Origin of the sequence: Novosphingobium ovatum (assembly GCF_009909235.1) — a bacterium.
In the GTDB taxonomy this organism is placed as follows: Bacteria; Pseudomonadota; Alphaproteobacteria; order Sphingomonadales; family Sphingomonadaceae; genus Novosphingobium; species Novosphingobium ovatum.
This window is the reverse complement of sequence record NZ_JAAAPO010000005.1, coordinates 220,909-334,773: the sequence shown is the minus strand read 5'-3', so window position 1 is coordinate 334,773 and position 113,865 is coordinate 220,909. Positions and strand designations below refer to the sequence as shown.

The 113,865-nt window shown below is 64.8% G+C and carries 104 protein-coding genes and 1 tRNA gene (2 of these 105 cut by a window edge); 43 read left to right on the top strand and 62 right to left on the bottom strand.

Going from position 1 to position 113,865, the window contains the following annotated elements; genetic code table 11:
* Together GTZ99_RS13930 and GTZ99_RS17050 are read left to right on the top strand one after the other, a co-directional pair.
* On the top strand, window positions 1-447 hold the 3' portion of the coding sequence (locus GTZ99_RS13930; RefSeq protein WP_161719865.1) for a glycosyltransferase family 4 protein. It extends 360 nt beyond the left edge of the window; 447 of the gene's 807 nt are visible here — the last part of the coding sequence; its start codon lies off the left edge, out of view; the stop codon is at window positions 445-447.
* A complete protein-coding gene (locus tag GTZ99_RS17050; protein ID WP_320076689.1) occupies window positions 440-1,060 on the top strand; it encodes an acyltransferase in 621 nt (206 codons plus the stop codon). Before GTZ99_RS13930 ends, GTZ99_RS17050 begins: the two co-directional genes overlap by 8 nt.
* A 9-nt stretch (window positions 1,061-1,069) precedes the next feature.
* On the opposite strand, the gene GTZ99_RS13920 is transcribed toward GTZ99_RS17050, so the two are convergent.
* Complete coding sequence (locus GTZ99_RS13920; RefSeq protein ID WP_161719863.1) at window positions 1,070-2,056, bottom strand: hypothetical protein; 987 nt, start codon at window positions 2,054-2,056, stop codon at window positions 1,070-1,072.
* Window positions 2,044-2,619 (bottom strand): LbetaH domain-containing protein, encoded by a 576-nt coding sequence (locus GTZ99_RS13915; RefSeq protein ID WP_161719861.1) that lies wholly within the window; start codon window positions 2,617-2,619, stop codon window positions 2,044-2,046. Before GTZ99_RS13915 ends, GTZ99_RS13920 begins: the two co-directional genes overlap by 13 nt.
* A 236-nt stretch (window positions 2,620-2,855) precedes the next feature.
* Between GTZ99_RS13915 and GTZ99_RS13910 the strand changes: the two genes are divergently transcribed.
* The gene (locus GTZ99_RS13910; RefSeq protein WP_161719860.1) at window positions 2,856-3,701 is read left to right on the top strand and encodes a hypothetical protein; all 846 of its coding nucleotides are present in this window, start codon (window positions 2,856-2,858) and stop codon (window positions 3,699-3,701) included.
* Window positions 3,698-5,044, top strand: coding sequence for a glycosyl hydrolase family 28-related protein (locus tag GTZ99_RS13905; RefSeq protein WP_161719858.1), 1,347 nt, complete (start codon window positions 3,698-3,700; stop codon window positions 5,042-5,044). The genes GTZ99_RS13910 and GTZ99_RS13905 overlap by 4 nt, the downstream gene beginning before the upstream one ends.
* An 84-nt stretch (window positions 5,045-5,128) precedes the next feature.
* Here the strand turns inward: GTZ99_RS13905 and GTZ99_RS13900 are convergent, their stop codons facing one another.
* The 9 genes from GTZ99_RS13900 to GTZ99_RS13860 all read right to left on the bottom strand — a co-directional run bounded on the left by GTZ99_RS13900 (window position 5,129) and on the right by GTZ99_RS13860 (window position 13,799).
* Window positions 5,129-5,974, bottom strand: a complete 846-nt coding sequence (locus GTZ99_RS13900) for a glycosyltransferase family 2 protein (RefSeq protein ID WP_161719856.1) — start codon at window positions 5,972-5,974, stop codon at window positions 5,129-5,131.
* A gap of 21 nt (window positions 5,975-5,995) precedes the next feature.
* Window positions 5,996-6,913, bottom strand: coding sequence for a glycosyltransferase (locus tag GTZ99_RS13895; RefSeq protein WP_161719854.1), 918 nt, complete (start codon window positions 6,911-6,913; stop codon window positions 5,996-5,998).
* A gap of 53 nt (window positions 6,914-6,966) precedes the next feature.
* On the bottom strand, window positions 6,967-8,304 hold the full coding sequence (locus GTZ99_RS13890) for a lipopolysaccharide biosynthesis protein (RefSeq protein WP_161719851.1): 1,338 nt from the start codon (window positions 8,302-8,304) through the stop codon (window positions 6,967-6,969).
* Window positions 8,305-8,475: 171 nt separating this feature from the next.
* Window positions 8,476-9,447, bottom strand: a complete 972-nt coding sequence (locus tag GTZ99_RS13885; protein ID WP_161719849.1) for an NAD-dependent epimerase/dehydratase family protein — start codon at window positions 9,445-9,447, stop codon at window positions 8,476-8,478.
* Window positions 9,448-9,458: 11 nt separating this feature from the next.
* Complete coding sequence (locus tag GTZ99_RS13880; protein ID WP_161719847.1) at window positions 9,459-10,658, bottom strand: glycosyltransferase family 4 protein; 1,200 nt, start codon at window positions 10,656-10,658, stop codon at window positions 9,459-9,461.
* 282 nt (window positions 10,659-10,940) lie between these two features.
* A complete protein-coding gene (locus GTZ99_RS13875; protein ID WP_161719845.1) occupies window positions 10,941-11,879 on the bottom strand; it encodes a GDP-L-fucose synthase family protein in 939 nt (312 codons plus the stop codon).
* 24 nt (window positions 11,880-11,903) lie between these two features.
* Window positions 11,904-12,467: an LptA/OstA family protein gene (locus GTZ99_RS13870; protein ID WP_227711352.1), complete on the bottom strand. Its 564-nt coding sequence runs from the start codon at window positions 12,465-12,467 to the stop codon at window positions 11,904-11,906.
* Window positions 12,468-12,540: 73 nt separating this feature from the next.
* Complete coding sequence (lptC, locus tag GTZ99_RS13865) at window positions 12,541-13,050, bottom strand: LPS export ABC transporter periplasmic protein LptC (protein WP_161719843.1); 510 nt, start codon at window positions 13,048-13,050, stop codon at window positions 12,541-12,543.
* A gap of 125 nt (window positions 13,051-13,175) precedes the next feature.
* Window positions 13,176-13,799 (bottom strand): ribonuclease D, encoded by a 624-nt coding sequence (locus GTZ99_RS13860; RefSeq protein ID WP_161719841.1) that lies wholly within the window; start codon window positions 13,797-13,799, stop codon window positions 13,176-13,178.
* Between the two features lie 65 nt (window positions 13,800-13,864).
* Between GTZ99_RS13860 and ung the strand changes: the two genes are divergently transcribed.
* Complete coding sequence (ung, locus tag GTZ99_RS13855; protein ID WP_161719839.1) at window positions 13,865-14,551, top strand: uracil-DNA glycosylase; 687 nt, start codon at window positions 13,865-13,867, stop codon at window positions 14,549-14,551.
* 19 nt (window positions 14,552-14,570) lie between these two features.
* Complete coding sequence (locus GTZ99_RS13850; RefSeq protein ID WP_227711351.1) at window positions 14,571-15,575, top strand: NAD-dependent epimerase/dehydratase family protein; 1,005 nt, start codon at window positions 14,571-14,573, stop codon at window positions 15,573-15,575.
* Window positions 15,576-15,691: 116 nt separating this feature from the next.
* On the opposite strand, the gene GTZ99_RS13845 is transcribed toward GTZ99_RS13850, so the two are convergent.
* The 4 genes from GTZ99_RS13845 to GTZ99_RS13830 all read right to left on the bottom strand — a co-directional run bounded on the left by GTZ99_RS13845 (window position 15,692) and on the right by GTZ99_RS13830 (window position 24,589).
* Window positions 15,692-17,128: a glutamate synthase subunit beta gene (locus GTZ99_RS13845; protein WP_161719835.1), complete on the bottom strand. Its 1,437-nt coding sequence runs from the start codon at window positions 17,126-17,128 to the stop codon at window positions 15,692-15,694.
* Between the two features lie 26 nt (window positions 17,129-17,154).
* Window positions 17,155-21,795, bottom strand: coding sequence for a glutamate synthase large subunit (gltB, locus tag GTZ99_RS13840; RefSeq protein WP_161719833.1), 4,641 nt, complete (start codon window positions 21,793-21,795; stop codon window positions 17,155-17,157).
* Between the two features lie 250 nt (window positions 21,796-22,045).
* The gene (locus GTZ99_RS13835) at window positions 22,046-23,305 is read right to left on the bottom strand and encodes a hypothetical protein (RefSeq protein ID WP_161719831.1); all 1,260 of its coding nucleotides are present in this window, start codon (window positions 23,303-23,305) and stop codon (window positions 22,046-22,048) included.
* Window positions 23,306-23,350: 45 nt separating this feature from the next.
* Window positions 23,351-24,589: a TIGR04063 family PEP-CTERM/XrtA system glycosyltransferase gene (locus tag GTZ99_RS13830; RefSeq protein WP_161719829.1), complete on the bottom strand. Its 1,239-nt coding sequence runs from the start codon at window positions 24,587-24,589 to the stop codon at window positions 23,351-23,353.
* A 150-nt stretch (window positions 24,590-24,739) separates the two neighbouring features.
* On the opposite strand from GTZ99_RS13830, the gene GTZ99_RS13825 reads away from it, so the two are divergent.
* From GTZ99_RS13825 to GTZ99_RS13805, 5 genes are all read left to right on the top strand, one after another.
* A complete protein-coding gene (locus GTZ99_RS13825) occupies window positions 24,740-24,937 on the top strand; it encodes a hypothetical protein (protein ID WP_161719827.1) in 198 nt (65 codons plus the stop codon).
* Window positions 24,930-26,342, top strand: a complete 1,413-nt coding sequence (locus tag GTZ99_RS13820; protein WP_161719826.1) for a putative O-glycosylation ligase, exosortase A system-associated — start codon at window positions 24,930-24,932, stop codon at window positions 26,340-26,342. Before GTZ99_RS13825 ends, GTZ99_RS13820 begins: the two co-directional genes overlap by 8 nt.
* Before the next feature lie 55 nt (window positions 26,343-26,397).
* Window positions 26,398-27,546 (top strand): acyltransferase family protein, encoded by a 1,149-nt coding sequence (locus GTZ99_RS13815; RefSeq protein ID WP_161719824.1) that lies wholly within the window; start codon window positions 26,398-26,400, stop codon window positions 27,544-27,546.
* A 78-nt stretch (window positions 27,547-27,624) separates the two neighbouring features.
* On the top strand, window positions 27,625-28,770 hold the full coding sequence (locus GTZ99_RS13810) for an acetyl-CoA C-acyltransferase (protein ID WP_227711350.1): 1,146 nt from the start codon (window positions 27,625-27,627) through the stop codon (window positions 28,768-28,770).
* Between the two features lie 160 nt (window positions 28,771-28,930).
* The gene (locus GTZ99_RS13805) at window positions 28,931-29,854 is read left to right on the top strand and encodes a transferrin-binding protein-like solute binding protein (protein WP_161719822.1); all 924 of its coding nucleotides are present in this window, start codon (window positions 28,931-28,933) and stop codon (window positions 29,852-29,854) included.
* A 79-nt stretch (window positions 29,855-29,933) separates the two neighbouring features.
* Here the strand turns inward: GTZ99_RS13805 and GTZ99_RS13800 are convergent, their stop codons facing one another.
* Window positions 29,934-31,220: a polyhydroxyalkanoate depolymerase gene (locus tag GTZ99_RS13800; RefSeq protein WP_161719820.1), complete on the bottom strand. Its 1,287-nt coding sequence runs from the start codon at window positions 31,218-31,220 to the stop codon at window positions 29,934-29,936.
* A 185-nt stretch (window positions 31,221-31,405) separates the two neighbouring features.
* Between GTZ99_RS13800 and GTZ99_RS13795 the strand changes: the two genes are divergently transcribed.
* From GTZ99_RS13795 to ribA, 7 genes are all read left to right on the top strand, one after another.
* Complete coding sequence (locus GTZ99_RS13795) at window positions 31,406-33,262, top strand: ABC transporter transmembrane domain-containing protein (protein WP_161719818.1); 1,857 nt, start codon at window positions 31,406-31,408, stop codon at window positions 33,260-33,262.
* A gap of 36 nt (window positions 33,263-33,298) precedes the next feature.
* Window positions 33,299-34,114, top strand: coding sequence for an undecaprenyl-diphosphate phosphatase (locus GTZ99_RS13790; protein ID WP_161719816.1), 816 nt, complete (start codon window positions 33,299-33,301; stop codon window positions 34,112-34,114).
* Window positions 34,115-34,268: 154 nt separating this feature from the next.
* Window positions 34,269-34,535 (top strand): hypothetical protein, encoded by a 267-nt coding sequence (locus GTZ99_RS13785; protein WP_161719814.1) that lies wholly within the window; start codon window positions 34,269-34,271, stop codon window positions 34,533-34,535.
* A gap of 246 nt (window positions 34,536-34,781) precedes the next feature.
* Window positions 34,782-34,949 carry a 50S ribosomal protein L33 gene (rpmG, locus tag GTZ99_RS13780; protein WP_008831595.1) on the top strand — a complete coding sequence of 56 codons (168 nt, stop codon included), beginning with the start codon at window positions 34,782-34,784 and terminating at the stop codon, window positions 34,947-34,949.
* 143 nt (window positions 34,950-35,092) lie between these two features.
* Window positions 35,093-35,788, top strand: a complete 696-nt coding sequence (locus tag GTZ99_RS13775) for a LolA family protein (RefSeq protein ID WP_161719813.1) — start codon at window positions 35,093-35,095, stop codon at window positions 35,786-35,788.
* Window positions 35,789-36,191: 403 nt separating this feature from the next.
* Window positions 36,192-36,980, top strand: a complete 789-nt coding sequence (locus GTZ99_RS13770) for an exodeoxyribonuclease III (protein ID WP_161719811.1) — start codon at window positions 36,192-36,194, stop codon at window positions 36,978-36,980.
* Complete coding sequence (gene ribA / locus GTZ99_RS13765; RefSeq protein WP_161719809.1) at window positions 36,977-38,041, top strand: GTP cyclohydrolase II; 1,065 nt, start codon at window positions 36,977-36,979, stop codon at window positions 38,039-38,041. Before GTZ99_RS13770 ends, ribA begins: the two co-directional genes overlap by 4 nt.
* Window positions 38,042-38,077: 36 nt before the next feature.
* Here the strand turns inward: ribA and GTZ99_RS13760 are convergent, their stop codons facing one another.
* The 7 genes from GTZ99_RS13760 to GTZ99_RS13730 all read right to left on the bottom strand — a co-directional run bounded on the left by GTZ99_RS13760 (window position 38,078) and on the right by GTZ99_RS13730 (window position 46,551).
* Entirely contained in the window at window positions 38,078-39,055 is a 978-nt protein-coding gene (locus tag GTZ99_RS13760) for a right-handed parallel beta-helix repeat-containing protein (protein WP_227711349.1), read from the bottom strand.
* Window positions 39,056-39,066: 11 nt separating this feature from the next.
* Window positions 39,067-40,323 (bottom strand): RecQ family ATP-dependent DNA helicase, encoded by a 1,257-nt coding sequence (locus GTZ99_RS13755; protein WP_161719807.1) that lies wholly within the window; start codon window positions 40,321-40,323, stop codon window positions 39,067-39,069.
* A gap of 27 nt (window positions 40,324-40,350) precedes the next feature.
* A complete protein-coding gene (locus GTZ99_RS13750) occupies window positions 40,351-40,818 on the bottom strand; it encodes a nuclear transport factor 2 family protein (protein WP_161719805.1) in 468 nt (155 codons plus the stop codon).
* A gap of 90 nt (window positions 40,819-40,908) precedes the next feature.
* Window positions 40,909-43,521 carry a methionine synthase gene (gene metH / locus GTZ99_RS13745; protein WP_161719803.1) on the bottom strand — a complete coding sequence of 871 codons (2,613 nt, stop codon included), beginning with the start codon at window positions 43,519-43,521 and terminating at the stop codon, window positions 40,909-40,911.
* Between the two features lie 15 nt (window positions 43,522-43,536).
* Window positions 43,537-44,595: a homocysteine S-methyltransferase family protein gene (locus tag GTZ99_RS13740; RefSeq protein WP_161719801.1), complete on the bottom strand. Its 1,059-nt coding sequence runs from the start codon at window positions 44,593-44,595 to the stop codon at window positions 43,537-43,539.
* The gene (gene metF, locus GTZ99_RS13735) at window positions 44,595-45,542 is read right to left on the bottom strand and encodes a methylenetetrahydrofolate reductase [NAD(P)H] (protein ID WP_161719799.1); all 948 of its coding nucleotides are present in this window, start codon (window positions 45,540-45,542) and stop codon (window positions 44,595-44,597) included. The genes GTZ99_RS13740 and metF overlap by 1 nt, the downstream gene beginning before the upstream one ends.
* Before the next feature lie 31 nt (window positions 45,543-45,573).
* Window positions 45,574-46,551: an ArsR/SmtB family transcription factor gene (locus tag GTZ99_RS13730; protein ID WP_161719797.1), complete on the bottom strand. Its 978-nt coding sequence runs from the start codon at window positions 46,549-46,551 to the stop codon at window positions 45,574-45,576.
* A gap of 358 nt (window positions 46,552-46,909) precedes the next feature.
* Between GTZ99_RS13730 and GTZ99_RS13725 the strand changes: the two genes are divergently transcribed.
* The gene (locus GTZ99_RS13725; RefSeq protein ID WP_161719795.1) at window positions 46,910-47,227 is read left to right on the top strand and encodes a hypothetical protein; all 318 of its coding nucleotides are present in this window, start codon (window positions 46,910-46,912) and stop codon (window positions 47,225-47,227) included.
* Window positions 47,228-47,270: 43 nt separating this feature from the next.
* Here GTZ99_RS13725 and arfB read toward each other — a convergent pair whose 3' ends face one another.
* The 4 genes from arfB to pabB are packed head-to-tail and all read right to left on the bottom strand — an operon-like array spanning window position 47,271 to window position 51,520.
* Window positions 47,271-47,702: an alternative ribosome rescue aminoacyl-tRNA hydrolase ArfB gene (gene arfB / locus GTZ99_RS13720; protein WP_161719793.1), complete on the bottom strand. Its 432-nt coding sequence runs from the start codon at window positions 47,700-47,702 to the stop codon at window positions 47,271-47,273.
* A complete protein-coding gene (locus GTZ99_RS13715; protein WP_161719791.1) occupies window positions 47,702-48,412 on the bottom strand; it encodes an RluA family pseudouridine synthase in 711 nt (236 codons plus the stop codon). Before GTZ99_RS13715 ends, arfB begins: the two co-directional genes overlap by 1 nt.
* A complete protein-coding gene (locus tag GTZ99_RS13710) occupies window positions 48,409-49,590 on the bottom strand; it encodes a pyridoxal phosphate-dependent aminotransferase (protein WP_161719789.1) in 1,182 nt (393 codons plus the stop codon). Before GTZ99_RS13710 ends, GTZ99_RS13715 begins: the two co-directional genes overlap by 4 nt.
* 4 nt (window positions 49,591-49,594) lie before the next feature.
* Complete coding sequence (gene pabB / locus GTZ99_RS13705; RefSeq protein ID WP_161719787.1) at window positions 49,595-51,520, bottom strand: aminodeoxychorismate synthase component I; 1,926 nt, start codon at window positions 51,518-51,520, stop codon at window positions 49,595-49,597.
* 205 nt (window positions 51,521-51,725) lie between these two features.
* Between pabB and GTZ99_RS13700 the strand changes: the two genes are divergently transcribed.
* The gene (locus GTZ99_RS13700; RefSeq protein WP_161719786.1) at window positions 51,726-54,410 is read left to right on the top strand and encodes a M1 family metallopeptidase; all 2,685 of its coding nucleotides are present in this window, start codon (window positions 51,726-51,728) and stop codon (window positions 54,408-54,410) included.
* A 40-nt stretch (window positions 54,411-54,450) separates the two neighbouring features.
* Here the strand turns inward: GTZ99_RS13700 and GTZ99_RS13695 are convergent, their stop codons facing one another.
* From GTZ99_RS13695 to GTZ99_RS13670, 6 genes are all read right to left on the bottom strand, one after another.
* Entirely contained in the window at window positions 54,451-55,965 is a 1,515-nt protein-coding gene (locus GTZ99_RS13695) for a sensor histidine kinase (protein ID WP_320076688.1), read from the bottom strand.
* Window positions 55,965-56,699: a response regulator gene (locus tag GTZ99_RS13690; protein WP_161720071.1), complete on the bottom strand. Its 735-nt coding sequence runs from the start codon at window positions 56,697-56,699 to the stop codon at window positions 55,965-55,967. Before GTZ99_RS13690 ends, GTZ99_RS13695 begins: the two co-directional genes overlap by 1 nt.
* Before the next feature lie 30 nt (window positions 56,700-56,729).
* Entirely contained in the window at window positions 56,730-57,467 is a 738-nt protein-coding gene (locus GTZ99_RS13685; protein WP_161719784.1) for an EF-hand domain-containing protein, read from the bottom strand.
* Between the two features lie 249 nt (window positions 57,468-57,716).
* Entirely contained in the window at window positions 57,717-58,109 is a 393-nt protein-coding gene (locus tag GTZ99_RS13680; protein ID WP_161719782.1) for a cupin domain-containing protein, read from the bottom strand.
* 24 nt (window positions 58,110-58,133) lie between these two features.
* Window positions 58,134-58,502 (bottom strand): VOC family protein, encoded by a 369-nt coding sequence (locus tag GTZ99_RS13675; protein WP_161719780.1) that lies wholly within the window; start codon window positions 58,500-58,502, stop codon window positions 58,134-58,136.
* Between the two features lie 57 nt (window positions 58,503-58,559).
* Window positions 58,560-60,365 carry an aminopeptidase P family protein gene (locus tag GTZ99_RS13670; RefSeq protein ID WP_161719778.1) on the bottom strand — a complete coding sequence of 602 codons (1,806 nt, stop codon included), beginning with the start codon at window positions 60,363-60,365 and terminating at the stop codon, window positions 58,560-58,562.
* Window positions 60,366-60,437: 72 nt separating this feature from the next.
* On the opposite strand from GTZ99_RS13670, the gene GTZ99_RS13665 reads away from it, so the two are divergent.
* Window positions 60,438-62,531 (top strand): S9 family peptidase, encoded by a 2,094-nt coding sequence (locus tag GTZ99_RS13665; protein ID WP_406818600.1) that lies wholly within the window; start codon window positions 60,438-60,440, stop codon window positions 62,529-62,531.
* Window positions 62,532-62,780: 249 nt separating this feature from the next.
* A complete protein-coding gene (locus GTZ99_RS13660; RefSeq protein ID WP_161719775.1) occupies window positions 62,781-63,200 on the top strand; it encodes an acyl-CoA thioesterase in 420 nt (139 codons plus the stop codon).
* Between the two features lie 55 nt (window positions 63,201-63,255).
* Here the strand turns inward: GTZ99_RS13660 and GTZ99_RS13655 are convergent, their stop codons facing one another.
* From GTZ99_RS13655 to GTZ99_RS13630, 6 genes are all read right to left on the bottom strand, one after another.
* Complete coding sequence (locus tag GTZ99_RS13655; protein WP_161719773.1) at window positions 63,256-64,191, bottom strand: hypothetical protein; 936 nt, start codon at window positions 64,189-64,191, stop codon at window positions 63,256-63,258.
* A 3-nt stretch (window positions 64,192-64,194) separates the two neighbouring features.
* Window positions 64,195-65,100 (bottom strand): CsgG/HfaB family protein, encoded by a 906-nt coding sequence (locus GTZ99_RS13650; protein WP_227711348.1) that lies wholly within the window; start codon window positions 65,098-65,100, stop codon window positions 64,195-64,197.
* A 332-nt stretch (window positions 65,101-65,432) separates the two neighbouring features.
* Complete coding sequence (locus GTZ99_RS13645; protein WP_161720069.1) at window positions 65,433-65,909, bottom strand: CHAP domain-containing protein; 477 nt, start codon at window positions 65,907-65,909, stop codon at window positions 65,433-65,435.
* 204 nt (window positions 65,910-66,113) lie between these two features.
* Window positions 66,114-66,452, bottom strand: coding sequence for a DUF6968 family protein (locus tag GTZ99_RS13640; protein WP_161719769.1), 339 nt, complete (start codon window positions 66,450-66,452; stop codon window positions 66,114-66,116).
* On the bottom strand, window positions 66,449-68,851 hold the full coding sequence (locus GTZ99_RS13635) for an FtsK/SpoIIIE family DNA translocase (protein WP_161719767.1): 2,403 nt from the start codon (window positions 68,849-68,851) through the stop codon (window positions 66,449-66,451). Before GTZ99_RS13635 ends, GTZ99_RS13640 begins: the two co-directional genes overlap by 4 nt.
* Window positions 68,852-68,966: 115 nt before the next feature.
* Window positions 68,967-69,533 (bottom strand): thiamine phosphate synthase, encoded by a 567-nt coding sequence (locus GTZ99_RS13630; RefSeq protein WP_320076687.1) that lies wholly within the window; start codon window positions 69,531-69,533, stop codon window positions 68,967-68,969.
* An 88-nt stretch (window positions 69,534-69,621) separates the two neighbouring features.
* Here GTZ99_RS13630 and GTZ99_RS13625 point away from each other — a divergent pair, with 88 nt between their 5' ends.
* The 4 genes from GTZ99_RS13625 to GTZ99_RS13610 are packed head-to-tail and all read left to right on the top strand — an operon-like array spanning window position 69,622 to window position 73,365.
* A complete protein-coding gene (locus tag GTZ99_RS13625; RefSeq protein WP_161719765.1) occupies window positions 69,622-70,296 on the top strand; it encodes a YggS family pyridoxal phosphate-dependent enzyme in 675 nt (224 codons plus the stop codon).
* Complete coding sequence (locus GTZ99_RS13620; RefSeq protein WP_161719763.1) at window positions 70,293-71,459, top strand: 8-amino-7-oxononanoate synthase; 1,167 nt, start codon at window positions 70,293-70,295, stop codon at window positions 71,457-71,459. Before GTZ99_RS13625 ends, GTZ99_RS13620 begins: the two co-directional genes overlap by 4 nt.
* Window positions 71,456-72,100 carry a dethiobiotin synthase gene (gene bioD / locus GTZ99_RS13615; protein WP_161719761.1) on the top strand — a complete coding sequence of 215 codons (645 nt, stop codon included), beginning with the start codon at window positions 71,456-71,458 and terminating at the stop codon, window positions 72,098-72,100. The genes GTZ99_RS13620 and bioD overlap by 4 nt, the downstream gene beginning before the upstream one ends.
* Complete coding sequence (locus GTZ99_RS13610) at window positions 72,097-73,365, top strand: adenosylmethionine--8-amino-7-oxononanoate transaminase (protein WP_227711346.1); 1,269 nt, start codon at window positions 72,097-72,099, stop codon at window positions 73,363-73,365. Before bioD ends, GTZ99_RS13610 begins: the two co-directional genes overlap by 4 nt.
* Before the next feature lie 35 nt (window positions 73,366-73,400).
* On the opposite strand, the gene pyk is transcribed toward GTZ99_RS13610, so the two are convergent.
* The gene (gene pyk, locus GTZ99_RS13605; RefSeq protein WP_161719759.1) at window positions 73,401-74,879 is read right to left on the bottom strand and encodes a pyruvate kinase; all 1,479 of its coding nucleotides are present in this window, start codon (window positions 74,877-74,879) and stop codon (window positions 73,401-73,403) included.
* A gap of 77 nt (window positions 74,880-74,956) precedes the next feature.
* Between pyk and GTZ99_RS13600 the strand changes: the two genes are divergently transcribed.
* Complete coding sequence (locus GTZ99_RS13600) at window positions 74,957-75,265, top strand: DUF1244 domain-containing protein (RefSeq protein WP_161719757.1); 309 nt, start codon at window positions 74,957-74,959, stop codon at window positions 75,263-75,265.
* Window positions 75,266-75,414: 149 nt separating this feature from the next.
* Window positions 75,415-75,654, top strand: a complete 240-nt coding sequence (locus tag GTZ99_RS13595; RefSeq protein ID WP_161719755.1) for a DUF2312 domain-containing protein — start codon at window positions 75,415-75,417, stop codon at window positions 75,652-75,654.
* Between the two features lie 25 nt (window positions 75,655-75,679).
* On the opposite strand, the gene GTZ99_RS13590 is transcribed toward GTZ99_RS13595, so the two are convergent.
* A complete protein-coding gene (locus GTZ99_RS13590; RefSeq protein WP_161719753.1) occupies window positions 75,680-76,324 on the bottom strand; it encodes a hypothetical protein in 645 nt (214 codons plus the stop codon).
* A gap of 113 nt (window positions 76,325-76,437) precedes the next feature.
* Here GTZ99_RS13590 and GTZ99_RS13585 point away from each other — a divergent pair, with 113 nt between their 5' ends.
* From GTZ99_RS13585 to ruvC, 3 genes are read left to right on the top strand one after another with little or no spacing between them, the layout of a single operon-like run.
* Entirely contained in the window at window positions 76,438-77,202 is a 765-nt protein-coding gene (locus GTZ99_RS13585) for a YebC/PmpR family DNA-binding transcriptional regulator (protein WP_161719751.1), read from the top strand.
* Window positions 77,199-77,567, top strand: coding sequence for a DUF3147 family protein (locus GTZ99_RS13580; protein ID WP_201742531.1), 369 nt, complete (start codon window positions 77,199-77,201; stop codon window positions 77,565-77,567). Before GTZ99_RS13585 ends, GTZ99_RS13580 begins: the two co-directional genes overlap by 4 nt.
* Before the next feature lie 10 nt (window positions 77,568-77,577).
* A complete protein-coding gene (gene ruvC / locus GTZ99_RS13575) occupies window positions 77,578-78,054 on the top strand; it encodes a crossover junction endodeoxyribonuclease RuvC (RefSeq protein ID WP_161719749.1) in 477 nt (158 codons plus the stop codon).
* Window positions 78,055-78,057: 3 nt separating this feature from the next.
* Here ruvC and GTZ99_RS13570 read toward each other — a convergent pair whose 3' ends face one another.
* Entirely contained in the window at window positions 78,058-79,551 is a 1,494-nt protein-coding gene (locus GTZ99_RS13570) for a glycosyltransferase family protein (protein ID WP_161719747.1), read from the bottom strand.
* A 234-nt stretch (window positions 79,552-79,785) separates the two neighbouring features.
* Here GTZ99_RS13570 and GTZ99_RS13565 point away from each other — a divergent pair, with 234 nt between their 5' ends.
* The 5 genes from GTZ99_RS13565 to GTZ99_RS13545 all read left to right on the top strand — a co-directional run bounded on the left by GTZ99_RS13565 (window position 79,786) and on the right by GTZ99_RS13545 (window position 84,514).
* A complete protein-coding gene (locus GTZ99_RS13565) occupies window positions 79,786-80,982 on the top strand; it encodes an alpha/beta hydrolase (protein WP_161719745.1) in 1,197 nt (398 codons plus the stop codon).
* Complete coding sequence (locus GTZ99_RS13560) at window positions 80,982-82,007, top strand: DUF1838 family protein (RefSeq protein ID WP_161719743.1); 1,026 nt, start codon at window positions 80,982-80,984, stop codon at window positions 82,005-82,007. Before GTZ99_RS13565 ends, GTZ99_RS13560 begins: the two co-directional genes overlap by 1 nt.
* Before the next feature lie 90 nt (window positions 82,008-82,097).
* Window positions 82,098-82,715, top strand: a complete 618-nt coding sequence (gene ruvA, locus GTZ99_RS13555) for a Holliday junction branch migration protein RuvA (RefSeq protein ID WP_161719741.1) — start codon at window positions 82,098-82,100, stop codon at window positions 82,713-82,715.
* Between the two features lies 1 nt (window position 82,716).
* Window positions 82,717-83,766, top strand: a complete 1,050-nt coding sequence (gene ruvB, locus GTZ99_RS13550; RefSeq protein WP_161719739.1) for a Holliday junction branch migration DNA helicase RuvB — start codon at window positions 82,717-82,719, stop codon at window positions 83,764-83,766.
* Window positions 83,767-84,022: 256 nt separating this feature from the next.
* Window positions 84,023-84,514 (top strand): PEP-CTERM sorting domain-containing protein, encoded by a 492-nt coding sequence (locus tag GTZ99_RS13545; protein WP_161719737.1) that lies wholly within the window; start codon window positions 84,023-84,025, stop codon window positions 84,512-84,514.
* Between the two features lie 146 nt (window positions 84,515-84,660).
* Here GTZ99_RS13545 and acnA read toward each other — a convergent pair whose 3' ends face one another.
* Both acnA and GTZ99_RS13535 read right to left on the bottom strand, forming a co-directional pair.
* Complete coding sequence (gene acnA / locus GTZ99_RS13540) at window positions 84,661-87,333, bottom strand: aconitate hydratase AcnA (RefSeq protein WP_161719736.1); 2,673 nt, start codon at window positions 87,331-87,333, stop codon at window positions 84,661-84,663.
* A 259-nt stretch (window positions 87,334-87,592) separates the two neighbouring features.
* Window positions 87,593-88,552: a DMT family transporter gene (locus GTZ99_RS13535; protein WP_161719734.1), complete on the bottom strand. Its 960-nt coding sequence runs from the start codon at window positions 88,550-88,552 to the stop codon at window positions 87,593-87,595.
* Between the two features lie 161 nt (window positions 88,553-88,713).
* On the opposite strand from GTZ99_RS13535, the gene GTZ99_RS13530 reads away from it, so the two are divergent.
* Window positions 88,714-90,321 carry a L,D-transpeptidase family protein gene (locus tag GTZ99_RS13530; RefSeq protein ID WP_227711345.1) on the top strand — a complete coding sequence of 536 codons (1,608 nt, stop codon included), beginning with the start codon at window positions 88,714-88,716 and terminating at the stop codon, window positions 90,319-90,321.
* A gap of 33 nt (window positions 90,322-90,354) precedes the next feature.
* On the opposite strand, the gene GTZ99_RS13525 is transcribed toward GTZ99_RS13530, so the two are convergent.
* The 12 genes from GTZ99_RS13525 to GTZ99_RS13470 all read right to left on the bottom strand — a co-directional run bounded on the left by GTZ99_RS13525 (window position 90,355) and on the right by GTZ99_RS13470 (window position 101,716).
* Window positions 90,355-90,768 (bottom strand): hypothetical protein, encoded by a 414-nt coding sequence (locus tag GTZ99_RS13525; protein WP_161719732.1) that lies wholly within the window; start codon window positions 90,766-90,768, stop codon window positions 90,355-90,357.
* Window positions 90,769-90,783: 15 nt separating this feature from the next.
* Window positions 90,784-91,488, bottom strand: a complete 705-nt coding sequence (locus tag GTZ99_RS13520) for a murein L,D-transpeptidase catalytic domain-containing protein (RefSeq protein ID WP_227711344.1) — start codon at window positions 91,486-91,488, stop codon at window positions 90,784-90,786.
* A gap of 186 nt (window positions 91,489-91,674) precedes the next feature.
* Window positions 91,675-92,262 carry a retropepsin-like aspartic protease family protein gene (locus tag GTZ99_RS13515; RefSeq protein ID WP_161719730.1) on the bottom strand — a complete coding sequence of 196 codons (588 nt, stop codon included), beginning with the start codon at window positions 92,260-92,262 and terminating at the stop codon, window positions 91,675-91,677.
* A 97-nt stretch (window positions 92,263-92,359) separates the two neighbouring features.
* Window positions 92,360-93,484, bottom strand: coding sequence for a flavodoxin-dependent (E)-4-hydroxy-3-methylbut-2-enyl-diphosphate synthase (gene ispG / locus GTZ99_RS13510; protein WP_161719728.1), 1,125 nt, complete (start codon window positions 93,482-93,484; stop codon window positions 92,360-92,362).
* Between the two features lie 82 nt (window positions 93,485-93,566).
* Window positions 93,567-94,028, bottom strand: coding sequence for a GNAT family N-acetyltransferase (locus GTZ99_RS13505; RefSeq protein ID WP_161719725.1), 462 nt, complete (start codon window positions 94,026-94,028; stop codon window positions 93,567-93,569).
* Window positions 94,025-94,966, bottom strand: coding sequence for an RDD family protein (locus GTZ99_RS13500; RefSeq protein WP_161719724.1), 942 nt, complete (start codon window positions 94,964-94,966; stop codon window positions 94,025-94,027). The genes GTZ99_RS13505 and GTZ99_RS13500 overlap by 4 nt, the downstream gene beginning before the upstream one ends.
* The gene (locus tag GTZ99_RS13495) at window positions 94,963-96,042 is read right to left on the bottom strand and encodes a stage II sporulation protein M (protein WP_161719722.1); all 1,080 of its coding nucleotides are present in this window, start codon (window positions 96,040-96,042) and stop codon (window positions 94,963-94,965) included. Before GTZ99_RS13495 ends, GTZ99_RS13500 begins: the two co-directional genes overlap by 4 nt.
* Window positions 96,039-97,436: a DUF58 domain-containing protein gene (locus tag GTZ99_RS13490; RefSeq protein ID WP_161719720.1), complete on the bottom strand. Its 1,398-nt coding sequence runs from the start codon at window positions 97,434-97,436 to the stop codon at window positions 96,039-96,041. Before GTZ99_RS13490 ends, GTZ99_RS13495 begins: the two co-directional genes overlap by 4 nt.
* 5 nt (window positions 97,437-97,441) lie before the next feature.
* Complete coding sequence (locus GTZ99_RS13485; RefSeq protein ID WP_161719718.1) at window positions 97,442-98,437, bottom strand: AAA family ATPase; 996 nt, start codon at window positions 98,435-98,437, stop codon at window positions 97,442-97,444.
* Window positions 98,434-99,768, bottom strand: a complete 1,335-nt coding sequence (locus GTZ99_RS13480; protein WP_161719716.1) for a DUF4350 domain-containing protein — start codon at window positions 99,766-99,768, stop codon at window positions 98,434-98,436. Before GTZ99_RS13480 ends, GTZ99_RS13485 begins: the two co-directional genes overlap by 4 nt.
* The gene (locus tag GTZ99_RS16865) at window positions 99,765-100,745 is read right to left on the bottom strand and encodes a DUF4129 domain-containing protein (RefSeq protein ID WP_227711343.1); all 981 of its coding nucleotides are present in this window, start codon (window positions 100,743-100,745) and stop codon (window positions 99,765-99,767) included. The genes GTZ99_RS13480 and GTZ99_RS16865 overlap by 4 nt, the downstream gene beginning before the upstream one ends.
* 71 nt (window positions 100,746-100,816) lie before the next feature.
* Window positions 100,817-101,716 carry a prephenate dehydratase gene (locus GTZ99_RS13470; protein ID WP_161719714.1) on the bottom strand — a complete coding sequence of 300 codons (900 nt, stop codon included), beginning with the start codon at window positions 101,714-101,716 and terminating at the stop codon, window positions 100,817-100,819.
* A 117-nt stretch (window positions 101,717-101,833) separates the two neighbouring features.
* On the opposite strand from GTZ99_RS13470, the gene GTZ99_RS13465 reads away from it, so the two are divergent.
* A complete protein-coding gene (locus GTZ99_RS13465; protein WP_161719712.1) occupies window positions 101,834-102,715 on the top strand; it encodes a c-type cytochrome in 882 nt (293 codons plus the stop codon).
* A 278-nt stretch (window positions 102,716-102,993) separates the two neighbouring features.
* Window positions 102,994-105,123 carry a hybrid sensor histidine kinase/response regulator gene (locus GTZ99_RS13460; RefSeq protein ID WP_161719710.1) on the top strand — a complete coding sequence of 710 codons (2,130 nt, stop codon included), beginning with the start codon at window positions 102,994-102,996 and terminating at the stop codon, window positions 105,121-105,123.
* A gap of 64 nt (window positions 105,124-105,187) precedes the next feature.
* Here the strand turns inward: GTZ99_RS13460 and GTZ99_RS13455 are convergent.
* Window positions 105,188-105,261 (bottom strand) — tRNA-Gln (locus GTZ99_RS13455).
* 441 nt (window positions 105,262-105,702) lie between these two features.
* Here GTZ99_RS13455 and GTZ99_RS13450 point away from each other — a divergent pair.
* Together GTZ99_RS13450 and GTZ99_RS13445 are read left to right on the top strand one after the other, a co-directional pair.
* Window positions 105,703-106,965 (top strand): Ppx/GppA phosphatase family protein, encoded by a 1,263-nt coding sequence (locus GTZ99_RS13450; RefSeq protein ID WP_161720055.1) that lies wholly within the window; start codon window positions 105,703-105,705, stop codon window positions 106,963-106,965.
* A complete protein-coding gene (locus GTZ99_RS13445) occupies window positions 106,962-107,657 on the top strand; it encodes an RlmE family RNA methyltransferase (RefSeq protein ID WP_161719708.1) in 696 nt (231 codons plus the stop codon). The genes GTZ99_RS13450 and GTZ99_RS13445 overlap by 4 nt, the downstream gene beginning before the upstream one ends.
* A 53-nt stretch (window positions 107,658-107,710) precedes the next feature.
* On the opposite strand, the gene GTZ99_RS13440 is transcribed toward GTZ99_RS13445, so the two are convergent.
* Together GTZ99_RS13440 and GTZ99_RS13435 are read right to left on the bottom strand one after the other, a co-directional pair.
* A complete protein-coding gene (locus tag GTZ99_RS13440) occupies window positions 107,711-108,556 on the bottom strand; it encodes a cystatin family protein (RefSeq protein ID WP_161719706.1) in 846 nt (281 codons plus the stop codon).
* Between the two features lie 158 nt (window positions 108,557-108,714).
* The gene (locus GTZ99_RS13435; protein WP_161719704.1) at window positions 108,715-109,155 is read right to left on the bottom strand and encodes a hypothetical protein; all 441 of its coding nucleotides are present in this window, start codon (window positions 109,153-109,155) and stop codon (window positions 108,715-108,717) included.
* Window positions 109,156-109,259: 104 nt separating this feature from the next.
* On the opposite strand from GTZ99_RS13435, the gene GTZ99_RS13430 reads away from it, so the two are divergent.
* The gene (locus tag GTZ99_RS13430; RefSeq protein WP_161719702.1) at window positions 109,260-109,688 is read left to right on the top strand and encodes a hypothetical protein; all 429 of its coding nucleotides are present in this window, start codon (window positions 109,260-109,262) and stop codon (window positions 109,686-109,688) included.
* Between the two features lie 17 nt (window positions 109,689-109,705).
* Here GTZ99_RS13430 and GTZ99_RS13425 read toward each other — a convergent pair whose 3' ends face one another.
* A complete protein-coding gene (locus GTZ99_RS13425; protein ID WP_161719700.1) occupies window positions 109,706-110,134 on the bottom strand; it encodes a DUF4440 domain-containing protein in 429 nt (142 codons plus the stop codon).
* Between the two features lie 359 nt (window positions 110,135-110,493).
* Between GTZ99_RS13425 and GTZ99_RS13420 the strand changes: the two genes are divergently transcribed.
* Entirely contained in the window at window positions 110,494-111,168 is a 675-nt protein-coding gene (locus GTZ99_RS13420) for a hypothetical protein (RefSeq protein WP_161719698.1), read from the top strand.
* A gap of 523 nt (window positions 111,169-111,691) precedes the next feature.
* On the opposite strand, the gene thiC is transcribed toward GTZ99_RS13420, so the two are convergent.
* Together thiC and GTZ99_RS13410 are read right to left on the bottom strand one after the other, a co-directional pair.
* Window positions 111,692-113,551 carry a phosphomethylpyrimidine synthase ThiC gene (gene thiC, locus GTZ99_RS13415; protein ID WP_161719696.1) on the bottom strand — a complete coding sequence of 620 codons (1,860 nt, stop codon included), beginning with the start codon at window positions 113,549-113,551 and terminating at the stop codon, window positions 111,692-111,694.
* A 49-nt stretch (window positions 113,552-113,600) separates the two neighbouring features.
* A protein-coding gene (locus GTZ99_RS13410) for a hypothetical protein (RefSeq protein ID WP_161719694.1) crosses the window boundary here: on the bottom strand, window positions 113,601-113,865 show its 3' portion. It continues 137 nt past the right edge of the window; 265 of the gene's 402 nt are visible here — the last part of the coding sequence; its start codon lies beyond the right edge, outside the window; the stop codon is at window positions 113,601-113,603.

Sequence of the window (113,865 nt, the reverse complement as noted above, 5' to 3'; positions counted from 1 at the left end):
GTGATCGTGATGATCGGCACTGGCCCTGCCGAACAGGCTTTGCAGGCGCAGGCACGCGAGCGTGGTGTCGATCTGCGCTGTGTGGGCTCGATCTATGACGAAACCCGGATCGCCAGCTATGTGATGGCGGCCGATTGTGTGGTCAGCCCTGGCAAGGTAGGCCTGACGGCGATGCATGCGCTGGCCTATGGTACACCGGTGGTGACGCATTCGGATCTGGACCGCCAAATGCCCGAAGTGGAGGCGGTGATCGAGGGGCAGTCGGGGGCGTTCTTCCCCTATGGCTCGGTGTCGGGGCTGGCTGATGCGATCTCTCGCCTGCTGGCATGGCCGATGACCGTGGGGCAGCGCCGCGAGGCCTGCCGGGGTGCGTTGATTGGGCGCTTCACCCCACAGGTTCAGCGTGAACTGATTGATGATGCTGTGGATGCGATGTTGCGTGGATAAGCCGACCTTCAACAAGCGCCCTTGGGCAGATGCGGGCATGCACCCGATGCGCGTTCGGGACGAGGTTATCGTACTATGCCGCGACCGCGTGGAGCCGTCTTGGAAGCGTAAGCTGCGCGCCTTGCTGCACAGTCATATGGTGCGCAAGTTGAAGCTGGCCGAGGCGGGGGAGGGCTTTCAATGGGCGCCCAACGAGGCAATCGTGGGCGCGCGTTTTGGTCGCTATGCATCGATCGGTCACAGTGGCTGCTTTCACGGTCCGGTCGTGGTTGGCGATCTGACCATGATCTCCACCGAGGTACAGGTGATCGGCAATGATCACCTGATTGGTGATGCTGAAGTGCCCATGCGCTATAATTTTCCCAGCACCCCAAGACCAGTTACGGTGATCGAATCCGATGTCTGGATCGGATCGCGGGTGACGATCATGGAAGGCGTTCGCATCGGGCGGGGGTCGGTTATTGGCTCAAACGCCATGGTAACGCGGGATATTCCGCCCTATTCCGTTGCCATGGGTATTCCCGCCCGAGTGGTTCGGCCACGCTTCACGCAAGAGGAGCAGGACCGTGCCGATCTGTTCCTCTATGGCAAGGTTTTGCGCGCTCGGGATTGAACATGCCGTTCAGTTTTCGAGATTTTGCGAGTCGGTTGGCTGGAAGACATTGACTGCCTTGATCCGCAAGGGAGCAGAATTGCTGCCAAACAGCAGCACCATGCGGTGATCGTCAGGGGCAGTCGGTTCCATGGGCAGGAACGACATGGCGCCGCCGTTCATATAGAACGGATCGGCCAACCGTTTGCCATCAAAGAAATATTCGATTTTTTGCGGCGATTTCGGCGTCTTTTGGGTGATGATTGCACCAATCTCATGCCATTGCGTGTTCCAGTCGGTGCCGCTGGGGATGGCGCGACCAAAGTTCTGGAAAGAGAACGCGCGGCTACAAAATACCCGATTGCGGCAATCTTGCCGGTATCGCCCGTACCAATGGATAATGCTGCCTAAATATTGCGGTGGCGGATTTTTGTAGAACTCGAAAAAATCATACTCCATGAAATTTTCGTAGCTGTCCTTTGGCTCTCCACCGCTTTTTCTGCGCGCTTGATTGAGATGTTCGAAGGACATCGCCCAAACGGCGGGAAAGCCTTTCGTCGTATCGACCAGTGCAGGATCGAACTGGATCAACACCGACACGCACATGCTGCCGCCAAATACTTTGCCGACGAAATAAGGGGCAACAGGGATCTGCGCCGCCGATGACATCTGTCCATTGGGGCCGCTGATTCCCCAAACATGGGCGGACTGGTCGGGGGCAATTTCAATCCGGTCATTCGGATTGCTGATGCCGTTGATCCAGTTGAAAAAATACATCCGCGTGCCGCTTTGATATGTGGGATGGCGGCGTTGCAGGTCCACATTGTCCGCGGAAAAGCGGGTTACGGAATAGGTGTTGGCGGTAAAGTTGCGGGGACAGAACCGACCGGCCGCGCCAACGCTGGCCGCATGGGCATTGGCGCCGATCGTCGCAAAGCCAGCGACCGTCAGGCAAAGGACATGCCGATTGACGGCCGACATCCAGCTATGACCGCCGAAACCGCTCAATTGCGCCATTTGCGGGCCTTGATCGGCTGAGCAGGGTTGCCGCGATAGATCGTCCATGCGTCCAGATCGGTAAAAGCCACGCCGCGGGCGGCCAGTACCGCACCTTCGCCAATGTTGACCCCTGGACCAACAAAGGCATCCGCTGCGACCCATGCATCGGCGTCAATCTGGATCGGGCGCAGCGTCAATTGAAAGTGCCTGTCACTGACATCATGGCTACTGGCGCATAGATGTGCACCCTGCGAGATAATCGCGCGAGCGCCGATGGTGATGTCGCCCTGATTATAGCAGGTCACGCGGCGGCCCAGGCAGGCGTTGTCACCGACGGTCAGATTGGCCGGATACCAGACGCGCACGCAGCCATATACCAGCACGCCCTTGCCAATCCGGGCACCAAAGGCGCGCAAAAGGAAGCAACGCCAACGATGCAGAGGGGCCGGTGTCCATGCGGCCAGCAGGGCCCAGGTGATCACCCACAACTGCCGACGAATACGATCGGCGCGTGAAAAACTGGCTCCGCCTGCCAGCATGCTGGAGTTTGCGGCGTTCAGAGGTTTCAAAATTTCCTCCATGCAAGGGCCTTGGCGGATCCCCCGACTGTTCGGTGCAACAAGGCAAGCCGGGGAAACACTTAGTGAGGGCAAAAAACACACTTTGCAACTGCACACAAGGTGCGTGGGGGCTGGTGTGCCGGGAAATGGGGCGAGGTCGCTCGATGTCTGTGAAAATAACCAAATAGGAAAAATCTGTCCTACACCTAAACCAATTTGATAGGGTTTGCTTTAGTCGATTCGATGGAGCAGCCAGAATGTCCAACTTAGAAATCAAGGCGCCGGGTGGGTTTGTCCCGCAAATGGGCATGTCATTTTCCGATGCAAACGGATTGGCGCAATCCGTAACCGCCATCACGCCCTTGCCGGTGGCGATCGTTTCGGGCGCATGTGCGCCCTTGGCCGATGTGTCGGTGGTGGACGCGGCCGGGGTGTATTGGCTGGTTCGCGATGATGGAGCACAACTGAGCTATGTGAATTGGGGCACCGGCAACACTGGGCAACCCACTGCCCCTGTCGCCCCGATTGGCAAGCTGACAGGTCAGCAGATGGTTCAGACGCAATACACCGCGCTGCAGGGCGGCACCGGATTTGCAGCAGGTGATCTGTTGTCGCATGTGCTGATGCTGAACATTGCCACCACCCCGCCTACGGTGGTGACCAACGTCTGGGCCAATATCACCCAAGGCTCGGTTCTGGCCTCCACGCCTTCCAGCGCCAGCCTGGCAGAGATCGCGCCCTCGGTAACGGTCGCCAATTTTCCCGCTACGCAAAATGTGGCGGGCACCGTAGCCGTTGCCGCCCCCACGACCACGGCTTTGGCAGGCACCGCCAGCAGTTCCGGGGTCTATGGACCATATCATCCGGTGTCTGGGCGCAGTGTCATCCTTTCGCTGGCGGGCAGTTGGTCCGGCAGCGTGCAGGTGCTGCGCTCGACCGACGCGGGGGGCACCCGGCTGCCCGTCACGATTGGCGGCGGGGTCTGGGGTCTGTTTACGGGCAATTGCTGCGAGGGGGTATGGGATGAAAGCGAGGCAGGAGCCGAACTCTACCTGTCGATCCAACTGACCGATGGCACCGTAACCTACAGGATGGCACAATGATTGACATGATCTCGCGCAAGCTGGCCATTCAGGCCAGCACCAACGCGGCCAATGCCGTCGCGTTGTCGACCACCAACGCGTCCAATCTCACCATCGAGGTTGCCCGCGCCCAAGCAGCCGAGGCTGCGCTGGCAACGGCTGGGTTCGTCACGGCGTCGTCGCTGGGCATCCTGCCCGACAGCACGACGGATCAAACCGCCGCGATCAACGCCGCGCTGGCGGCGGGCAAGCCGCTGTTGCTGGATGGCAGCCCGACGGGGGCTTACATGGTCAGCAACATTGTTGTGCCCAATGGCGCGACTCTGATGGGGACCGGGCGCGGCCGCACTGTCTTGCGGCAAAAGGCGGGTAGCACCGGTCCGGTGATCGCCAACGCAACGGGTGATGACGCCAATATCACCATCGCCAGCCTGACCATCGATGGTGCCAACGTGGGCAGCGCGAACATTGGTCTCGATCTCAACTTGACCGGCTCTTGGGTCAGCCACGCGAACATGAACCGTTTTGGCAAAGGCGATCCGCGCAATGCCGTCTATGATGTGCTGATCCTGAACGCGACCGGGTCTGGTATGCGGGTGCAGGCCAGTGGCGCCAACTATTTCGATCGCATCTGGACGATGGATTGCGGTGGCCACGGTTTTGAACTGTTGGGCTATGACAGCTTCTACAGCAATCTGGATGCTGGGGGCTCGGGGCTTTGTGGTTTCTACTTCGGACCCTCCTTTGCCAACAATCGCGTGTCCAATATCAAGGCCTGGTATTCCGGACAGAGCAATCGCAGCACATATGGCCAGGGGCTGTTCCTGAACGGCGCCAGCATGAATCAGTTTGGCCCGATCGAAGTGCAAAACAGCGGCGCGACTGGGATCTATCTCAAGGGTTGCCTCAAGAATTTGTTCAGCAGCGCTTATATCGAGGGGCCTCCGGGCTATTCGGCCACTTTCACGGCCACGTCCAACCCGTTGCCACAGGCGTTCGACGGGTTGGTGCTCGAAGACAGCAGCTCGAATATCTTTCCGGCGCTGGGCATTTTTGATCGTGGCGCAACACCCTATTCGCTGCGCTATGGTGTTGTGATCAAAAAGGTTTCGGGCGGCTGCGCGTGGAACTCGATAAATGCCCATATTTTCAGCGCCAGCACGGCCGCGACCGTGACGCAGGGGGGCAACTCCTATGGCAATAACGTGATTTGGGTGAATGGTTCTGGCTGTATCACGCAGCGCTTCGATTCCAGCTGGTTTCCGCGATACGCCAACGACAGTGCGGCTGCGACCGGCGGTTTGTCGATCGGCAATGTCTATATCAACAGCAGCACGGGCGTGCTGACCATGCGCATCGCCTGATCCCTTGTACGGCAACGCGAACAGGCTGGGCTTTCCACCGCCTGCTCGCGTTTGTCGTGGCCGGCTAGGCGGGCCGCGCCCTGTTCAGGGGCGCGAGAGCCAGTTGAAATAGGCTTTGATGCCAACGGGCTTGCGATATTTGCACACAAAGGCGCGCAGCGGCACGCGCTTGCCCAACACTTCCTCGCGATACAGCGGCATATTGATTGCCTTGTGGTTGATCACCACAAAACGCAGCGCCCGCCCGATGCCCAGCGGCAGCAGCACAAAAGGCGCGCGGATCAATTCGCGCCGCAGATAGTTTGCTGCTTCGAACGCCATGTGATCGCGCGGTTTGCGGTTGATCGGCGATTCAGCGTGCCACACCCGGATATGCGGCAGGCTGCGCACGTCAAATCCGGCATCGATTGCGCGTATGGTGCGATCAAGCTCTTCGCCCTGACGGCGGAATTCCGCGACATATTCGCCCACCGCGTCGATCACCGACCGGCGATAGACGTTGCCACAGCCAATGTATCCGCGCAGCGCCTGTGAGGGGGCATCGACTGGCCACAAATAGCCTCGACGCTCCAGACCGATGTTCAGGCCCGCGATGCCGATCTGGGGGTTGGCGTCCATCGCTTCGGCGATGCGGGCCAAACCGTCCTTGTCGGTCAGCCAGCTGTCATCATCCAGATTGAGGATCAACTCGCCCCGGCATTGGCGGGCGCCATAATTGCGCGCACCGATCAGCCCCAGATTTTCAGGCGTGCGCTCATAGCGCACTTGCGGAAACTCGCGCACCGCGACCTCGATCGTGTCGTCGGGCGTGCCGTCGTCGACCACAACGATCTCATAGTCGCTGTAGTCCTGTTCCAGCGTGTTGCGCAGCGTGTTGCGCAGATCATCGGGCCGTTTGTAGGCCGGGATCAGAACGGAAATCTTGGGCATGGCATGGCTCTCGCGTGGGGGTCAGCGATAGAGAAGCTGGATCAGCGCGGGCGTCACCGGCTTTTGCGGGTTCAGCCAGTCGTTGAAGAAGGCATCGTTCTTGGCCGCACGGCTGGCGCCACCATCCAGTTTGCGCCCCGCAGCGCGCAAGGCGGCATGGATGGCCGGGCGCAGCCATTGGCGCAAGAAGAAGCTGGGCCCGTGCAGCGCGCGCCGCAACGCGATGCTCTGGGGCGACCATCCTTGCCGTTCAAAGCAATGGGCCTTGATGCGGGGCGGTTCGGTGCGGCGGCGATCCTGATAGGTCTGCGAAATTTGCCCCGCGACCGAGCGGAACGCGCCAAGCCGCTTGGGCAGCCACTTTTCCTTCAACCCGATGCGCAGGTTCAGGAAAAAGGCATAGTCGGTGTACAGCCGCAGATCGTAGAAGGATTCGGGCAACAGGACGGTCTTTTCCCGCTTCCAGAACACGCATTCGGAATACATCTGGCGATAATAAAGCGAATGGTCGGCGAAGGTCATGCCCTTGATCAAACCGCCGTTCACCAGCAACTGGCGCTCTTCGTAGAAGGCGAAGTCGTCGGAAAACACCAGGTCCAGCGTCGGGTCGTCGCGGAAGGCCTTGTCCACCTCGGCCAATGAGCCGGGCATCAGGATGTCATCGGCATTCAGCCAGTAGCAGATCTCGCCAGTGGCTTTTTGCGTGGCCTTTTGCAGGGCGTGCAACTGGCCCTTGTCGGGCTCGCTGGTGATCTTGATATCCAGCCCCGGATAGGCGCGCGCGATGTCCAGCGTGCCGTCGTTGCTGCCGCCGTCCATCAGGATGATTTCAACACCCGGAAAGTTCTGCTTGGCGATCGACAGCAAGGTTGCCTCGATGAAGCCGGCAGCATTGTAGACCGGGATCAGGATGCTGAAGCGGGGCGTTGCTGCTGACATTCAAACGGCTCCTTGGAAAATGGCTTGTCGGCCGGGCCTGTGGCGCCGGCGTGTCAGGAAACGGGTTGGGCGGCGGGACGGATGCGCCGCCAAAGGGCCTGAGCTTCGGCGCCAATCGCGGCGCGGTTCAGGATCCCCAGACGAAGCACCAGCGAAATCAGCAGCGTCAGCATCAACAGATCGGCAACCAGCACCGCCGTGCCAATGCCGCGAATACCCAGCATCGGGATCAGCCATCGGCCCAGACCCAGCGCCAGCACCGCCGATGCCGCGTAGTAATAGGCAAAGCGCTCTTGCAGGTTCAGCGCGATGAGGAAATTGGACAGCACTGTCCAGCAGCCATTGGCCAGCATCGTGCCGGCCAGCAGCGCCAAAAGCACGCCATCGGTATGAATCGCGCCGCGCGTCCAGTGCAAGATGACCCATTGCCCCAGCAGGATCACGCCCAGCGTTGCGGGCACCAGCAGCGCGGCGGTGACCAGCAGGTTGAGCAGCACAAGACGCGCCTTGTTCTGGGCAGAATCGGCCGCATGGGCCACGGTAAACCGGGTGACCGTGGCCACCGACAGGATCATCACCAATTGCAACGGGAAGCGGGTAAGGGTGCGTGCGGTGGTGTACATCGGCACAGCCGCCGCGCCCAGCATCGAAGTGATCAGCAGCACCGGCCCCTGCATGGCGGTGGCATTGGCAAAAGGCAGGATCATCGAACCCAACGCCGGACGCATCAATTGGCGCAGCACGCCCATGCGGATCGTGCCCTGGCGGCGGGCGAATTCGGGAAACTGGCGGCGCAGTGTCCAATTGGCAAAGGCTGAGCCGCCCACGCGGATCACGATCATCACCGTTGCGGCCTGAAACAGCGTGGCGCCCAGCACGATCGATCCCAGCAACAGGCTGGTTTCGATCAAAAAGACAGTTTGATACAGCGTCCCGCCATAGGCAAAGCGGTCCACGGCGCGAAAACCGGCGTTGACCGTGCCGTTTGACAGCCCCACCAGCCCGTAAACCACCAAGATCAGCGTGACGGCACGCGCGTGCCCATCTGTCGCCTGTTGGGCGAAGTCCAGCATGGTGGACGAGGGCCAGAAAATCACCGCCGCTGCGATGCAGAACAGCGCGCCAACCACCAGCGCCACCAACAGGCGCAGGGCCTGAAAGACGTGGTGGGCGCTATCCTTGTCGCCCTTGGTCATGCTCATGGCCATGTCGTTGGCCGCGGCGGTCGTCAGGCCGAAATCGGCCATCGCCAGATAGGCGGGCAGCGAATACAGCGCCAGCCACACACCGTAATTGGCCAGCCCCCACTGGGCGACCATGATCGGTACGCCCAGCAATTGCAGGCCGATCTGGATACCCTGTCCATAGGCACCAACCATGATGGCACGCATCAACCGTGAGCGGGCAGCGTTGCGGAGAAGGCCTGGGATCATGGCGAAGCTACCGGATATGCCGGAGGGCGATGGGCGCGAAATGGCAGATCAAATGCGCAGGCAAGGTTGTGCCCGCCGTCCGGCCCGCGTGCAGCACACGCGAATCGGTGGGCGGGCACATCATTGCGTTCAGCGCGAGTTACGACGGACCTGCTGTTCGATCCATTCATAGGTCTTTTCCAGACCTTCACGCAGCGTCTGCGAAGGGGCCCAGCCAAGCTTTTCCTGGATCAGCGAGTTTTCCGAATTGCGGCCGCGCACGCCGGTCGGTCCGGGGATATGGTTCTTTTCGATCTTCTTGCCGGCGATGTCGGCAACCATGTCAACCAGCTGGTTGATCGTCACCATCTCGTCCGAACCGATGTTCACCGGGCCTTCAAAGTGCGGGCAACGAGTCAGGCGCAGCACGCCTTCGACGCATTCATCGACATACAGGAACGAACGGGTCTGCTTGCCGTCGCCCCACAGTTCGATGGCATCGCCCGACTTGGCCATGGCGATCTTGCGGCAAACGGCGGCCGGCGCCTTTTCCTTGCCGCCTTCCCAGGTGCCTTCGGGGCCGAAGATGTTGTGGAAGCGGGCAACGCGGTTCTGCATGCCATAGTTGCGGTTATAGGCAAGGAACAGGCGTTCCGAAAACAGCTTTTCCCAGCCATATTCGCTGTCAGGCGCGGCGGGATAGGCCGATTCTTCCTTGCAGTTGGGGTTCTCGGGGTCTTCCTGATTGTAGGCCGGGTACATGCAGGCCGACGAGGAGTAGAACACCTTCTTGATGTTGCGCTTGTGCGCGATGTCGGCAACGTTCAGGTTGATCGTGGCCGAGTTGTGCATGATGTCGGCGTCGTGTTCGCCGGTGAAGATGTAGCCCGCGCCACCCATGTCGGCGGCCAACTGGTACACTTCATCAAAGTTGCGGTCGATCATGCGATGCACCGCATCCTGCTGACGCAGGTCGGCGATCACAAAGTCGTCGGCTTCGGTTTCGGCGTGCTCGTGGAACTTCAGGTCCACACCGCGAACCCAAAAACCTTCGCGCTTCAGGCGCTTTACGAGGTGGCCGCCGATAAAGCCGCCGGCACCAAGAACCAGTGCAGTTTTCATGTACGTACTCCTTAGGGCGCCCGGCCATGCGGCAGGCGGGCAATCAGTGTTTCAAACTTGTCGGCGATGAGGCCAATATCGAATGTGCGCGCAGCATAGGCGCGACCCTTTTCGCCCATGCTCGCCCGAAGGTCCGCATCAGCGGCCAGTTCGGCGGCATGCGCCATGAACGCGGCGCGCTCTTTGGGCGGTGCGACACGACCGGCATCGTTGGCTTCCAGCAGGCGCGCGGCCAGATTTTCACCCGGCATCGAGGCCAGAATCGGGCGGCCAACCGCCAGATAGGTCAGGATCTTGGAGGGGACGCAATACACCCCGGCCTCCGCCTCGATGATCGCGACAAACACGTCCGCGCCAGACAGCATCTTGGGCAGGTCGGCAAAGGACACCCAGGGGTGGACAGTCAGATTGGTGACACCTGCCGCCTGTGCGTCGCGCGCCAGACCGCTGGCCGGATCGCCTTCGGAAAAGACATGGACATGGGCGTCAGGCTGGCGCTGGGCCAGTTCCAGCAACAGGCTGGGATCGTGCTTGTAACCGAGCGTACCGGAATAGACGAAGCGCAGCTTGTCCGGGTGCATGTTGGCCCGCGCCCATTCGTTCTCGCGGGGGAAGCTGGGCAACTCGTCCAGCGGCGCCCAGTTCTCGATCACGTCGATCTTGTCGGTGGAGATGCCCTTGTCCGCCAGAATCTGGCGAAAATCCGAAGTGATCGCCACAATACGATCGCTGCTGGCGAGCATCTTGAATTCCAGCCAGCGATAAAAGGCGGCGACCAGATGGCCCAGCACCGGCAATTTGCGCGGCACCACATGGCTGATGCCAAAGGAATAGATGTCCTGCAGCCAGAACACGAAATCGGCTCCGACCTCGCGCGCGGCCTTTTGGAAAATGCGCTGGGTGTCCAGCGGCGTGTTCGACGAGATCACAATGTCGGGCTGAAATTCGCGCAGCTTCGCGGCCAAAGCATGGCCGACCTCGATCTCTTGCTGACGGCGGCGGACAAAGGCCATTTTGCGAAAGGTTTCGCGGGTGTTGACATAGGTGATGTCAAACCCTGCCGGATCGCTTTCGCTGCGGACGAGATTGCCCTTTGGCGTCTGAAAACCGGCGAAAAACATGTGCAGAACCTGATGTCCGCGCCGCGCCAACTCTCGAGACAGTTGTACCTGAAAGGGATGTCCGCAATAGTCCGAGATCAAGATTTTCATGACTGACCTTGAAAGGCTGAACGCAAAATTCTTTGGCCTCTATCACCATGTCAGCCCGCCTTAGATTAGGCCGATAAATCGAATTTGCCTCGATTCTGTCGGTCAAAGCTTTGCAGCGAACTATTTGCCGGCGATATTGCACTTGCGAAAGGTTCTAGCCTCGTGAGGCCGTTTGGCAAGGGAAATTTACGAGCAAGCACCTAGTGGGCAGGTCAATTTGGTACATTGTTAAGAGGTGGGCAGCCCATTTGTGGACGCGTGGATGGCTCAAATGGCCGTTGTTCAGTCCAGCGCGAACCGTTCGAGAAAGTCGGCGTAGGTGCCTGCCAGTCCGGTTCGCAAATCAATGCGCGGTATCCAGCCCAACGCCCGCAACCGGTCCGAAGACATCAGTTTTTGCATCGTTCCGTCGGGTTTGTCCAGATCATGCAGGATCTTGCCGTGATAGCTGATGGTTTCCATAACCATAAGGGTTAGATCGATAATTGATACGTCACTGCCATAGCCAACGTTGACGTGTTCGTCGCCAGCATGGTGTTGCAGCAGGTGAACGCAGGCGTCGGCACAATCGTCGACATGGAGCAATTCCCGCCGCGGTCGACCGCTGCCCCAGACGACCACCGGTTCACCAATCTGGCTAGCTTCATGCACCTTGCGGATGATAGCTGGCACGACATGCGATGTGGTTGCATCATACTTGTCGCCTGGACCATATAAGTTCGTCGGTAGAGCGGAGATATAGGCCCGGCCATACTGCCTGCTATAGGCCTGTGCCAGCGCCATGCCGGCAATTTTGGCAATGGCATAGCCATGGTGGGAGGGATCAAACGGCCCGGTCAACAAGGCGGACTCGTGAATGGGCATGGCGGTTTGGGCCGGGTACACCGCCGACGAGCTGATGAACACAGCACGGTCGACATCGCAGGCATGCGCGGCGGCCAGAATGGCTGTGCCGATCTGCAGATTATCCAGCAGGAATTCCACCGGCTGCATGCGGTGGGCCATGATCCCGCCGGCCTTGGCCGATGCGATGATCACCGCGTCTGGCCGTGTTGACTGTACCCAGCGCAGCACCGCGGCGCCATCGCGCTGGTCCAGCTGGGCACGATCCACCGTCAGGATTTCGCAATCCTCACGCGACAGCCGCCGCACCAGCGCTGATCCCAGCATGCCACGATGGCCCGCTACCCAGACCTTTTTGCCTTGGAGATCAAATGTCATCGCGCGCCACTCCAGGTGGTCGGCTCAGTCCTTCTTCTTGACGTTGAAGGTACCCTTGACGCGGCCCCCTGCCGCTCCTTCGGCAGAGGACTGGCCCACGAATTGCGAGGTATGCTGATCCAGATCGATCACCAGACGCCCGCCAGTGCCGTTGGCGCGGGCATTTTGCAGCCGCACATTGCCCGCAACGGTGATCACGCGGCGCGCAAAATCATAGACCGCAACATCGCCCCACACCTTTTCATCGCCGCGCAGGATTTCGACGTTGCCGGTGGCAACAATGCGATCAATCTTCACATCGCCATAATTGCCGTTGCCGCCGGTATAGGAAACAATCGTCCTGGCTGCACGCAGCCGCAGGTCCTTTTGTGTGATGTCGACATTGCCCGACAACATCACCCTTTGGGCTTTGTCCAATACCTCGATACGGTCGGCGGCATAGTCGACCGGGGCGCTGCTGTCGTGGCGGGCCACGTCCTGCGCAGGTGTTGGGCTGGCGCTCCCGCCAAAGGCAAGGGCCATGATGCAGACCGGCAGGCTGGCACGGCGCAGGCGGCGCATCAAATGGCGGTGGGGTGCAAAAGACATGGGCTGTCCTTAACCGAAGGCGGAAAGGTGGTGAAGCTGCTTTTTTACCTTATCGCGCCGCGTCGGTTCAGGCCTATTGCATGCGCAGCCGCGCGCGGCCGTCCAGCACGACATGATGGGTGTCCAGATCGACCGACATGCTTTGTGCCGAAAACGTCCCGGTGGGCAATGTGCCTGTGACGCCACCATCGGCAAACGCCTTGCGGGTTTTGATGTCGATGGTCACGCCGCTGGTCTGCAGCTTGTACCCGCCGCTTTCGGAAAAGCGGGTAGGGCCGGCCACCTGCAGCTTTTCCTTGTCGATGAAATACCGCGCGGAGGGGGCTTCGACCGAGGCCAGGCCGTTGGTCATGTTCAGGCTGGCGTGCAGTTCGCGCATTTCCAGAATGGCGTCATGGGCCGAATGCTGCAGGGCCTGCCCCGCGCTAAGCGTAAAGGCGCGCCCACGATCATCGGTGCCGCGATATACCGCGCCCGTCACGGCAAAGCGTTCGTGTGTCAGGGCGACTTTGTTGCGGTCGAGCAGAAATGACACTTCGCTATGGGGAAAGAGCGGGCTGATCACCATAGCCGCGGTGATCATCCCTGCTATCGCTGGCAAAATGCCCGCCCACCGCCGGATCCGTTGGTCCTGCAAACCGCCAGGCGCCGCCTTGGCGCGGCGGCTCTGGCGCAATTGGTCGGCTTTCGCAGTCATGCCCGGGCGGATCAGGCGGCTTCGTGGCTGAAGATGTCGTGGTCAGGCCAGCCCGCCAGATCCAGCGTGGCGCGGTGCGGCAAAAAGTCGAAACAGGCCTGTGCCAAGGCGGTGCGGCCTTCCCGCTCCAGTCGCGTGGCCAGAATGGCCTGCGCCGCATGCAGATAGCGCACGTCGCTGGCGGCATATTCGCGCTGTGCATCGGACAGTTCAGCGCCGCCCCAATCGCTCGATTGTTGCTGCTTGCTCAATTCCTTGCCCAGCAGTTCGCGCACCAGATCCTTCAGTCCGTGGCGGTCGGTATAGGTGCGTACCAGCTTGCTGGCGATCTTGGTGCAGAACACAGGGGCCGCCACCACGCCCAGATAGTGCTGGATCGCGGCGATGTCGAAGCGGGCGAAGTGGTAAATCTTCAAACGCTCGGGATCGGCCAGAACCGCCCGCAGATTGGGCGCTGCATAATCGCTGCCCGGCTTGAAGCGGACGAGATGCTCATCCCCCTTGCCATCGGCGATCTGGACGACGCACAGCCGGTCGCGGGCCGTGATCAGGCCCATGGTTTCGGTATCCACCGCAACCGGGCCGGGAGCCAGCACGCCTTCGGGGAGATCTTCTTCGTGGAGATAGACAGCCATTGTGCCAAGGTGTTTAGGACGAAGCGGCACGGCTGAAAAGCCCTGAATAGGCGGGAAAGCAGATTATGACGGCAAGGGAGGCAGTTCCCACCAGTTGGCGAGCGGCGCTGGATCCGGTTCTTGCCTCGCCGGAATCGCGCCGCTTGGGCGATTTTCTGGGCGCGGAAGAGGCTGCGGGCAAGGTCATCTATCCTTCTCGCGGTCAGCGGCTGGCGGCGCTGGAAATGACACCGCTGGATGCGGTCAAGGTGGTGATTTTGGGGCAGGATCCCTATCACGGGCCGGGACAGGCGCACGGGCTGGCCTTCTCGGTGCAAAAGGGTGTGCGCGTGCCGCCCAGTTTGGCCAATATCTACAAGGAGTTGCAGTCAGACATCGGCTTTGTCGCGCCGGGGCATGGTGATCTGTCGGCATGGGCGCAACAGGGCGTGCTGCTGTTGAACAACGCCTTGACTGTCGAGCAGGGGCAGGCCGGATCGCATCAGCGCAAAGGGTGGGAAGCCATCACCGATGCCTGTGTGGCGGCGGTGGCCAGTGGGCGTCACCCTTGCGTCTTCATGCTGTGGGGCAGTCACGCCCAGAAAAAGGCCGCTCGCGTGCCGGGGCTGAACGATGGGCGGCATCTGGTGCTTCGAGCGCCGCACCCCAGCCCGCTGTCCGCGCATCATGGCTGGTTCGGTAGCCGCCATTTTTCGCAGGCCAATGCTTTTTTGGTCGCGCAAGGACGCGGGGCGATTGACTGGAGCCTGTAACGCCAATGACCGTGCCGCGATGGCAGGCGGAGAAGACGCGCGACAGAACGGAGCATTGCGGATGAAGGTTTTGGTACTGGGCGCGCGCGGTTTCATCGGCGGAGAGATCGTTCAACGGCTCGCCGCTGACCCGGCAATCGAGGTGATTCCCGCTGGGCGTGGCGCCCCTGCGCAAATCGACGGTGCATGGTCCCGATACCGGGCGTTTGATCTACATCGGCCTCTGGATTGGGCGGCCGCGATGGCCGGGTGCGATGCGATCATCAACTGCACCAAATTCCCCCAAGGCGAGGACGCCAACCAGCGTCTGATGCAAGCCATGATCGAGGCAGCGCGGCAGGCGGGGGTGCGGCGGCTGATCCATTTCAGTTCGATGTCGGCGTTTGGCTCCGCCAATGCCGCCGTGATAGACGAGGAGACGGTGCCTGTGGCGCCGTTCTCGGCCTATGGGCGGGACAAGCTGTTGACCGAACAGGTCTGTGCCGATCACGCTGGCCAAGGTCTGTCGATCCTCGTCTTGCGGCCCACGCTGGTCTATGGTCCGGGCGGGCTGCAGTGGTATGACTATTTCGTCAACGCGCTGCGGCGTGGACGGTTGCGACGGTTGCGGCGTAATGGCGATGGGGTGGCCAATCTGGTGTATGTCGGCGATGTGGCGCGTCTGTGCCGCGATGCGCTGGATCGCGATCTCCCGCCCTATGCCATGATGGTGGTGAACGGGCCTGACCTTATCACTTTCAACGACTATTTTGCGCTGTTGGCGCGCAAGTTGATGGGGCAGGAACTGGCGTGGCTTGATCGTTCACGCCGGGTCTGGAATTTGCGCCGTGTCCTGTTCCGACTGATGCGCAAGGCGGGGCAGCGGTTACCGGCACTGCGCGCCATTGCCGAAGCGCATATTTTCGCTTTGGAACCATGGGTTGCCTATACGGCGCCCAGCCATTATCAAAGCGCGGTGGCCGAAGGGCTGGGCTTGAACCTGCGCGAACCCATTGCGACAGTGCTGGACCGGCTGGCAGGGTAATCCGCCGCGCATGGCACGGTGGTTCATGTCGATGCGTTCCGTCAAACAGCACCACACAACAAAGGCGCGAGAGGTTGCCCTCCCGCGCCTGCATTGTTCCTATGGGCTGACGGTGATCAGCGCGGCAGTTCGGTTGCCCCCATCAGCGCCAGATCGACCGCGCGGGCTGCCTGACGGCCTTCGCGGATCGCCCAGACGACCAAAGACTGACCACGGCGCATGTCGCCGCAGGCAAAGATCATCGGGTCGCTGGTCAGATAGTCATTGGTATTGGCGGCCACATTGCCACGGCCGTCCAGCGCCACACCGGCCTGATCCAGCAGACCGGCCTTCTTGGGCCCGACAAAGCCCATGGCCAGCAGGATCAGATCGGCCTTCAGCGTGAATTCGCTGCCGGCGACTTCCTGCATCTTGCCATCGACCCATTCCACGCGGACGCAATCCAGACCGGTGACGATGCCGTTTTCGCCCACGACGCGCTTGGTCAGCACGGCGAATTCGCGCACGCAGCCCTCGTCATGGCTGGTCGAGGTACGCAGCTTGAGCGGCCAGTTGGGCCAGCTCAAGGACTTGTTTTCCTTGACCGGGGGCTGGGGCATGATTTCCAGCTGGGTCACGCTGGCCGCGCCCTGACGGTTGGACGTGCCAACGCAGTCGCTGCCGGTGTCACCACCGCCGATCACCACGACATGCTTGCCCGTGGCGGTCAGGCTGCCACGCGGAGCGGCGCGGATTTCATCGTCGCCGGCCACGCGCTTGTTCTGCTGCGTCAGGAATTCCATGGCGAAACGCACGCCCGGCATTTCAAAGCCGGGGATGTTCAGGCCGCGCGGTTCTTCCGAACCACCAGCCAGCACGATCGCGTCAAAGTTTTCCTTCAGCGATTCGACCGACACGTGCACGCCTACCTCGGTCGAGGTGCGGAACGAAACGCCCTCGGCCTCCATCTGCACCATGCGGCGGTTGATCAGATGCTTTTCCATTTTGAAGTCGGGGATGCCGTAACGCATCAGACCACCCACACGGTCGCTCTTTTCAAACACCGTGACCGAGTGGCCAGCGCGAGCCAGCTGCTGGGCAGCAGCCAGACCCGCCGGGCCCGAACCCACCACCGCGACAGACTTGCCGGTCTTGTTGGCGGGCACCTGCGGCACGATCCAGCCGTTCTGCCACCCCTTGTCGACGATGGCGCATTCGATCGACTTGATCGTCACGGCCTGGTCGACGATGTTCAGCGTGCAGGCCGCCTCGCACGGGGCGGGGCAGATGCGGCCGGTGAACTCGGGGAAGTTGTTGGTCGAATGCAGCACTTCAAGCGCATTCTGCCAATCGCCTTCATAGGTCAGGTGGTTCCAGTCCGGGATGATGTTGTTCACCGGACAGCCGTTGTGACAATAGGGAATGCCGCAGTTCATGCAACGCGAAGCCTGCGCCTTGAGCGCGGTCTCGTCATGCGCGATCACGAATTCCTTATAGTGCTTCACGCGGCTGCCCGGGTCCGCATAGGTGCGGTCCTGGCGGTCAAGCTCGAGAAAGCCGGTTTCCTTGCCCATCGTGTAAAGTCCTTCTTTCTCGAAACTTATTCAGCAGCCACGGTCTGCGCGGCAAGGCGCTCGGCCTCGAACTGACGCAGGGCGCGGGCATAATCGCGTGGCATGACCTTGACGAACTTGGCCAGCGCTGCGTCCCAATTGTCCAGCAGCTCGGCCGCGCGCTTGCTGCCGGTGTGCAGCTTGTGACGCTCCAGCAGGATGCGCAGACGGTCCGCGTCGTGACGCAGCATGTCGCCCATGCCCAGATCGTTGACCGAAACAGTGCGCTGCTGCGGACGGCCAGCGCCATCCTCCACATCACCGGCCGGATCGATCGGCAGCAGGTCTACCTGTGCCGGGTTCACCAGATCGGCAAAGTTGCCAGCCTCGTCATAGACATAGGCCACACCGCCCGACATGCCCGCAGCAAAGTTGCGCCCGGTCTGACCCAGCACAACCACGACGCCACCGGTCATGTATTCACAGCCATGGTCACCGGTGCCTTCGACAACAGCGATCGCGCCCGAGTTGCGGACGGCAAAGCGCTCACCGGCCACGCCGCTCAGGAACGCCTCGCCGCTGATCGCGCCGTACAGCACCGTGTTGCCCACGATGATGTTCTGGGTTGCCTCGCGGTTGACGTAGCTGGGCTGCTTGACGATCACGCGACCGCCCGACAGGCCCTTGCCGACATAGTCATTGCCGTCGCCCGTCAGTTCCAACGTCACGCCATGTGCCAGGAAAGCGCCAAACGACTGACCCGCCGTGCCGGTCAGGGCGACGTGGATCGTGTTGTCCGGCAGGCCAGCATGGCCATACTTCTTGGCGACTTCGCCCGACAGCATTGCGCCAACGGTACGGTTGACGTTGATCACCTTGCGCTCGATGCGCACGGCTTCACCCTTTTCCAAGGCCGGGGCCGCAGCCGCGATCAGGTCGTTGTCCAGCGCCGCTTCCAGACCGTGGTCCTGCGTCTCGCTCCAGTTCAGGCTGGGCGAGCTGCCCTCGGGCACCTGATGCAGCAGGCGCGACAGGTCGACGCCCTGCGCCTTCCAGTGGCTGATCGCCTTCTTCATGTTCAGGCGGTCAACGCGGCCCACCATTTCGGCAACCGTGCGGAAGCCCATCTCGGCCATGATCGCGCGCAGCTCTTCGGCGACGAAGAAGAAGTAGTTGATCACGTGTTCCGGCTGGCCGGTAAAGCGGGCGCGCAGGACGGGATCCTGCGTGGCAACGCCCACCGGGCAGGTGTTCAGATGGCACTTGCGCATCATGATGCAGCCGGCCGCGATCAGCGGCGCGGTGGCAAAGCCGAACTCGTCCGCGCCCAGCAGGGCGGCGACCGCCACGTCGCGGCCCGTGCGCAGGCCGCCATCGGCCTGCACGCAGATGCGCGAACGCAGATTGTTCAGCAACAGCGTCTGCTGCGTTTCGGCCAGACCGATTTCCCACGGCGAACCGGCGTGCGTCAGCGAGGTCAGCGGTGAAGCGCCCGTGCCACCTTCATAGCCCGAGATCGTCACATGGTCGGCGCGCGCCTTGGACACGCCCGCGGCCACCGTGCCCACGCCCACTTCCGACACCAGCTTGACCGAGACGCGCGCGCCCTGGTTGACGTTCTTCAGGTCGTGGATCAGCTGTGCCAGATCCTCGATCGAATAGATGTCATGGTGCGGCGGCGGCGAGATCAGGCCCACGCCCGGAGTCGAGTGGCGGGTCTTGCCGATGGTCTTGTCGACCTTGTCACCGGGCAGCTGGCCACCTTCGCCGGGCTTGGCACCCTGCGCCATCTTGATCTGGATGTCGTCGGCATTGACCAGATATTCGGTCGTCACGCCAAAGCGGCCCGAGGCCACCTGCTTGATCGCCGAACGCAGGTTGCGGCCATCGGGCATCGGCTTGAAGCGGGCGGGATCTTCGCCGCCTTCACCGGTGTTCGACTTGCCGCCGATCTGGTTCATGGCCGCCGCCAGCGTGGTGTGCGCTTCCCAGCTGATCGAGCCATAGGACATGGCGCCCGTGGCGAAACGCTTGACGATCTCGCTGGCGGGTTCAACCTCGCTGATGTCCAGCGCCTTGTCGGCCGCCTTCAGCTCCATCAAGCCGCGGATCGTGAGCATGCGCTCCGACTGCTCGTTGATGGTTTCGGCGAATTCCTTGTACTTGGCCGGAATATTGCCGCGCACCGCATGCTGCAGGCTGGCGATGTTGGTCGCGGTCCACGCGTGCTCTTCGCCGCGCAGACGCAGGCCATACATGCCGCCCACGTCCAGCATGTTCTTGTAGATCGGGTTGTTGCCATAGGCCGCAGCATGGCGACGCACGGTTTCTTCCGCGACTTCCTTGATGCCCACACCCTCGATGGTGGTGGCGGTGCCGGTGAAATAGGCGTCGATGAACGCGCTCGACAGGCCGATGGCGTCAAAGATCTGCGCGCCGCAATAGGACTGATAGGTGCTGATGCCCATCTTGGACATGACCTTCAGGATGCCCTTGCCCACGGCCTTGATGTAGTTCTTCTTCACCGCCTTGGCGTCCAGCGCCAAGCCCTTCTTGACGCGGATATCTTCCAGCGTTTCAAAGGCGACATAGGGGTTGATCGCTTCGGCGCCATAGCCGGCCAGCACGCAGAAGTGGTGCACTTCGCGCGCTTCGCCGGTTTCGACCACCAGACCCGCCTGCATGCGCAGACCCTGACGCACCAGATGGTGGTGCACCGCAGCCGTCGCCAGCAAAGCAGGCATGGGCACGCGGTCGGGGCCCTGCGCGCGGTCGGACAGGATCAGAATGTTGTGATCGGCCAGCACCGCTTCGGTCGCGGCCCAGCACATTTCCTTGATCGCCTGTTCCAGACCCTCGGCGCCCGCATTGGCGTCCCAGGTGGTGTCGATCGTGGCGGTGCGGAATGCCCCGTCCAGCGCCGCCTCGACGCTGCGGATCTTGGCCACGTCCTCGTTGGTCAGGATCGGCTGGTCGATTTCCAGGCGCTTGTGGCTGCCCGCTTCCTTGCCCAACAGGTTGGGACGCGGACCGATCATGCTGACCAGCGACATGACCAGTTCCTCGCGGATCGGGTCGATCGGCGGGTTGGTGACCTGCGCAAAGTTCTGCTTGAAGTAATCGTACAGCAGGCGCGAACGGTTCGACAGCACCGCAATCGGCGTGTCGGTGCCCATCGAGCCGATCGGGTCCTCACCCTTGGCGCCCATCGGCTCCAGGAACTTGGACACGTCTTCCTGCGTATAGCCAAAGGCCTGCTGGCGGTCGAGCAGAGTGGTGGTCTCGATCGGCAGCTGGGCCAGCTCCGGCTCGACGACTTCCAGTTCCTTGAGGTTGTACTGCGCCGCGCCCAGCCATTCCTCATAAGGTTCGGCCGAGGCCAGCGAGGCCTTGATCTCTTCGTCCTCGATGATGCGGCCCTGCTCGAAATCGATCAGCAGCATACGGCCGGGCTGGAGGCGCCACTTGCGGACGATCTTCTCCTCGGGGATCGGCAGAACGCCGCTTTCCGACGCCATCACCACCAGATCATCGTCGGTCACCAGGAAGCGGGCCGGACGCAGACCGTTGCGGTCCAGCGTGGCACCGATCTGGCGGCCATCGGTGAACGCGACGGCAGCCGGACCATCCCAAGGCTCCATCAGCGCGGCGTGGTATTCATAGAACGCGCGACGTTCCGCCGACATCAACGGGTTGCCCGCCCATGCTTCCGGGATCAGCATCATCATCGCGTGAACCAAGCTGTAGCCACCGGCCACCAGCAGTTCCAGCGCGTTGTCCAGACACGCCGTGTCCGACTGACCATGCGGGATCAGCGGCCACATCTTGTCCAGATCGGGGCCCAGCAGTTCGCTCTGCATGGTGCGGCGGCGGGCGTTCATCCAGTTGACGTTGCCGCGCACGGTGTTGATTTCGCCGTTATGCGCGATGAAGCGGAACGGATGGGCCAGCTTCCAGCTGGGGAAGGTGTTGGTGCTGAAACGCTGGTGCACCAGACCCAGCGCCGAAACGCACAGCGGGTTGACCAGATCGTTATAGAAACCGCCCACCTGCGTGGCCAGCAGCAGCCCCTTGTACACGATCGTGCGCGACGAGAACGAGGGCATGTACAGCTCGTTCAGGCCGGGCAGGCCGTGCTTTTCCGCCAAGGCCGACAGCGGGTTCTGGGTCTGCTTGCGGATGGCCAGAATCTTGCGCTCAAAGGCGTTCTGATCGGGGCAGTTGTCGCCACGGCCGACGATGCACTGGCGGATCACCGGCATCGATTCGATCACGGTCTTGCCCAGACCATCCAGATTGACCGGCACATCGCGCCAGCCGACCAGCTTCTGGCCTTCCTTGGCGATGAACTTCTCGAAATGATCGACAACGAAATCGCGCGCCGCCGCATCCTGCGGCAGGAAACACATCGCCACGGCATAGTCGCCCGGCTGCGGCAGTTCGACGCCGGCACCCTGCGCCCAGTCGCGCAGCAGCGCGTCGGGCAGCTGAATCAGGATGCCCGCACCATCGCCCAGCAACGGGTCGGCGCCCACCGCACCGCGATGGTCGATGTTTTTCAGAATTTCGAGCGCCTGGGTAATGATCGAATGGCTTTTCGCACCCTTGATATGGGCGACAAAACCGACACCGCACGCGTCATGTTCGTTACGCGGATCATAAAGGCCCTGGCCTTCCGGAAATCCCATCGACTCACTTTCCTGCATAAGCAGAGACTGCCGTTTTGCGAGCGACAGCCTCTCACCTGAACCTGTTTTGGAACGCGAATCGCAGCCGCGCGAAGCGGCGCAGATTGCGCAATATTCCCCATGGCGACTGGACGCTCCTTTTGCAACCGCAAAGGCCCCCGCAAGGCATAAACCCGTATGCGGAGGCACAAATTGTTTGGGCAGAGCTACCCAAAACGGCAGGTTTTGACTGACGGAAAGGCCGAATCGGTTACTTTATGTCCTGCAAACCGGCCAGCGCCTCCCGCAGTGCGGCATCCGACGCGGCGGGGGCAAGGGCGTTCAGCGCCAGATCGATGCGATCGACCGACATGGGGCAGGCATCGTCAACTTCGGACGGATCGGGCACGTCATTGGCGGGCAGACCGGGCAACGGGCGGGCCTTGGCCAACTGGCGTTCACGGCGGCGCTCCATGGCGATCGCCAGACGTTCCAGCAACTCGACATGCGAGAGTTCGTCCAGCGGGGCGCTGGCAATATGTTCGGCCGCGGTCGGGCCGCTGGCGACGGGGAAACCGGCGCTCAGTGCCGAAGGGGCGCGTTCGCCGCCTGACGCATCAGGGGCGTCGACGGTGGTCAGGGGGGCGGCATCTGCCGGTGTTTCGATCATGACGGGGGCCTCAACCGGCGCGGCCTCAATGGCCTGGGGGGCGGGCGTCAATACATCGATAACGGGCGCGCGCAACAATTCAGCCACCGGGGCGGTATCGGCAAGGGGTGCCGGAACGGGCGTGGCCACGGCCTCGGGCGCGGTGAATACTGGGCGCAGCGTAGGGGCAACGGGCTCCACCGGTGGGGTGGGCGCTGCTGTCGCCAGGGGCATTGCCGGTGCCAGAGGCGGCGGCGCGCTCATCGCGGTGGCGCCAATCGCGGCCTGCCACAGGGGTGAGGGTATCGCTTCAGTCGGGGCAGGGGCGGCCATCGCCGGTGTCATTGCCGGCGCTAGGGCTTGCGGCGCGGCAAAGGGCTGGTCGAACATTGGGGCATCAAATCCATCGGCGCCCAATTCCTCATGCGCGCGGATGGGCGCGCGCGGGGCCGGTTCGCTCTGCGGCTCGCGCTGGCGCGGCCAACTGTCGCGCGCAGCAGCAGCCACCGGCTGCGCGGGGGCATATGTGCCCTGCGCGGCATAGCCGCCTGGCGCTGTGTAATGTGTGGTTGGTTGGCTGGCCTGCCGGGCTAGCGCCTTGGCCGCCAGCCAGCCGATCAGCGCGCCCACCGCGCCAAAGGCCAGCGCCAACAGCAGCCGCGCCTTGAGGCCCAGCGGCGGCGTGGCCACGGTCAGCACCAGATCCAGATGGCTGGACAGCACGGCCTGCTCCAGCAATTCACCGCGGATGGCCAGCGTGGACAGGGCAAAGGTCGCCCCAAACCACACCGCGACCCCGGCATCAAAGAAGGGGTGTCGAATCAGGGCGGTCCAGCCCTGCCGCCGTGACTTGTCGCGTGCATAAGGATGATGACTGGCCACGTGCACCCCGTTAACTCGGACGGTGCGGGCGACTCGCTAGGAGTCTCAAGCAGCCGTCAACAGTTGGTTTACCTTATCCGGTGACAGGATTTGGTAAACATTGAGATAACGCTTGGCGTTGAAAGCCCAATCGTGGTTTTCACGTACATGGACAACACCGGCGTCGCGTCTTGCATCCCAATTGGACCGATCGGACAGCAATTGCGCCAAAGATTTGGCGCAGGCGGCCGGATCGTCGGGGGTAAACAGGGTGCCGGTGATGCCGTCGGTCATCAGTTCGCGGTGGCCGCCCACATCGGACGCCGCCACCAGCTTGCGCTGCGCCATCGCCTCCAACGGCTTTAGCGGCGTGACCAGATCGGTCAGGCGGCTTTTCTTGCGCGGATAGGCCATGATGTCGCACAGCGCGTAATAGCGCTCGACCTCTGCATGGGGGACGCGGCCGATGAAACGGATGGCGTCACGCGCCGGGCTGGCCTCGGCCTGGGCGCGCAAGGCGGCCTCCATCGGGCCGCCGCCGACCATCAGCAGGCGCGCATCGGGATGGGCCTCGATCAGCATCGGCATCGCCGCGATCAGATCGTCCAACCCTTCGTAGTCGTAAAAGCTGCCGATAAAGCCGATCACCGGGCAGGGGCGGCCATCCACCGTCAGGCCCAGTTCCTGCGCCAGTAGCGGGTCATAGGCCAGCGGGTCGCCAAACATGTGCAGATCCACGCCATTGGGCATGATGGTGATGCGGCGCGAATCATTGCCGCGCGCGATCAGATCCTGACGCAAGCCATCACAGATCGTCACCACCGCATCGGCGCCCGCTACCACGTGATTCTCCAGCGTGCGGGTGAGCATATATTTGACATCGCCCTGGCGGCCAGTGCCATTGCCCACCGCCGCATCCTCCCAAAAGGCGCGGATTTCGTAAACCAGCGGGATTTTCAATTTTCGCGCCACGCGCAGCGCCGCCATGCCGCACAGAGCGGGCGAATGGGCGTGCAGGATGTCGGGGCGCCATTCCTTGCACACCGCCTCGATCCCTTTGGCAAAGGCGCCGATCTCGCGCCATTCGCGCAGGCCCACCGGCCCCTTGGCCTCCCCGCGTGAGCGGTGGAAGGTCAGGCCATCGACCGTTTCCTCGTCCGGGCCTCCGGCCATGTGGCGCAGGCCCGTAACGCCGCGCACCTCGATGCCCAGTGCCTGTTGCGCCTTGAGGATCGCGCGCGTGCGGAAGGTATAGCCACTGTGCAGCGGCAGCGAATGGTCGAGGACGTGCAATACCCGTGTCATGGCGGATTTCCTAGGCGATAAAGGCTTAACGTCCCGTCAACCGCGGCCTGTTACGCCATGTCAGGATGGGTGGGCGCAGGTCTGCCTGATGCGTGCTGACCGATTCTGTCTGCCCCTGCCGGGCGGCTGCGTCGCTGTGGAGTTGATGCGATGATTGATATGTTCGCGATCGGACTGACCCATGCGCTGATGGCGCTGGTCGCGCTGCGCCTGTTGACGCGGGCCGATCTCGACCGTGATCCGCCACCGGGTGAAGCGCCGCAAATTGCGCCCCCGGCACCCGAAACGCGGCGCCCTGCCGGCATGATTGTGCGCAATCCGCTGAACGGAGGCCCCGACCATGCGTGATTTATTCTTGGCCGGGTTTTTGGCTTTTTTCCTGGCGATGGGGCTGCGCCGCCCGTTTTTGTGGGTGCTGGCTTATCTCTATATTGACATCGTCGCCCCGCAAAAGATCGCCTTTGGCTTTCTGACCTCGATTCCGGTGTCGTTGATCGTGTTCGTGATGGCGGTGGTCGGCTGGCTGTTCTTTGACAACAAGGAAGGCACGCGGCTCTCGCTGCGTCAGGGCTTGATCCTGACCTTGCTGGTCTATTGCTTTGCCACAACGATGAATGCGGCGTTTCCCACCTATGCGGCGGCGAAATGGGATTGGGTGTGGAAATCGCTGGTGTTTGCAGCCTTCCTGCCTTTGACACTGCGCACGCATTTGCGGCTGGAATCGGCGGCACTGGTCATGGTGCTCTCGGCCGCCGCGATCATCATCAATGGCGCGATCAAGACGCTGGCGGGCGGTGGCGGTTACGGCACGCTCAAGTTCCTGGTGAACGACAACACCGGCCTGTACGAAGGTTCGACGCTGGCCTGCGTCGCCATTGCGATCATCCCGCTGGTGTTGTGGCTGTCGAAATATGGCACCATCATCCCGGCCAGCAAACAGACGCGGATGTTTGCCTATGCGCTGGTGTTCTCGGCGCTGTTGATTCCGGTCGGCACCGAGGCGCGCACCGGCCTGTTGTGCATGGGATTGCTGGCGGTGCTGATGCTGCGTTCGGTCAAGTACCGCTTTGTCTATGTCGGGTTGATCGGTCTGGGCGCATTTCTTGCCACGACTGTGCTGCCCAACAGCTTTTCCAACCGCATGAACACCATTCAGAACAACCAGTCGGACCAGTCGGCCTCGACCCGTCTGGCGGTGTGGGGCTGGACGATTGGCTATGCGGCGGAGAATCCGTTCGGCGGCGGGTTTGATTCCTATCGTGGCAACCGCCTGTTGATCACCACCACCGATGCGGACAACAGCGGCAACACCGTGGTCGTGCGCAAGGACAAGGTGGAAGACAATGGCCGCGCCTTCCACTCGGCCTATTTCGAAATGCTGGGCGAGCAGGGCTGGCCGGGGCTGTTGCTGTGGCTGACGCTGCAATTGACCGGCATTCTGCAACTGGAGGGCGTGCAACGCCGATTGCGCCGCAGCGAGCACCCCAGCGACAAGCGTGATGCGGCGCTGGCGCTGGCGCTGCAACAGGGGCACTTCATCTATCTGCTGGGCGCGGCCTTTGTCGGCATCGCCTATCAGCCGTTTGTCTATATGTTGATCGGTCTGCAAATCGGGCTGGTGCAGATCGTGCGCCGCCGCAACGCCGCGCAGGACGCCCCCGGAGGCGGTCGCCGTATGGTGGTGCCGGGCGCCGTCAGCCCGGTTCAGCCCCCGGCTGGCGGACATGGCGTGACGCCAATGGGCATGGCCTGAAACCTTTGGCCGCCTGCGGGTGCGGGCGGCCGGACAATCACGCCGGTTTTGGGGAATGGGTGTGGGTGCGACACAAACGGATAATAGGGCGCCTCCGGTTTCGGGGCCGCGCCAATGGGCGGCGCTGACCGGCATACGCGGTATCGCGGCTTGGTTTGTGGTGCTTTACCACTTGCGCATGACCTTGGTGGACACGATGCCGGGCTGGTACATCCAGATGACGGCGCGCGGCTATCTGGCGGTGGATCTGTTCTTCATCCTGTCAGGGTTTGTGCTGTGGCACACCTATGGCGAACGGATGGAGGGCATTGATTGGGCCGGGGTGCGCCAGTTCTGGTGGCGGCGCATCGCGCGCATCTGGCCGCTGCATGCGGTGGTGCTGACTGGCTTTGTTGCTCTGGCGCTGGCGCTGGCGGTGACGGGGCGCGATACATCGTCCTATCCCTTTGCCGATCTGCCGCTGCATTACCTGCTGATGCAGAACTGGGGCTTTACCCGCGTGCTGGAATGGAACGATCCGGCATGGTCCATCAGTTGCGAGATGGCGGCCTATCTGGTGTTTCCGGCCGTGGCGCTGGTGGCGCCATGGCGGCGGCTGTCGGTGGGCGGGCTGATCGCGGTGGGGGCTGCGCTGATGGCGGCGATCTGGCTGTATTTCGCCATTCAGGGCACGCGCAAGCTGGGCTTTGACATCCCGCAACTGGGCTTGATGCGCTGTTTGCTGGAGTTCTGGACGGGCAATATCCTGCGCATGTTGTGGGGCCATTGGCACGAGCGACCGGGGGCTGCCTCGGCGGCGTGGATGGCGCTGTTTGCGCTGCTGGTGCTGTCGGCGGCGCTGGAACTGCCCGAAACGCTGGTCTGGCCGCCGGTGTTTGCCGCGCTGATCATGGCGCTGGCGCTGGACGATGGTCCGATCGCGCGGGTACTGGGCGGGCGAGTCCTGCACTATCTGGGCGAGATCAGCTACTCGACCTATTTGGTGCATTACCTGTTGTTCGTGGTGTTCAAACTGGCCTTTGTGCATCACATCGGCAGCAATGGCGCGCCGGCGATGGGGCTGGGACATCTGGCGGGGTTGGTGGCGCTGATCGTGCTGGCTTCGGTCGTGCTGTATCATGGCGTGGAAAAGCCCGCACAGGGTTGGATGAACGCCCTGCCCAAGCGGTGGCGCGCCGCAGGCCGGCCGGTGGTGGCCGAATGAGCGCCGTCCGTTTCACGCCGTAAACGCCCGACCAAAGCGCATATTGCGCCGCAGCGCGGGCTGGTCCATGGGGGCGCGATGTCGCCCCCCATGCCCTTTGCCCATCGAGACGCCGTGATCGTGGCGGCGGCGCGCACGCCGGTGGCGCGGGCCTATCGCGGGGTCTATCGTGATGTGCATCCGGTGGCGATGGGCGCACATGCCTTGGCCGCGGCGGTGGCGCGGGCGGGGATCGATCCTGCCGCGATCGAGGACGTGGTGTGGGGCGCGGCCGTGCCGCAGGGCGGGCAATGGCCCAATCTGGGGCGCATGGTGGCTTTGGCGGCTGGCTTGCCGGTCGGTGTGCCGGGGATGCATGTGGATCGGCAATGCGCGTCGGGCTTGATGGCGATCGCCACCGCCGCGCGCCAGATCACCGCCGAAGGGATGGAGACCGTTGTTGCGGGCGGTCAGGAATCGGTCACCCAGACGCAGAATGACGCGCTGCGCTATACGCCTGACCCAGCGCTACAGGTCGCGATGCCCAGCGCCTATTGGCTGATGCTGCCCACTGGCGAGCATCTGGCCCGCACCACCGGGATCAGCCGTGCGCACATGGACGCCTATGCGCTGGAATCGCACCGGCGGGCGGCGGCGGCGCAGGCAGCGGGCGCTTTTGATGCCGAAATTGTCCCCTTTGCCGGCCTGTCCCATGACGAAGGCATCCGGCTCCGTACCAGCGCCCGCGCCTTGGCGGCACTGCGCCCGGTCACGCCTGATGGCGTGCTGACGGCGGGCAATGCCTGTCAGATGTCTGATGGCGCGGCCGCCGTGGTGATGATGGAGGCCGCCAGCGCCGCGCGCGCCGGGCTGGCGCCGCTGGGGCGCTATTGCGGCATGGCGGTGGCCGGCGTCGCGCCCGAGGCGATGGGTACCGGCCCGATCCATGCCATCCCCAAATTGCTGGCGCGCCATGGCCTGACCATTGATGACATCGGCCTGTGGGAACTGAACGAGGCCTATGCCGTGCAGGTGGTGCATTGCCGCGACGTGCTGGGCATTCCGCCTGACCGGCTGAACGTCAATGGCGGCGCGCTGGCGATTGGTCATCCCTATGGCATGACCGGTGTGCGGCTGGCGATGCACGCCTTGATCGAGGGGCGGCGGCGCGGGGTGCGCCATGTCGTCGTGGCCATGTGCGTGGGCGGCGGTCAGGGCGCGGCGGGGCTTTTCGAAGTTTTGTAAGGGCCATCCCTCCCCCCGGCGCAAAAGCACATGCGCGATTCCGGTTTGACGTTCTTTGGCTTTACGCCATAGGTATTGCCGCGTGGGCGGCGCATAAAAGGGCTTGCGCTCTGCCGGCGACAGGCGGTCCCGATGGGCTGACGAGACAAGAGGGTGCGACATGATCAACAAAAAGATGCTGCTCCCGCTGATGGCGGGGCTGGCTTTGACGGGCTGTGGTGGTGGCGACAGCGGTGGCGGGGTGGCCAGTACGCCCGGCCCGACTTATCGTACGCTGTCCCAATTGGGCGGCAATCAGACATTCCAGTCGGGCGGCGTGGGCTGGACCGTGGGCAGCGGCATCATCGGTCAGTCGAATCAGACGACGCAGGCCTTTGGTCAGGGCGTGACGATCGCCTATGATGCAGGGGCAGACAGCTATACGCTGAGCGCGCCCAGTGGCGGGGCAACCTCGGTGTTTACGCCCGCCATGGTGGATGCGACGCAAAGCACCAGCGGCCGCATGGTCTGGCGCAACAGCGCCACCAACGAACAGCTGACCATCGCCACTGCGCAGGTGAACGGCGTCAATCTCAGCTATACGCTGACCGGCCTGTGGCTGAAACCGAACAGTAGTGGTGGCACGGCCAATGTTTATATGGCGGTGGGCGGTGTGCCGACCTTGGCCAGCGATGTCCCGCGTTCGGGTAGCGCCAATTACACCACCAGCGTGGGTGGCACGCATGTCGACGCCAATGGCGCGTACACCCTGACGGGCAATTCCAGCGCCACGTTCAGCGCCAATTTTGCGGCTGGCACGGTGGCCACGACGCTCTCGCTGAATGGCACGCTGTTGGGAGGGAACGCCGGCGCGCCCAGCACGGTTGCGTTGGGCAGCTTTACCGGCAGCGGGACGATTGCATCGGGCACGTCGGGCTTTTCGGGGACGCTGACCCCCGGCGCCAATAACACCAGTGGCATGACCGGCGCGTTTTCGGGTGGGTTCTTTGGCCCGCAGGCGGTCGAGATGGCCTATGGCTGGTATCTGCGCAACACCGCTACCAGCAGTTCTGCGGCGGGCGCAGCGGCGGGTTTCAAGCCCTGACCCCATCGGCATAACGCCCAAGCAAAAGGGGCGGGTGGGTGATCCCCATCCGCCCCTTTTCATGTGTATGACGAGGTGCTTACTTCACCGCCTTCAGGCTGCGCGTCTTGGGGGTGGTGGCGTCCTCGCTGCTGGCCCCCTCACGATTGGAATGCGCCGCAACCCATTCTTCCACCACAGGCGCGATGCGGTCGCGCCAGCGGCTGCCGTTGAAAATGCCGTAATGGCCCACCTTCTCGGCCAGCAAATAGCGCTTGTTCGCCTCGGGCAGGTTATGCGCCAGTTTCAGCGCGGCCTTGGTCTGGCCGATGCCGGAAATGTCGTCACGCTCGCCCTCGACCGCCAGCAGGGCGGTGTCGGTGATCGCGCCCAGATCGATCGGCGCGCCGCGGTGGACGAACTCGCCCTTGGGCAGGCTGTGCTTCTGGAACACATGCTCGATCGTTTGCAGATAGAAATCGGCGGTCATGTCACAGACGCTGCGATATTCCTCATAGAACGCCTTGGACGAATCGGCGCTTTCGCCATCGCCATCGACCAGATGCTTGAACATCTGCCAATGGCTCATCAGATGGCTTTGCAGGTTCATGCTCATGAACCCGGCCAATTGCAGAAAGCCAGGATACACCTTGCGGCCGGCGCCGGGGTAATGCAGCGGCACGGTGGCCACCACATGGTGCTGGAACCACGCCAGCGGGCGGTTGACGGCGATGTCGTTGACGCTGGTGGGCGCCTCACGCGTGTCGACCGGGCCGCCCATCATGGTTAGCGTCAGCGGGCGGCAGGGGTGCTTGGCCGCGCCCATCACGGCGGTGGCGGCATAGGCGGGCACGCTGGGCTGGCACACGGCCAGCATATGCGCGTTGGGGCCGATATGCTCCAGAAAACCGATCAGATAATCGATATAGTCATCCAGATCGAAATGGCCCGCCTCGATCGGCACCATTTTGGCGTCGGCCCAATCGGTGATGTAGACTTCCATGCTTTCAACCAAGCGGGCGACCGTGCCGCGCAGCAAGGTGGCATAGTGGCCGCTCATCGGGGCGACGATCAGCATCTTGGGCGCGTTGGCGGGCAGGCCCGGATGGGTAAAGCGCAACAAGTTGCCGAACGGGCGATGCTGCACGATCGCCTCGGTCACGGGGTGGTCGACGCCGCCCAGATTGACGCTCTCGATATCAAAGGCGGGTTTGCCGCGCGGCATGGCGGCATGGGCAAACACATCCAGCGCCGAAGACATCACCGGCCCCATGCCCAGCATGGCGGTGGGCATGGCCGGATTTTGCACCAGTTCGGCCACGACCGATGCCCAGGCGCTGGCCCCGGACATGAAGCTGCGTTGCAGTTCGTAGGCGTTGTACAACATGGCGAGCCCTTTGTGACGGCAGGGGTGGGCGGTAAAACCCTGCGCACCCGGTTTGCGTTTGCGTTTACACTGGCTGTAAACGTGTGTTGTTGCAATGCACCATCGTGCGCCAATAGGTGAAAATGCCAGTTCTGACGGTTTTGCGCGGTTCCATCGCGGATAAAAATCCGATAGTGCGGCTGCCCATGACCGCCCCTGCGCCCGCGACAGCGACCTCTCCTGACCCCGTCACCCCGGTGGCAAACGGGGACTCCGAATCACCTGTTTCGCCGGCCCCCCGGCAAAGCCTGGGGCCATTGCGCATGATCTGGAACGCGGCGCGGGCCTATCCCTCGCGCGTGGCCATGGCTTTGATGGCGCTGGTGGTGACGGCGGTGACCACGGCGTCGGTGCCGTGGGGGTTCAAACAGGTCGTCGACAAGGGCTTTGCCAAAGGCAGCGATACCGCCACCATCGACCACTGGTTCCTGATGCTGATTGGCATGGTGGTGGTGCTGGCGATCGGCACGGCGGTGCGGTTCTATAATGTCTCGTGGCTGGGCGAACGGGTCGTGGCCGACATCCGGCTGGCCGTGCAACAGAACCTGCTGCGTCAGGCCCCCGGCTTTTTCGAGGAAAACAGCCCCAAGGAAATCTCCAGCCGCATGACGGCTGACACCGCCCTGATCGAACAGGTGGTGGGCACGACCGTGTCGGTGGCGTTGCGCAATATCATCACCGCGATTGTGGGCACGGGCATCCTGTTCGCGCTGGCGCCTAAACTGACGGCGGGGTTGATCTTTGCCGTGCCGGTGGTGGTGGTGCCGATCATCTGGTTTGGCCGCCGCCTGCGCAAAGAGGCGCGCAGTAGTCAGGACCGCATCGCCGACATTGGCGCGATGGTATCCGAAGTGCTGGGCGCGGTGCGCATCGTGCAGGCCTTCAATCAGGAACGCCGCGAGGCGGAGCGTTTTGCCGGCGCGGTCGAGGAAAGCTTTACCACGGCCAAGCGCCGCATCAGCATCCGCTCGACGCTGACCAGCGTGGCGATGTTGCTGGTGATGGGTTCGCTGACGCTGTTGATGTGGCAGGGCGCGCGTGGCGTTGCCAGTGGCGAGATTTCGGGCGGCACCATTGCCCAATTCGTGTTGACCGGCGCGCTGGTGGCGGGCGCCTTTGGCTCCTTGTCCGAGGTCTATGGCGATCTGGTGCGTGGGGCAGGTGCTGCCAGCCGTTTGAGCGAGCTGTTGAACGAGCAGCCGGCCATCGCGCCGCCCGTCCGCCCGGTGGCGTTGCCGGTGCCGCCGCGCGGCGGGCTGGTGTTTGACAATGTCACCTTCCGCTATCCCAGCCGGCCCGAAGTTGCCGCCCTGTCGCAATTCACCCTGACTGTGGAGCCGGGCGAGACGGTGGCAATTGTTGGCCCATCCGGCGCGGGGAAAAGCACGCTGTTCCAATTGGCGCAGCGCTTCTATGACCCGCAGGGCGGGGTGGTTAAGCTGGACGGCGTGCCGCTGATCAGCGCCGACCCGGCCGAGATCCGCCAGCGTATCGCGCTGGTCCCGCAGGAGGGCACGCTGTTTGCCGCCAGCGCGCGTGACAATCTGCGCTATGGCCATTGGGCCGCCAGCGACGAGGCGATCTGGGAAGCGGCCCGTGCCGCCAATGCCGAAAGCTTCTTGCGCGAATTGCCGCAGGGGCTGGACACGTTCCTGGGCGAGAATGGCGCGCGCCTGTCGGGTGGTCAGCGTCAGCGTATCGCCATTGCCCGTGCGATCCTGCGCGATTCGCCCATCCTGTTGCTGGACGAAGCCACCAGCGCGCTGGACGCCGAGAGTGAGCGTCTGGTGCAAGAAGCGCTGGAGCGGCTGATGGTGCGGCGCACCACGCTGGTGATTGCCCACCGGCTGGCCACGGTGCGCGCGGCCGACCGCATCGTTGTCATGGATGGCGGCCGCATCGCCGAGATCGGCAACCATGACAGCCTGACCCGCGCCGGCGGCCTGTATGCGCGCCTTGCAAGTTTGCAATTTGACGAGAACCGGCTGTTCGCGGACAGCTGACACCCGTTTCCTCTCGCCATGAAAGACTGACCGCCGATGTCGCTATTGATCGTTGCCGCCCTGTTGGGGCTGGTCGAAGGCTTGACTGAATTTCTGCCGGTATCCTCGACCGGCCACCTGATTCTGGCCACCAAGTTCTTTGGCTATGACGAGGCGCAGTGGGCGGTGTTCAACATCGTCATCCAGTTGCCGGCGATCATGGCGGTGGTGGTGCTGTATTGGGGCCGCTTCATGGAGGTGCTGCGCGGGCTGTTTGGCCGCGATGTCAGTGCCTACCGCTTTGTCGGCAACATTCTGCTGGCCTTTATGCCCTCGGCGGTGCTGGGCGTGCTGTTGAAAAAGCGGATCGACGCCTTGCTGGAGCGCCCCGATGTGGTCGCGGTGGCGCTGATCGTGGGGGGCATCGCCATCCTGATCATCGAACGCTTTGCCAAGCAGGGCGAGTATCAGGACGTCGCGACACTGACGCCTGCCAAGGTGATCGGCGTGGGCTTTATGCAATGTCTGGCGATGATTCCGGGCGTGTCGCGTTCGGGCGCGACGATCATGGGGGCGATGTGCATGGGGCTGAACCGCCGCACCGCCGCCGAGCTGTCGTTCTTTCTGGCGATTCCCACCATGCTGGGCGCCACGGCCAAGCAGGTGTGGGACAACCGCCACGAACTGGCCTCCGGCGCGACCGGGGTCGGCCTGCCTGAAATCGCCATTGGCTCGATCGTGTCGTTTGTGGTCGCGCTGGTCGTGATCAAGGGCTTTGTCAGCTATATCAGCCGGCGCGGTTTCACCCCCTTTGCGGTGTATCGCATTCTGGCGGGCGGCGTGGCGCTGTATTTCCTGTCGCATATGGGGTGAGGATTGCGGTGTGAAGCGTGCCGCAATGGTACGTGGCGAAATGGGGCGGTGCGCGGCATCGCCCTTTTTTGCAAGGGGAGGCCAAACAGGATGAAATCCGCTGGACTTGTCCGCGGATTACGTAATGTTCTGGGTATCTGCCAAGGAGATGGTCATGGCACTGGGTGTTCTGATTGTGATCGGGGCTGTTGTGGGCGGCTTGTTCGGGTTGATCAATCCGTGGCGGCTGTACCGGCGGCGCACACATGTGCTGTTCGGGGTGATCGGCGCGGTGGTGGCAGGCGCCATGGCGGGCGGCAGTTTGATGCTGGGCGGGCTGACGCAGACACAGATGATCGTCGCGGCGCTGGGCGCGTTGGGATTGTCGTTGATCGTGGTGCTGGCGATGGCGGTGGCCCCCAGTCGTCAGGATCAGGGCTAGGGCGCTCAACACACCCACAGTCGCGCGGCGAAAAGTGTTCACCCATGAAAAAGCATGGGCCTGCGATGTCTTCGTGCCGCATGCGGCTTGACTCTGGCGGCGGTCTGAAGCATGGGCGACCGCTCTTGCAGGGCGGCTCCTCTGGCTAGGTCGGGGTGCGCCGCTCTTTGTGTTTTTACGAGTTCGGTCTGGTGGTGGCCTGTGTGGCGCCGGATGGCCGGGTGATGGGAATTTTAGGAAAGCGCCATGGCAAAGCCCGCAACTGTCAAGATCCGGCTGGTTTCGACCGCTGACACCGGCTTCTTCTATGTGACCAAGAAGAACCCGCGCAACACCACCGAAAAGTTCAGCTTCAAGAAGTATGATCCGGTCGTGCGCAAGCACGTCGAGTTCAAGGAAGCCAAGATCAAGTAAGCTGCGATTCGCGGGACAGGCTGGCCTGCGTGCAGGCCGCCGCTGCGGGGCAAATCGCGGGTGGACGGGCCATGTGGTCAGTGTTCACGGGCGGTTCAACGGCTGAAAGGCATGGCTTGCAGATGATCCGTGAAACAATGCTTATGTGGCGCGCTGTCCTGACGGGCGTGCGCGGTGGGGCCCGGCAACGGGCCAATCGCAAAGGGCTGCTGGTCGCGGGGCCAGTGGCCCTTTCCGCGTGTTTGGCGCCGGTGGCGGCGGGCTTTGCCCCCTTGGCGCAGGCACAGACCCAGGCTGTCAGCCCCGTGCAGCAGGCCGCCAATGCCTTGCGCTCGATCGAATCGCTGCGGGCCAGCTTTGTCCAGACCGACGCCAATGGCGCACGGTTGACCGGCACGCTGTACCTGAAACGTCCGGGCAAGATCCGCTTTCAATATGCACCCGGCACGGGGCTGTTGATCGTGTCGGACGGGCGGGCGCTGACCATCCATGATTCGGATGTGGGCCAGACACAGCGCTGGCCGATCGGCAACAGCCCGCTGGGTGCGCTGCTGGATCCGGGACGCGACATCACGCGCTATGGCAATGTGGTGATCACCGGCGATCCGGGCGTGCTGGGCGTGGAGGTGCGTGACCGCGCCCATCCCGAATATGGCGTCACGACGCTGTTCTTTTTCCGCAAGGCGTCGGCGCCCGGTGGGCTGGAACTGGCCGGTTGGCAGACGCTGGACGCGCAGAACCGCGCGACCCGCATCCGGCTCAGCGGCCATCAGTATGGCGTGGGAATCGACAATAGCCAGTTCACCTTTATCGACCCGCGCGCCCGACCGCACAAATAGCGCCGATTCGTAAGCCGTCATCGCGCAGGGCCATTCAGCCAGCGCGCTGAACGGCCCCGATTGTCGTCAGACATGCCAAAACGGTGCGTCGCGAATGCAATCGGTATCGGCCGACCAACCGCCCCAAACGCGCGACCATGGGTGACAGCCCTGCGACAAACCGCGACAATACTGGCGCTTCTGTTCATGGGGGAGAAAGCCAGTCGGGCCTAAAACCAGTCTTGTCAGAGCGGTACAAAAGGCCCCGGGTTTCCCCCCTGTTGCCCGGCCCCTTACTACCCCGCCGCTCTGGCCTTGACGTGACGAACGCAAGCATGGAACCCTCGCCCCAATGCCCCCCGGGGCGAGGGTTTTTCTTTCAATCGCTTTGCCATTCCGGCGCAACCGCCCTAAAGCCCCCCTCATGATCTCTATCGCGACGTGGAACATCAATTCGGTGCGGCTGCGCATGCCGCAGGTGGCGCGCTATCTGGCGGAACATGGGCCCGATGTCCTGTGCCTGCAGGAAATCAAGACTGTGCCCGAACTGTTCCCGGCACAGGCCTTTGCCGATCTGGGCTATACCTATCAGGCGGTGCACGGCCAAAAGGGCTATCACGGCGTGGCCACGGTCAGCCGCATCCCCATGCATGAGGCGCACCGGCAGGACTGGCAGGCCAATGGCGAGGCGCGCCATGTCGGCGTCATTCTGGACGGCTGCGGCGTCGCGCTGGAGAATGTCTATATCCCGGCGGGCGGCGATGTCCCCGACCGCGAGGTGAACCCCAAATTCGGGCAAAAGCTGGATTTCCTGCAACGCATGACCGATTGGGCACAGGATCTGACGCGGCCCTCGATCATTGTGGGCGATTTCAACATCGCGCCGCTGGAATCGGACGTGTGGAGCCACAAGGCGCTGTTGAAAGTGGTCAGCCATACCCCGGTCGAGGTGGAGACGCTGGCCCGTTTTCAGGCGGCGCATGGCTGGGTGGACGTGGGTCGCCAACTGATCCCCGCGCCTGAACGCTATTACTCGTGGTGGTCGTACCGGGCCAAGGATTGGCGCGCCAATGACAAGGGGCGCCGGCTGGACCACATCTGGGCCAGCCCCGATGTCGCGGCCAAGGCGGTGGCGCACCGCGTGCTGGAGGATACCCGCGATTGGGAGCAATGCTCCGACCACGTGCCCTTGATCACCGAGTTTGATCTGTGAGTAGCCCGGCGCGGCGGGTGGCCTTGGCGCTGGACGCGCTGCGCCATGGCTGGGCGGTGCGGGTGCATGGGCGGGCGGTGCTGTTGCCGGTCGAAACCGGCTTTGCCCCCGGTGCGCGGGCCGGGCACATGCTGATTTCCGCCGCGCGGGCGACCACGCTGAAACTGGCCAATCAGCTGGAGGCGGCAGAACCCCACGCCCCGGTGCTGATCCGCGCCTGCGACCCGTTTGACCTGCCCACGGCGCAGGCGATTGCCGATCCCTCGCTGGATCTGGAACATCCGTTCAAGGGGCCGTTTGCCGCCTGTCATATCGACGATCTGGCCGGGGCAGAGGTGGCGATGGAACTGGCACGGCTGGCCGGGATCCTGCCCGCCTTTCTGGTGGCGCCCGATGGCGTGGCCGATGCGCAGGACGTGCTGGCGGGCGATCTGGACGATTGGAAGGACCCGCGCCATCTGGTCATCGCCAGCCGGGCGCGCCTGCCGGTCTCGGCCTGCGAAAGCGCGGAGATTGTCGCGTTCCGTTCGGCCGATGACCTGCGCGAACATGTGGCGCTGGTGCTGGGCCGTCAGGACGGCGCACGCACGCCTCTGGTGCGTCTGCACAGCGAATGCCTGACGGGCGACGTGCTGGGCAGTCTGAAATGCGATTGCGGCCCGCAACTGGACGCGGCGCTGGCGGCCATGGCGGACGAGGCCAACGCGGGTGGCTGGGGCGTGTTGTTGTATGTCCGGCAGGAAGGGCGCGGCATTGGCCTGATCAACAAGCTGCGCGCCTATCAGTTGCAGGACCAGGGGTTTGACACGGTGGACGCCAATCAGCGTCTGGGCCTGCCGAATGAGGCGCGCGATTTCCCCGTGGCGGCGCGGATGCTGGAATTGCTGGGCGTGCATGACATCCGGTTGATGACCAATAACCCGGCCAAGGTGGATGCCTTGCGCAGGGTGGGCGTGACCGTGATCGAGCGTGTGGCCCACCAATTGCCCGCCAACCCGCATAATGCACGCTATCTGGCGACTAAGCGTGACCGCAGTGGCCATATGCTCAAGGGGCTGTAACCCGTTAGCCCGCGCGGCGCTTGAGCGGAAATCCCCCTAGCGCCGGACATAGCGGGCGATGCCTTCCTCCAACTGGTTGGCGCCGATGACGATGCGATGCCCTGACCAATCCGCGACAAAGGCGGTGGCCTTGTGGTCGGGGTTGGCAAAGCGGGCGACATTGCCCTCGATCGTCAGCCCGTCAGAGGTGTTCGTGCGGCTTTCGGCTGCCACCGCGATCAGCGTATGCGGGTTTTCCTTGTTTGATCCCTGGATCAGCCAATTGCCCGCAATCCGCCCGGTGGCCCCCGCCGGCAGGTCGATCAGATAATTCGTGCCGCGCCCCAGCGTGTCGTCAAAGCTGTTGTCGGTGATCGCCACTTGGGCGGCGCGGACCTTCAGGTAATGCCCGCCATCGCCTGCCTCGAACCGGCTGTTTGTCACCCGCACGCTTTTGAAAAAATTGATATAGATGGAATGCGAACAGGCCAGCCCCCGGTCGCACCGGCCCAGATGGGTAAAGCTGGAGCGGTCGATCGAGATGGTGCTTTTGGGGTCATTGCCCGCCAGAATGCCCTCCTCGCTGTTGCGGAACCACGCCTGCGCCACGGCCAGATTGCCCTTTTCCAGCCGGATGCCCGCGCCATTGCCATCGGCCGCGCGCAGGTTGCTGAAAATGATGCCTTCGACGCGCGCGGATCGGCCGCGCAGCACCAGCGCCGCCTTGCCCTCGCACAACCGGCCATTGAACGTCACCCGCCCCGGCAGTGCCGCGACATAGGCAACGTGGCCATATTCCTGCACGCCGCAATCGGCATAGATGCCCGGCGCGATGCGGATCGTGCCCATGGCATCGCCAATAGCGAACAGGGCGTCCTGCAGCCGTTGATAGCGTTGCCCGGTTTCCACCACCAGAAAGGGCGCGCCCGCCACCGCCGCCGGCTGCGCCGTGGCCGAGATTCCCGCCCATAGCGCCGCCCCTGCGATCAGGCCGGTGGCAAGCATCAGGCGAAGGGAGGCAAGGGGCTGTGTCATCATGCCCAGCCCTATCGCAGGGACGTTAAGAACCGCCCAACGGACCGCAGGCCTTCGACCAGGCGCACCCGCCATGGGGCCTGTGTGCAATGGTCGCAATTCCCGCAAGCGGGCGGGGCCTCCTGCCCGAAATAGCGCAACAGCACGCCGCGCCGGCACCCCCATGTGCGGATCAGCCCGGTCATCGCCCGCAGCCGCTGGGCCTCGATCGGGCGGCGGTCTTGGGCCATGCCGTGCAGGCGGTGGCGGGCGCGTTTCAGGTCCTCTGCCGCCCACAGCATCACCGCGCGGGCCGGGGCGCCATCACGCCCGGCGCGGCCGGTTTCCTGATAATAGGCCTCCACACAATCGGGGGGCGAGAGATGCGCCACCAGCCGCACGTTCGGCTTGTCCACGCCCATGCCAAAGGCGATGGTGGCCACCATCACCATGTCCTCGCTGGCCAGAAAAGCGGCGGCGCGGGCGGCGCGGATCTCGTTGGCCAGCCCCGCGTGATAGGTCAGCACGCGCCGTCCGGTACGGGCCAGTTCGTCTGCCAGTTGTTCGGTCTGGCGGCGGGTGCGGCAATAGATGATGCTGGCCCCATCCGCCCCCCGGATCAGGGCCGAGAGCTGTTCCACCGGGCGGCGGCGCGGCTGGATCGCGTAATGGATGTTGGGCCGGTCAAACCCGCCGATCAGCAAGCCTTCGGGCGGGATGGCGAAATGGGCGCAGATGTCGGCGCGGGTGTGGGCGTCGGCGGTGGCCGTCAGGCACAGGCGGGCGGCATCGGGATGGGCCTGCATCAACGGCATCAGCGCGCGGTAGTCGGGCCGGAAATCATGGCCCCAGTGGGACACGCAATGCGCCTCGTCCACGGCGAACAGGGGGATGGCCAGCCCGGTCAGGGCCTCGGCAAAATCGGGGCGGATGGCGCGTTCGGGCGCGACATAGATCAGGTCCAGCGCGCCCCCACGCAGCGCCGCTTCGGTTCGGCGCTGGTCAGGGTCGGCGCTGGTCAGGGTGGCGGCGCGGATCCCGGCGGCGCGGGCGGCGCGCATCTGGTCCTGCATCAGCGCGATCAGCGGGCTGATCACCACCGCCGTGCCGGGTAGTGCCAGCGCGGGTAACTGATAAGTCAGCGATTTGCCGCCACCGGTCGGCATGATCGCCAGCGTGGAGGCGCCCGCCATCACCCGCCCTATCACATCACCCTGAATCCCGCGCAAAGCCGTATGGCCAAAGCGTTCATGCAGCAGGGTGTCCAGCGCCTCCATGTGCGCCATCATGCACGCGCGGGGCGGGACTGTCAGGCCCTATCCGGCGATGACATGCAGCCGCGTCAGGCGCGAGGTGGCGATGCGCCACACCCCGTCCTGCCGTACATAGGTTTCGTGGTAATGGCCCATGCCATGCAGCACTTGGGAGGCGCCGCTTTCGTCCCAGATCTGGTCTTCCATGGCGATGACGCCAGTGGCGCTGTCTGGGCCGGTCATGGTGATTTCATGCGCGTGGCCATGGTGCACGGTGCGGCGGGTCGTGATCGCCCCCGCAATCGCGGCGACGATGGCGTCGCGCCCGTGCCAGATCCAGTCGGCGCTTTCGGGCGGCGGGGCGCCCACGCTAAAGGCGGCGCGCGCGTCAAACACCGCGTCTTGCGTGAACACATCGCCCAGCGCCGCCCAGTCCTTACCGTCCATCAGGCGGAAATAGCGGGCCTTGACGCAGCGAATGGCTTCGATGGCGATCAGGCGGTCGATGGGCGACAGGTCGGTGGCGGACATGATGGGCCTCTCTTGTGCATTTTGGCCCAGCCTATCGCGCGATGCTCCCCGCGCCCCCTGCGCTTTGTCACAGGGGGCGCGGGGTGTGGCTCAGTCCAGATTGGGCCGCAGCCAGCGGGTGGCCGTGGCGATGTCCATGCCCCGGCGGCCGGCGTAATCGGTCAACTGGTCCTGACCGATGCGCGCCACGCCAAAATATTGGCTGTCGGGGTGGCCGAAATAGAACCCGCTGACCGCCGCCGTGGGCAGCATCGCCTGGCTTTCGGTCAGGGTGATGCCGGTGTTTTCGGTCGCGTTCAACAGATCGAACAGGATCGGTTTCAACGTATGGTCCGGGCATGCCGGATAGCCGGGGGCGGGGCGGATGCCGCGATAATGCTCACGGATCAGCGCCTCGTTGGTCAGTTGCTCCCCTGCGGCATAGCCCCACAGGGTGGTGCGGACATGTGCGTGCAGCCTTTCGGCAAAGGCTTCGGCAAAGCGGTCGGCCAAGGCCTTGAGCAGGATGTCGCTGTAATCGTCATGCGCCGCCTTGAACGCGGCCAGATGCGGTTCGATCCCGTGGATGCCCACGGCAAAGCCGCCCAGCCAGTCGTCCTGTGTATCGATGAAATCGGCCAGACAGAAATTGGCCCGACCCCGCGATTTGGCGAATTGCTGGCGCAGCATCGGGATGCGCGTGCCATCCGCCAGCAGGATGTCGTCGCCTTCACGGTGTGCCGGCCAAAAGGCGCAGACGCCCCGCGCGGTCAGCCACTTTTCCTCGATGATGCGTTTCAGCATGGCCTGCGCATCGGCAAACAGAGCGCGGGCGCTTTCGCCCACCACCGCGTCATCCAGAATGGCCGGGTACACCCCCGCCAGTTCCCACGCGCGGAAGAAGGGCGTCCAGTCGAAATATGCGGCCAGATCCGCCAGATCCCAATCGTCAAAGCGGTGCAGGCCCGGTTGCACCGGCGCGGGCGCCTTTTGCGCCGTATCGATGACGAAACCATTTGCCCGCGCGTCCGCGATGCTGACCAGTTGCGACTGGCCCTTGCCCTCACGCGCGATGCGCACGGCTTCGTATTCGGCGGCGGTGGCGGCGATGAACGGTTCGGCCTGTGTGTCGGACAGCAATTGGCTGGCCACACCCACGGCGCGGCTGGCGTCCAGCACATGCACCACGGGGCCGGTATAGGCCGGGTCGATTTTCAGCGCGGTATGGACCTTGCTGGTGGTGGCCCCGCCGATCAGCAGCGGAATGGTCAGGCCCGCGCGCTGCATTTCCTCGGCCACCGTCACCATTTCGTCCAGCGACGGGGTGATCAGGCCTGACAGGCCGATGATATCCACCTGCTCCTTTATCGCCGTGTCGATGATCGTCGCCCAAGGCACCATCACGCCCAGATCAATCACCTCATAGCCGTTGCATTGCAGGACAACGCCCACGATGTTCTTGCCAATGTCATGCACGTCACCCTTGACGGTGGCCATGATGATGCGGCCCTTGGCCTTGCTGTTGGCGTCCTTTTCCGCCTCGATAAAGGGGATCAGGTGGGCCACGGCCTTCTTCATCACGCGGGCCGATTTCACCACCTGCGGCAGGAACATCTGGCCAGAGCCGAACAGATCACCCACGCGGTTCATGCCGCTCATCAACGGACCTTCGATCACCTCGATCGGGCGGCCACCGCGTGCGGCGATCATCGCTCGCGCTTCTTCGGTGTCGTCGACGATATGGGCGTCGATGCCCTTGACCAGGGCATGTTCCAGCCGCTTGATCACATCATACGAACGCCATTCCTCGGCGGCCTTTTCAGCGGCTTTATCTGTGCCCTTATAGCTTTCAGCGATAGCAATCAGACGCTCGGTGGCGGTTTCTTCGCCGTCGACCGGACGCATCAGGATCACGTCCTCGCACGCATCGCGCAGCACCGGGTCGATCGTGTCATAGATGTCGATTTGCCCCGCATTGACGATCGCCATGTCCATGCCCGCAGCAATGGCGTGGTACAGGAACACGCTGTGCATGGCGCGGCGCACGGGTTCATTGCCACGGAAACTGAACGAGAGGTTGGACAGACCGCCGCTGATATGCACATGCGGGCAGGTGGCCTTGATCTCGCGGCACGCCTCGATGAAGTCGAGGGCATAGCGGTCATGCTCCTCGATGCCGGTGGCCACGGCAAAGATATTGGGGTCAAAGATGATGTCTTCGGGCGGGAAACCGATGCCGGTCAACAGCTTGTACGCGCGCTGGCAGATCTCGACCTTGCGCGCCTTGGTGTCGGCCTGCCCCTTTTCGTCAAAGGCCATGACCACCACCGCCGCGCCATAATCCATGCACAGCCGGGCGTGGTGCAGAAAGGCGTCCTCGCCCTCCTTCATGCTGATCGAGTTGACCACCGGCTTGCCCGAGACGCATTTCAGCCCGGCCTCGATCACTTCCCATTTGGAACTGTCGATCATGATCGGCACGCGGGCGATGTCGGGCTCGGCCGCGATCAGTTTCAAATAGGTGGTCATGGCCTCGACCGCGTCCAGCAGGCCTTCGTCCATGTTGACGTCAACGATTTGCGCGCCGTTTTCCACCTGTTGACGGGCGACCTCGACCGCCTTGGCGTAATCGCCCGCGATGATCAGTTTTTTAAACGCGGCAGAGCCGGTGACATTGGTGCGCTCGCCCACATTGACGAAACGCGAAGACGACTGAGCGTTCATGGAAATTTCCGAAAATCAGGCAAACACAAAGGGTTCAAGACCGGCAAGCCGCGTCACCGCCTCCAGCGCGGGGCTGTGGCGGGCGGGCAGGCCGTCGACCGCGCGGGCCATGGCGGCGATATGCGCAGGCGTTGACCCACAGCATCCGCCCAGAATGTTGACTTGCCCCGCATCCGCCCATTCCTTGACCAGCGCGGCGGTGGTTTCGGGCAGTTCGTCATATTCGCCCAATTCGTTGGGCAGGCCCGCGTTGGGATAGACCATGATCAGCGTGTCGGCGATTTCGCTCAGCGTTTTGACATGCGGGCGCAATTGCGTAGCGCCAAACGAGCAGTTCAGCCCCACCGTCACGGGCCGCGCATGGCGCACCGCCCACCAGAACGCCTCAACCGTGTGGCCCGACAGGTTGCGGCCCGACAGATCGGTCAAGGTCATCGACAGCATGATCGGGATCTCGCGGCCCAGTTTCTGTTCGACATGCCGCACGGCCATGACGGCGGCCTTGGCGTTCAGCGTGTCGAAAATCGTCTCGATCAGGATGAAGTCGACGCCGCCTTCGATCAGCGCGTCGATCTGCTCGGCATAGACGTCGACCATCAGATCCCAATCCACCTCACGGAAACCGGGGTCGTTGACATCGGGCGAGAGCGAGAGCGTCTTGTTCGTCGGGCCAATCGCGCCCGCGACAAAACGGGGGCGGCCGTCCTGCGCGGTGAATTCATCGGCTACCTTGCGGGCCAGTTTCGCGCTTTCCACGTTGATGTCGCGCACCAGATGTTCGGCGGCGTAATCGGCCTGTGAAATGCGGTTGGCGCTGAACGTATTGGTTTCGGCAATGTCCGCCCCGGCCGCGAAATAGGCGCGGTGGATCGATTCGGGCACTTCGGGCTTGGTCAGGGCCAGAATGTCATTGTTACCCTTTTGGTCACGCGCCAGACCCAGCGTTCCGGCATAGTCCGCCTCGGCCAGGCCAAAGTTCTGGATTTCCGTGCCAAAGGCGCCATCGGTGATCAGGATGCGGTGGCGCGCCTGTTCCAGCAGGGCGGCGCGGGCAGAAGAGGGGATCAGGGGCATCAGGCGGCTTTCTCGACAGGGGCGGCCACAGGGCCGGGGCGCACGCCCAGCAGGTGGCAGATGGCATAGGACAGCTCGGCACGGTTGAGCGTGTAGAAGTGGAAGTCGCGCACCCCGCCCGCATACAGCTTGCGGCAGAATTCGGCGGCGATGGTGGCCGCGACCAGTTGGCGGGCGGGCGGATGGGTATCCAGCCCGTCAAACAGCCCCTCCATCCACGCGGGGATCGCCGCGCCACAGGCGGCGGCAAATTTGCGCGTCTGGGCAAAGTTCGACACCGGCAGGATGCCCGGCAAGACCGGCGCATCGATCCCGGCGGCGGCCAGCGCATCGCGGTAACGGAAGAACGTCTCGGGCTCGAAAAAGAACTGGCTGATGGCGCGGGTGGCGCCCGCGTCCAGCTTGCGCTTCAGGTTGTCGATGTCGGCAGCGACGCTGGGCGAATCGGGGTGGCTTTCAGGGTACGCCGCGACCGAGATCTCGAACGGGGCGATTGCCTTCAGCCCGGCGACCAGATCGGCGGCATTCTGATACCCCTGTGGGTGGGGCACAAAGGGCGCGCCCGGCTGGCCCATGTCCCCGCGCAGCGCGACGATATGGCGCACGCCCGCTTCCCAATAGGCTTCGGCCACGGCGTTCACCTCGGCCTTGGAGGCGTCAACACAGGTCAGATGCGCGGCGGCGGGCAGACGCGCCTCGTTGATGATGCGGGCCACGGTGCCATGGGTGCGGTCACGCGTTGTGCCCCCCGCGCCATAAGTGACCGAAACAAAGGCGGGCGAGAGCGGCGCCAGCGTGGTCACCGCGTCCCACAACTGATCCATCATCGCATCGCTCTTGGGCGGGAAAAACTCGAAGGACACGTTGATGTCGCCGGGCAGACCGGCAAACAACGGGGCATCCAGCGCCTTTCGGGCTTCGGTCAGGGCGTGATAGCTGGCAATCATGGGGCAAACTCTCGTCAGGAAATCGGGGGAATCAGGCGGGCAGGCGGCGGCCGGTCCAGATCTTGACCGTCAGTTGGCCGCCCGCGATGGCGATGGCCGGATCGGCGCTGAAACCGGCGCTGGTGAACAGGCGGCGCATCTGCTCGTCGGTAAAGCCAAGGCGCGCGTGGGCATGGGCGCTGCGCAGTTCCTCGTGCTCGTGCGCGGCCAGATCGACCACGGCTATCAGCCCGCCGGGGGCGCATACACGGGCCGCCTCGGCCAGGGCGAGTTCGGGGGCCTGCGCATAGTGCAGCACCTGATGGAACAGCACCGTGTCATAGCCCGTGTCGCCCAGCGGCAGGCTGGTGAAATCACCCTGCACCAGATCGACGCTGCCATTGGGCAGGTGCTGCAACCGGGCGCGGGCGATGCGCAACATTTCGGGGCTGTTGTCCAGCGCGGTGACATGCGCGGCTGATGGAGCGAACAGTTCGGCCATGCGCCCGGTGCCCGTGCCCACATCCAGCAGGCGGCCCAGCGGTCGGCCGTCGTCCTGCGCGCCCAGCGCGCGGGCCAATGCGGCCTCCACCGGTTCATCGGGTGACAGCAGCGATCGGATCTGGTCCCATTGCGCCGCGTGGCGGGCAAAGTAATCGGCGGCCACCGTTTCACGCGCGTTGCGGATGGCGGCCAGATGGCGGCGGTCCTCGGCGCATTGGGCGGCAAAGGCGGTGTCCTCGGCCTCGGCGGCGGAGAGCAGGGTGGCGGTGGCCGCGCCCAGTTGCGGCGGCTGCCCTGGCGCGATCGAGGCCTTGAGGAACACCCAGCTGCCTTCCTTGCGCCGTTCGGCCAGCGCCGCGTCGCACAGGATTTTGACATGGCGGCTGACGCGCGGCTGGCTTTGCCCCAGCACCTGCGCCAATTCTCCCACGGCCAGTTCCATATGCGACAACAGCCGCATGATCCGCAGCCGGGTGGGATCGGCCAGTGCCCGCAACAGCGGATCGATGAGAAGCGTGTGGGTCATGATGCAATGCCATATAAAGATATCTTTATATTATTACAACCACTACCTGCCTTGCCGGAGAAAGCGCGGAATTCCGCGGGATAGCGCGCCCTGTCGTGGCCAATCGCGGCGAATCACCACCGTATCGGCGGCGATCACTTGCCCGGCCCGCGTCATTGGCGGAACAGGCTTGGTGACAATCTTGCGGTGGCGCTGTTGGTGGCCTTGTCAGACGGATGGGCACAACCTACCTTTGGTTCTGCGCCTGCGATGTCGGGATGTGCGATGCCAGGGTGGCGCTGCCTGCCATGGTCTCTTTCGCGCCCGGCCTGCGTTCCGGCCAATGCCATGGCCAAGTGCCTGTTTGATCGAGGATACGATGACCAAGACCGTCCCCCAAATTGCTTCGCGTGCGGCCCTGGCGGCGGTGCTGTTGTCGGCGCTGGCGCTGGCTGGCTGTGGCCGTTCGGATCAAGCGGGCGATGCGGTCAGCGCCGAAACCGTCGAAATCCCCGCTGACGAGGCGTTGAGCGCGCTGCCCTCGGCCGCAGCGCCGGTGGTGGATGCGTCGGCTGCGGCGGTCGATGCCGATCCGGTGCGCGCGGCGGCGGATCGCGCCTTGGCGGCGGCCTCGGACATTCAGGCGGCAGAGGCGGAGCAAGAACCCGCGCCCGCAGACCGCAAGACGGCGAACTGAGGTTCCACGCGCCGCATTGTCGGCGCGTCCGGCCCTGTGCTGATTAGTCCATACTGACGCGCCCGCGGCCCGCCTTGACGGCGCCGCGCCGCTTCTTGCCTTCCAGCCGTTGCGTCTTGCCCACCCGGTTCAGGCGGGATTTGGCGCGCTTTTCCGGCAATTGGTGCGCGGTGACGATCATCTCGGCCAGACGCGCGCGCGCGTCCGCGCGGTTCTGCTCCTGCGTGCGGTAACTGCGCGCGGTCAGCACGATTTCGCCACCGATCGTCAGCTTGCTGCCTGCCAGTTCCTTCAGCCGGGCGAACACCTCTGGCGACAGGCGCAGGGCATAGATGCTGACGCGCAATTGGCAGGCGGTGGCGACCTTGTTGACATTCTGCCCGCCCGGCCCCGCCGCCGTGATAAAGCTCTCCTGCAAGGCGGCCATCGCGCGGGCGATGGCACCTTCGGCGCCGGGGGGCAGGGGGGCGGCCATCAGCCTTGTTCGGGGTCGGCAATGCCCAATTCGGGATCGGCAAAGCCCAAGGCGGCAAAATCGGCCGGGAAAGGGGCAACCGCTTGCGCCGGAGGCTTGCCATTGCGCGGCACGCTCAGTTCGACGGCATGCAGCATGGTACGTTTGGCCCGGCCACCCGCGTTGCCATAGACCGGATCGCCCACCAGCCCCGCGCCCAACCCATGCAGCGCATGGACGCGGATCTGGTGTGTGCGGCCGGTTTCGGGACGGAATTCGACCAGCGTCATGCCGTCATGTTCGGCCACACGGCGCCAATGGGTCAGGGCGGGTTTGCCCTTTTTCGCGGGGATCATGCGCCAACCATCGGCCGCGCTGCTGATCTTGCTGAGCGAGAGTTCGATCGTGCCGGAATCGGCCTCCAGCGTGCCCGCCACAATGCCCAGATAGCGCTTGGTCACCGCACGCGCCTCGAACGCGGCGGCAAAGCGTTTGAGCGCCCCCGGATTGCGCGCCAGCAGCAGGCAGCCCGAGGTGTCACGGTCCAGCCGGTGGACCGGCACGGGCGCGCGCTGGAACCCCAGTTTCAACGATTCGCTGTGGTTTTCAAGGCTCAGACCCCCCGCGCGCGGCTGGTCCAGCGGCAGGCCCGCAGGCTTGTCGATGATCAGCGCCTCGGCGTCCTCGAACAGGATCGTCAGGCCGCTGGTGGAAATCAGGATATCGCTCATGCCAGCGCTCCAGCAATGCGGCGCAAGGCCTCGGCCAAACGGGCGTCGTCGGCGGCAAAGCTGATGCGGAAACCGTCCCGCCCGCCAAAGGCCGAGGCCGGGACCACCGCCACGCCATGTTCCAATAGATGCATTACCAACCCTTCATCATCGCCGAAACGCGCCATGTGCGGGGCAGCATCGATCATGCAGTAAAATGCGCCATCGGGGACCGGCGTATGCAGGCCGGGGATGGCGTTGATGGCCGCGACGCACATGTCGCGGCGCACGCGGAAACGTTCGCGCCAATCGGTCAGGAATTCCTGCGGCCCGGTAAAGGCCGCCACCGCGCCCGCCTGCGAGATCGAACAGGCATTGCCCGAGGCATGGCTTTGAAGCCGGCCCATCGCCGCGATCAGCCATTGCGGCCCGGCCGACACGCCGATGCGGAAACCGGTCATCGCATGGCTTTTCGACACGCCCGACACGGTCAGGATGCGGTCCGCCAGATCGGGGCATTCCACGCTCAGCGTCGCATGCGCACCCTCGCCATAGCGCAGCGGGGCATAGATATCATCGCTCATCACCAGCACGCGCGGGTGGCGGCGCAATACTTCGCCCAGCGCGCGTAACTCCTCGGCCGGATAGGTCGCGCCGGTGGGATTGCCCGGACTGTTCAGCAACAGCCAGCGTGTGGCGGGGGTGATCGCCGCCTCCAGTTGATCGGGACTGATGCGGAAACCGCTGGCGGCGTCCGTCTCGATCTTGGTCACCTGCGCCCCGGCGAAATGGACGATCTCGGGATAGGACACCCACCATGGCGCGGGGATCACCACCTCATCGCCGGGGTTGAGCGTTGCCATCATCGCCAGAAAGATCGCCTGCTTGCCCCCGGCCGAGACGATGATCTGCGAGGGCGGCACATCAATGCCCAGATCGCGCTGGAAATGCAGCGCGGCGGCCTGACGCAGCGCGGCGGTGCCGGGCACGGCGGTATAGCGCGTGTCGCCTGCGTCCAGCGCGGCCTTGCAGGCCTCGACCACATGGGGGGGCGTGGGGAAATCGGGCTCACCCACCGACAGGCTGATGATGTCGGCGCCGCCCTCGCGCAGTTCGATCGCGCGGTCGGTGATGGCATTGGTGCGTGACGGGCGGATGCGCGCCAGCGCCGCCGAAGTCGCCAGCAAATCTTGGGTCATGTTGTCAGATATCCAGCAAACGGGCCGGCATCAGCCCGCGCAGGGCATTGCCGATGAAAAAGCCTTGGGTCAGATCGTCCAGCGTCAGGTCGGCCTCGCGCGCGCGGCCCGCCTCGATCAGGGTGCGGCGCTGAACGCCGGGCAGCAGGCCGCTGCCCGCAGGCGTCAGCAACACACCGTCACGTTCGACAAAGATATTGGTGAAACAGCCCTCGGTCAGGCGGCCATCGTCGCGGATGAACAGGGCCTCGGCCGCGCCATGGGCGCGTGCCACCCTCAGTCCGGCGTCATAGAACCAGCGGTCCGATGTCTTGTGCGTCAGGCGCCAGTCGCCCTCGTCCACCGGCAGGGGCAGGACGATGCAGGGCACCGGCCCGTTGGCGTCCAGCGCGGGCGGCAGGGCCGATACCTCCAGACTGGTCGCGCCGCTACGGCCCAGAACCAGCCGCACGCGGGATGGGGCGTCCACCTCGAAACACAGGGCGTGGATGGCGTTGCGCACCGCATGGCGGTCAAAGGCAAAGCCGAGCGCGGCTGCGCTGGCCTTGATCCGCTCCAGATGGGGTTCCAGCAAGGCGATGCCTTCATCGGGCGTGAACCGCATCGTCTCGATCAGGTCGAACTGTGCCAGCGAAGGGGTCTGTGCCTGAGCCGGTTGATGCACGAATCCTCCTTTGACCAGGCATTCCCGCCATTCGGGCAGGCTGAGCGAATCCGCGACAATCGCCGACCCCACGCCCAGCACCGCACGACCGCCGACATTGGCCGCGCCTTCGCCCGGTGTCAGCCGCAAACTGCGGATTGCCACATTGAATGCCGCCGCGCCAGTGCCATTGGCGCCATGGCCCGCCGCCGGATCAATATGGCCGATCGACCCGCAATAGACCCCGCGCGGATCGCGTTCGGCGCTGTGGATCAGTTCCATCGCGCGGATCTTGGGCGCGCCCGTGACCGATCCGCACGGGAACAGCGCCCGCAGCACGTCCACCGGCCCGCGCCCCGGAGCCAATCGCGCCCGCACGGTCGACACCATCTGGTGCACCGTGGGATAGCTTTCGATGGCAAAGGGCGCGTCGACCCGCACGCTGCCCGCCACAGCCACGCGGCTGATATCGTTGCGCATCAGGTCAACGATCATCAGGTTTTCGGCGCGGTCCTTGACGCTGGCGACCAGATCGGCGGCTTGGGCTGCGTCTTCGTCCGGTGTTTGGCCGCGCGGGCGGGTGCCCTTCATCGGCTTGGCAGTGATCGCGTCCCCCTGCACCGCCACGAACAATTCCGGCGAGAGCGAGACCGTCCAGTGCGACCCGTCATACATCAGCCCGCCATGCGCCCCGCCGCCCTGCGCGCGCAAGGCGGCATAGATCGCCAGCGGATCGCCCTGCCACGCGCCGGTCAGCGGAAAGGTGAAATTGGCCTGATAGATGTCGCCCGCATCAATTGCCTGTGTCAGCAGGGCAAAGGCCGCGTCATATCCCCCGGCCGAGATCGCGGGCGTCAGCGGCCCGATCCGGCTGAGCGTGGCCGATTCCTGCGCCGCCAGCCATGCGGGCACGGCATCGGCGGCGATCTGCGTCCAGCCGTCAAAGGCGCCAAACCACACCAGCGGGCCGTCCGCCCCGATCCGCGCGGGCGCCAGCGGGGCCAGACGCTCTTCCAACTCCAGCCCGGCCTCATAGCCGACATAGCCAGCCAGCGCCGCGCCTTGTGCGTGCAGCACCTCCAGCCGGTCCAATGCGGGGCGGACCTGATCGGGGCGGCGGGCGACGATGATTTCGCGCGGGGAACGGTACAGCCGCGCGTGGCCCCGCCCATTGGCTGTGCCGGGCGCGGCGGCGGCCACATCGGGGCGCGCATCGTCCAGCAACACGAACACCTCGCCCTTTTGCAGGGCGGCGGGCAGGTGGGGGATGGCAGGCGATGCGGGCATGATCGGCCGCCTTTAGCGATGTCGGGCCAGAACTGCAAAAGCCCATTGGTGAGGAGTGCTGACAATTGTGTAAGGAGGGCGCGGCGATGGATTGACTGTTGCGCGCAGATGAAATTAAGTTTCACGCATTCCGCCGGGGCGGGGCCGCTGCCGGATGGGCCGCGGGCCGTGCCGCCGGTCAGGCTCTTTGCGGATAAAATCTTTCATGCGAACACTTTTGCTTGCCACCACCGCCGCGCTGATGATCCCGGCGCAGGCGCTGATGTCCCCCGCCATGGCCGCCGATTCGGCGCAGGCCGCACAGGATGCGCCACCGCCCCTGCCGCGTGGGCGGCTGGGTGATGCGGTGGTCCCCACCGCCTATCGGCTGGACCTGACGGTGGACCCGGCCCAGCCGCGCTTTTCCGGCCGGGTGGAAATCGACACGACGATCAAGACCGTCAGCCGCCATGTCTATCTGCACGGCCGCAACCTGACGATGCGCCGCGCGCCGCAGGTGACGGTGGGCGGGCGCACGCTGACCGCCAAATGGCAGGAGGTGGGCGACACGGGCATCCTGCTGCTGACCTTTGCCGAGCCGCTGCCGGTGGGTGCGGCGACCTTTGCCTTTGACTATGACGCCGCGTTCAATGACGGCCCGGCGGGCATGTTCCGCGTCAAGGTGGGCGATGCGTGGTACAGCTGGACCCAGTTTGAATCGGTCGACGCGCGCGCCGCTTTTCCGGGGTTTGATCAGCCCGGCTACAAACAGCCCTTTACCGTCACCCTGCGCACCCCTGCCGGGCTAAAGGCTGTCAGCAACGCGCCCGAGGCCAGCGTGACTCAGGAAGGCGGGCTGGACGTCCACCGCTTTGCCGCCACCGCACCGCTGCCGACCTATCTGGTGGCGATGATGGTGGGGCCGTTCGCCAGCGTCGCCGGCACGGTTGCGCCCACGCCCGAACGGGCGGCGCCTTTGCCGTTGCGCATCCTGTCGCCCCAGCCCAACGGCGACAAGCTGGATTTCGCGTTGCAGAACAGCCAGCCCATCGTCGCCCTGCTGGAGCGCTATTTCGGCCGCGCATTCCCCTATCCCAAGCTGGACCAGATCACCGCGCCGATCATGCCGGGCGCGATGGAAAACGCGGGCGCGGACCTGTATCAGGACGCGCTGATCGTCATGGACGAGAACGCCTCGACGCGGCGCAAGCGCTCGTTCGGCATGGTGGTGGCGCATGAACTGGCCCACCAGTGGTTTGGCGATCTGGTCACGCCTGCGTGGTGGGACGACATCTGGCTGAACGAAAGCTTTGCCAACTGGATGGGGTTCCGCATCGGCCATGAATGGCGGCCCGACCTGAATGTGGCGGGCGGCGCGCTGGACGAAGGCTTTGACGCGATGACCATCGACAGCCTGATCGCGGGCCGTCCGATCCGTCAGCCGATCACCGACAGCGCCCAGATCGACGCCGCCTTTGACCGCATCACCTATGGCAAGGGCGGGCATGTGGTGGCGATGATCGCCGCCTATATGGGCGATGCCAAGTTTCAGGCGGGTGTGCGCCGCTATATGGCGGCCCATGCCTATGGCAACGCCACCAGCACCGATTTCTTCCGCGCCATGGCCGAGGTCGCGGGCGACCCGCGCATCCTGCCCGCGATGCAAGGCTTTGTGGATCAGCAGGGCGTGCCGCTGTTGACCTTTGCCGGGGCGGATGGGCGGTTTGCCGTGACACAAAGCCGTTACGCCCCCTTTGGCGTGACCGCGCCGCAGACGCGCTGGGGCGTGCCGATGTGCGTGGCGGCGGGCGATACGCGCCAGTGCCAGTTGGTCGAGGCGGCCGGCACGGCAGTCAGCCTGCCGGCAGGCGTGCCGGTGGTGCCCAATGCGGGGGGCACGGGCTATTACCGGTTTGAATTGCCGGGGGCGGAATGGGACCGGTTGATCGCCGCATCCGATCGTCTGCCCGGCGGCGAAGGGCTGGCGCTGGCCGATTCGCTGAGCGCCAGCTTTCTGGCCGGGCGCAATGATGTGGCGCGGCTGGTGGCGCTGGCCCGCACCATGTCGCGCAATCCCGACAGCTATGCCGCCGATGCGGCGCTGGCCGCTGTGACGCTGCTGGACCGCTCCCATCTGGTCGAGCCGCGCGCGCGTGAGGCCTATCGCGCATTGGTGCGCGGCATTGTCGCGCCGCGATTGGAGGCGATGGGCTTTGATCCGCGGGCCGGAGCCTATGCCGCACAGGCGCCCGAAGCGTCCGAGCGCCGGATTCAGCTGGTCACCCGCATGGCGGGTGCGGCGCGCGATGCGCAGATACGCGCCACATTGGCCGATGCGGCGCAGGCGTGGCTGAAGGGCGATGTCCAGGCGCTGGACCCTGCGTGGTTCGGTCTGGCCTTTGGCGCCTATCTGCGCCGGGCGATGCCGGGCAAGGACGGGATGACTGCCGCGCGCGCGCTGCTGGACCGGGCGCTGGCGTCACAGGACCCGGTGTTCCGCCCATCGGCCTTGGGCGCGCTGGCGACGACGGGGGACGCCGGTTTGGCCAAATGGCTGTTGAACGACCTGAAGGACCAGCGCCTGCGCACCAGCGAGCGTTTGCAGATGATGACCGCCATCATCGGCACCGAGGAGACGCGTGAGCTGGGCTATGACTGGATGCGTGGGCATTTGCGGCAATTGAGGTCGGATGCGGGCGGGATCTTCTTTGCCTCGCGCCTGCCGCAAGTGTTCCTGAACTGGTGCGCGGTGGACAAGGCGGACAGTTTTGCCCGCCGGTTCCGCCCGTTGATGCGCGATACATCGGGCGCGCTGGATCTGGAGCGCGCGATCGAGCGGGTGCGCAATTGTGGCGTGCTGCGTCAGGCCCGCGCCAAGAGCGTGTCGGATGCGTTGATCGGCATGAAGTGATCCGGGGCGGAGGCGCGGTTGGCGCCTCCGCCTGCAGGGCTCAGGCGGTCGGCGGCAAGAGCGGCAGGCGCAAGGTGGCCTCCAGTCCGGTGGGCGTGCCATCGGCGTCGACGATATTGGCCAGCGTCAGCCGCCCGCCATGCTGAACGGCGATCGCGCGGGCCAGCGTCAGGCCCAGACCCGCGCCGCCCGTTCCGCTGTTGCGCGATGGCTCGCCACGGGTAAAGGGCTGGAACATCCGCTCGATCTCGGTGCCGGGAATGCCTTTGCCACGGTCGGTGATGATGATCGTCGCCCAATCGCGGCCCTGAATGCTCTCGCGCCGGGTGGTGACGCTGGCCTCCTGACCATAGCGCAAGGCGTTGCCGATCAGGTTGCGCAGCGCCCGGCGCAGCCATGTGGCGCGCAGCGGCAGCACCATGCGCGTGGTGTCCTCCAGGCTCACCGGCTCGCCCATGTCCTCATATTCCTCGACCACCGAGGCGACCAGCGCCGACAATTCGCTGGATTCCAGCGGATCGGACGGCTGCCCGACACGCGCCAGCGACAGAATGTCATCCAGCGTGCGGACGATATCCTCGATCGTCTGGGCCATTTTCAGACGTTCATTGTCATCATCGACGCATTCGATGCGTACCCGCAACGCGGCCAATGGCGTTTTCAGGTCATGGCCGATCGCCCCCAGCATCACGTTCTTTTCGTTCAACAGGGCGATGATGCGGTCTTCCATGGCGTTATGCGCCTCGATCAGGCGGCGCACGTCATGGGGGCCTTGGGGGCTCAACTGGCCGCTGCCCTCGCGCGTTTCGGCAAAATGCTCGACGCGGTCGGTCAGCGCGGCCAGCGGGCGGGCGATGCGGCGCAGGATCAGCGCCATCGCACCCACCAGCGTGGCATAGATCAGCACCGTTTGCGCGATCAGCGTCACCATCAGCCAAGGGTCGCGCGGCGGCACCTTGACGCGGGCGACAAACCACGCGCTGTCGCCGGTGCGGTGGACGGCGGCGACCAGAATGGCGGTGGGATGGAGCCCCTTGCGTTTGATCAACGGTTTGGCTTGGGGGTCGCGCTTTTGCATCAACGGGTCTTGGGCGATGGCGCGCTCGACCAGCAGGACGTTGCCGATGCTGCCATCCTGTTCGGCCAGAATATGGCGCAACCGCTCCTGCATATCGGGCCGCGCCTCGTCCCCGGTCAGGGGGGTAAAGCTGGGCACACGCTCGGTCCGGGGACCGTGCATCAACAGATCGGGCGGCGGCCCGCGCTGATCATCGGCCACGCGCTGATTGGGGCCGGGGCCGGGCGGCGGACCATCGGGCAAGCCGACAGGCGGGGGCAGCGGATTGTCGGCGCGGCGCATGCCCAGACTGACACGCAGCGCCAGCGCATGGACCAATTGTTCGTCGCGATAGGCGCTTTGCGCGCGATAGAGCAGGATGGTGCTGATCGCCTGCGCCAGCAACAGCGCGCCCGCCAGCGCCAGCAGTACCTGCCCTTTCAGGCTGCGGGGCAGGCGCGGGGGCCAGTTGCGGCGCAAGGCGGCGGGCATGGCCATCACAGGCTGGCCGGCACGCGCCGCACGTCAGCGGCCAGCATATAGCCACCGCCCCACACGGTCTGGATCAGTTGCGGATTGCGGCTGTCGATCTCGATCTTGCGGCGCAGGCGGCTGACCTGATTGTCGACGGCGCGATCAAACAGATGCGCCTCGCGGCCCTGCACCATGTCCAGCAGACGGTCGCGGTCCAGCACCTGGCGCGGGTGTTCCAGAAAGGCCACCAACAGGCGGAATTCCACCGAAGAGATCGCCACCACCGCGCCATCGGGGGCGATCAGCCGACGCTTGAGCGGGTCCAGCCGCCAGCCATCGAACTGGAAATCCTCGTTTTGCTGCACCTCTCCGGGGACACCCCGCCCCGCGCGGCGCAGCACGCTGCGGATGCGCGCGACCAGTTCGCGCGGTTCGAATGGCTTGACCACATAGTCGTCCGCGCCAATTTCCAGCCCGACGATGCGATCGGTCGCCTCTCCGCGCGCGGTCAGGAAAATGGTGGGGATGGCCCGCGTCTCGACCAGATGGCGGCACAGCGACAAACCGTCCTCGCCGGGCATCATGATGTCCAGCAGGACCAGTTCGGGCGATTCCTGTTTCAGGATCACGCGGGCTTCGGCGGCGCTGGCGGCCTGGGTCACGACAAACCCCTGACGCTCCAGATAGGAGGCCAGGGGCTCGCGCAGGCCCTGCTCGTCATCCACCAGCAACAGTCGGGTGGCGGTGGTGTCAGGCATCTGGGTCATATCCGTTCCGGGCCTTGCCCCTTACTTGCTGGCGGGCGGCGGCGGAGGGGGAGGGGGCATCATGCCACCGTCCGGTCCGTGCCGTCCCATGTGGCCGCCAGCGGGGCGCATCGCGGCCATAGCGGCCTTGCGTTCCTGCGGCGTCACCTTGCCGTCGTGATTGGCATCTGCGGTGTCAAACATCTTCAGCGCCGTAGCGACAAATGCGTCCTTCGTCACGGTGCCGGTATGGTTGGGATCAGCCTTTTGCAGGATCGCGCCGACCATCATCATGCCCATGCCGGGGTGGCGCATGCCCGCCCCACGCGGACCGCCATGGCCCATGCGGCCGCCCATACCCGGACCATCCATACCGGGGTGATCCATGCCCGGACCATCCATGCCCGGCGGCGGCGGCATCATGCCGGGGCCGCGCGCCGGAGCACCAGCGCCGGGGGCGGGGGGCTGTTTGGGCTGATGCGCGGCGGCAAATTCATCGCGCGAGAGCATGCCGTCGTGGTTGGCGTCCATCTTGTTGAAATGGGCATTGGTGCGGGCCTGACGGTCGGCCTGATCCAGCTTGCCGTCATGGTTGATGTCCAGCATCTCGAACAGCTTGGTGGCGTGGGCCTGTGCCTGCGCGCGCGTCACATCGCCGCGCATCATGCCGGGGCCGCCCATCGGGCCGCCTTCGGGCGGGGGAGCGGCGGCGATCGCGACACCAGCCACTCCGGCCAGCGCCAGAGCCATCGCGGAAATCTTTAAGGTCAGCTTGCTCATCCTGCGATCCTCACTCCTGGGCCGGCGGTGCGGCATGCATCGGGCCGTCAAATGTGTAGCCCCATCGGGGGTGAAAACCATCCGGTCCGGCACTGAACTGGGGGGAAGGTGCCGATCGCCGGATGGCTCTCACAAACAGGATATAGGCGCGATCTGTCTCCAGAATATGCCGTGGCGCAAATCTATTGTCGCGAATTGTCGCGTGGAGGCGGTGTGAAGGCGCGGGATGCGACACAGATGTCTGGCGCGTTAATCGCGGGGGCGGTCCTGTGTGCCCCAACCGGCGGTGATGAACAGCGCCTGCGCCGTGTGGGCGATGTTGGCCGTGTGCCACACCCCGCGCGGGTTGATCGCATATCCGCCCGCCGTCAGCGTTACAGAGTGTTCTGTGCCTTCGATCTGCTGGATCAGGGTGATCTCTCCGGCGATGCAGACCACCACCTCGTCGCCTGCGGGGTGCATTTCCCAACTGTCCCAGTCGCGGTCGAAATCGTGCAGACTGACCAGCCGCCCCTCAACCCCGTCGGCCGCGTGGCGCTGTACATAGTCGGCATACCAGGCCATGCCGGTAAAGGCGGGCTCGGCCATGGTGGTGGCGTTCAGCCCCAGATGGACGGGATGGGTTGCCAGATCGCGCGGCATCGGTGCCTCCTGCGGCAAAGGGGATCAACTGATGACAAAGGCGTTCAGCTTGTTCCCGTCGGGGTCGCGGAAATAACCGGCATAAAAGCCTTCGCCGCGCAGGCCGGGCGCACCCTCGCAACTGCCGCCCAGCGCCAGGGCCAGCGCGTGAATGCGGTCCACCTGCGCCGCGCTGGCGGCCTCCAGCGCGATCATCACGCCATTGCCGGCACTGGCCGGTGCGCCGTCAAAAGGCACCGTAACACCGATCCCCGCCGCCCCGTCGACATCGCCCCAGGCGATATAGGCCGCGCTCTCGATCATGCGGCCCACCCCCAATTCGGTGGCAATCGCGTCATAAAAGCGCGCCGCGCGCTCCAGATCGTTTGTGCCCAGCGTGACATAGCCGATCATGGCATCCTCCTGTACGACTCGGCTCTTTGAACGAACAATACAGGAACAAATGATGCTTCACAACGGCGCGCATTGCACTTTGAGCCAATCCAGTGCCGGTCCCGACAGTTGCGGCGCCAGAATGGATTCAACCTTGGCGTGATAGGCGTTCCACCATGCCACCTCGTCGCGGGTCAGCAGGCTGCAATCCACCAGTTCGCGCCCGATCGGCACATGGGTCAGCGTTTCAAAACCCAGATAGTCGCCCTCTGCGCCGGGGATGGCGCGCGCTTCGACCAGCACCAGATTCTCGATCCGGATGCCATAGGCGCCGGTCTTGTAATAGCCCGGCTCGTTCGACAGGATCATGCCTGCCATCAGCGGCTGGCCGGTGCCCGCCTGCCCGCCGGACGCCTTGGCGATGCGCTGGGGGCCTTCGTGGACGGACAGGAAACTGCCCACGCCATGGCCGGTGCCATGGGCATAATCCACGCCTGCCGCCCACAGATATTGCCGGGCAAGCGTGTCCAGTTGGCTGCCCGCAGTGCCTGCCGGAAACACTGCGCGGGCCAGCGCGATGTGGCCCTTTAGCACGCGGGTGAAGCGGTCGCGCAGCTCTGTCGGAGGGGCATCGGGGCCGACCCAGACCGTGCGGGTGATATCGGTGGTGCCGTCCTGATACTGCCCGCCCGAATCAACCAGATAGACGCTGTTGGCCGCGATCACCCGGTTGGTTTCGGGCGAGACGCGGTAATGGACGATGGCGCCGTTCGGCCCCGCGCCACTGATGGTGTCGAAGGACAGGTCGCGCAGCAGGCCGGTCTCGGCGCGCATCGCCTGCAATTGGTCGGCGGCGCTGATCTCGGTCTCTTTGCCCTTTGGTCCTTCCACGCTCAACCAGTGCAGGAAGCGCGCCACCGCCGCGCCATCGCGGGCCTGTGCGGCGCGGTGGCCGGATTGCTCGACCGGGTTCTTGATCGCCTTGGGCAGGACGCAGGGGTCGGTGCCCTCGACAATCTGGGCGCCCGCCGCGGTCAGCCCGGCAAAGATCGCCGCCACCGCGCGTTCCGGGTCCACCAAAACGCGCCGCCCCGCCAGTTCCGCCAGCCCCGGGGCGAAATCAGCCCGGTCACGGATGCGCACCGCATTGCCCAGATGGGCGCGCAGATCGGGCGTCACCTTTTCCGGGGCGATGAACAGATCGGCCGTGCCATCGGCATGGGCCACGACATAGGACAGCGTCACCGGGGTGCAGTCCACATCGCTGCCGCGCAGGTTCAGCAACCACGCCACGCTGTCCAGCGCCGAGATCACCGCCGCATCCGCGCCCTTTGCTGCCAGCGCCTCGGCCAGAGCGGCGCGCTTGGCCTCTGATGCGACGCCCGCAAGTTCAGTGGGATGCACCATCGCCAGCGCGGGCGAGGGCGCGGGCCGGTCAGCCCACACCGCGTCCACCGGATTGCGCGCGACCGCCACCAGCACCGCGCCCCGCTCGGCCAAGGCGCGTTCCACGCCCTGCGCCCATGGCCGCCCGTGCAGCCATGCGTCATAGCCGATCCGCGCGCCCTGTGGCGCCTGTTCGGCCAGCCATGCGGCAGGGCTGGTGGCGGGGACGTTGTGGTATTCATACAGCGCGCCATCGACCTGATCGCGCACCTGCAATGTATAGCGCCCGTCGACAAAGATCGCCGCGCGATCCGCCAGCACCACCGCGCTCCCCGCCGATCCGCCAAAGCCGGTCAGCCATGCCAGCCGCTGGGCATAGGCCCCGACATATTCGCTCATATGTTCGTCAGAGATGGGGATGACAAAGCCGTCCAGATCCTGCGCGGCCAGTTCGGCACGCAAAGCGGACAGGCGGGCGGCATGGACAGTGTTCGGCATCGGGACGCGCTTTCCTTCATTCCCGCGCCACAGTCGCTTGCGGGGGCGGGCTGGGCAACATAGATGCGGTTTATGTCCAACGCCACCCACACCGCCGCCATTCCCGCCCATCCGCCCCGCGCGGCAAAGCGTGCCCACAGTTTCACCCACCACGGCATCACCGTGCAGGACGATTATGCCTGGCTGCGCGACCCCGCCTATCCCGAGGTGACGGACGCCGAGGTGCTGGCCCATCTGGAGGCGGAGAACGCGTGGTTTGCCGCGCATATGGCCGGGCAACAGGACCGCATCGACGCTTTGTTCAAGGAAATGCGCGCCCGGATCAAGGAAGCGGACAAGAGCGTCCCCCAGAAGGACGGCGACCACCTGTACTGGATCGAGTATGAGGAGGGCGCCGAATACAAGAAATGGTGGCGCAAGCCCGTTGACGGAGGCCCGGACGAACTGATTCTGGACGAGGTGGCGCTGGCGCAGGGGCATGAATATTTCCGCCTTGGCGCGATTTCGGTGTCGGCGGACGGGCGGTTGCTGGCGTGGAGCGTGGACGATAACGGTTCGGAACGGTTCACCGCCCGGATCAAGGTGATCGCCACCGGCGAGATGTTGCCTGACGTGATCGAGGGGACGCTGTCCTCGCTGGTGTGGGTCGCGGGCGACCGGGGGCTGGTCTATTCGCTGGCGAACGAGAATTGGCGCACCGACAATGCCCGCCTGCACTGGCTGGGCACGCCGGTGGCCGACGATGTTGAGCTGTATCACGAGGATGACGAGGGCTTTCGCGTGGGCTCGGCGCTGTCGGCCAACGAGAAATGGCTGATCCTGTCGACCAGCGACCACGAGACGAGCGAGGTCCGCCTGATCCCCGCCAATGATCCGCTGGCCACGCCCATTCTGGTGCGCGAACGGGTTGAGGGCGTGGAATATGACGTCGATGAGCGTGACGGCGTGCTGTATATCCACGCCAATGACACGCATGAAAACTTCCGGCTGGCCAGCGCGCCAGTGGCCGATCCGGGCAACTGGACCAGCCTGATCGAGGGCAGCGATGATTTCTACCTGACCGGCTTTGACCTGTTCCGCGATTTTTACGTGATCGAGGGGCGGGTGCGCGGGCTGGACCGGGTGGAGGTGCGCTATTACGACGACCCCACCCGGATCGAACCTATCCTCTTCCCCGAGGCGAGCTATGAGGCGGGGCTGGCCGACAATCCCGAATGGGCGGTCGACCGGCTGCGGGTGAGTTATGAAAGCATGGTCAGCCCGGCCAGCGTCTATGACTATTTCGTGGCCGATGGGCGGCTGGAATTGCTGAAAACACAGGAAATTCCCTGCGGCTATGACGCCAGCCTGTATGACACCGCCCGGCTGGAGATCCCGGCGCGCGATGGCACGCTGGTGCCGGTCTCGGTGGTGTGGCGCAAGGACCGCGCGGCGATTAACGGCGGCGAGGGCGGCCCGCTGCACCTCTATGGCTATGGCGCCTATGGCATTGCGATCGGGCCGGGCTTTTCCACTTCTCGGCTGTCGTTGGTGGATCGCGGCTTTGCCTATGCCATCGCCCATATTCGCGGTGGCGATGATCTGGGCCGGGCATGGTACAAGGCTGGCAAGCGTGAGGCGCGTACCAATACTTTCAACGATTTCGTCGATGTCGCGCGCGGGCTGGTGGCGCGTGGGTTCACCGCTGAGGGCCGCATCAGCATCAGCGGCGGATCGGCGGGTGGCGAGTTGATGGGTGCGGTGATCAATTCCGATCCCGATCTGTGGGGCGCGGTGGTGGCGCATGTGCCGTTTGTCGATGTGCTGAACACCATGCTGGACGAAAGCCTGCCGCTGACGCCGGGTGAATGGCCCGAATGGGGCAACCCGATCGAGGACAGGGGCGCGTTTGAACTGATCGCCTCGTACAGCCCCTATGATCAGGTGCGGGCGCAGGATTACCCGCCGCTGATGGTGACGGCGGGGCTGAACGATCCGCGCGTGACCTATTGGGAGCCGGCCAAATGGGTGGCCCGCCTGCGCGAGCTGAAGACCGACAGCAACCCTTTGATCCTGAAAACCAATATGGGCGCAGGGCACGGCGGCAAATCGGGCCGCTTTGAAAGCTTGACCGAAACGGCGGAGGAGTTTGCCTTTATCCTGTGGCAGTTGGGGGTGACCGGGTAAGGGCAGGGGGTAGGGCCTCCGGCGGGTAAAGGGCGGGGGCCCTTTGCAATCCCATGAATGGGTAGCGCCCCGCACGCGATGCCAGCCTTTCCGCGAAGCGGTTTTAAAGCCTGCGGCGCATCGGCCTTGCGCAGGGGGGCGGGCATGGCGCAACCCGGAAAGATATAGGATTGCAAAGGGTTAAGACCCTTTGTCCGCCGGAGGCATGTTTCCGCTTGCCTTCGTCCCATACCGGCCCAAAATCGCGCCATGGCCAATAGTTTCACCCATACCTTTACCGCGGGCCCGGAACATATCGATGTGATGGGGCATGTGAACAACGCCGTGTGGGTGCAATGGATGGAGGCGATCGCCACGACGCATTGGGAACGCGACGCCGCGCCCGCGCATGTGGCCGCCTATGCCTGGGTCGTCACCCGGCATGAGATTGATTACAAAGGGAATGTGCGGCAGGGCGATCAGGTGCTGGCCGAAACCTTTATCCCCGAGGGGCCAAAGGGCGCCCGGTTCGACCGCCGTGTGGATTTTCGCGCGATTGCCGCCGATGGCACGCCGGGCAAGGTGATCGTTTCGGCGCGCACCACATGGGCGATGATTGAACTGGCCACGGGCCGTCTGTCCCGCATCCCGGCCGAGGTCGCCGCGCCCTTCCTGCCGCCCGAGGCATGAGGCAAAAAGGGCGGCACCATCCGGCACCGCCCTTTTGTTGTAAATGATAGCAATATTATGGCAGTTCGACTCGCTCCATCCCGCCCATGCTGGCGGCCGGATCGGTGGCCTCGATCACCATGGCGCGGCTGCCGGGCGTAATGCGGCCTTCATCGCCTCCGCCGATCGGTTCGGCCAGCGCGCTGCGTTCGCTGGTCGATGTCACCCGATAGCGCACCGAGGCGCCACCGTCCGGGCTGGTCACCGTCAACAGCGTCCCCACCTCCAGCAGCGGGCCGCCATAGTTCAGCTGAATCTGACGCCCGCTGTTTGTCACCACCACCATCGGGCGGAAATGGAACGCCACCTTGCGCGCGGCGATCATCGCCACCTGACGTTGCAACACGCCATAGACGCCATCGCCCGACATGCCGCCCGCCACCGTGGTGCCATTGACCACCATCGCCGAAGCGGTGTCGATCTGCGTCGTTACCGGCGCGCCAAACACGATGCGGCCCGCCCGGTCGGCCACTGTCACGTTGAACGTTACCAGCAGGCCCTGACTGGTCGCGCCATAGGTGCGCCCGGTCACCGACCGCTCGCTATAGCCGCCGCCTGTCGTGGCCACGCTTTCCATCCGGCCACGCAGGACATAGCCGCCCGGCCCCACCGCCACCGTGCCTGACGAGGAAAGGGCCGCCTCCATCGCGGTGCGGATGCCTTCGAACTGACGGGTGCAGTCCTTGACGAAATAGGTGGCAAAGCTGCTGGAGCTGGCCGCGACCGAGGCCGACGAACCGGCCGCCCCCCATGCCGTCACCGCCCCGCTGGAGCGGCTGGCGGCAAAGGAATCGCTGCGCGCGATGATCCCCTGATAGACCGTGCAGGTCTGGGCGCTGGCGATTTGCGCCACGGCGATCGCGGTGCGCGGCTGGGCCTGCGCGCCTGCCGGCAACAGCATCACCGCGCCGGCGCAGGCGCTATACAGCGCGCTCTTCCATGAATGCGGCATGGCTTATTCTCCTGAACTGCGGCGGCGGCGGCTGGGCTGGAAACGCTGACGGTCGGCGTCGGTCGTGGGGCGCAGGATCCACTTTGGTTCGGGCGGGGTGGACAGGCCAGCGACCGGATTGGCCTTGGAAAAGCTGGTCTGGACGTCGGTCACCTGCACGATGCCCATCACCTCCTCGGTGCTGCCCAGACGGGCGCCTGTGGCAGGGTCCACCACATCCATGCCGGGTTTGAACACGCTCAGCTGGTCGCCCATCTTCACCGTGCCTTCGCCATAGTTGATGATGATCGTGCCATCCCCCTGCGCGGCGGCCACCATCATCGGATAGACCGATGTCACCAGCCCCGAGGCGATCTTGTCCGCGGCCGTGCGCAGCAGCGCCGTGGCGTTCACCTGCGGCACGCCTTCACCGCACAGCGTGCCTGCCTTCTGCATTTCGTCGATGCGTTTGACGTAACGGATCTGGCCGGTGGCGCCATCGGTGATGCGGATGTCGATCGACAGCGTCACCTTGCCGCCATAGCAGTTGGTCGTGGGCCCGCGCGCGCCCACCATGCTGGCCCCCAGCGCCAGACCCAGCGTCGCGCCAAAGTCCGACTGTTTGGACGCCGAGAGCGTGGTGATCGTGCCATAGATCAGATAGTCCGCGCCCTGAAAGCCGCCCGTCTTGCCCGGCGTGCGGCTGGTGACCAGCCCCGATTTGGCGCGGGCCTGTTCCTGCAACAGCTGATTCATCTGCCCGCGTTCCAGCGTCGTGAACTTTTGCGTGCCGGCGATCGCGGTCAGGATCATCTGGGTCAGCGCGGCCGACTGGCCCGAACCGGCCGGATCTTCGATCTCGGACACGGCGACGATGGGTTTGCGTCCGCCACCACCTTGCGCAAGAGATTGACTGGAAAGGAAAAGCATCGGGATTGCCCCGAATATCATAGTCAATTTGCGCATTTTGCCCCCACTATCATGACTCGATTCGTGCGGATTTTAAGGCAAAATCAAAACTGTTGATAGCGTTTGAAAGTAAATGTTGCCCGCTTCGTGCGGCTTGTGTGCGCTTTCCGATTTATTGTATGAATCCGACATTTGACCTTTGCGTGTTCGGCAATGCGTCATCGGTCCGTGGTTGGCGCATCATCTTTGCCCGCCCGCCAAGCCCAGCCCGCGCGCATACGAAAAAGGCCCCGGCCAATCTGGCGGAGCCCATCGAGCCGGAAGCCATGTTCCGGCCGGTCAGTGGTGGGGGATCAATCGTTCAGCGCGATATCCGCACCCGGCATCCCGTGGCCATAGATAAAGCCATAGGTGGGCGAAGCGCGCAGGCCCAGCTTGCCAATCGGGGCGTAATAGACGCGCACCTGCGTCCAGTCACCGTTGGGCGAGACGTCTTCGGCCATGGCGCTACGCTCGATCATGCCGGGGCCCGACCAGTTGGCGTGGTTCAGGATCACGCGGCGGTCATCCAGCACCTTGGACACCGTGGCGACATGGCCCGAACGCATCGAGCCGGTGGCGCGGAAGGCCAGCACAGCACCAACGCGCGGGGTCTGGCCACGGCCATATTGCCCAGCGGCCTGGCCCCACCACGTTGCAGCGGCGCCAAACAGCTGAATACCGGAAACCTGACGGGCATAGGGGGCGCATTGCAGCACGCCAGCCTGGGAAGCGACCGGGGTCAGCACCATCGCAGCGACCGTCAGAACCAGCGCCGAAATGCGCGCCATGATACCGAAACCGTTGCGATTGTTGCGAAACACCGAGAAAGTCCTGTCATTGCCTGCCGGGCGTTGTTCGCTCGGTCTTGGTGAAAGTGTGTTTAGGGGGACACACCTCAACAATAAAGTGGCGGGCAGGGCACCCATCGTGGCTGAACAACGGTTCATCGCCTTTCGCAGCCGCAGCATGGGGATAAGTTGCGTGACGCGCGGTCAGAGCCAGCCTTGTGGATCGAGATCGCGCAGGTTTGGCGTCAGCGGCAGGCCAAGGCTGGTGTCATCCAGCCACCGCACATCCCAGCCCAAATCCTCGCGCGCCGTCAACAGGTCACAATGGACCATGGCCATCGCCAGCAGCAATGCCTGCACCGGATCAACGCCCATGATGCGGCGCTTGCGCGGGGCTTGGGGCCAGTCAATCTCGGTGCGGCAGGCCCAGTCACGCCCATCGGCCTCGGGCTGAAAGAAGCGACAGGCCAGCGGTGAGCCGTTCACGGTAAAGATGCGCTCGATAAAGGGCGCTTCCTTTTCATGCCGCACGGCCACCCTCACAGCGGATTGCCGTCCTTGTCGCGATAGATTTCGCGGCGGCCGACGTGATTGGCTGGGCCAACCAGTCCGTCCTGCTCCATCCGCTCGATCCATTTGGCGGCGGTGTTATAGCCCACGCCCATCTGGCGTTGCAGCCAGCTGGTCGACGCCTTCTGGCTTTCGAACACGATGTGGCAGGCCTGAATATACTTGCGCTCTTCGGGGTTGTCGCTGGCGGTGGCCTCCAGATCATCAAAGCCATAGGAGCCCTCGGCCGGTTCCTCGGTGACGGAATCGACGTAATCGGGCTTGCCCTGCGCGCGCCAGTGGTCGGCCACCTTCTCCACCTCCTCGTCGCTGACAAAGGGGCCGTGGACGCGGACAATCGGGCCGGACGAGGGCTTGAACAGCATGTCGCCCTTGCCCAGCAATTGTTCGGCGCCCTGTTCGCCCAGAATGGTGCGCGAATCGATGCGGCTGGTCACGGCAAAGCTGATGCGCGTGGGCAGGTTCGCCTTGATCACGCCGGTGATGACGTCGACCGATGGGCGCTGCGTCGCCATGATCAGGTGGATGCCGGCCGCGCGTGATTTTTGCGCCAGACGCTGGATCAACACCTCGATCTCCTTGCCCACCGTCACCATCAGGTCGGCCAGCTCGTCGACGATCACCACGATCAGCGGCAACACCTGATAGTCCAGCTGCTTGTCCTCATACAGCTCCTCGCCCGTGTCGGGATCGAAACCGATGGAGATGCGGCGGCCCAGCGGCTTGCCCTTGGCGGCGTTGCTTTTCACCTTTTCGTTGAAGTTGACGATGTTGCGCACGTTGATCTCGCTCATCTGGCGATAACGGCGCTCCATTTCCTCGACCGCCCATTTCAGCGCGCGCACCGCCTTGGCCGGTTCGGTCACAACGGGGGACAACAGGTGAGGGATGTCCTCATAGGACTTGAGTTCCAGCACCTTGGGATCGACCAGAATCATCCGGCACTGCTGCGGCGTCAGGCGATAGAGCAGCGAGAGCAGGATGCAGTTCAGCCCCACCGACTTGCCCGACCCGGTCGTGCCCGCCACCAGCAAATGCGGCATGGTGGCCAGATCGGCAACGATCGGTTCACCGGCGATATCCTTGCCCAGGATCATCGGTAGTAAGCCCTTGGCGCCGACAAAGGCCTCGCTGGCGACCATTTCCTTGAAACTGACCATCTGCCGGTCGGCATTGGGCAGTTCGATGGCCATCACCGTGCGCCCCGGCACAGGCGACACGCGGGCGGAAATCGCGCTCATGTTGCGGGCGATGTCATCGGCCAGACCGACAACGCGGCTGGCCTTGATGCCGGGGGCGGGCTCCAGCTCGTAACTGGTGACGACCGGGCCGGTGCGCACGCCGGTGATCTGGCCCTTGACGTTGAAGTCCTCCAGCACCGTTTCCAGCAGCTTGGCGTTGCGTTCCAGCGAGAGCTTGTCGATCTTGGCGCCCGAATGCGGGGCGGGATCGGCCAACAGCTCCAGCTTTGGCAGCTCGCAGGCGTCGAACAGGTCGCCCTGCTTGCCCAGCTTGGCCAGTTCGGCGGGCTTGGCCGAGCGCACGGGATCGCTGATCTCGGGTTTGCGGCGGTTGTCCTCGCTGCTGATGGGCGTGGCCAGCGCGCCCGAACGCGGGGCGTCCGGGGTAAAGGGCAGGTCTTCGCTGTCCGCCTTGGGCGTGGCGGCGCGGCGCGGCTTGGCGGCGGGGGCGTCCTGCGCGACATCCCCTTTGCGGCGGCGGTGCAGCGCCACCGGCAGCTTGATCAGGCTGATCCAGTCAATCGCGAATACGCTGGTGACCAGCGCCCCGCCCGCGATCAGACAGATGATCCCCGCTCCAAACGAGACCCAGCCGCGCAGCATTTCGGGCAGAAAGCTGGCCAGCCCATGCACCACCCACGCGCCCAACAGGCCAACCACCCCGCCAGCTGACGCCGGCAGGCTGCCCAGATGCTCGTCAAAGGCCAAGCTGAGCGCCGCGGCCAGCAGCACCATCCCCAGCAGCAGCAAGCCCGAAGGGCGCAGCCAATGCGGTTCGGGCCCGGCCTCCTCATCCTCGTCGTCATGTTCGGCCGCGACATCGGCGATGCGCCACAATTGCCGCGCAAACACCAGCATCAGCGGCACCAGCAGCGCGGCCACCGGCCCCAGCAGGAACAGCGCGCGTTCGGCCACCCATGCGCCGGGCAGGCCCATCCAGTTCTGCACCGGCCCTGCCGCCGCCGTCGAGGGCGAGGGATCGGCCTGATGATAGGTGATCAGCGAGAGCGTCAGGAACAGCGCCACCAGCACCAGCACCAGCGCGCCCAACAGCTCGGCGCTGCGCAGCACGCTGCGGCGCAGGATCAGGCGCCAGTTTGCGCCAGCCGGAGGATAGGCGCGAGAGGCCATGGCGGATCAGTCCTGTAATGGGTTGAAAAAGCCTTGCGTACATGCGCCGGGAGGGGCCGTTACGTCAAGAATCCTGCGGTAAAACGCGGGGTAAATCCGCCCCGGAACGGTGTGGCTAGGGGCTATTGCGTGGCGGCTCGCGCCCTGACAGGCCATCGATCGCCGCCCAGCCATGCGCCATCGGGCGCAATCGGGCCGCCCGCCGCGCATCCATCCCGCCCAGCGCCAGCACCGGCACTCCCGCCCGCGCGGCCATCAGGGCAAAGCGCAAGGCGCCCAGCACCGCCCCGCCCGGATGGCTGCGCGTGGGGAAGACCGGCGACAACAGCACCCCATCGGCCCGCGCCCGACGCGCCTGTCCCAATTCGCGCAGATCATGCGCCGTCATCAGCCGCAGTCCGCTGCCGCCCGGCCCGATCAGCCCCGCCGCGCCATAGGCGCCGTCCGCGCCCCAGCGCCGCGCCTGCGCCATGGCTCCGGCCAACACCACCGCGCCGCCGCGCGCCCGCATCGCGCGGGCCAGCACGTCAAAGCGCGCCCGCCGCTCATCGGGCGGCAAATGGTAATGGCGATAGATCAGCCCCGACCCGCGCGGTATGGCGGCAATGGCGCGCATCAGCCCGGCGTCATTGCGCGCGTCGGTGATCAGCCATAGGCGCGGCAGTACCGCTTTGCGGGGCATGAGCGGCATTGCCGCTTTGCGGGCCATGAAACGCGGCGCTGCATGGTGGGGCTGGCATTGGCGCATCGCCGCGCTATAGCACCGCGCCATGACTCTGTCCCACGATACCGACCTAACGCCGCTGCAATCTGTGCAGCAGCGCATCGCCCATGCCGCGCGCATCGCCGGCCGCCCTGCCGCCGATGTCACGCTGATCGCCGTGTCCAAAACCCATCCCGCGGAGGCCATCGCGCCCTTGATCGCGCAGGGCCAGCGGGTGTTTGGCGAAAACCGCGTGCAGGAGGCGGCCGAGAAATGGCCCGCCCTGCGCGCGGCGCATCCCGACATCGCGCTGCATCTGGTGGGCCAATTGCAATCGAACAAGGCCGAGGAAGCCATCGCCCTGTTTGACTGTATCCACGCGCTGGACCGCCCCAGCCTGATTACCGCATTGGCGCGCGCGATGGACAAGACTGGCCGCCGCATCCCCTGCTTCGTCCAGGTGAACATCGGCGCCGAGGCGCAGAAGGGCGGCTGTGACGTGGCGGATCTGCCCGCGATCCTGACCGCTGCGCGTGACGCGGATATTCCGCTGGCCGGGCTGATGTGCGTGCCCCCTGCGGGAATTGAGGCGGCCCCGTTCTTTGCCCTGCTGGACAAGCTGGCGCGCGATCACGGGCTGGAGGGCCGCTCGATGGGGATGAGCGACGATTTCGAAACGGCGGTTCTGATGGGCGCCACCCATGTGCGGGTCGGCTCGGCATTGTTCGGGGCGCGGGGATGAGCGGGCCGATGCCCGGTGCCGCCGATCCCTTTGCCGCCTTGCGCGCCGATCTGGACGGATTGGCGGCGCGTGGGCGGCGGCGGATTCTGGCCCCGCGCCGGGGCATCGATTTTGCCTCGAACGATTATCTGGGATTGGCGCAAAGCGGGGTGTTGGCCGATGCCGCCGCCGATGCCATTGCGCGCGGTGTGCCGGTGGGGTCGGGCGGATCGCGCCTGCTGCGCGGCAACCACCCCGAACACGAAGCGCTGGAGGCCGAGGCCGCCCGCTTTTTCGGCAGCGAGGCGGCGCTGTTCCTGCCCACCGGCTACACCGCCAATTCGGCGCTGCTCTCGACCCTGCCACAGCGGGGGGACGCGATCTTTGTCGACGAATGGATCCACGCCAGCAGCCACGAAGGCCTGCGCCTGACCCGCGCGGCATGGCAAACCGTGCCGCATAATGACGCCGGGGCCATGGACGCGGCGATCACCGCGTGGCGCGCGGGTGGCGGCAGCGGAACGCCGTGGATCGCGGTCGAATCGCTCTATTCCATGGATGGCGATTTTGCGCCCTTGGCCGATCTGGACGCCATCGCCCGCCGCCATGGCGCGGTGCTGGTGGTGGACGAGGCGCATGCCACCGGCGGCTTTGGCCCCGGCGGGCGCGGTTGTATGGCGGCGCTGGGGCCGCGCGGGGGACATGTCATCACCCTGCACACGCTGGGCAAGGGGCTGGGCTGCGAGGGGGCGCTGTTGTGCGGCCCGGCGGTCATGCGTGATTTTCTGGTCAACCGGGCGCGGGGCTTCATCTTTTCCACCGCGCCTTCGCCATTGGCGGCGGCGGTGGCGCGCGCGGCGCTGGTGATCTGCGCCGAGGCGGACGACCGCCGCGCCGATCTGGCCGAACGGATGGAGCAGGCCCGCCTCGCGCTGGGGCCATTGGGCGCGCAATGCCACTATGGGCCGTTTGGCGGATCGCCCATTCTGCCGCTGGTGCTGGGCGATGATGTGCGGGCGATGGCGGTGGCGGCGCGCGTTCAGGCGGCAGGCTTTGATGTGCGCGGCATCCGCCCGCCCACCGTGCCCGAAGGGACATCGCGTTTGCGCATCGTCATCACCTTGAACGTGACGGCCGACGACATCACCTCATTGGCCGCAACCATCGCAGAGGCCATGAAATGAACGGGATCATCGTTACCGGCACCGACACCGGCATTGGCAAGACGGTGCTGGCAGCGGGGCTGGCGGGGGCTTTGGCGCGGCGCCATGGCGTGGCGCGCTATTGGAAGCCGGTGCAGGCCGGGCTGGAGGACATGACCGACAGCCAGAGCATCGCGGCCCTTGCCCCCGGCGTGACCATCCATCCCGAGGCCTATCGCCTGATCACGCCCGCCAGCCCGCATCTGGCGGCGCGGATTGATGGGGTGGTGATTGATCCTGTGCAACTGGCGCTGCCCTCGGGCGAAGGGCCTTTGGTGGTGGAGGGCGCGGGCGGCGCGCTGGTCCCGCTGATCGCTCCGCCAGAGGGCGCGCCGCTGCTCTATGCTGACATGTTCGCGCGCTGGGGCCTACCGGTGGTGGTGGCCGCGCGCACCATGCTGGGCACGATCAACCACACGCTGTTGACGGTCGAGGCCTTGCGCGCGCGCGGCGTCAAAATCGCGGGCATCGCCTATGTCGGGGACGAAAATGCCGAGACCGAGCGTGTCATCAGTGCCATATCCGGCGTGCCGCGTCTGGGGCGTATCCCGCTGCTGGATGATCTGAACGCCGATACTTTGGCTGCCGCGATGGCCGGTTTTGACTGGGACGCATTGGCATGATGCCCCGCCCCGGTAAGCCCGCGATCTGGCACCCGTTTACCCAGCATGGGTTGAACGAACCCATCCCCGAAATCGCCCGCGCCGAGGGGGCCAGCCTGTACACCACCGATGGCACCCGGATCATCGACGCGATCAGCAGTTGGTGGGTGACAACCCATGGCCATTGCCACCCGCGCATTGCGGCGGCCATTGCCGATCAGGCCACGCGGCTGGATCAGCTGATTCTGGCGGGCTGGACGCACCGCCCCGCGCTGGATCTGGCCGAAGGCTTGGTGGATCTGTTCGGCCTGCCGCATGTGTTCTTTTCCGACAGCGGGTCAACGGCTGTCGAGGTGGCGTTGAAAATGGCGCTGGGGTTCTGGCGCAACACGGGCCATGGCCACCGCAACCGCGTGATCGTGATGCAGCATTCCTATCACGGCGACACCATCGGCGCGATGAGCGTGGGCGAGCGGGGGGTGTATAATGCCGCCTATGCGCCACTGCTGTTTGATGTCGATACGGTGCCTTTCCCCCATGCTGGCGCGGAAGGCGTGACCTATGCCGCGCTGGAGGCATTGTGCGCGCGGGCCGATGCTGCGTGCTTTATCGTCGAGCCGCTGGTGCTGGGGGCGGGGGGGATGCTGATGTATCCGCCCGCCGTGCTGGCCGAAATGGCGGCGATTTGCGCGCGCCATGGCGTACTGTTCATCGCTGACGAGGTGATGACCGGCTGGGGCCGCACGGGTACGCTGTTGGCCTGCGAACAGGCCGGTGTCACGCCCGACATCCTGTGTCTGGCCAAGGGGATCACCGGGGGTGCGATGCCGCTGGCGGTGACTCTGGCCAATGCGGCGGTGTATGACGCGCATTACGCGCCGGACCGGTCGCGCACCTTCTATCACTCGTCCAGTTACACCGCCAACCCCATCGCCTGCGCGGCGGCGGTGGCCAATCTGGCGGTTTGGCGCGAGGAACCGGTGCGCGAGCGGATCGCCACCCTGCGCGCGCGTCAGGCCGATGGCGCGGCGATGCTGGCCACTGTGCCCGGCATTGCCAATGTGCGGCAATGCGGGACCATTCTGGCGCTGGATTATGTGGTTGATGGTGCGGGCTATCTGTCGGATCTGCAACCGCGCCTGCTGGCGTTCTTCCGCGAAAGAGGCGTGCTGATCCGGCCCTTGGGCAATACGGCCTATCTGATGCCGCCCTATGGCATCGGCGCCGATGATCTGGCGCGGTGCCATGCGGCACTGGCCGATGCGGTGGCATTGATCGCGGGGTAGGCGGCGGGGCGCGTTCAACGCCCCGCCCGTCACCTTCAGCCCTCGTTGCTGTCGTCTTCCAGCGCCTTGTACAGCTCCAGCTCGTTACCCTTGAGCGTGACGATATGCAGCAGGTTGGTCGCCCCCGGCGTGCCGAACGGCACACCCGCCAGCGTCACCAGCTTGGACCCGGCCGTGCCGAAACCATGGCGCAGCGCCATGCGCTTGCCCTTGGCGATCATTTCCTCAAAACTGCCGATGTCGCGGGTGTAAACGGCATGCGCGCCCCACAGCAGCGCCGCCTTGCGGGCGGTTTTCTGGCTGGGGGTCAGCACCAGCATCGGCACCGAGGGGCGTTCACGCGCCACGCGCCGCGCGGTCGAGCCGCTGCCGGTAAAGATGACGATGCCGGTCAGCGTCACCGTGTCGGCAATCGCGGCGCAGGCCTTGGCCAAGGCGTCGGCGGTGGTCTGGTCGGGGTTGATTTCGGCCAGATGGACGCGCTGACGGTAATAGCTGTCGCGTTCGACCTGCGTGGCGATGCGGTGCATGATCGAGACCGCTTCCTCGGGCCATTGGCCCGCCGCGGTTTCGGCCGACAGCATCACCGCGTCCGCGCCATCGTAAACGGCGTTGGCCACGTCCGACACCTCGGCGCGGGTGGGGGCCGGGCTTTCGATCATCGATTCCAGCATTTGCGTGGCGACGATCACCGGCTTGCCGCTGCGGCGGGTCAGCTCGACGATCTTCTTCTGGATCGGGGGCACTTCCTCGGGCAGCAGTTCGACGCCCAGATCGCCGCGCGCCACCATGATGCCGTCCGACAGCTCGATGATGCCTTCCAGCTCGCTGATGGCGGCGGGCTTTTCAATCTTGGCGATCAGATTGCCGTGGCCGCCCATCAGGCGGCGGCATTCGGCCACGTCCTCGGGCCGTTGAACGAACGACAGGCCGATGAAGTCCGCGCCATGTTCGATCGAAAAGGCCAGATCGCGGCGGTCCTTCTCGGTCAAGGCCGGGACGGGCACGACCGCGTCAGGCACATTCACGCCCTTGCGGTCGGAAATGACGCCGCCCACTTCGGCGCTGCACAGGATCTCGTTCTCGTCGGCGCGAATCACGCGCAGGCGCAGCTTGCCATCGTCGATCAGCAGGCGCTGACCCTTTTGCAGGATGCCGAACAGTTCGGGATGCGGCAGGCAGACGCGGTTTTCGTCGCCCGGCTCCGGATTGCGGTCCAGCGTGAAATGGCCCGAATGGCGGATCACCGCGCGCCCGTCCTTGAACGTGCCGACGCGCAGCTTGGGCCCTTGCAGGTCGCACAGGATGGCGATCGGCTTGCCCAGCTCGGCCTCGACCGCGCGGACGGTGGCGATGGTTTCGGCATGGGTGGCATGATCGGCATGGCTCATGTTGACGCGGAAGGCGTCAGCGCCAGCCTTGATCAGTTTGCGCACCATGTCGGGGCTGCGGCTGGCGGGGCCCAACGTGGCCAGAATCTTGACCTTGCGCCCGCGTGGATCAACCTTACTCACCCGAAATACTCCCCTGCTGTGCGATTGCGCGCAGGCTGCTATGGCCCACAACGCGTCTATACCCAAGGACTTATGCCATGAATATGAATGTACCCGATCCGCTGGACGAACTGGACGACGCGCAGGCGGCGGCCGCGTTTCGCCGCCTTGTGCGGCATTTGCGTCATCGCCATGACGCGGCCAACATTGATCTGATGGGTCTATCGGGATTTTGCCGTAATTGTTTGGCCGAATGGATCGTTGATGCGGGCGCGCCATTGGACAAACAGGCCGCCCGCAGCCTGATCCACGGGATGCATCCCGATGAATGGAAAGCGAAATATCACGTCGAGGCGACCCCGGAACAACTGGCCCGCATGGCCGAAAGCCTGAAGCGCAACGCCTGAGGGCGATCACCGCGCGGGGGATTTCGCCGCCAAACTGGCTGGGGATTTCCCTCGTGCGCTCTTTTCGCGGGCGTGCCGCGCCGTTATCGGACGGCCCCGACCGATTCTTTTGCGCCCCGCGTGGGGCCCCTTTTATGGAGAGCAAACCCATGGCTGAAATGGCTGCTGATGAACGCCTGCGCCTGCTGATCGAGCGGATCGAGCGTCTGGAAGAAGAGAAAAAGGGTATCGGCGACGATATCAAGGACGTCTATCTGGAGGGCAAGGCCACCGGCTATGACCCCAAGGCGATGCGTCAGGTGGTCCGCATCCGCAAGATGAAGCCCGACGACCGCAAGGAACAGGAAGCCATCCTGGAAGTCTACAAGAACGCGCTGGGTATTGACTGAAGTGTGTAATTAAAAACTGGCGGGGCTAATCTTCAGAAGCTGCTAAGTAAGCTTGGACAGTATCTGGATCCCCCGCCAGAAGATCTTTGATGCATGCGTGAGCTATTGCCGAAAAATCGGCAAGAGCATTGTTAGCGTGTGCCATGCTGCTGATGAGTGCATCGCAGAGCCACATGAATCCCGTCATGGCCTCGGTCATGTCTTGTTTATTGATTTGAAGGTCATGCGCTGATTTTGGGTGGGTTAGGCGATTGCGAATAGTTATTGCCTTTTGAAATTGGTTCCATTCATTTTTGTCGAAATCAATCGCACTCTCTGGGGATATTTTTTTGGCCATGCGAGCGACTAGACGTACTGTTGCGGTTAGCGGAACAAATCTTGGTTGAGTGGAAATGTTTCCACTAGTGTTAACGTGATAAGAATGTTCGGAGAGGGCTAGAATTTCTCTAGATTCCAGCTTGTTGAGCGTTTCGGCAATGTCGATAATGTGTTGTCGATATTGCCAAACAAGGCCTTCGGCAGCGGCGAAGCTTGATCTTATCAGTGATCGGCGATTTGCCTCGGTATCGTCAGCGTCCCTGCGACCTCGCGCTTCCATAACATCGCTTAGAAGCGTTCTGACGAAGAGTGCTTCAAAGTCCAGTTTTGTAGATTTAGACGAAACGGCCATGCAGGTAGGGTGTCACGCAATTGCTTGCCCTGTCAATCGCGCTCACCGGTTGCCCAACGGGCGGCAAACGGCTATCGCGCGGCGATTCCCATAACAGCTAGACGAAGCGACCCATGGCAGGCCATTCCAAATTCAAGAACATCATGCACCGCAAGGGCGCGCAGGACAAAAAGCGCTCGGCGATGTTCAGCAAGCTGTCGCGCGAAATCACCGTGGCGGCCAAGATGGGCATGCCCGACCCGGACATGAACCCGCGTCTGCGCGCCGCGATCAACGCCGCCAAGGCGCAGTCGATGCCCAAGGACAACATCGCCCGCGCCGTCGACAAGGCGAGCAAGGGTGACGGCGAGAACTATGAAGAAGTGCGCTATGAGGGCTATGGCCCGGGCGGCGTGGCGATCATCGTCGAGGCCTTGACCGACAACCGCAACCGCACCGCCACCAATGTGCGCACCGCCTTTGCCAAGAATGGCGGCAATCTGGGCACGGCGGGGGCTGTGTCGCATGGCTTTGACCGTCTGGGCCTGATCGAATACCCGGCCAAGGTGGGCGACGAGGAAAAGGTGCTGGAAGCCGCGATCGAGGCTGGCGCTGATGACGTTGAATCGGACATGGGCGATGGCGACGAGAACCCGGGCGGTCACTCGATCTGGGTTTCGGTCGATTCGCTGCACCCCGTCGCGCGCGAGCTGGAAAAGGTGCTGGGCGAGGCCGAGGGCGTGAAGCTGGCCTGGCGCCCGCAGATCAAGACCACGGTGGACGCTGACACCGCCGCTACGCTGCTCAAGCTGATCGACGTGCTGGAAGACGATGATGACGTCCAGACCGTCTGGGGGAATTACGACATCCCCGATGATGTCATGGCCTCGCTGGGTTGACGGTGACATCGCCCTCGATCCAGTTGGTGGCAAGGGCGGCGCTTTCGGGCATCATCATTGCCGCCATCGCGGAAATCGGCAAGCGCGCGCCCACTGTGGCCGCGCTTGTCGCGTCTTTGCCGCTGGTGTCGGTGCTGGGCATGATGTTCCTGTGGTGGGCGCGGCCCGATGCCGCCAATATGGCCGCCCATGCACAGGCGACCTTTTGGTATGTGCTGCCCTCATTGCCGATGTTTTTGCTGATGGCGGTCATGCTGCGTCATGGCGTGGGGTTTTGGCTGACGCTGGCGGCGGGCTGTGGGCTGACGGTGGCGCTGTATGCCGTGATGGTGCATCTGGGCGCGCGTCTGGGGCTGCCGCTGTGATGACACTGGCATGATCATTCTGGGCATTGATCCGGGCCTTGTCTGCACCGGCTGGGGCGTCATCGCCAAGGCGGGAACGCGCATCAGCCACATCGCCAACGGCCAGATCCGCACCGACAAGGAATTGTCGATGGCTGAGCGCTTGCTGGAGCTGGACACCACCATTGCCCGCGTGATCGAGATCTACAAACCCGACTTTGGCGTGGTCGAGGAGATCTTCGTCAACGTGAACCCGCAATCGACGCTGAAACTGGGTCAGGCGCGGGGGGCGGCGTTGCTGACACTGGCGCGGGCGGGGTTGCCGGTGTCGGAATACCCGTCAAAGGTGATCAAGAAGGCGCTGGTCGGCACCGGTGGCGCGGCCAAGGAGCAGGTGCAGCACATGCTCAAGGTGCTGCTGCCTGGCGTGCGTCTGGCCGGATCGGACGCCTCGGACGCGCTGGCCGTGGCGATCACCCATGCGCATCATGTGGGCGCGCACCGTTAAGCGTTACAGGTCCTCACGCGCCAGCGCCGCCTGATAGCTGTATGCAGGCGCGGGCTTGCACCCGCCCGGGCGGATGAACAGGCAGGCCCGGCCTTGGGGCATGGGCAGGCAGCCAATGGCGTCATAGGCCTCGCTGCCGATCGGGCGGCGCGGCAGGACCAGCGCATTGGCCCCCGCCTGCACCGCGGCAGGCAGCGTTTCGCCATCGTCCACCACGCCGGCTGGCGCCACCAGCAATGGCACGTCATGGCGCAGGATCGAAGGCACGACATGCGCGCGCCACTGGTTGGCCACCGCGATGCCGCATATGTCCGGCGTATCGGCCGCCCGCACCGCAAGGCCGGTGATCGCCGCGCCGCCGCGCATGCTGGCATAGCCGCCCGACATCGCCTGACCGCTGGCCGAAAGCAGCCACCAGCCACCCAGCGCGCCGACCGCCAGACGGCGCGGCGACAGGCCCGGCCAGCGTTGCAGCGCCACCTGTGCCGCGCCCGCCGCCGCCAGCATCACCAGCGCCGCGACCGAGATCCAGACAAAGCGGTATTCCTTGTGCGTGATCAGGCTGTGCGCGACCAGATTGACCACCGCCGCCGCCAGCACCGGGCGCAGCACCACGATCCGCACCCCCGCCCACACGGCCGCGCCCAGAATGACCGGCGCCAACAACCCGCCATGCGCCAGCATCAGTTTCAGGTAATAGGTGGCCGGTTCGGTGCCGAAACGTGCCGCGCGCGCGGCGCTGCCGCCCATGTTCATCGACAGGTTCACCAGCACCCAGCGATAGGGCGTCCAGCCCATCGCCAGATCGCTGATTGCCCCAGCCATCAGCGCGACCAATCCGCCCAGCACCACCCAGCGCCAGCGCAGCCAGTCCGCGTGCCCGCCCCGCCACGGCAGCGCGCCCAGCACCAGCACGGCGGCAAACAGCCCATATTGCAGCCGGGCGATCACCCCCAGCCCGATCAGCATCCCGCCCAGCATCAGCGCGCGCGCCGCACTGCGCCCGTCCAGCACCAGCGCGGCGCCCGCCAGAATCAGCGCCGCCCCGATGCTTTCCGACAGCATCAGATGGGAAAACAGCACCGCCTCCCACCACACCGCCAGCGCGGCCATTACCGCCAGCGCGTGGCGGGGCGACACCAGCCCGCCAATCCGCCATCCCGCCCACAGCAACAGCGCGCCAAACCCGGCAAACACCAGCCGCACCAGCCCCAGCCCCAGATTCGACCCCGGCGCCAGATGTGCCCCCAGCCATGATGGCACCGCCAGCAATTGCGGGATCAGCGCCCCGCGCGCGCCATAGCGATACTCCCAAGGCACGATGCCATGGCCCGTTGCCAGCCGCTTGCCCTGTTCCAGATATTGCATGAACTCGTCGGCATAGCCGATCTGATGCGGGGCATAGGTCAGCACCCGCAGGACTATCGCCACCAGCACCACCATCCAGATCGCCAACTCGTCACGGGGCAGGGCGGCGGAAGGGGGGGGCGCTTGCATGACCAACAGCTTAGGCAAGGCGGGGCGGCGATGCAAACCATCACGGCGGGAAAAGGGGGGGGGGAGCGCGGAGGCGGGCCTTCCGATGGGCGGATAGGGGGCGGTGGCGGGTTGCGATGCCCACGCGCTGCGTCAGCCTGCCGCCATTGCCAGCACGGATTGGGGAGAACACCCGTGTCGAGAGTTCACAAGATAGCCGCGGCCTTGGTGGTCGCGGGGCTGCCGGCCTGTTTGATGGCACAGCCTGCGCCCACCGCCGCAACCGCCGCACAGCCTGCGGCGCCCCCCGCCTGCCCGACACAGTGGTTTGCCGCGCGCACCCCGCCTTTCGCCTCGACACAGGTGGGGGCCGATGGACAGGTCACCTTCCGCATCTGCGCCCCCGCCGCGCAAAAGGTCGAGGTGACCAGCGACATCGACCTCCTGCCGCGCCCTGCTGGCGCCTTTGCCGCTGTGCCGTTGCCGCTGAAACGCGATGCCACCGGCCTGTGGAGCGCCACCACCCCCGGCCCGGTGACGCCGGGCACGCACCGCTTTTCCTTTCGCGTGGATGGGGTGAAAACGGCCGATCCCTTTGGCACCGACTGGGCCTTTCCACATACGGGTGTGGATGGCGTGTTGCAGGTGCCGGGCGCATCGGCCGCGTTTCAGGCCTATGATCCGGGAATCGCGCATGGGGTGGTCTCGACCATCACCTATGAGTCCAGAACGCTGGGCATGACGCGCCGCGCGCATGTCTATACCCCGCCCGGCTATATGAAGGACGCTCGGCGCTATCCGGTGCTGTATCTGGTGCATGGCGCGGGCGACAGTGACGATTCATGGATCAGCACCGGCCATGCCCATTGGATCATGGACCGCCTGATCGCCGCGAAAAAGGCGGTGCCGATGATTATCGTCATGCCCGATGGCCATACGCCTGACCGGCCCGAAGCCATGATGTGGACCAACCATGATTTCGGCAATGATCTGACGCGCGATCTGATCCCTTATGTCGACGCCAATTTCCGCACCATTCCCACGGCTGATGCGCGCGGCATGGCGGGGCTGTCGATGGGTGGGCAGCACACGCTGCGCGAAGGGGTGAACCGGCCCGACACCTTCCACTGGATCGGGGTGTTCTCGATCGGGCTGGGTGTGGCCCGCACGGCGGACATCCATCAGGACAAGATCGACGACTACATGCGCGAGAATGACGCCGCGCTGAAGCGGTCGGCGCGGGACATGCGGTTGGTCTATTTCGCCATGGGGCGGGACGATTTCCTGTACCACACCGCCGCGCCCACCCGCGCGGTGTTTGACCGCTACCACATCGGCCACCTCTATCGCGAAACGGGCGGGGGGCACACGTGGATGAACTGGCGCGACTATCTGGCCGATTTTGCCCCGCGCCTGTTCCGCCCCACGCCTGCGCACAAAGGAACCAAGTGATGTTGATCGACACGATGATGGGGGCCTCGGCTGTTTCACGCCGAGGCCTGTTGGGTGGGATCGGCATGGTGGGCGCGGCAGGGCTGATGCCTGCGCCCGCTGTGGCGGCGGCAGGGCGCGGTGACGGCCATATCCGCCCGCTGGACGTGATGGATGCCCGCGACAACCTCTATGGCTTTGCCAAGATGTGGGGCACGATCGGGCCAAAGCCGGTCATCAGCGCCTATCAGGGCATCCAATACGCGCTGGTGGGCAAGAAGCGCGCCCAACCGCTGTTCGGCTTTGTCGGCTTTGGCAATATCCGCAACCAGATCCTGCCCGATGGCAGCGTCAAGGTGCTGGGCAAGGAGTGCGGCTATTTCACTGACCTGGCAACCGGGCGCATTCTGGACACATGGGATAACCCGTGGACCGGCGAAAAGGTCGAGGTCTACAACTTCCTGAATGACGCTTTTCGCGGCACGCTGGGCCTGACCAAGAAGGTGTATGAGGTCAACGGCAGCAAGACCGTGAACAACGATCTGGGGCAAGGCGGCCTCGCCCGTCAGGCCGAGGAACCCTATCGCCTGCCCTGGCAAGTGATCGGCGACCAATATCTGCTGGGCTGGGACTATGCCCATGAATATGCCAACCCGGTCACGCCCGAAGGCTGGCCCAAGGCTTCGTCCGGGCGGATGGTCAACCCGTCCGAACATTTCGTCCTCTATACCCCCCGCGCCGAGATCGACGACCGATCGGTGGAATCGGCCCGCTATCACGGCGGTTTCATGCGGCAGGGGCCGTGGTGGCCGTGGATGAAGATGGGCCAGTCGGGCGTGGATGGCGTGCTGATGGGGCGGATGCATTCGTACAAGATCACCGGCACGCATGACGATATCCCCCGCGCCGTGCTGGACCGCGTGGCCAAGGACCGCCCCGACCTGCTGGACCCGCCAACGGACGGTCCGGACAAGGGCGTGGTCGATACCTTTGGCAAATACGCCCGCGACGTGCCGCCCGAAGTCCCCGGCTACGTGCGTAAATGAGGGGTTGGGGCAGGGGCGCCAGCGGTTTTCCCCTGCCCGCCCGCGTAAAGATGTTCCCAAATCGTTCCGCTATGGCTAATGTCGCGGGCGATGATTGCGAAACTCACCGGCATATTGGATGACTTTGGCCCTGATTGGGCGGTCGTGGACGTGGGCGGCGTTGGCTATCTGGTGTTCTGTTCGGCGCGCACGCTGTCGAATTGGGTGCGGGGCGACGCGGTGGTGCTGCACACCGAAATGCAGGTGTCCGAAACCGACATGCGCCTGATCGGCTTTGCCAGCAGTGGCGAACGCGCGTGGTTCCGCCTCTTGACGGCGGTGCAGGGCGTGGGGTCAAAGGTGGCGCTGGCGATCCTGTCGGCCCTGACGGTCGAGGAATTGCAGCGCGCCTGTGCCGGGGGCGATGCGGCACAAGTGGCGCGGGCCAATGGCGTGGGGCCAAAACTGGCGGCGCGCATCGTCAACGAGTTGAAGGACAAGGCGGGCGCGCTGGGCTTTGCCCCTGGCGTTGCGGGCGCGGTCGCGGCGGCGGGCGGCGTGGCGCTGCCGGCGGGCAATGTCGCGGCGGATGTGGTTTCGGCGTTGCAGAACCTGGGCTTTAAGCCGCAGGTGGCCGTGAGTGCGGCTGACGCCGCCATCGCCGATCTGGGCGAGGAAGCGGGCGTGTCCGCGCTGATCCGCCTGGCGCTGAAGAAGGCGAGCGGGTGATATGACCGACAACCCCCTCCTCTCCGCCCATCGCCAGATTGAGGATATGGACGCCGCGCTGCGGCCCAAGACTTTGGCTGAGTTTGTGGGTCAGGCGGCGGCCAAGGATAACCTCAGCGTCTTTATCGAATCGGCCAAATCCCGCGCCGAGGCCTTGGATCACACGCTGTTTTTCGGCCCGCCGGGGCTGGGTAAGACGACGCTGGCGCAGATTATCGCGCGCGAGCTGGGCGTCAATTTCAAGGCCACATCCGGCCCGGTGATCGCCAAGGCGGGCGATCTGGCGGCGCTCTTGACCAATCTTGAGCATGGCGATGTGCTGTTCATCGACGAGATCCACCGCCTGAATCCCGTGGTCGAGGAAGTGCTGTACCCCGCCATGGAGGACCGCGCGCTGGATCTGATGATCGGCGAGGGGCCTTCGGCGCGCTCGGTGCGGATCGATCTGCCGCCCTTTACGCTGATCGGCGCGACCACCCGCGCAGGCCTGTTGCAGACGCCTTTGCGTGACCGTTTCGGCATTCCGGTGCGGTTGCAATTCTATTCCGTCGACGAATTGGAGCGGGTGATCACCCGCGGCGCGGGCCTGCTGGGCATTGGTATCGACCGGGGCGGCGCGCGGGAAATCGCCACCCGTTCGCGGGGAACGCCGCGTGTGGCGGGGCGCTTGCTGCGCCGGGTGCGCGATTTCGCCCATGTCGCGGGCAGCACCACGATCACCCAGGCCATCGCCGACAACGCCCTGACCCGGCTGGAGGTGGACAATGCCGGGCTGGATGCGCAGGACCGCCGTTACCTGACCATGATCGCCGAAATCTACAAGGGCGGGCCGGTGGGCGCCGACACGCTGGCGGCGGGCTTGTCGGAACCGCGCGACACGATCGAGGAAGTGATCGAGCCCTATCTGATCCAGCTGGGCATGGTGGCGCGCACGGCGCGCGGACGGTGCCTGAATGATCGTGGCTGGACGCATCTGGGCCTGACGCCGCCGCAGGATCCGGCGAATCGGGCGGGGCCACAGGCCGCGTTGTTTGACGATTCGGACGACTGATCGTGTGGTCGCCACCCGCGCGCGTTAAGGATTGGCCGTGGCCTCGTCCCGGCATGAGACAGGCCACGGCGCTGGCCCCGCGTTAACCAACCGGTTCCCGAATCTGGACAGGCGCGCGCCGCGCCCTTGGTTGTTCCTGCCCGCCACAACAGGCCATCTATCCCTAGTGAACTGCTGGAACAGGCCCCGCCGAACATCGGCAGGGCTGGCGCCACACCGGCGCAACCCCGGCATCAAACAGGAAAGTGAGCAGATCATGTCGGTCCGTTTGGGCGTTGCCAAGGTCGCCGGGATTGTCGCCGGAACCGCGCTGGTCGGCGGTGGTGTGGCACATATTGCCGAGCAACCGTCGAAAGAGCGACCTGAATATGTCAAGCATGCCAAGCAGGCGCCCGCCCACAAGGCCGCGCCCGTGCAGCATCGCAGCCATGCCACCACCGTCACCACCACGGTGACCAAAAAGACGGTTTGTTGTCAGCCCAATGGTCAGACGACCATGGTGCCGATGCCGCCGCCGGGCCTGCCCCCGATTGAGGGCGCACAGGGCTATCATGGCGGGCATGGCTATGCTTCGGGCGGGATGCGCCATCATCCGCCCCACCCGCCGGTGCCGCCGCCACTGCCGCCCCAGACCACGGGTGGCACCAAGGTGCCCGCGCCGCCGATGCTGTTGCTGTTTGGCGCGGCCGCAGGGGCCTTGTTTCTGCGCCGCCGCCGGGAACAGGGCGCGGTGCTGGCCGCCGCCTGATCCATTACCTTACTCGCGGAAAGGGCGTCATCGGGCAACCGGTGGCGCCCTTTTCCATGCGCGCGCAACCTGCCGCGCACGTCGCGCAACAAAAAGGGGCGGCCCCGCAGGACCGCCCCTCAATGGCTTGGCTATCGCCGGGTCGCTTACGCGGCCAGCTTGCGCAGCACGTAGTGCAGGATGCCACCGTTCATGAAGTATTCGACCTCATTGGCGGTGTCGATGCGGCACAGCGCGGTGAAGGTGAAGCTGGAGCCATCCTTGCGGGTGACCTTGACCTCAACGTCCTGACGCGGCTTGATCGTCGACAGGCCCTGGATGGTGAAGCTGTCATCACCCGTCAGGCCCAGCGTCTCGCGGGTGTCGCCGTCCTTGAACTGCAACGGCAGCACGCCCATGCCGACCAGGTTCGAGCGGTGGATGCGCTCGAAGCTTTCGACGATGACGGCGCGCACGCCCAGCAGGTTGGTGCCCTTGGCCGCCCAGTCACGCGACGAGCCGGTGCCGTATTCCTTGCCGGCGATGACCACCATCGGGGTGCCATCGGCCTTGTGCTTCTGGGCCACGTCGAACACCGCGCCCACTTCCTCGCCATAGCGCGAGAAGCCGCCTTCGATGCCGGGGACCATTTCGTTCTTGATGCGGATGTTGGCAAAGGTGCCGCGCATCATCACTTCGTGGTGGCCACGGCGCGCGCCATAGCTGTTGAAGTCGGCCTTCGACACCTGACGCTCCATCAGCCACTGACCAGCGGGGCTGTCGGCCTTGATGTTGCCGGCGGGGCTGATGTGGTCGGTGGTGATCGAATCGCCCAGGATCAACAACGGCTTGGCCTCGACGATGTCCTGCACCGGGGCAGGCGTCATCGACATGCCTTCGAAGTAGGGCGGGTTGGCGACATAGGTCGACCCGGCCTGCCACGAATAGGTCTCCGAACCGGTGACGTTGATCGCCTGCCAATGCTTGTCGCCCTTGTAGACGTCGGCATAGCGGGCCATGAACATCGGACGGTCCATGCAACCGGCCATGGTGGTGGCGACTTCCTCGTTGGTGGGCCAGATGTCCTTCAGGAACACGTCCACGCCATCCTTCGACACGCCGATCGGGGTGGTGGTGAAGTCTTCGATCACCGTACCCTTGAGCGCATAGGCCACCACCAGCGGCGGCGAGGCCAGGAAGTTGGCGCGCACGTCAGGCGACACGCGGCCTTCAAAGTTGCGGTTGCCCGAGATGACAGCGGCCGCAACCAGACCGTTCTCGTTGATCGCCTTGCTGATGGGATCAGCCAGCGGGCCCGAGTTGCCGATGCAGGTGGTGCAGCCATAGCCGACCAGGTTGAAGCCGACGTTGTCGAGGTGCGGCGTCAGACCAGCCTTGTCCAGATAGTCGGTCACGACCTGCGAGCCGGGGGCCAGCGAGGTCTTGACCCACGGCTTGGGCTTGAGGCCCAGCTCGTCAGCCTTCTTGGCGACCAGACCGGCGGCAACCAGAACGCCGGGGTTCGACGTGTTGGTGCAGCTGGTGATGGCAGCGATCACCACGTCGCCATCGCCCAGATCGTGGTCGCGGCCTTCGACGGCGACGCGGGTCTGGGCCTTCTTGTAGGTGTTGGCCATGTCGGCGTTGAACACATCGTCCACGTCCGGCAGCGACACCTTGTCCTGCGGGCGCTTGGGACCGGCCAGCGAGGGCACGACGGTCGACAGGTCCAGTTCCAGCGTGGACGAGAAGATCGGCTCGATCGCCGGATCGATCCAGAAGCCCTGCTCCTTGGCATAGGCTTCGACCAGTTCGATCTGGCCTTCGTCACGGCCGGTCAGGCGCATGTAGTCCAGAGTCTTTTCGTCGATGCCAAAGAAGCCGCAGGTCGCGCCATATTCGGGCGCCATGTTGGCCAGCGTGGCGCGGTCGGCCAGCGTCAGATCGGCCAGACCCGGACCGTAATATTCGACAAAGCGGCCCACCACGCCGTGCTTGCGCAGCATGGCGGTGCAGGTCAGCACCAGGTCGGTCGCGGTCACGCCTTCCTTCAGCTTGCCGGTGAACTTGAAGCCGACCACTTCGGGGATCAGCATCGAGACGGGCTGACCCAGCATCGCGGCCTCGGCCTCGATGCCGCCCACGCCCCAGCCCAGCACGCCCAGGCCATTGACCATGGTGGTGTGCGAGTCAGTGCCGACGCAGGTGTCGGGATAGGCAACGGTTTCGCCGTTCTGGTCGACCGAGGTCCACACCGCCTGCGCGATGTTTTCCAGGTTCACCTGATGGCAGATGCCGGTGCCCGGCGGCACGGCATAGAAATTGTTCAGCGACTTGGAACCCCACTTCAGGAAGTCATAGCGTTCCATGTTGCGGTGATATTCGATCTCGACGTTCTGTTCGAACGCCTTGGGGTGGCCGAATTCGTCCACCATGACCGAGTGGTCGATCACCAGATTGACGGGCACCAGCGGGTTGATCTTGCTGGTGTCACCGCCCAGCGTGGCGATGGCGTCGCGCATCGCGGCCAGATCGACCACGCAAGGCACGCCGGTGAAGTCCTGCAACAGCACGCGGGCGGGGCGATACTGGATCTCGTTCGACGATTCGGTCGGGTTCTTCTGCCAATCGGCAACGGCCTGAATGTCGGCGGCCGACACGGTGAAGCCACCGTCTTCAAAGCGCAGCAGATTTTCCAGCAGCACCTTCATGCTGAAGGGCAGGCGCGAGATGTCGCCAACCTTGGCGGCGGCCTTCTTCAGCGAGTAATATGCGACTTCCTTGCCGCCCGCAGTCAGTTTGCTGCGGGTGCCAAGCGAGTCCTGTCCGACCTGGGTCATCTGGGCTTCCCTCACCTTGGTGGGCCGGAACGCCTGACTGGGCCGCGCGCGTAACGGATTGCGCGTGGTTATGCCAAGCGAAACGGCGGTTGTGCTGGCTTGGCCACTGACCTGTGATGAGGCCCGCGTCAAGGGCGGCCAAGGTGGAATCTCGCGTTTGCGGCAAGGAATGTGGCTGGATTGCTGCTATTGCGAACCCATAGCAACAAGTGGCCGGTATTCGCACGGATCAGCCGTTAAAACCGCCTTTCCATGCCGCTTATCGGGCGGTGGCCTCGGTTTCGGGCGCAAGGGTAGGGGGTGGGCCATCGCCCAGATCGACGCCTGCGTGATCGCGCCCGCCCGCCCCGTGCCACACGCCGATCAGGATCAGCCCGACACCAGCCAAAGTCGCACCCGACACCGGCTCGGCAAACCACAGCCAGCCCGCCGCCGCCGCCCATAAAAAGCCCGTGTATTCAACCGGCAGCAACCGATGCGCCGGCGCGCGCGCCCAGCCCCACGACAACAGCAGCAATGACACCGTGCCCAGTCCCGCCCCCGCCACCACCAGCGGCCAGGCCTGCGCCGAAGGCCATGCGGGCAGCCACAGCGCGCCGGGCGAGAGCAACAGGCCAATAAACGCCCCCTGGAAAAAGGTGATCTCGGCCGGGCTGGCGACCTGGGCCTGATGGCGCTGCATCACCAGATTGCCCGCATACAGCATCGCCGAGCCAAAGATCGCCGCGATACCCATTGCGCTGTCCCACGCGCTTAACCCCGCGCCCGCCGCAACCGGTTCATGCAGCCGCCCCAGCGCGATCACCACCACGCCCGCCAGCCCGATCAGCGAGGCCAACAGCGCCCGCCGCGTCACCGATTCGCCCAGAAAGGCGGCGGCCAGATACAGCGCGATCAGCGGGGCAAAGAACGAGAGCGCCATCGCCACCGCCATCGGCGTGCGTACCAGCCCCCAAAAGAACAGGAACGCCATCCCCGTCGACACCACCGAGCGCGCCAGATGCAGCCCGATCCGCCCGCGCGGCGGCCAGCCTTGGCGCCACACTTGCGGGGCCCACAGCAGGCTGGCCATCGCCGCCCCGACAAAGCCGCGCCACATCAGCGTGGCAAACACGCCGCTGTCGATCGCCGCGGCCTTCATCGCGGCATCCATCACGCTGAACGTGGCAATGCCGCAGGCCGCAGCCGCCATCGGCAAAAGAGGGTGGTGACGAACCATGGCTGCGTCTCTATCGGCAAAAGCACGCGATGGAAACGTCATGCCGTGCCTCCGGGGCGGCGGGCGCAGTTCATCATGCAGTCATCGAGGAAGCTTGATGAATGCGCGTGAAAGCGGCAAAAGGCGCGTGAGGGGCGGGACAGGCCGTCAAGGCGGCCGGCATGTCGCCCATTTTCCGCGGCGCCCAATGGGTTGGCGGGCTGTATTCGGTATTTTTGGGGGCGATCACCATGCGCAGGGTTTCGGACAAGGCACAGCACCAACAGGCGCGCAAGCCGCAGGCAGGTGCGCGCGGCAAGGCGGCGCTGGGCCTGACGTTGATGCTGGCGGTGGGCCATGCCGGCATGGCGATCGCCGCCGATCCGCCGCGTTCGGCGGGCAAGGCCGATACGCTGGGCCAGCCCGCGCCGGTTCGCCCCGCGCCCAGCGCGGTTCCCAGCGTGCGTCCCGTGCCCAGCGTTGCCCCCAGCGCCACGGCCACCGCGCGCCCCGCGCCGGTCTCCAGCGCGGCCGCCAGCCCGTCGCCTGCGCCCTCTGCCTTGGCCAGTCCCGCACCCGCCCCGCGCGCCCCCACGATGATCGTGGTGCCCGCGCCGATGCCGGTGGCCGCGTGGACGGTGGGCGATGCGCTCTCGCTGCTGGAGGCGATCAACACGATCGACCGCGAAGGCCTGATCCCTGCCGACTATCAGCCCGCCCAATTGCGCGCCGCGATTGCAGGTGGCCCCGGCACCACGCTGGACGAACAGGCCAGCCGCAGCTTTGACTGGCTGGTCGAGGATCTGCGCGATGGCCGCACGCCGATGCCCGCCCGTGTGCAGTGGTTTGCGGTGGACCCCGATCAGGACACCATGCCGACCGAGCAATTGCTGATGCGCGCCACCACCACGCATGACGTGGCCGGTGTGCTGGCCAGCCTTGCGCCGACCTATCCCGATTACGCCGCGCTGAAGGCGGCGCTGACCAATCTGCGCCCGCAGGACGTCAAGGCGCGCGAGGCGATCCGTATCAACATGGACCGCTGGCGCTGGTTGCCGCGTGATCTGGGGCGTACCTATCTGATTGCCAATGTGCCCGAATTCATGCTGCGTCTGGGCGTCAACGGGCGCAACATCCGCACGTACAAGGTGATCGTGGGCAAGCCGGGCAAGACCGCCACTCCGCAATTGGCCGAAACGGTCGAGGCGGTGGTGTTCAATCCCACCTGGACCGTGCCACAGTCGATCGTCGTGGGCGAAGGGCTGGGGGCAAAGCTGATCGGCAGCCCGGCTTCGGCGCTGCGTCAGGGGTACAAGGTGACGCGTCTGGCCGATGGCAGCATTCAGGTGGTGCAGCAGCCGGGCGACACCAACTCGCTGGGCCGGATGAAGATCGACATGCCCAACCCGCACGCGATCTATCTGCACGACACCCCCGGCAAGCATCTGTTTGCCGCGCAGGTGCGTGCCTTTTCGCATGGTTGTCTGCGCACCGAAAATGCGCTGGAACTGGGCATGACGATGGCGATTGTCTCGGGCAGCCTGTCGCCGGATGAGGCGGTGGAGGCCTATAAGTCGCTGAAATACAAGCGCGTCATCATGAAGCGCACCTTCCCGGTGTATATCTCCTATTTCACCATGGGGGTGAACACGCAGGGCGAACTGACCAGCTATGGCGACATCTATGAGCGCGATGCGCCGGTGCTGGACGCGTTCCGCCGCCCGCGCCAGTTGCACACCACCCAGCGCGCCAGCACCGAGGAAGTGATCAAGCTGGATAATCCGCTGTAACAGGCCGCCTTTGCTCTGGGCTGGGGCGCGGCCTCAGCCCGGACTGGCGGCGCAGCGCCGTACCATCGCGGCCAGCGTGGGGTGCAATTGCCCGTGCCACGTCCACATCCGCAGCCGGCCATCAGCCACCTGCAAGGCGATCCGCAGCCGGGCATTGACGCGAAACTGGCCCAATTGGGCGGGCGTGGGGGCCGGCATGGCGGCCACCTCTTCCACGGATGGCGGCAGCGTCAGGGTCAAAGCCTGTTGCTCCCCCCGCGACAGGCACTGGCTGATTTCCGCCACCGATGCGCGGGTGGGCATCTCCAGCGCGATTTGCGCGCCCTTGGTCACATCGGGGTGATGTTGGCTGACCCGCCACGCGCCCAGCCCAAACACCGCCAGTGCGCCCACCCCCGCGATGATCAGCAAAGGCCGATAGGCAGCCTGATCCTGTGGCGACAGCAACGCGGCGCTCAGCCCTTACGCCTCACCAATCAGGCCAGCGTACAACAGGCGGCCGCTGCCCAGATGTTGCAGGGCAATATGGAATTCATCGGGGGCCATGGCAAAACAGCCTTCTGACCGCCCCAGCTTGCCATATTTGGTCAGCATGTCGGGCGCGGCATACCATGCCGGATGCATGACAATGGCGCGGTCTGCGGCGTTTGAATTGGTTTCGTCCAGCCCGCGCAAGCGCATCGATGGGCCATATTTGCCGTCATATTGCTCTGACGTCAGATAGGCCCCGCGCGACGTGGCCAGTGAGCCGACAATATTGGAGAAATGCTGCAACCGGCCGATATGTTCCGGGTCAGACCCACGGCCATGCGCCACCAGATGCGAGCGCATCGCGCCTGCCGTCACATCGACAAAATGCAGGCGCGGCAGGGCCGACGGGCGGGCAAAATCGGCCACCGCCACGATCGAGGCGTCCAGCAGGATCGAGGACATCCGCTCGGCCTGTTCCTTGGCCACGGTGACGATGCGGCGCTCATACTCGGTCAGGGTGCTGGCCTGCGCATAGACCTTCTCGCTCAACACCGAAGGCATCGCCATGCCCAGACCCAGCGCCAGACCGCCGCGCATCAGCGAACGGCGCGAAACAACAGGCGGCACGGGCGCCAGAATGGCGGGCACAGTGGCAATTCGTGAGTTCGTATCGATCATCGGGAAAGCGCGACTCATGAATAAAATTTCTATAGTGGCAAACTAGCAACTGCATTGCCGTGTCACCATGGTTTCGCGGCAGATACCCCATATCGCGCGGCGAGTTGAGCCCAAATGACTCCAAGTTGCGGATTTACCGGCGATGAATGGATCGGTTTCGCACCCAACCCTATGGCGAATCCAGTAAGCAATCGCCAGGGCGCGTTAACGTTTGCCCTCGATGATCATCGCATCGCCACGCAGTTCAACCCGGCCCATCTGGCGCAGCGCGCTTTGCCCCAGCAAATTGCCCTCCAGCCCGTCCATCACCACGGCGCGCACATTGTGCAATTCGGCCCCGGCGACATACAGGCGCTCGATCGTGACATAGCTGCCGCTGGTGACGCCCGAAGCGGACCGCAGCATGGCGCGCGGGGCGGTCTGGTCGATGCGCAGGGCGAGCCGCTGTGCCTCCTGCGTGGAGATCGCCACGATGTCGGCCCCCGTGTCGATCAGAAAACGGGTGGACTGGCCATTGATCAGCCCGTCGATGTGGAACTGGCCCGTGTCGTCGCGGCCAATGACGCGGGCCTGTGGCGCGGATGGCGCGCTGGCCGGAGCGGCCTGCGGCGGGGCGGCGTTGATGTCCCACGGATTGCCCGACCCGGTCGCGGTGTCTGCGCTGGTGCTCAGCGCGGCAAAGGCCTGCGCCTGACGCGGGGCTCGGGCATGCGGCCCACGCGGCGCCAGCGCCACCGCCAGCACGCTCATGACAAAGGTTGCGGCCAGAGCCCGCGTGATCAACTGTCCCATGCTGCCGCAGTACCACGCAGCCGTTAGGGAAAGGTGGATGCGGCCAAGGCAATGCCGTGCGTGGGGGGAAGAACTGCGCCTTCCCCCCACGCTCCGCTTACTGCGCCAATTCCGCTTCGGCCTTGGCGGCTTCGATTTCGGCGGCCTTTTTCTCGACCAGTTCGACGATGTGGTCCAGCATGGCGTCCGACTGGATCGTGTGGCTGGTGACGCCCGACAGGTACACCATATGCTTGCCATTGCCGCCGCCGGTCAGGCCGATGTCGGTTTCGCGCGCTTCACCGGGGCCGTTGACAACGCAGCCCAGCACCGAAAGCGAGAGCGGCGTCTTGATGTGGCTGAGGCGGCTTTCCAGTGCCTCGACGGTCTTGATCACGTCAAAGCCCTGCCGCGCGCAGGACGGGCACGAGACCACGCGCACGCCACGGGTGCGCAGGCCCAAGGCTTTGAGCATTTCAAACCCGACGCGCACTTCCTCCTCGGGCGGGGCCGAGAGCGAGACGCGGATCGTGTCGCCAATGCCTGCCCACAGCAGGTTGCCCATGCCGATCGAGCTTTTGACCGTGCCGCCGATCAGCCCGCCGGCCTCGGTGATGCCCAGATGCAGCGGGCAATCGACCGCCTCGGCCAGCCCCATATAGGCTGACACCGCCAGGAACACGTCACTGGCCTTCACCGCCACCTTGTATTCGTGGAAATCGTGGTCCTGCAACAGCTTGATATGGTCCAGCGCGGATTCCACCAGCGCCTCGGGGCAGGGCTCGCCGTATTTTTCCAGCAGGTCCTTTTCCAGCGACCCCGCGTTCACGCCAATGCGGATCGAGCAGCCATTGGCCTTGGCCGCGCGTACCACTTCGGCCACGCGGTCATGGCCGCCGATGTTGCCGGGGTTGATGCGCAGACAGGCCGCGCCCGCGTCCGCCGCTTCCAGAGCGCGCTTGTAATGGAAATGGATGTCGGCCACCAACGGCACATTGGCCGCCCGCGCGATCTGCTTGAACGCGGCGGTCGATTCCACATCAGGGCACGACACGCGCACGATATCCGCGCCCGCTTCCTCGCACCGGCGGATCTGGTCGATCGTCGCACCCGCATCGCTGGTCAGCGTGTTGGTCATGGTCTGCACGGCGATGGGGGCGTCGCCGCCAACGGGCACGCGGCCCACCATGATCTGACGGCACTGACGGCGGGCGATATCACGCCAAGGACGAACTGACGACATGGGGGTCTCCTTTGAGCCTGCCTATAGCCGATTGGTCCTGCGCCGCAAATGCGAAGCGGCGATGACTTTGGGGCAGTGTGGGTTACAGGTCGCGCGCCATGCACAGGCTGAAGTCATCGGACACGTAATCGCCAAAAGCGGGGCATTCGACGAAACCGGCCGATTCGTACAGGCGGCGGGCGGGGGTGAACGCCTCTGGCCGCCCGGTTTCCAGCAACAGCCGGCGATAGCCGCGGGTCCGTGCCACGCCCATCAGGTGCAACAGGATCGCCCGGCCGATACCCTGGCCCAGATGCGCGGGGGCGACGCGCATGGATTTCAGTTCGCCGGTGTGCGAGTCCAGATGCTTGATCGCGCCGCAACCGACCAACGCCCCATCGCGCCACGCGGCATAGAACGTCACATCATCGGCGCGCAGCCGCTCGATCGGCATGGCGTGTACCTTGCACGCGGGGGACCAACTGTGCATCTGCTCCAGATGATAGGCCAGCAGGGCGGCGATGTCCGGCCCGGTCAGATCGTCCTGGCGGATGTCCAGAGTCATGCGTTGCGCCCCGCGTCGAACTTGTCGCTCTTGCGCTGGCCCAGCCGCAGCCCGCGTTCCAGCCTGGCGCGCAATTGCGTGTAATAGGCGTCCAGAAATGGCTGGACCTCATAGCCGGATGGCGCGTTCCAGCCGATTTTGGCGCAGATCGACTGGGCCACGGCCTCCATCTGGCCCTGCTGCGCCGAACGCAGCACGCGCTCCAGCGTTTGCAGTTCGAATTCACCATACACCGCCAGATCCTCGTCGGAAAAGGCATAGGCGGTCTGGTTGGGATGGCTTTGCGCATGGGTGGCCGCCGACATGGTTTGCACCAGGCGGCGGCGCGGCGTTTCCACCACCCAAGTCCCCGCGATCAGGTCTCCGGGGCGCAGATTGTCGCGGTTGGTCAGCGCGAACAGGGCAAAAATCGCAAACCACGCCCCCAGCGCCAGCGCCAGTGGCGATTGATCATCGGGCTGGAACAGCGCCGGGACAAAGGCCAGCGGGAACACCACTTCCAGATCGCGCAACAGGTTGCGGGCGATCACCATGTCGGGCGTCAACCGCCCACCACCGCGCGCCGCCACGCGAATGCCCAGCATCCTTTTGCCCGGCGAGGCCCCGCGCGGCCCCAGCTCAAACCACAGCAGCCAGCCATAGCGCAGCAGAAACAGCCCCGCGAACAGCAGGATCAGGAACACTTCCTGCAATTCACGCAGCACGGGCGATTTGCTGACGTCCAGAAAATTGGCAATGGTGCCGACCGCAATGGCAAAGCCGATCAGCACCAGAAACACCAGAAACACGTCCAGCAACAGCGCCGCCACCCGCGCGCCCCGCGTCGCCAGCGTAAAGGTCAGTGTCAGACCCTCGGGCGTTACGACCTGACGCTCGCGGCGGGCGCGGCGGGTCTGGTATTGGCGCCGCGCGGCAGCGGTGGAACGGGGCCCGCTCATGCCGCGCCTCCGCCGCGCCGCCCGGCCAGCGCGAAATAGCCCGTCCAGAACGTCAGCATCACGCCTCCGATCAACAGCCGCGCCACGGTGTCATTGACCGTCTGCCGCCCGATGCCTTCCAGCAGGCCCGCCACCACCAGCATCAGCACCACGCCGAGCATCACCACCGCCGCGCGTTGCCCCGCCGCCGCCGCCGATTCCAGCACCGAACGCGCCCCCGGAAAAGCGATCGAGCGCCCGACATGCAGCCCCGCGCCACCGGCCAGCAGGATGGCGAACAGCTCGGTCGTGCCATGGATCGAGAGCCAGCCGATGCATTCCACCATCAGCCCCTTTTGCGCATAGAGCCAGACGAACGCGCCCAATTGTCCGGTGTTCTGCACCAGCAGCATCAAGGTCGGCAGTCCCATGGCAAAGCCCAGCGCGAAACACAGGATCGCCACCTGTGCGTTGTGGCTGAACAGATAGGCGGCAAAGGCGCCCAGCATCTCGCCTTCCGATTTGAACAAGGTGTCGTGCAATTGTTCGCGCGTGGCCGATGTGTTGCGGATGAATTCGCCCGGCACCAGCGTGTCATACCACGCCGGATCATGCGCGCACAGCATCCAGCCCACCACCGTGCCCGCCACCATCAGCGCCAGCGCGATCCAGATGTCGATATGGATGGCGCGCACCGCGCGGCTCCACCCGCCACGGAAAAACCCGCCCAGCCAACCGCTCAGCGTGATCTGCGGGCCGTGGATCTGAAACCACGCGCGCTGCGCCAGCGCCTCCAGCCATTGCAGCGTGGCCGCATCCAGCGAAGTTTCGCGCGCCACCGACAGGCCCGAGACCAATTGCCGGTACAGCACCGGCATCTCCAGCACATCCTCGTCCGACAGGCGCCGCACCTGCCCCTTTTCCAGCCGGGTGACGATGGTGTCCAGCCGCCGCCAGTCGCCTTCACGCAGCAGGCGGAAGCGGTCAGACCGCAGCACCTGCGCGATGCCCGCGTCCGGCGGTGGGGGCACTGTGCCGGAAAACCGCTCCTTCAGCCCGTTCCACAGCCTGCGCGGGCCGGTTGCCGCCTCGCTCATCCGATGCCACCCCGCCGCTTGATCTTCAGATAGGCGTCCAGCAAGCGCATGCCGATCGCCTGATAGGGCGCTTCGATCACGTCGACGCCCATCTGCCGCAACCGCCCCGTCACCATCGCGCGCTGGCGCAACAGGGCTTGCGCGGCCACGGCCATCGCCACCTGCTCCATCCCCTGCGGCGTGGCGCGGGCAAAGCTGTCCAGTTCCTCGTCGCGCATGGTGACAAACAGCACCCGGTGCCGCGCGATCAGCCTACCCACCGCCTCGACCATCAGTTCGGCGCTGGTGGGATCGGAAAAATCGGAAAACACCACAATCAGCGACCGGCGTTGCAAGCGCGTTGCCAGTGTCGCCAGCGCCAGCGTGAAATTGGGCTCGCGGCTTTCATAGTCCAGCGTGGCCGCATCGCTGCGCAGCGCGGCAAAATCGCGCACATGGCTGGCAAAGGGCGTGGCCAGCATCACCTGCCCGCCAAAGCCGAACAGCGCGGAGCGATCCCCCCCCTTGAGCGCCACCCACGCCGTGGCCAGCGCGGCCGACACCGCCCTGTCCAGCCGGGGCAGCCCGCCCACCGGCTCACACATCGCCTGCCCGCAATCCAGCGCAAAGACGATCTGGTTGTTACGCTCGTTCTCGTATTCCTTGGCGTACAGATGGGCGTGGCGGGCCGACACCTTCCAGTCGATGCGGCGGCGGTCCATGCCCGGCTGATATTCGGCCAGCGTTTCAAACAAGGTGCCATCGCCGCGCAGCCGCCGCGCGATCAGGCCGATGTCGGAATCGCGCAAATAGGCCTGCAATGCGGGCGAACGCAGCAGCGCCACATTGGGCAGTACCCGGAGCGTAGCATCGACCGGGCGGTGATATTGCCGCAGCCCCAGCCCCAGCGGGCCGCTCCAGCGCAGCCACAGGCCGGTGATCGCCCCGCTGCACCGCCGGGCAGGCGCGATCACTGCCCGGCCTTGATAGTGCCCGCCCGTTTCGCGCGTCAGCGTCAGGTCCACCCGCCCGCCCTGCGCCGGATCGGCACACAGGCGCGGGTCCATCGCCAGACTGGCCTGTACCACCGCCGCGCCGCCTGACAGGCGCGCGGTGACGCGGATCGGGGTGTCCGCGCCCACCTCGGCCTGCGCCGGGGGCTGGACGGCAGCGTCGATCAAGCGCCCCGCCACCATGCCATCGGCCAGCGTCAGTGCCATCAGCGCCAGCCCCGCCAGCGGCACCACCGCCCAGTTTTGCGGTTGCACCGTTGCCACCACCAGCGCGACCACGGCCAGCCCCACCAGCCCCGCCACACAGCGCGCCGAAGGCACCACTGGCGGGCGCAGGCGCACCGCCCATGCGCCCAGGCGCCGGGCCACCGCGTTCAGTCGAGAGGTGGTTGCCGTCCGCATCGCGATCAGCGCGGCGCCTCGGTCTGCTCGATCAACTGGGCGACCAAGACCTGCGTCGCCTTGCCCTCGATCTCGGCCGCGGGCGACAGCAGCAAACGGTGCCGCAACACGGCCGGAGCCAGCGCCTTAATGTCGTCAGGTACAACATAATCGCGCCCCGCCAGCGCGGCGCGCGCCCGCCCCGCATTGGCCAGCAACACCGCCGCGCGGGGGGAGGCGCCACAGGCCAGATCGGCATTGTCCCGCGTCGCCCGGATCAGGCGGACGACATAATCCACCACCGGCTGTGCCAAGGTCACCCCTGCCACGGCCTGCGCCGCCGCCGCCAGCACGCCCGCATCGGCGCAGGCGCTGATGCCCACATCGACCGGCGACACCGGCCCTGCATGCCCGCCATAGCTGGCCACGATCCGCGCCTCTTCGGCCTCGGTCGGATAGGGGATCTCCAGCTTGAACAGGAAGCGGTCCAGCTGCGCCTCGGGCAGGGGGTAAACGCCTTGGGATTCAATGGGATTTTGCGTCGCCACCACCATGAAGTGATCGGGCAGGGGATGCGCCTTGCCGTCCAGCGTCACGCGCCGCTCCTGCATCGCCTCCAGCAGGGCGGCCTGCGTTTTGGGCGGGGTGCGGTTGATTTCGTCGGCCAACAGCATGTCGCAAAAGATCGGCCCGCGCGTCAGGGTGAACTGGCTGGTCTGGAAATTGAACAGGTTGCTGCCCAGAATATCGCCCGGCATCAGATCGGGGGTGAACTGGATACGCCCGAAATCCAGCCCCACCGCGCGGGCAAAACATTGCGCCAAAAAGGTTTTAGCCGTCCCCGGCGGCCCTTCGAGCAGTACATGCCCGCGCGCCATCAGCGCCACCAGCAGATGTTCGACCGTGGTGTCCTGACCCACCACGCCCTTGGCGATCTGGGCGCGGATGGCTTCGGCCAGAACGCGCACCTCGGACAGGGGGAGGGCGGGGCTGGCCCCCGGCAGGGTCGGCGTGTCGGTCATCGCGTCAGGGTCCTCTCGATGGCATGCAGCGTTTGCGCATGACGCAGGATATCAGTCGGTTTGCGCGCGGTGCGCAGGGCGGCGCTGGTGGCGGAAAACGGCGGCAAATCGGGCGCGCGGGCGTGCAGGGCGCGGTCGATGGCGGCTTCGCTTTGCGCCGGATCGGCGTGTTGCGGCAGGCCCAGCGCGGCGATCAGCCGCCCGCGCACCCCATCGGCATAGGGCCCCGGCAGCAAGTGCAACCGCCCGGCGCGGCGGATCAGCGCGGCGGCATTGGCCACCAGCGCGCTTTTGCCCAGCGCGATCGCGCGCAGCGGCGCCAGCGGCGGGCCAAAGCGGCAGAACGCCCGCCACCCCGCCGCCAGCGCCGCCAGCACCAGCGCCAGCGTTGCTGCCAGATAGGGCGGCGTGACCGCCAGTGTCAGCAGGCTGGGCGTGCGTTTCTGCCCGGCCAGCGACATGTCAAAGGTGATCGGCGTGGAAGCGGGCACCCGGCCCATGGCGGCATTGACCAACGCCTCGGCCATGGCGGCGCCCTGTGGCGTGGAGAGCGCCATGTTGTTCATCAAATCAGGTTCAAACACAAAGGTTTGGGGGAAAGGCGTATGCGCATTGGCGGTAACGGCAAGGCCCTCTGGCAGGCAGGGCATGTCCATCGGGCGCGCGGCCAGCACCGCGCCATCGGCCGCCGTCACCAGCGGGCGCAGCACCGGGCGGTCCTTTTCGTCAAAGGCATCGCTGATCTGCATCGCTTCGGGATGGGGCAGGCGGGTGGTCAGCGCGGGCGCGCCCTCGGGCACCACCCAGCGGGCCACGGGATCGGTCCGTTTGACGATCGAGAGCGTGATGGCATCCTGAAAATCGTGCCATTCGGGCGATTGCGCCTCACCCAATTGCACCCAGCCCTTCTGCGCGCCGGGCCGCTTGATCGAGGCGGGCACCGCCCACCATTTGGGCACGATCAGCAGCGTCGGGCCATAGCTGCAATGGGCATCGATCAGCTTTTGAATGTCGGCCCCGTCCACCCATTGTTGTGGCGTGATGATCAACAGGCCGGGCTGGCGGGCGGCGGGGGTGTCGTGGGTATAGCGCAACGGATGGCCGGCGGCCTGCGCCATCCGCGCCAGCCCGGCATAGCCGTTCAGCCCGACCGCACGGCCATGGGCGATGTTGTCGCGGTCGTTGTTCAGCCCGACCCCATTGCCCAGCATCCACAGCACCGCCAGAAACAGCCCCGCGCCCAGCACCACCAGCGCCAGCACCGTGCCCACCGAAAAGGTCGGGCGGGCGCGGCCCACGCCCGCATCGATGGCGTCCGCCCCGGCGCTCATGCGGTCAGCCTTTGCAGCGCGAAATCGGCATAGGCGGCGCGGGCCATTTGCCAGTCGGCGTGATCCAGCGGCCGCAGGGCATAGCGCCCCGCCTCCACCGCGGCGGTGATCGCGGCAAAAGCCTTGCGCGCCACATAGGGCAGGGCGGGCAGATCGGCCATTTCGCGCGCGGTGCTGGCGGGGGTCAGCCATTCGGGGCGGGCTTGTCCGATCTGGGCGAAACTGCGCAACAGCAACAGATGCGCCGCCTCGTCATAGCGGCCCTGCGCGGCCAGCGCATCGGCGTCCTCCAGCAGGCCCAGCGCCTGTTGCTGTGTTGGTGTCCATGCCGGTTCGGGGGCGGCACCGGAACTGGCCGAACGGCCCTGCCACCAGCCCAGATTGGCGCCGATGCGCCACACCAGATAGCCCAGCCCCAGCGCGATCAGCCCCAGCATCACATAGCGCAACACCGGCCACGCCCCGCCCAGCATGCGGGCCAAGGGCGCCAGCGCGTTGTCGATCGCCTTGCCCCATCCCTCCAGCCATTCACCCAGCCTTTTCAGCCAGGCGGGCGGGGGCTGTTGCGGCTTTTCAGCGGGCAGGGGGGCAAATTGCAGATCGGCCTGCCCGTGCACCTGTTGCCAGCGGCGTTGCGTGTCGGGCGATACGGCGGCGGGCGGCGGCGCTGGCATGGGCGGGCCGTCATACTCGCCGCCCTTGTCGGCCGAATCGCTGGGCTCAACCGGTTCGGGCACGTCAGAGGGCAGGTCGACGCCGTTGAACGGGCGGACCGGCTGACCATCCATGGCCGATTGGTTGGCGGTCTGTTTATCGGCCTCGATGGTCATGCGTGCCTGTAGCGGCATGGCGGCCGCCGCCATCAGCACCAAGCCGCCGCTCAGGGCAATCCCCCGACGGCGGATTCCGGCCTTGTCGCTGATTACCTGCCCACAGGCCCGCATCGCCGCTCCCCACTTGCGGCATGGGTCTGGCACGCCACCCTCCCGCTGGCAAGCGCAAAGGGTAAGCGTTCACAAGGCGTTGGCGGGGGCGCCTGGGATGGCGTTTACCCCCTGGGACGGGCCTGCGCGTAGCTGCCCAACAGGCGCAGGTCCTTTGTGTGAAAGGCCAGTTCCTCGATCGCGCGGTCCACCGCCGGATCGCCCGGCACACCCACGATATCGACATAGAACATCGTGGCCGAGAAGCTGGCCCCCTTCTGGTAGCTTTCCAGCTTGGTCATGTTGACGCCGTTGGTGGCAAAGCCGCCCAGCGCCTTGAACAGGGCGGCCGGGATGTTCTTGACCTCGAAGATCAGCGTGGTCATCGCGGGCGCGCCGGTCAGCGTCGCCGGGTCCAGTGGCTGGCGCGAGAGCACGACAAAGCGGGTGGTGTTGTTGGCCGCGTCCTCGACATGGGTCTGGATGATGTCCAGCCCATAGAGTTCGGCCGCCAGAGCCGGAGCAATGGCCGCGGCCTGCGGATCGCCCTGTTCCTTGACAAAGGCGGCGGCCCCGGCCGTGTCGGCATAGGCCATCGGCACGATGCCGCGCTCGCGCAGAAAGTGGCGCGACTGGCCCAGTGCCTGCGGGTGCGAATAGGCGGCGGCAAACGGCCCGGTTGCCCCCGGCAGGGCCATCAGCGCGTGGTGGATCGAGAGGAAATGCTCGCCCACGATCGACAGGCCGCTTTCGGGCAGCAGGAAATGGATATCCGCGACTCGGCCATGTTGCGAGTTTTCGATGGGGATCATCGCGCGGTCTGCACGGCCCTCTTTTACCGCATCCAGCGCGTCCTCGAACGAAAAACACGGCAGCGGCGCGCAGTCGGGGGCATACTCCAGTGCCGCGCGATGCGAATTGCATCCGGGCGCTCCCTGGAACGCCACGGCACGCGCCGGATCGGCTTCAGCGATTGTCGTCAATGATTTGACTTGGATCAGAGCGGGCTGAGGAAAGCTGTGCATAGGGGGCATGCGCATAAGGCTCCATGCGGCATCCCGCAATGGTTCTTGCGCTTGTGTTGCCTGCTCACTAGTGAAGTGGGCAAAAGTTGTATCGCATTTCGGGACGGGGCATAGTTGATGAGCGGTCGTTTCAATACCATTGCGGGTTGGGTGCTGGGCTCTGGCATTGTGGCTCTGGGCCTTGCCAGTTTGTCGGGCCATTATTTCCGAGCTGACAAGGAAGGTCGTCCTGAAACAATGGGTTACTCCATTGCGGGCGTTTCGGCCGAAGGCGCGGGCGCAGCCGCTGAGCCCTCGATCGAGGCGCTGTTGGCCAAGGCTGATCCGGCCAAGGGCGAGCAGGTTTTCCAGAAATGCGCGGCTTGCCATACCGCGACTCAGGGCGGCGCGAATGGCGTTGGCCCGAATCTGTATGGCGTGATGGGCGAGGAAATCGGCAAGGGGCGCGCTGGATTCGCGTTCTCGGCCGCGCTGTCGGGCAAGGGTGGCAAGTGGGATTTTGCCAGCATGAACGACTGGCTGAAGAACCCGCGCGGTTTTGCCGATGGCACCAAGATGACCTTTGCCGGTCTGGAGTCGGCTGAGGATCGCGCCAATGTCATGGTCTATCTGAACAAGTTGGGCTCGAACCTGCCGTTGCCCGCCGTTCCGGCGGCGCCCGCGGCTGGCGCTGCGCCTGCGGCGGTGGCTGTGGTGGGTGACGCGGCCAAGGGCCAGACGGCCTTTGCCAAATGCGCGGCGTGCCACACCATTACGCCGGGCGGCGCCAATGGCGTTGGTCCGAATCTGGCCAAGGTTGTGGGCCGTGACGTCGCCAAGGCGGCGGGCTTCTCGTACTCTGCCGATCTGGCCAAGCTGGGCGGCAAGTGGGACGAGGCTTTGCTGGACAAGTGGCTGACCAGCCCGCGCGCGATGGCGTCGGGCACCAAGATGACCTTTGCCGGTATCGAGAACCCGCAGGAACGCGCTGACATCATCGCCTATCTCAAGGCGAACTGATCGCGGCGCCAGTGGGCGCAGGCGCGGCCCGAAAGGGGCAGACAGGGCGGGGCTATCCCCGCCCTTTTTGTTGTCCGGCGCAGGCGTGCAATTGCGCCAATGCAATCGGTTCACGCCCTATGTAATCGCGCGGGTTGCCACCCTACCAAGCCTTGAAGTTTGCGCGTTAATGTCAGCCCCGCGCGGTCCTGTCACTGACAGGGGCCGTTCCTTACCTGCGGGCTGACCTGTTCTGACTGATCGGCTTTGCGCGGACGAAGCATAGAGACACTGGCGCAATGCAATTTTCCCTACCCTCGACCGAGACTGACGTGCCCGGCCTGATCGCGCTGCGCCGGGTGGCCAGCCGGAGCTTTGCCGCAGCGCTGTGGGTCATGGTGGTGGTCAATGTCGTGATCGCCCAAGGTGCCGGCAATTCCGCGACCTTGGCCTTGTCGGTCTCGCTGATCAATGCTGTGGTGGGCACGGTTTTCAGTTGGCGGGCGCCCACCTCGCTGGCCACCCGGCTGGTACTGTCGGTGTGCCTGATGAACAATTATGACACGTTCATCTACGCCACCTCCTATACGCCCTATCAGCTTGACGCGCATATGCTGTATTTCGTGCTGGCGGCGCTGTTGCTGATCTTTTTCTGCTGGAAAACGCTGTTGGTGGCCTGTCTGCACACCGCGGTCCAGCATCTGACGTTCAACCTGATCCTGCCCTATTACGTCTATCCAGACGGCACCAATTGGCTGCGTTTTCTGTACCATGCGATCATTCTGACGCTGCAACTGGTGGGGACCGGCTATATGGCGATCCGCTGCCACGCGATGTTCACGCAGGCCTATGCCCTGGTGCAGCAGAGCGAGGAGCAGAACTGTTCGCTCAAGGTGACGATGGCCGAACTGGCCGAAGCGCGCGATGCCGCGCAGGCGGCCAGTGTGGCCAAATCCGAATTCCTGGCCAATATGAGCCACGAATTGCGCACGCCGCTCAACGCGATCATCGGCTATGCCGAAGTGCTGCGCGAGGATCTCAACCGCGCTGGTCTGGTACGCAGCGTTGAGGACGTGAACTGGGTGTGGAGTTCATCGCAGCAACTGCTGGAACTGATCAATTCGCTGCTGGACCTGTCCAAGATCGAGGCCGGGCGGATGGAACTGGACCTGCACTCGTATGACCTGCGCAAGATGGTGGGTGAGGTGCAGGCGCTGTTGGCCCCATTGGCGCAGCGCAACGGCAATACGCTGAACGTGCGGATGGACGAGGCGCTGGGGATGGTGTTTGGCGATTCGACCAAGCTGCGCCAGTGTCTGTTGAATTTGGGCAGCAACGCCTGCAAGTTCACCAAGGGCGGCTTTATCGAATTGCAGGTGCGCGAAGATGGCAGTGATCTGGTGTTCGAAATGTCTGACACCGGCATCGGCATTGCCGAGGAAGGCATCGCCAAACTGTTCCAGCCCTTTTCGCAATCCGACGCCAGCACGACCCGGCGATATGGCGGAACGGGTCTGGGACTGGCGCTGATCGACAGCTTTACCCGGATGATGGGCGGCTCGGTGGGGGTGACCAGCGAGGTTGGTTTTGGCTCGGTTTTCACCATCCGCGTGCCGCGCGATGCTGCGGCGCAGGGTGATGGCGAGGTGATGGATGATGTGGTGACCATGCCTGCCCCTGCCCGCATCCGGCCCGACCGCGCGCGTCCGCTGGCCTTGGTGATCGATGACGAGCCGGGGTGCAGCGACCTGCTGGATCGCTTGCTGGAGCGCGCGGGATATGATGTGGCGATCGCTGTGGATGGTCAGGCCGGGCTGGAATGCGCCGCGCAATTAATACCCGATCTGATCCTGCTGGATATCAACCTGCCGCGTGTCGACGGTTTGGGGGTGCTCGACGCCTTGGGCGCGCAGCCCGAGTTGCGCGACATTCCGGTGGTGGTGATCAGCGTTGATGATCGCCGCCGCCTGATCATGGAACGCGGGGCGAGTGATCATCTGGTCAAGCCGGTGCGTACAGGTGATCTGGACGAGATCCTGGCGCTGTATGCGCAGCCGAGTCAGGGCCGGGTGCTGCTGGTGGAGGATGATGACGCCACCAGCGCCTTGTACGAGCGTGGCCTGCGTCAGGCTGGTTTCGACGTGGTTTGTACCCGCGATGGCGAAGCGGCGCGCGCGGTGTTGCAGGACGGAGGCATCGCGCTGGTGATCACCGATCTGCGCATGGCGGGGGGCGACGGGCTGACCCTGTTGCGCCAGATTCGTCAGGGTGAAAAGGCCGATCTGCCAGTGGTGGTGATTACCGGCATGCCGCTGGAACAGGCCGAACGGCAGATGCTGGAGGGCTGTGCGCAGCAGGTCCTGCTTAAATCGGCGCTGTCGCCGCGTGCCTTGGCTGCCAGTGTCTCGCGGCTGTTGCGCGCGGCCTGACAGGCGCGATCACGCCACCGGAAAATGCCCGGTGTTTGCCAAATATCCGCCGATGTCAGGAAATTGGATGCCCCGCGAGGATTCGAACCTCGATAGACGGAATCAGAATCCGTAGTCTTGCCGTTAGACGACGGGGCAACGTGGAGCGCCCCTCTAGGCAGGCCGATCCCCTTCGTCAAGCGGAAAGATGGCGCTGTTTGACGCCTTTGCGCCTCTGGCGGAATGCTGGCTACAACGCAAGCTTGCCCGATGGCGGTTGGGGCGCTAGCATGAGCGGTGAAATCCTGTCGCATTTGGCAGGCACATATCGTTTTTGAGTAATTTGACATGGCGGATCACACTCCGCCGGCAGCAGCCCGTGACGAACGGGGCAGGGGCAAACGGTCCAGACGGCGTTCTCGCAAGGTGCGGCGCCCGGCCAACAGCGTCACTGTGGACACCCCGCTGGCCGGCGGTCGACCGGACGGTGCCGCAGCATCGCCGTCGCGCCCGATCAGCCGCGCGAATGCCACCCACAAGGGGGGCAAGGGCGATGGCAGGAGCAGCGATGGCGGGGTGGTCGCGGCTGCCCGGTCGGGTATGGAGGCAGACGCTGGCGTTGCCACGTCCAAGGGGGAACCTGTTGGCGGCAATGCGGCGGGCGCAGAGCGTTCGCGCCCTCGCAAGGGGCGCGGGCGCGGTGGACGCGCGCGCAACGGATCGCCACGCAACGCCGATGTTGCCGCGTCAGCCAAACCCACGCCGCCGCCCGCGCGGCCGGTTCCGCCGCGCGTGCTGGTGCCCGAACTGCGTCAGGATCCCGCGCCGCTGTCGCATCCGCGTCAGTCCTATGCCGCGATCGATCTGGGCACCAACAATTGCCGCCTGTTGATCGCGCGGCCCGCGCATGACGGCTTTGTGGTGGTCGACGCGTTCAGTCGCGTTGTGCGCCTTGGCGAAGGCTTGGCGCAGACCGGGCGCTTGTCTGACGCGGCGATGGACCGCGCCTTGGGGGCATTGCGCATCTGTGCCGACAAATTGCGCCGCCGCCATGTGCATCTGGCCCGTTCCGTCGCGACCGAGGCGTGCCGCCGGGCCAGCAATGGCGCCGAATTCATCGCCCGCGTGGCGCAGGAAACCGGCATCCGGCTGGACATCATTTCCGCGCGTGAGGAAGCGCGGCTGGCCGTGCTGGGCTGTCACATCCTGCTGGAGCCGGGGCATGGGCCGGCGCTGGTGTTCGACATTGGCGGCGGCTCGACCGAACTGGTGCTGATCGAGGAAGATCACGCGCGCGGTGACGCGCCGCCGCGCATTCTGGATTGGGTCAGCGTGCCGTGGGGCGTGGTGTCATTGACCGAAACGGTCGCGGCCGAGGTGGAGGATGCCACCGCCCGCGCGCTGCGCTATGCCGACATGCGTGCGCGCGTGGCCGACAGCTTTGCCGGTTTTGCCCAGCGGCTGGCCGCGATGCAGGCCGCCAGCGGGGCTGTTCACGAACCGCGCCTGTTGGGCACCAGTGGCACGGTCACCACGCTGGCCAGCGTCCATCTGGAACTGCCGCAATATGACCGCAGCGCGGTGGATGGCGTGATCGTTCCGGCCGAATCGATGCGCGGCATCAGCCAGCGCCTGTCGGGCATGACGCTGGCGCAGCGCCGCGAACAGCCCTGCATCGGCAAGGAGCGCGCCGATCTGGTGGTGGCCGGTTGCGCCATTCTGGAATCGATATTGGATCTGTGGCCCGCCCGCCGTCTGGGCGTGGCCGATCGCGGCATCCGCGAAGGCATCCTGCGCAGCCTGATCGGCAGCCAGGATGGCGCGCTGATCCGCCGTTTGAGTCAAAGGGGTAAGCCTGCATGAGCCGTTCGGGACGTGATCCGGGCACACGGTTGAAAAACGCCAAAGGCCGCACCGCCAGCCAGACTCGCTGGTTGCAGCGCCAGTTGAACGACCCCTATGTCAAAAAGGCCAAGGCGGACGGCTATCGCAGTCGCGCGGCATACAAGCTGATCGAGCTGGACGACAAGTATGGCCTGGTCAAGGGCTCGCGCCGGGTGGTCGATCTGGGCGTGGCGCCGGGGGGCTGGACTCAGGTCGTGCGGCAACGCAGCCCGCAGGCGGCGGTGGTGGGCATCGATCTGTTGCCCACCGATCCGATCGAGGGCGCGATCCTGTTCCAGATGGACTTTATGGACGATGCGGCGCCCGATGTGCTGATGGAAGCGTTGGGCGGGGCGCCCGATCTGGTGATATCGGACATGGCGGCCAACACCGTGGGGCATAAGCAGACCGACCATTTGCGCACCATGGGGCTGGTGGAACTGGCGGTGGACTTTGCCTGTCAGCATCTGGCCAAGGGCGGTGATTTTGTCGCCAAGGTGTTTGCCGGCGGCACTGATCCGGGGCTGCTGACGATCCTGAAGCAGAACTTCACCTCGGTCAAACATGCCAAGCCGCCCGCCAGCCGCAAGGATTCGAGCGAGTGGTATGTGATTGCCCAGGGCTTCAAGGGTTTGCGTCAGGCCGCCAACCCCGAGGCGGACGAGGCGTAATCCCGCCTGCGGTCAAGGGCGCGGGGGATATGCCCCACGCGCCCCCGTTTGCCTTAGCGGAAAACGCAGCTTAAGCCCGCCCACAGCGCGGTGATCTTGGCGGGGGGCTTGCCCTCGCTCAGGATGCCGCTGATACCGCCAGCGGTGAATTCGCGGCCCAGCGTGCTGCGCTCGATCGAGACCGGGCCAGCGGCGCGCAGGCTGGTTTCCAGCCCGCCCATGCGCAACCCCTTGGTCGTGGCCAGCTTTTGCCCGCCATCATTGATCGACCAGCCGCCAAATTTGCCATCCTGAAACAACAGGTTCAGCCCATCGGGCCAGCTGGCGAATTCGATCGGCCCCGCGCCGCATTCGCTGTTCATCTCCAGCTTGGCCTTGCCGCGCGCGGCCAGCAGCGAGAGCACCTGTGCCTGCGGCGTACCAAAACGGACCGGGCGGCCGCCCGACAGCACCACGCCATTGGCCGCCAATTGCAGCCCGGAGCCGCCACCAGCCACAGGCGGGGTGGTGGGCGCGGGTTTCGTCGCGGGCAGGCGGGTGGATTTGGTCATCTCATGCCCGCCGTCCAGCTTTGCCCAGACGGTCACGTCCCAATGGCTGCCATCGGCCAGCACGATTTCCATCTGGTAATTCATGCCCGCAACCACCTGTTGCCGGGCCGAGACCACCTTTACCCCGGCGGCATTGCCCCCCGGCAATTGCCCGGCGGCGGCGCGGGCGGCGGCCAGCACGCGCGGATTGGCGGCGGCATCGGCCACCGGCGACCATCCACCCGCGATCGGCGGCCCGCCAATGATGGGCGGCGCGGGCTGCGCGGCGGCGGGCATGGCCACGGCGGCCAATACACCCGCGATCATCGCCGCTGTGGCGGCAGCCAGTGTCTGTGACTTCAAGCGCATGTTTTCAGGTCCCCCTTTTGGGCCGTGGCTTCGACTGAACATGTGTCTGACATGCCCATATCCCACAGGCAAGTCGCAAGCCATCCATGCCCAAGGCCGGTTTGCAAGAGGCTGAACAAGGGGTGTTTGGTTGATGGAAAAGCATGATTTAGCCGCCTTCAACCAAGCCGTTCGTCGGGGGCGCCAGCGCCCGCACGGGCAAAGTGGCGGATCAGCATCATCAGCGCTTTATTGTCCTGTAAACAAAGGGTTAGGCAATGCCGTCCGGCATGGACCACCGGCCGTAACACGCCGTTCTGAACACGTTGAAACAATTCTGTCTGTGTCACCTTTCGCGGCAGGGGCTGGCCGTGGTTATACAGGATCGCGTCCCACGCCGCGGCAAAGCTGTCGGCGTCCGCGCGTTCGCGCAGGCGATAGGCCGATTGGCGCGACAGGCCCACCGCCGCCGCCGCTTTGTCCACCCGGCCGGTGATATGCAGCGCGGCGATAAAACCGGCCTGACGCGCGGGCGTCCAGCCATCGGCCCGCGCGCGGGTGGGCACAGGGGTGAAGGTTGGCACGCGGCGGCGGCGGCGCGGGGCGGCGGTATGGTCCATGTGGGGTGGTCTATCGCATCGTGGCGGATGTAGGACAGATTGGGCCGGGCGGCGGCTTGATCTGCCGCAAGGCGGGGCGCGGGGCGGCGGGTTAGATTTGATGCATGTTGCATGAATCAATCACCGCCGCCCGCCCGGACGCCCATGCCGCCATGCTGGACTCGCTGGAGGTGATTGCGCTGGCCGATGTGGATATCGTGCCGCTGTATTTTACCCGCTTTTTCGCCACCTATCCCGATGAGGAAGGCAATTTCTATAACAAGACCAGCTCGCAAGGGCTGATGGTCAACGAAATGCTGTCCATGCTGTTGGCGCAGGCCGAGGGTGCGGAATGGGTGCCGATGATGACCCGCACCCAGGTCATCACCCATCGCGACCACAGCGACATCGCGCTGGAGCGTTATCGCGGGGCGCTGGACCTGTTGGTGGCGGTGCTGGCGGCGGCGGCGGGCGATGGCTGGACCCCCGCGCATCACGCCGCGTGGCAGGGTGAGGTGGACCGCTTGTTCACCTTGATCGCCCGCGCGCATTAGGGCGTTGGCGTTGGGCGTCAGGCCAGCGTGACGAAAATCTCGGCCATCAGCACCCATTGCGGCGCTGGCCCCAGCGGCACCAGATTGCGCCATTTCGCCGCATAGCGCCCCGAGGCCTGTACCGCGCCGGTCGTGGCGTTTGCGCCCTGCCATGCGCCCGTCTCCATCGCGATGGGTTCGACCGGGCTGACATGAATCGCGTCCGGCGTGCGGACATAGTTGGTGCGCTGTGCGGGGGCTGCGCCAAATTCACGCTTCCACGCCTGCAACTGCGCCTTGCGCCCGTTCAGCAAAGCGCTGTCGCTGCCGGTGATCAGCGTGACATTGGGGTGCAGAATGGCGGTAATGGCGTTCAGATCCCCCTGCGCCAGCGCCCGGTTAAACGCGGCGCGTTGCATACGGATCGCCAAATCGGCGGCGGCGTTGGGCGTGCTGGCGGTGGTCATACTCGCTGGGTGAGCGATTTTCGCCGGTTAGGGAAGGGGGATTTGCAGAGAAGATGCCTCCGGCGGGCAAAGGGCGGGGGCCCTTTGCGATCCCGGGAATGGGTGGTGGCTTCCGACCAGAATGCGCCGTTCTCATCCGTACCGGTAAAGGTCTGGCCCCACCTAAAGCGGTCGATTGCGCTAGTCCAAGGAGGCCGTCTGGCCGGCCAAAATCTCTAATTAGCTAAAGCTTCTCTGGTGTAATGCCACCTAGCCTTCGGCGAGGCGCCGATGTTGACTATGTTTCTGGGTAGTCGCATCACCGCTTTACGTCGTTGGTAGTCGGCTTAGCGTCGGCGCATTTTTCATGGGAACATTTGATGGCGGATTCCGAGTATTTGCGCGATTTGAAGGTGGTCTGGGGTAATTCCTGCCACTCGATGTGGGCGGAATTGCTCTCAATCTCAATCGCGGAGAGCGTGGTGCGGAGCCGCTACGCCCAGATCGCAAGCTCTGCGCTACTGAACGAGATGGTCTATGCGCCCGAAGTGCAGGGCAGGCTCGATAATCTCACTAAAGACCAGTATCTTGAACGCGTCCCAAGGTACAAAGATGCAGTGATCACGAACAGGTTGATCATCCTCTCCGCCGCTTTCGAACTTTATCTGAACAATTTTGTGGATGCCTATCTCGCGGCACGACCCAAATTTTACGATCCGGCTGTCGGCAAACGAACGGCAGCGGGGGACAAGGTCTATGGAGATGTCATGAAGGTTCGCGGTTTAAGCGCGCGTATAGTTAGAATGGCTGAGGAAGTGCCATTCAAGATCAAGTCACTGACAAATGGCCTCGAGTACCTCAATGACGTATATATATTGCGCAACGTTATCGCACATCGGGCAGGTCATGTGGACAATTACGCCGCGCAAAGTTTCAAGCACATTTCGTTCAGGTCAGGAGATCGCGTAGTGATGACGGCTCAGCAGATGATGACGCTGGCTGCTCCCATCATCAAGGTCGCCGAGGCTCTGGATCGTAAGCTGGCATCGCCATGATGCCGCGCGGCGAGTCGCGAACTGGGCGCCAGGTAGAAGCCGCCATCTTCCAGTAGAGTAACGGCATTCTACAATGCTCGTAGGCGGCATTCATATCAGAGCAGCACCGGCCCCCTTCTCATTTGAAGTGAAGGTGGCATAGCGGAATAGGTGACCGGCACAAATGCGTTACAAGTCCAGGAAGAAGTGCCATTGATAAGTGTCGTTGTCGGTGAGCAGGACGTGGCCTGATCAGTCGACCATGGCCGCGATCCAACTTGGCTGGTAATGCCCCATTCCGGCTAAAGCTGACGTTGAAGAAGCTTCGCTTGAAAGACCGGAATGTCCCATTCCCAGCCCTTGTCGCCCGTTGCGGCGGTGTATGAATCCAGCGAATTGATACCGCGATCATTTCCGGGATTGCAAAGGGCCCCCGCCCTTTGCCCGCCGGAGGCTCCTTCCCCCTTCCAAACCCAAACCCAAAACAAAAGGGCCGGAAAGGCATTGCCCTTCCGACCCTTTGTATGATCGCCTGTGACGCCGGTTATTCGGCGGGGATATACAGGTCGCCGCCGGATTTATACTTTTCGCTCATTTCGGCCATGCCCTTTTCGGCGTCCTCTGCGGCGGCAAAGGTTTCGATGGGGGCGTTTTGCTTGGCGGCAAAGTCGCGCACTTCCTGCGTGATCTTCATGGAGCAGAACTTGGGGCCGCACATGGAGCAGAAGTGGGCGGTTTTCGCGCCTTCGGCGGGCAGGGTCTGGTCGTGGTATTGTTCGGCGGTGTCGGGGTCCAGCGACAGGTTGAACTGATCGCGCCAGCGGAATTCGAACCGCGCGCGCGACAGGGCATCGTCGCGCAGCTTGGCCGCCGGGTGGCCCTTGGCGAGGTCGGCGGCGTGGGCGGCCAGCTTGTAGGTCACAACGCCCACCTTGACGTCGTGGCGGTCGGGCAGGCCAAGGTGTTCCTTGGGCGTGACATAGCACAGCATGGCGGTGCCGAACCAGCCGATCTGCGCCGCGCCGATGGCTGACGTGATGTGGTCATAGCCGGGCGCGATGTCGGTGACGAGCGGCCCAAGCGTATAGAACGGCGCTTCGCCGCAGGCGGCCAGCTGCTTGTCCATGTTCTCCTTGATCTTGTGCATCGGCACGTGGCCGGGGCCTTCGATCATCACCTGCACGTCCTGTTCCCATGCGCGCTTGGTCAGTTCGCCCAGCGTGTAGAGTTCGGCAAACTGTGCCTCGTCATTGGCATCGGCGATCGAGCCGGGGCGCAGGCCATCACCCAGCGAGTAGGCGATGTCATAGGCCTTCATGATTTCGGTGATTTCGTCGAAGTGTTCGTAGAGGAACGACTCCTTGTGATGCGCAAGGCACCACTTGGCCATGATCGAGCCACCGCGCGAAACGATGCCGGTGACGCGCTTGGCGGTCAGCGGGATATAGGGCAGGCGCACGCCCGCGTGGATGGTGAAATAGTCGACGCCCTGTTCGGCCTGCTCGATCAGCGTGTCGCGGAAGATTTCCCACGTCAGCTCTTCGGCGATGCCGCCAACCTTTTCCAGCGCCTGATAGATCGGCACGGTGCCGATCGGAACCGGGCTGTTGCGCAGGATCCATTCGCGCGTGTCGTGGATGTTGCGCCCGGTCGACAGGTCCATGACGGTGTCGGCGCCGTGGCGGATGGCCCACACCATCTTGTCGACTTCGCTGGCGACGTCGCTGGCGACCGCCGAATTGCCGATGTTGGCGTTGATTTTGACCAGGAAGTTCCGGCCGATGGCCATGGGTTCGGATTCGGGATGGTTGATGTTGTTGGGGATGATGGCGCGGCCACGGGCCACCTCGTCGCGCACGAATTCGGCGGTGACGAAATCGGGGATCGCGGCGCCCCAGCTGTTGCCGTCACGCTCCAGCTGATCCTTCAGCATGGCGCGGCCCATGTTTTCGCGCAGGGCCACATATTCCATTTCGGGCGTGATGATGCCCTTGCGGGCGTAATGCATCTGGCTGACGTTCATGCCGGCCTTTGCCCGCAGGGGGCGCGCATTGACCGCCGGGAAAGCGGGGACGCCGCCGCTGCGATCCGGGCCCAACTGGCCGTTGTCCTCGGGCTTGACGGTGCGGGCGTCATAGGCCTCGACATCGCCGCGCGCCATGATCCAGTCGCGGCGGATGGGGGCAAGGCCCGCCGCGATGTCGATGGTGGCATTGGGGTCGGTATAGGCGCCAGAGGTGTCATACACCCGCACGGCCGGCTCGCCCGAGCCGGGCTCCAGCGAGATTTCGCGCATCGCGACCTTGATGTCGGGTTTGCCGGGGACGGGGACGTGGATCTTTTTCGAACCACGGATCGGACCGGTGGTGACGCCAATTTCAAGGCGGGAGTTGATATCAGCCATGGAGTGTCGGTTACCTTTGGCGGTTGGGGGTTGGTTGGTGGTGCGGGCGCTATCCCAACCGCGCCATGCCGGCGATGGTCAGGGCAAGGCCCAGGGTGGTGGTGATGCCGGCCCAGCCCTTGTGGAAATTACCAAGGGATTTGAGCCACATCTGGGTGTACAGGTCACAGGCGGCGACAATCGCCAATGCTTCGATCATCATCGCGCCGCCCAGTGATTTCAGGATGCAGGTCAGCGGGTCGGCCGGAATCCACGGGTTGGACAGATAGACCAGCGCGCCCACCACCAGTTCCAGCATGCCGCAGACAAATTGC

Coding starts and splice junctions, on each gene's coding strand:
- GTZ99_RS13920 (WP_161719863.1), bottom strand. CDS start 2,056: ATGGCGCAATTGAGCGGTTTCGGCGGTCATAGCTGGATGTCGGCCGTC.
- GTZ99_RS13915 (WP_161719861.1), bottom strand. CDS start 2,619: ATGGAGGAAATTTTGAAACCTCTGAACGCCGCAAACTCCAGCATGCTG.
- GTZ99_RS13910 (WP_161719860.1), top strand. CDS start 2,856: ATGTCCAACTTAGAAATCAAGGCGCCGGGTGGGTTTGTCCCGCAAATG.
- GTZ99_RS13905 (WP_161719858.1), top strand. CDS start 3,698: ATGATTGACATGATCTCGCGCAAGCTGGCCATTCAGGCCAGCACCAAC.
- GTZ99_RS13900 (WP_161719856.1), bottom strand. CDS start 5,974: ATGCCCAAGATTTCCGTTCTGATCCCGGCCTACAAACGGCCCGATGAT.
- GTZ99_RS13895 (WP_161719854.1), bottom strand. CDS start 6,913: ATGTCAGCAGCAACGCCCCGCTTCAGCATCCTGATCCCGGTCTACAAT.
- GTZ99_RS13890 (WP_161719851.1), bottom strand. CDS start 8,304: ATGCGTGCCATCATGGTTGGTGCCTATGGACAGGGTATCCAGATCGGC.
- GTZ99_RS13885 (WP_161719849.1), bottom strand. CDS start 9,447: ATGAAAACTGCACTGGTTCTTGGTGCCGGCGGCTTTATCGGCGGCCAC.
- GTZ99_RS13880 (WP_161719847.1), bottom strand. CDS start 10,658: ATGAAAATCTTGATCTCGGACTATTGCGGACATCCCTTTCAGGTACAA.
- GTZ99_RS13875 (WP_161719845.1), bottom strand. CDS start 11,879: ATGACATTTGATCTCCAAGGCAAAAAGGTCTGGGTAGCGGGCCATCGT.
- GTZ99_RS13870 (WP_227711352.1), bottom strand. CDS start 12,467: ATGTCTTTTGCACCCCACCGCCATTTGATGCGCCGCCTGCGCCGTGCC.
- lptC (WP_161719843.1), bottom strand. CDS start 13,050: ATGATCACCGCGGCTATGGTGATCAGCCCGCTCTTTCCCCATAGCGAA.
- GTZ99_RS13860 (WP_161719841.1), bottom strand. CDS start 13,799: ATGGCTGTCTATCTCCACGAAGAAGATCTCCCCGAAGGCGTGCTGGCT.
- ung (WP_161719839.1), top strand. CDS start 13,865: ATGACGGCAAGGGAGGCAGTTCCCACCAGTTGGCGAGCGGCGCTGGAT.
- GTZ99_RS13850 (WP_227711351.1), top strand. CDS start 14,571: ATGGCAGGCGGAGAAGACGCGCGACAGAACGGAGCATTGCGGATGAAG.
- GTZ99_RS13845 (WP_161719835.1), bottom strand. CDS start 17,128: ATGGGCAAGGAAACCGGCTTTCTCGAGCTTGACCGCCAGGACCGCACC.
- gltB (WP_161719833.1), bottom strand. CDS start 21,795: ATGGGATTTCCGGAAGGCCAGGGCCTTTATGATCCGCGTAACGAACAT.
- GTZ99_RS13830 (WP_161719829.1), bottom strand. CDS start 24,589: ATGACACGGGTATTGCACGTCCTCGACCATTCGCTGCCGCTGCACAGT.
- GTZ99_RS13825 (WP_161719827.1), top strand. CDS start 24,740: ATGATTGATATGTTCGCGATCGGACTGACCCATGCGCTGATGGCGCTG.
- GTZ99_RS13820 (WP_161719826.1), top strand. CDS start 24,930: ATGCGTGATTTATTCTTGGCCGGGTTTTTGGCTTTTTTCCTGGCGATG.
- GTZ99_RS13815 (WP_161719824.1), top strand. CDS start 26,398: ATGGGTGTGGGTGCGACACAAACGGATAATAGGGCGCCTCCGGTTTCG.
- GTZ99_RS13810 (WP_227711350.1), top strand. CDS start 27,625: ATGTCGCCCCCCATGCCCTTTGCCCATCGAGACGCCGTGATCGTGGCG.
- GTZ99_RS13805 (WP_161719822.1), top strand. CDS start 28,931: ATGATCAACAAAAAGATGCTGCTCCCGCTGATGGCGGGGCTGGCTTTG.
- GTZ99_RS13800 (WP_161719820.1), bottom strand. CDS start 31,220: ATGTTGTACAACGCCTACGAACTGCAACGCAGCTTCATGTCCGGGGCC.
- GTZ99_RS13795 (WP_161719818.1), top strand. CDS start 31,406: ATGACCGCCCCTGCGCCCGCGACAGCGACCTCTCCTGACCCCGTCACC.
- GTZ99_RS13790 (WP_161719816.1), top strand. CDS start 33,299: ATGTCGCTATTGATCGTTGCCGCCCTGTTGGGGCTGGTCGAAGGCTTG.
- GTZ99_RS13785 (WP_161719814.1), top strand. CDS start 34,269: ATGGCACTGGGTGTTCTGATTGTGATCGGGGCTGTTGTGGGCGGCTTG.
- rpmG (WP_008831595.1), top strand. CDS start 34,782: ATGGCAAAGCCCGCAACTGTCAAGATCCGGCTGGTTTCGACCGCTGAC.
- GTZ99_RS13775 (WP_161719813.1), top strand. CDS start 35,093: ATGTGGCGCGCTGTCCTGACGGGCGTGCGCGGTGGGGCCCGGCAACGG.
- GTZ99_RS13770 (WP_161719811.1), top strand. CDS start 36,192: ATGATCTCTATCGCGACGTGGAACATCAATTCGGTGCGGCTGCGCATG.
- GTZ99_RS13760 (WP_227711349.1), bottom strand. CDS start 39,055: ATGACACAGCCCCTTGCCTCCCTTCGCCTGATGCTTGCCACCGGCCTG.
- GTZ99_RS13755 (WP_161719807.1), bottom strand. CDS start 40,323: ATGATGGCGCACATGGAGGCGCTGGACACCCTGCTGCATGAACGCTTT.
- GTZ99_RS13750 (WP_161719805.1), bottom strand. CDS start 40,818: ATGTCCGCCACCGACCTGTCGCCCATCGACCGCCTGATCGCCATCGAA.
- metH (WP_161719803.1), bottom strand. CDS start 43,521: ATGAACGCTCAGTCGTCTTCGCGTTTCGTCAATGTGGGCGAGCGCACC.
- GTZ99_RS13740 (WP_161719801.1), bottom strand. CDS start 44,595: ATGCCCCTGATCCCCTCTTCTGCCCGCGCCGCCCTGCTGGAACAGGCG.
- metF (WP_161719799.1), bottom strand. CDS start 45,542: ATGATTGCCAGCTATCACGCCCTGACCGAAGCCCGAAAGGCGCTGGAT.
- GTZ99_RS13730 (WP_161719797.1), bottom strand. CDS start 46,551: ATGACCCACACGCTTCTCATCGATCCGCTGTTGCGGGCACTGGCCGAT.
- GTZ99_RS13725 (WP_161719795.1), top strand. CDS start 46,910: ATGACCAAGACCGTCCCCCAAATTGCTTCGCGTGCGGCCCTGGCGGCG.
- arfB (WP_161719793.1), bottom strand. CDS start 47,702: ATGGCCGCCCCCCTGCCCCCCGGCGCCGAAGGTGCCATCGCCCGCGCG.
- GTZ99_RS13715 (WP_161719791.1), bottom strand. CDS start 48,412: ATGAGCGATATCCTGATTTCCACCAGCGGCCTGACGATCCTGTTCGAG.
- GTZ99_RS13710 (WP_161719789.1), bottom strand. CDS start 49,590: ATGACCCAAGATTTGCTGGCGACTTCGGCGGCGCTGGCGCGCATCCGC.
- pabB (WP_161719787.1), bottom strand. CDS start 51,520: ATGCCCGCATCGCCTGCCATCCCCCACCTGCCCGCCGCCCTGCAAAAG.
- GTZ99_RS13700 (WP_161719786.1), top strand. CDS start 51,726: ATGCGAACACTTTTGCTTGCCACCACCGCCGCGCTGATGATCCCGGCG.
- GTZ99_RS13695 (WP_320076688.1), bottom strand. CDS start 55,965: ATGGCCATGCCCGCCGCCTTGCGCCGCAACTGGCCCCCGCGCCTGCCC.
- GTZ99_RS13690 (WP_161720071.1), bottom strand. CDS start 56,699: ATGCCTGACACCACCGCCACCCGACTGTTGCTGGTGGATGACGAGCAG.
- GTZ99_RS13685 (WP_161719784.1), bottom strand. CDS start 57,467: ATGAGCAAGCTGACCTTAAAGATTTCCGCGATGGCTCTGGCGCTGGCC.
- GTZ99_RS13680 (WP_161719782.1), bottom strand. CDS start 58,109: ATGCCGCGCGATCTGGCAACCCATCCCGTCCATCTGGGGCTGAACGCC.
- GTZ99_RS13675 (WP_161719780.1), bottom strand. CDS start 58,502: ATGATCGGCTATGTCACGCTGGGCACAAACGATCTGGAGCGCGCGGCG.
- GTZ99_RS13670 (WP_161719778.1), bottom strand. CDS start 60,365: ATGCCGAACACTGTCCATGCCGCCCGCCTGTCCGCTTTGCGTGCCGAA.
- GTZ99_RS13665 (WP_406818600.1), top strand. CDS start 60,438: ATGTCCAACGCCACCCACACCGCCGCCATTCCCGCCCATCCGCCCCGC.
- GTZ99_RS13660 (WP_161719775.1), top strand. CDS start 62,781: ATGGCCAATAGTTTCACCCATACCTTTACCGCGGGCCCGGAACATATC.
- GTZ99_RS13655 (WP_161719773.1), bottom strand. CDS start 64,191: ATGCCGCATTCATGGAAGAGCGCGCTGTATAGCGCCTGCGCCGGCGCG.
- GTZ99_RS13650 (WP_227711348.1), bottom strand. CDS start 65,100: ATGCTTTTCCTTTCCAGTCAATCTCTTGCGCAAGGTGGTGGCGGACGC.
- GTZ99_RS13645 (WP_161720069.1), bottom strand. CDS start 65,909: ATGGCGCGCATTTCGGCGCTGGTTCTGACGGTCGCTGCGATGGTGCTG.
- GTZ99_RS13635 (WP_161719767.1), bottom strand. CDS start 68,851: ATGGCCTCTCGCGCCTATCCTCCGGCTGGCGCAAACTGGCGCCTGATC.
- GTZ99_RS13630 (WP_320076687.1), bottom strand. CDS start 69,533: ATGCCCCGCAAAGCGGTACTGCCGCGCCTATGGCTGATCACCGACGCG.
- GTZ99_RS13625 (WP_161719765.1), top strand. CDS start 69,622: ATGACTCTGTCCCACGATACCGACCTAACGCCGCTGCAATCTGTGCAG.
- GTZ99_RS13620 (WP_161719763.1), top strand. CDS start 70,293: ATGAGCGGGCCGATGCCCGGTGCCGCCGATCCCTTTGCCGCCTTGCGC.
- bioD (WP_161719761.1), top strand. CDS start 71,456: ATGAACGGGATCATCGTTACCGGCACCGACACCGGCATTGGCAAGACG.
- GTZ99_RS13610 (WP_227711346.1), top strand. CDS start 72,097: ATGATGCCCCGCCCCGGTAAGCCCGCGATCTGGCACCCGTTTACCCAG.
- GTZ99_RS13600 (WP_161719757.1), top strand. CDS start 74,957: ATGAATATGAATGTACCCGATCCGCTGGACGAACTGGACGACGCGCAG.
- GTZ99_RS13595 (WP_161719755.1), top strand. CDS start 75,415: ATGGCTGAAATGGCTGCTGATGAACGCCTGCGCCTGCTGATCGAGCGG.
- GTZ99_RS13590 (WP_161719753.1), bottom strand. CDS start 76,324: ATGGCCGTTTCGTCTAAATCTACAAAACTGGACTTTGAAGCACTCTTC.
- GTZ99_RS13585 (WP_161719751.1), top strand. CDS start 76,438: ATGGCAGGCCATTCCAAATTCAAGAACATCATGCACCGCAAGGGCGCG.
- ruvC (WP_161719749.1), top strand. CDS start 77,578: ATGATCATTCTGGGCATTGATCCGGGCCTTGTCTGCACCGGCTGGGGC.
- GTZ99_RS13570 (WP_161719747.1), bottom strand. CDS start 79,551: ATGCAAGCGCCCCCCCCTTCCGCCGCCCTGCCCCGTGACGAGTTGGCG.
- GTZ99_RS13565 (WP_161719745.1), top strand. CDS start 79,786: ATGGCACAGCCTGCGCCCACCGCCGCAACCGCCGCACAGCCTGCGGCG.
- GTZ99_RS13560 (WP_161719743.1), top strand. CDS start 80,982: ATGTTGATCGACACGATGATGGGGGCCTCGGCTGTTTCACGCCGAGGC.
- ruvA (WP_161719741.1), top strand. CDS start 82,098: ATGATTGCGAAACTCACCGGCATATTGGATGACTTTGGCCCTGATTGG.
- ruvB (WP_161719739.1), top strand. CDS start 82,717: ATGACCGACAACCCCCTCCTCTCCGCCCATCGCCAGATTGAGGATATG.
- GTZ99_RS13545 (WP_161719737.1), top strand. CDS start 84,023: ATGTCGGTCCGTTTGGGCGTTGCCAAGGTCGCCGGGATTGTCGCCGGA.
- acnA (WP_161719736.1), bottom strand. CDS start 87,333: ATGACCCAGGTCGGACAGGACTCGCTTGGCACCCGCAGCAAACTGACT.
- GTZ99_RS13535 (WP_161719734.1), bottom strand. CDS start 88,552: ATGGTTCGTCACCACCCTCTTTTGCCGATGGCGGCTGCGGCCTGCGGC.
- GTZ99_RS13530 (WP_227711345.1), top strand. CDS start 88,714: ATGTCGCCCATTTTCCGCGGCGCCCAATGGGTTGGCGGGCTGTATTCG.
- GTZ99_RS13520 (WP_227711344.1), bottom strand. CDS start 91,488: ATGAGTCGCGCTTTCCCGATGATCGATACGAACTCACGAATTGCCACT.
- GTZ99_RS13515 (WP_161719730.1), bottom strand. CDS start 92,262: ATGGGACAGTTGATCACGCGGGCTCTGGCCGCAACCTTTGTCATGAGC.
- ispG (WP_161719728.1), bottom strand. CDS start 93,484: ATGTCGTCAGTTCGTCCTTGGCGTGATATCGCCCGCCGTCAGTGCCGT.
- GTZ99_RS13505 (WP_161719725.1), bottom strand. CDS start 94,028: ATGACTCTGGACATCCGCCAGGACGATCTGACCGGGCCGGACATCGCC.
- GTZ99_RS13500 (WP_161719724.1), bottom strand. CDS start 94,966: ATGAGCGGGCCCCGTTCCACCGCTGCCGCGCGGCGCCAATACCAGACC.
- GTZ99_RS13495 (WP_161719722.1), bottom strand. CDS start 96,042: ATGAGCGAGGCGGCAACCGGCCCGCGCAGGCTGTGGAACGGGCTGAAG.
- GTZ99_RS13490 (WP_161719720.1), bottom strand. CDS start 97,436: ATGCGGACGGCAACCACCTCTCGACTGAACGCGGTGGCCCGGCGCCTG.
- GTZ99_RS13485 (WP_161719718.1), bottom strand. CDS start 98,437: ATGACCGACACGCCGACCCTGCCGGGGGCCAGCCCCGCCCTCCCCCTG.
- GTZ99_RS13480 (WP_161719716.1), bottom strand. CDS start 99,768: ATGAGCGCCGGGGCGGACGCCATCGATGCGGGCGTGGGCCGCGCCCGC.
- GTZ99_RS13470 (WP_161719714.1), bottom strand. CDS start 101,716: ATGCACAGCTTTCCTCAGCCCGCTCTGATCCAAGTCAAATCATTGACG.
- GTZ99_RS13465 (WP_161719712.1), top strand. CDS start 101,834: ATGAGCGGTCGTTTCAATACCATTGCGGGTTGGGTGCTGGGCTCTGGC.
- GTZ99_RS13460 (WP_161719710.1), top strand. CDS start 102,994: ATGCAATTTTCCCTACCCTCGACCGAGACTGACGTGCCCGGCCTGATC.
- GTZ99_RS13450 (WP_161720055.1), top strand. CDS start 105,703: ATGGAGGCAGACGCTGGCGTTGCCACGTCCAAGGGGGAACCTGTTGGC.
- GTZ99_RS13445 (WP_161719708.1), top strand. CDS start 106,962: ATGAGCCGTTCGGGACGTGATCCGGGCACACGGTTGAAAAACGCCAAA.
- GTZ99_RS13440 (WP_161719706.1), bottom strand. CDS start 108,556: ATGCGCTTGAAGTCACAGACACTGGCTGCCGCCACAGCGGCGATGATC.
- GTZ99_RS13435 (WP_161719704.1), bottom strand. CDS start 109,155: ATGGACCATACCGCCGCCCCGCGCCGCCGCCGCCGCGTGCCAACCTTC.
- GTZ99_RS13430 (WP_161719702.1), top strand. CDS start 109,260: ATGTTGCATGAATCAATCACCGCCGCCCGCCCGGACGCCCATGCCGCC.
- GTZ99_RS13425 (WP_161719700.1), bottom strand. CDS start 110,134: ATGACCACCGCCAGCACGCCCAACGCCGCCGCCGATTTGGCGATCCGT.
- GTZ99_RS13420 (WP_161719698.1), top strand. CDS start 110,494: ATGGCGGATTCCGAGTATTTGCGCGATTTGAAGGTGGTCTGGGGTAAT.
- thiC (WP_161719696.1), bottom strand. CDS start 113,551: ATGGCTGATATCAACTCCCGCCTTGAAATTGGCGTCACCACCGGTCCG.